The sequence below is a fragment of the Flaviflexus massiliensis genome, assembly GCF_001375495.1.
GTDB classification, from domain to species: domain Bacteria; phylum Actinomycetota; class Actinomycetes; order Actinomycetales; family Actinomycetaceae; genus Flaviflexus; species Flaviflexus massiliensis.
On sequence record NZ_LN831056.1, the window covers coordinates 1 to 115,343 of the forward strand.

The following is a 115,343-nucleotide window of genomic DNA, read 5'->3' on the forward strand; positions in this document are numbered from 1 at the left end:
GGTCTGGCGGGTGGGTCGGTCGCGGTCCAGGCGGGTGCCGGAGGCCGTGACCCAGTCGCGCAGACGGTGGCGGGCGTCGGCGAAGTCGCGGTGCCAGCCCAAAGGTGCGGAACCATTTTGTTCGGGGTCGTAGGCGCACAGCCAGTGCAGGTGCAGCGCGGACAGCTCCCAGACCAGTTCGGGGTGGCGGTGCCAGTAGGGCGGCACCACTGAGGCGGGTAGGCCGTAGGTGTGGCGGAGCCAGTCGACTCACCAGTTCAGCTCCAGCAGCTCTGCTTCCAGATCCTGCGCCGACAGCAGGTTCCAGTTGATCGGGTGCGGCGGCTCGGGCAGGGCATCGGCGTTGAACATGTCGGGCTGGTCGTCGAGGATACCGGGGTCGTCGTACTGGTCGTCGGGATCGGGGCCGTGAGTGCTCATGATCGGTCCGCCCGGGTCACATGCTGAGGCTGTCGGCAGCAGGCGTGGCCTGGTGGTGCTGGGGTGGTTCGAAGGCCTGCCCAGCCGCCTGGCGTTCGAGTGCCTGGCGGGATGTGCGGTCGACGTCGTAGCGGGTGCGGGCGGTGTCGTGGCCGATCTTCTTGGCGACGAACTCCTCGCCCGCGATGGGCTGTCCGTCGCGCTCGTAGGTATAGTCGTGGGCGTAGCCTTCGGCGACGAACTGGTCACCCTTGGTGAAGCGTTCGAAAGCCCGCTCGGTGGTGGCGCGGTAGAGCACCAGATTGCCGAAAGACGGCTCCAGCTTGGTGAAGGAGCCGTGTCAAGCCCCGGCCAGTCCGGAGCATTGATGTCGGCCTCGTCCGAGACGGGGCGAGGATCCACCACCCGTTCCCCAGCGTGGCAGCGGACCAACCCCTCGGCGAGTTCATCTGCGCTCAGCGCCTTGGAGAGGTACCCATCGGCGCCAAGCTTCAGCGCATGCTCGACGATGCCGGGATCCAGATTCCAGGAGTAGATCACGACCCGCCCGAAGCGCGGATCCCTGATGAGCTTGCCCATCTCCTCCTCCTGGTCCTCGGAGGCGAACGTGTCCACGAGGACGACATCCACAGCACCTGAGGGGTCGACCATCGAGTCGAGTTCGATCACGGCAAGGCGCTGGTCTCGTCGCAGCAGGTTCGAGACGCCCTCGACGATGACGGGATAGTCATTGACGATGGCCACCGAGATCGGATCCACATGTATGCTCCGAGAGCATACCGGCACAACAGGCGGTGCTGCGGCCAGGTCAGGCTTCGCGCCATCCCGCGGGACCGAGCATCAGATGCCCCTCACGCTGGAGTTGGGCGAGCCACCCCTCCATCGGGTAGAAGCCCCAGTTGGAGTGGAAGAGGTTCGCGTTGCGTGCGATCGCCACTGCATGTTCGACCGGGGGGTCGCTGATCGGATGATACTGGTGGAAGGCCTCGGCTCCTGCACTCCAGTACATGGTGCCCCCGGCAGCCTTGAGACGCTGCCCGAAGTCCGTGTCCTCGCCCCCATACCCGACGTAGCGTTCGTCGAAGCCGCCAATACGGTGCCAGTCCGTGAGGCTCATGGCGACGTTGAGGGACCACAGCAGGCGGGGATCGCCCTCCACGAGGTCCCCCGGTTCAGGGACGGTACGCACCGGATGGTCCTCACCTGCACGACGGAGACGAGCCAGGGTGTAGTCGGCCTCCACGAGCCCCGAGGGCAGGTAGTAGACCCGCCCACACACCACTGCGGGTGATTCCTCGTCGGCGGCCTCCTGGATCGCCTCGGTGTAGTCCCTCGCCAGGTCGGGACCCGGCAGGCAGTCCACATCGAGCAGGGCTACGTTCTGCGCGCCATGTTCCTCCGCCACCCGCACACCGAGGTTCCGTGCGGCGGACAGCGGCAACTCTCCACCAGTGTCCAGCTGGGTCACGACGGTGGGGCAGGCATCGGTTTCCGCCACCACGGACCGGATCTCGTCGTCGTCCATGGACACGACCACGTGGAGCAGCGGCTGCGGCTCCATCGCCTCGATCCAAGCCCGCTGGCGCCGCAGATGGGCATGGCGTCGATGCACGATGGTGACCAGTGCGAGTCGCATCATTGAACCTCCTCGTGTAGCCGGTCGAGAGCTGCGGCTGCCCGGCGTGCGCCGTCGCCCGGATTCCAATCCCGCCATGCCTGGCCGCCGATGGATGTCGCTTGTTTCAGGAGGATCGGCCAGTCCTCATTGCTCGGCCAGTCCTCCAGGGCGACACACGCCCCTGCCCTGCGTAGTGCACCCACAGTAGCGCCCTGCTCATCGAAGGGTCGGGGCTGGGCCACCACAACGGCGGGTCGGCGGGCGGCGGCGACCTCCGCGACGGCGTTGTCGCCCGCATGCGTGACGACGACGTCGGCCTCGGCCAACTCCCGCCACAGGTCGGGTGACGGTTCCTCCGGGGTTCGTAGGATCCACTCCCATCCCGGCGTCGCTCGACGGGCACCCGCGAGGTCCCCGTCCCGCAACCGGTCACCCCCCGAGCCCCACACGACCAGAACGCGCGGCACATCGGAGGTGGATGGCGGAGGCGACTCGATACCGTCGAAGCGGGAGAAGGCGCCCGTGTGGACGGTCTTGGCTTCCCATTCGGGTGGCCACCACGGCTCACCGTGCTCCCGGTTCCACGGCGCGATGATTGCGGATGCCGCATCGTAGGCGGTCAGATGGGGTCGGTCGGTCCTGTCACCACGCAGTGCGACCACAACGGTCCTCACACCGAACAGGCGGGACAGTAGCGTCACTTCGGCGGAGGTATCGACGACCATCACGTCGACGTGCCCGGTCAGCCAGTCAACGATTCGCGCGAGTCGGGTGCGGTGGCGGGGAACCTCGAGGGGTGCCCAGTGAAACACCCCGTTCGCGGTCGGGTCGAGCGGTTCATGGACGAGATCGGGTTCCAGCATCACCCAGCGTCCGGGCCACCCCTCGGGGGCCTCGAGGGAACTGAACCCGACCACGGGCGCACGCAGGGCCAACGCGATCTGCAGGGCACGCATGCGGTGCCCCTGTCCCTGGTGGTGCACGTAGTAGCCGATCATCGTCCCACCAGTTCCCCGTAGAGGTCGACGTAGGCGGCCACGGTGTCCTCCAGGGAGAGGGTGTGCTCGGCCTGGGCCCGGACCACCCGTCGATCCAACTGGACCACGTCGTCGAGGACAGCTACCGCCGCGGCCACGGTCATCTCGTCGGAAGTGCCGGGCGGGACCAGGATGCCGGCACCCGGGCGCACGACCTCCAGGAGGCCAGCACGAGCCAGCCCGAGGACTGGCGTGCCGCAGGACATCGCCTCGGCAGCCACCAGGCCGAAGGGCTCGTCCCATGCGGGTGTCACCAGGCAGGCGGCAGACTGCGCCAGCAGTCGCTGGAGATCGACATTGGCGAGGTGGCCGACGTGGCGGATCCGCTCATCGAGCAGCGGCTCCACCTGTGAGGCGAAGTACTGCCCGTCGATGATGGGACCGGCCAGCACGAGACGCCGGCCAGCGGTTCGTGCGATGGCCGCGGCGATGTGGGGCGCCTTCTCGGGGACGATCCGTCCGGACCACACCAGGTCGTCGCCGCCCTCCCCGAACCGCCACTCGGCGAGGTCCACGCCATTGCGGATGACCGTGGCGGTGGTGACGTGGCTCCACATCTCGGCCACGGCCTGGCTGACGGCAACCGTGCGCGCCGACGGCGTCAGCTTCAGGGCCGGCTCCATCCAGGGCGTGGGTGGGCTGTGCAGCGTCGTGACGAGGGGCTGGGGTGCGATCTGTCCCAGAACGATGGGCAGGTAGTGCAGCGAGTTGTTGTGGATGACATCGATGTCTCGGCGCTCGGCCAGGTATCGCATCGCCTGCAGATAGGCGGTGGTTTCCTGGACCTGGTGCGCGGGCGGCATGGCGACATCATTGCGGGCGCTGGCGCTCAGCTCCGGGGGCGTGAAGGCCAACTCCTCGGCCTCGAGGTGCGGGTCGCTGCCGGGCCCGGCGAACAGGACGACTTCGATCCCTCGACGCCTGAGGCCGACGGTCAGGCTCCACGTGAACGACTCCAGTCCCCCGGCGAAGGGAGCCGCGATGGGGAACCTGTCATGGGCGAGCAGGGCAACCTTCATGCCCGTCCCAGGGCGTCGGTGTAGATGCGCCGGTGGGCAGCGGCGATATCGCGCCGCTGCTCGAGGCGGTCCTGCGGATCCGCCCGCCAGTCGTCACGGGATCGGTCCATCGCGTCCAGGGCAGCCGCGATGTCGGCGGCCCGCGGGAGGCCATCGTCCAAGTGGTACCCGAGGACCCCGGCATGCTGCTGGTGGTAGTAGCCCAGGTGTGGGGCGAGCACGCGGGTCCCCACGTCGTGACACGCCTCCAGCCAGCCGGAATGCGTGCCGAAGCGGTAGGGCAGCACCGAGAGGTCGAGGCTGCGGAAGTAGTCCCACAACTCCTCGTCGCTGTAGAAGTCATGCACATGGACCTCGACTTCAGGTGGGAGGCTCCGCAGGAAATCGACGACATCCGGTTTGTGGTTGTACTGTCCCGGGGTCATGACGTCGGTGTGGACGTCGATCACCAGCTCGAATTCCCTGCGCCGCAGCTCAGCCACGAGCGCTCCGATCATCGGCAGGGGATCGAGGTTCGCGCGCATGCTCTTCAGATGCAGCCCCACCCGGGGAACGGTCCGCTGCGGGCGGTTCACGGACATCTGGTCGAATCCCACCACGTGGGGGTGCTTCACCATGTGCGCAGCCCGGCCCCATCGCCGGGAGATCTCGTCCGCGGCGCCGGGGGTCAGGGTGATGAGTTGGTCCGCGGCAGGGACCAGCACGTCCAGGGCTGCGTCGTGCGTGCGGCGGTCGAGCTGGTGGGGGTTGCGCAGGTCATGGACGGTGTAGACCAACGGCTTGCCCTGCTCACGGAGCGCGGCCACGATCGTGTCCAACTCCGATGGCTCGATCGAATCGAACCCGAAGTGGAGGTGGTACAGGTCGAATTCCTCGGCGTGGTCATGAATCCACTGTGCGTCCAACATGACCAAGGGCCACCATGGCGCCCCGACGGCCGGGTTCTCGGGGGTCGGGTCCGGCAGGCGGACGACACCATCGTCTCGGTCGGGATCGCTGAGGTGCTCGACGTAGACATGCCCATGCGGCACCGATGCGATTCTCATGGCAGACTCCTTCTTGAGTCATCATTTTACGCTGGCGGATTGGGTCCAGTCTACATCCCTGGGGGTAGGTTTGGGCGGCCTGTTCAGTACTCGAGCTCGGCGATCACCTGGGGGATGTGGGTGAGCAGATCGCGGGCCAGGAACCCTCTCGGCCCGAAGTGCGACGTCAGCCGTTCACCGCATCGGCCGTGGACGTACTTGGCCCATACAGCCGCCTGCACCGGATCTGCCCCGCGCGCCAGAAGTCCCACGATGATCCCCGCCTTCACGTCACCGCTACCGGAGATCGCCAGGCCCTGACCACCGGTCTCATCGCGCCATGCACGCCCATCCGGCGCCGCGACGAAGGAGGTGTCCGCGCCGCTGACCACGACCACCTCGGCGCGTTTCGCGAGGTCGCTCACGGCAGCCCGTAGTTCCTTGATCCCGGCCTCGCTCTGGAGCTCCGCGGGCGCGTTCTGCTCCAGCGTCGTGAACAACTCCTTGACGTTCGGGGACACCACCGAGCGTCCGCCCAGGTGGGCCAGACCGTCGAGGTTTCCCGTCAGGTAGGCCAGCCCCAGGGCATCCAGGTACACGGTCGCCTACAGCTGTGGAATCACCTGCTCCAGCAACGCGTTGGCCGCTGCGGGGTGCATCATGCCGGGTCCCAGCAGGACGGCGTCACGCTCGGAGGCCAGGTCGACGGTGGTGTCGGCAGCGCTCGGCGCGATGTCGCCGCCGCCGTCGGTCTCCAAACCTTGGACAAAACCCTCCGGGATGGCCAGGCCCAAGGCTGTCGCAGCGCTCTGGACGGTGGCGATCTGGAGTTTGCCAGCACCGGCCCGCATGGCGGCCTCGGCAGCCAGGAACACGGCCCCCGGCACGTGGTCGTTGCCACCGACGATCAGGACCCGGCCACCAGCATTCTTGTCGCCTTCCGGGTTGGGCAGTCGCCAGGAGCGGAGCAGCCCGGGGGTGACGACGACGGCGCTCATGCGCCCTCCCCATCGGCGGGTGGTTCCCGCGTCGTGGGGGCATCCCCCACGGCGGCGGCATAGCGGATTAGGTCCAGGCCACCGTCGTCGTCCGGTTCGTAGGACGTCATGGAACAGTTCGGCAGGGGTTGCTCCGCATCGATTGTGAGCAGGGTGGGCTCGTCCAGGGACTCAAGGACGTACCTGAACGACATGATGGTGGCTTGGTGGCTGAACACCCACACATTCTCACCGTCGTACTCTGCACGGATGTCGGCCAGGACGCTGCGGATGCGTAGGGCGACGTCACACCAGCTCTCACCGCCGGCCGGACGGTGGTAGAACTTGCCCAGACGCGTGCGTCGCTCCGCCTCCTCCGGGAACTGCGCCTCGATGCCCTTGCGGGTGAAGCCGTCCATCACCCCCAGGTCCCGCTCCCGCAACCGTTCATCCACGATCAGCCGGTGCTCGAGGCCAGGTGACGGTGCCCTGGTAATAGGGGTTGGTCAGGATCTTGTGCAGCCCGGTCGTGGTGACTGGCTTGGCCGGCTGCGAGGGGGTGGGCCGGGTGGTCAGGCCACGGGCGGTGAGTTCCTTGGCTAGGCGCGACAGGGACCAGTTGCCGGTGGCGTAGGTGGTGAAGGCGAAACGGACGAGGTCGGCGCGTTCGGGGTCGATTTGGATCACGCGAGACTCGCGTCCTTGGGCGTCGGTGGTGCGGACGTTGAGGTAGCCCAGAGGCGCTTTGGTGGGGGTGCCGCCGATCGCGGCTTTCTGGGTCATGCCTTTGAGGACTTCCTGGGCCAGGTTCAGCGAGTAGAACTCGGCCATGGAGGCCAGGATGCCGTGCATCAGCATCCCTGAGGAGGTCTCGTCGATGTTCTCGGTGACCGAGACCAGGCTGATGTTCTCATCCCGTAGCGCGGCGTGGATCATGGCGTCATCGAGCCGGTTGCGGGCGAGGCGGTCGACCTTGTTGATGATGCAGTACCGCACCGGGTGCGTGGTCGCGTAGTCGAGCATCTCTTGGAGCGCGCGTCGTTGGGCGGTTTTGGCTGACTCGCCGGGCTCGATGAACTCCTTGATGATGACCGCACCGAGCTGTTCGGCCTTGCGCTGCGCGGCTTCGCGCTGGGCCGGGATCGACAGGCCCTCTTCCAGCCCGTTGCGGGTGGCTTGGTCCTTGGTGGACACCCGCAGGTAGCTGATCGCCGCCACCTGCCCCTCAGCCCCGGTCGCTGTGGCGTCTGGGCGGGGTTTGGTGCAGGCGAGGCGTCGAAGGCCTGAGATGTCGAGGCCGGAGAGCTGATCGAGTGTCATGGTGACCGCCTTTCACAAGCCCCCACATGTCTGGGGCGGGTGGGGCGCCGGAGGCGGTCACGTCAGAGTCGAAAGGAACACCCCGCGAACGGGGCTTAGCAAGAGTAGGTGCCAACAGCGCCGAAACTTGATGTGGGCCCAGTCTAGCGACCGGCTACGAGCAGGCGACGAAGATGGGCACCGGACTGCCCGACGGGCTGGTCGCCAGCGGTGCGCAGCGCGATCCGGATCAACACCTCCGCAACCTTCGCGGCATCGATCTCCTCACGTGGCTCATACCGGACGCGCAGGGGCCGATCCGCCTCGACTCGGGCCGTGGCGCGGCGGTACCGGCGGACCATCCTCAGCCGCCTTCCGGGCCGAGAACGTTGTCGCGAACCTCCCCGGTCGCCGGGTCGATCCGGTCATCCAGGCTGGCGTAGAAGGCGTCTTCAGCAGCCTGTCGCTCGTTGACCTGGTCGATGACGTATTGGACGAAGTCGGCGTCTCGGTCGGTGATGACGGATTCGTCGTGGGTGGGTTGGGGTTCTTCGCCGGGCCAGGTGGTCTGGCGGGTGGGTCGGTCGCGGTCCAGGCGGGGGGCGGGGGGGGGGGCCCCAGCGCGGCCGCGGGGGCGGGGGCTCTTTTCACCCCACATGAGGGGGTTAAGGGAAGGGGGGAAACGGGGGGGGTGGAGGAGGGGTGGTCGGGGTTCGGCGGCAGGGGGTGGCGCGCCGGCTGCGGCCACGGACCCTTCGGCGGCCGATCCTGCTTTGGCCTGCCAGCGTCTCCACGTGCGTTCGGGCATGCCGAACTTCTCACAGAACCTCGACGTCGGCATGCCCGCCTCCGTGCGGATCACCTCGAGGTCCTCGAAGGGCCCAAGCGGCCCTCGGCGCTCTTCTTCCAGACGCGGATCTCGACCGCGGCCTCACCAAGGGCCTGCGTGAGCTCCGCAACCTCGTCCTCGAGCTGCTGCTCCCGGCTCGAGGCCTTGGACTTACCTGCCTCGATGCCGGCCTTTCCCGTTACCTTGTTGACAGGTCCGGATCGGCGGGTGTTGATTGGGATTATCGGTCAGCCGTCCCGGCATGGTGTCTTGCCCCTGTCTATTGAATGATCCGGGGGGTGTTGCCACCGGGGCTGGTTGACAGTACGTGATCGCTGATGAGGGGCTCGGCACCACGAATGGATGCCTGTCGTAACGTGGATGTGAGACACACTGTCATGGCTCGACCGACTGCTGGCACAGAGCAAAGGAGACGATTGCCATGACCACAGCAAAACCCAGAATCTACCTCGGTCTTGATGTTGATAAAACCGATCACTGGGCGTGCGCCTTGACCGAGGACGGGCAGGTGCTTTGGAACAAGACTCTGCCCAATAATGAAGCAAAAATTATTGATATCTACACCAAGCTCGCCACGCAGGGACAGGTCTTAGTCATTGTTAATCAGCCCGCCACGATCGGTGCCCTTGCGACTGCTGTTGCCCAACACATGGGAATCGACGTCGCCTACTTACCGGGACTGACCATGCGCCGCATCGCTGACCTGTATCCAGGTGAGGCGAAGACCGATGAGAAGGACGCTTTTATTATCGCTGACACCGCACGCACTCTTCCTCATACGCTGAGGTCCTTAACCACAACGGACAAGGACGAAGCTAGCTTAGCGATGCTCACCGGGTTTGACCTTGATCTCTCCCGTCAAGTCACTCAAGTCACGAACCGGATCCGGGGCCTCTATACTCAGATTCACCCCGAACTTGAAAAAGTCATTGGTAGCCGGCTCGATCATGATGCCATCCTTCAGGTCCTCGCGACCTGGCCCACTGCACAGGCACTGAAAAAGGCAGGTAAAGCCCGAGTTGATGCGAAACTCAAGAAACACGGGGCACGTCGCCACGCCACGTGGACGACCGAACTCTTTCATGCTCTTAGTAGGCAGACTGTGACAGTGACCGGCACCGAAGCAGCCGAGTTAGTGATCCCGCACCTGGCACGCCAACTAATAAGCCTGCATGCTCAACGTGCCGGCGTCGCAACCCAGGTAGAAACGATTGTCGCTACCCACCCTCTTTACCCGGTCCTGAGATCAATGCCTGGCATCGGCCTCAGGACCGCCGCCGTCATCATCGCCGAACTCTCAGGAAAAACTTTCACCAGCGCAGCCGCACTAGCGTCCTCCGCTGGCCTTGCCCCAACAACCAGACAATCAGGATCATCCATACGATCTGAAAGAGTGAGCCACTCCGGTAACAAACGACTCAAACGCGCCCTCTTCCTATCAGCCTTTGCCATCATCCGGACCGACCACACCAGCAGGGCCTACTACGACCGCAAACGAGCCCAAGGAAAACGACACAACCAAGCAATCATCGCCCTCGCCCACCGCCGACTCAACGTCCTGTACGCCATGCTCCGAGACGGCACACTCTACGACAGTCCCGAAACCCTCCTCGCAGCTTGACACACAACATAGGGGCACCCCCCATTGGGGCAGATCGACTTGAACACCGGGGTGCGGATCCGTCGCCCACGCCCGGTACGGTATGAGCATCAACTCCTGGGAGATCTGGTGCATGTGGATGTGAAGAAACTGGGCCGTATCCCGGACGGGGGTGGATGGCGCAGCCTGGGCCGGCAACAGGTCAAAAAGACCCATCCTGGGGTGGGCTATTCCTTCATCCATTCTGCCCTTGATGATCGCTCACGCGTGGTCTATTCCGAGATCCTTGATGATGAACGCAAAGAGACCGCGGCTGGGTTCTGGCAGCGTGCCAATGCCTACTACGAGAGTCTTGGGATCACCGTCGACAGGGTCCTGACCGACAATGGTCCCTGCTACCGCTCAAGGGTCTTTCAAGACGCACTCGGTGTACATGTGAAACATAAGTGCACGCGCCCGTACCGGCCACAGACCAACGGGAAAATCGAACGATTCCACCGCACCCTGTCCACGGAATGGGCCTATGCCCACCACTTCGACTCAGATACTGCCCGAGCTGACACCTACCAAGCCTGGATCCACGACTACAATCATCACCGACGCCATACCGCACTCGCAGGACACTCACCCATCGACCGTGTGCACAACCTCCATGGGAAGAACACCTAGGTAGCACTACTGTCCGCGGGTGCATCGATTTTCTTGGCGAGGAAGTAGAGGATAACTCCGACGACAAGGAGCCCCGCTCCGAGGAGCCACACTTGGGCGGATTGCTGGATGAGGAGGATTAAACAGCTAACGAGAGCTAGGACTGGGATGACGGCGGGCACGGTGAAGTGCTTGTGTTCAACTTCATCCTTGCGCAGGACGAGAACTGCGAGGTTAGTTGAGATGAAAACGAAGAGGAGGAAGAGAACAACCGTCTCGGCCAAGAGTTGGAGTTCCCCGAAAATTGAAAGAATTGCCGAAAGTGCGGTTGTTGCAAGGATTGCCACCCACGGGGTGCGCCTGTTAGGGAGAACAGCAGTGAAGACGCGGGGGAGAATCCCCTGGTCCGCCATGCCGTACACGAGGCGCGAGCTCATGATTGACGTCATGAGGGCGCCGTTGGCGATAGCAACGAGTGCGATCGTGGCGAAGAACCAGCTGGGGAAGGTTGCTCCGGTTGAATGAACTACGTCGAGGAGTGGTCCGGAGGATGACGCAAGATCTGCTGGTTCCATCATGATCGACGATGCCATGGCGATAAGAACGTAGACGAGACCGGCCACTCCGATCGCGGCAAAAAGGGCCCTCGGATAAACCCGGTTGACGTCCCTGACTTCCTCGGCGATATTGGCCGAGGTTTCAAACCCGACGAAGCTGTAGAACGCGAGGAGAGCTGCACTGAGAACGGCGGCCGCGGTGCTGACACCGTCGGGCGCTTCCAACAGGCGTGACGTGTCACCCTTCCCATCGTTCATTGCCATTGCCACGAGCACAAGCACGAGGACCAGGCCCGAGACTTCGATGATCGTCATGACGAGGTTGGAGCGTACGGATTCGGTGATGCCTCGGAGGTTAATGAGAGCGAGGGTAAAGAGGAAAAGTGGGGCTGCGAGGGGAACCAAGACCGGCATGAGAGTCGACAGGTAATCGCCCGTGAATGCGATAGCGAGACCGCCCACGGAGACGATGCCCGCACAGAGCATGCAGTAGCCGACAAGGAACGCGATGATGGGGTTCTTGTAAGCCCGTTGGGCAAAGACTGAAGCTCCGCCCGCCCTCGGATACTTCGTCACCAGCTCCGCGTAGGAACCCGCTGTCAGCATTGCCATGCCGAGCGCGATGAGGATTGGTAGCCACGTCATTCCACCGGCTTCACCGGCGAGCTTTCCCGTGAGGGCATATACGCCCGCGCCGAGGACATCGCCGAGAATAAAAGCAAAGAGGAGGAAACCTCCCATGCCCTTCTTGAGGCGTGACGATTGTTGAGTCATGATTGCCGCTTTTCAGTTGAAGGAACCATGTCGCCTCCGTGAGGGAAACGGAATGCGGTATGGAGTGAGTTTTCTGTAGCTTACGTGATCACCCACTGCCCCTGCATACGAAAGGTGCAATACCTGCTCAGCATTTTCACCAGCACGTGTACACGTCGCCGGGGAGTTATTCCCACGGGCGAGTTACGGGATGTCGTGACCAATGCACCTGTTCGGGCCCACGCGTGGCTTTGCTTTGTCTTGGTGGGGCGGTCAACGCAGGGTTGGTTTGACCTCGAGGGAGGTGGTGGAGATCGAGGATCTGGAGGGCTTCTGACATGAGTGTGTCCCGGACGAATCCGGGACACACGTGACCGTTACTTATCTTCGCTGGCTTCTTCCGCCTCGGAAGTAGTTTCGCCCTGTTCGGGCTCTTCCTCAGATGCCACCTTCTCGAGGTCGGCATCCTCATGCTTCGTGTGCTTTCCACCCATGGATCCTCCTTTGTCGACGGCGGTTCCGTCATCTTATATCGGGCAACGGTAAGCCGATAGATACCCAGTCAACACGTACTAGCGAAGTATGAACGATTCTTTCACGGACAGCGTATTAGAACAGCAAATGGGCCAGACAAGTTCCCTACCTGGTGGTATGCCTGTAGTGTGAGTCACAGGCCAATTGAAAGAAGGCAAAAATGGCGCTGAACGATCCGAGAACATATCTACCCAAAGTTGATCCGCCGAAGCAGACCCAGGAACACCCAGGGCTGGATCGCGACCTTGAGCCGCAGGCCGATATTGGCCTTGAAAGCTATGTAGGTCGAGGCCGTCTTGAAGGCCGAAGAGCCCTCATTACCGGCGGTGACTCCGGCATCGGCGCAGCCGTCGCTATTGCTTACGCCCGTGAGGGTGCAGATGTGGCGATCTCCTATCTTCCCGAAGAACAGGTCGACGCCGATCGTGTCATCGCAGCGATCGAAGAGGCAGGCAGAAAAGCTCTTGCTCTGCCCGGCGACCTCACCGACCGCGAGCAGTGCGAGCGCATTGTTGACGAGACAGTCGCCGAATTCGGCGGTCTCGATATCCTCGTGAACAACGCGAGCCGTCAGATCTGGCACGATGGGATCGAGGAGATCTCTGATGAGGATTTCGACCAGACGATGAAGTCGAACATCTATAGCTCCTTCCGCGTGACCAAGGCGGCTGTCAAGCACATGGAACCGGGCTCGGCGATCATCTTCACGTCCTCCATCCAGGCCTATCAGCCCTCGGATGTTCTCCTTGACTATGCGATGACGAAGGCGGCGATGAACAACCTGTCAAAGGGTCTCGCTGAACAACTCGCCCCTAAGGGCATCCGGGTCAACTCCGTCATCCCGGGACCGATTTGGACGCCGTTGCAGCCGAGCTATGGCCAGCCTCAGGAGAAGATCACGAGCTTCGGGCAGGACACCCCGCTCGGACGAGCAGGACATCCCGTTGAGCTCGCAGGGGCCTACGTATTCCTTGCCTCCGATGAGGCTTCCTACATCGCTGGAGAGTCTCTCGGCGTCACGGGCGGGCGAATTACGCCCTAGCTCGCAAAGGAAGTGGTGGCGACCCGGTAGGGGAGCGACACAGCAATGGTGGTGGCTACAGGCCACCACCATTGCATATTCAGGGCCGGCCGCGATGTGAGAAGCCAGTATCGATGGCACTCCACCGGATCGTGTTTGCCGAGGTATGGTGTGTCGGAAGAGCGTCAGTGACGGCTAACCCCGTCAGCTAGCCACCGCAGCCCATGACCCACGATTGACGTGCATTCGCCACTACCGGTTCGGTGTTGGAAGGAGGAGAAACCAGTATTGACGGGTTTAAAGTTGTGGTTGAGAACAGACCCGCCTCCCATCATTGCGAGACGGGCCTTTCTTCTCTGCTCTCGTTCGAGGATGTCGACGTGCGTGGGACAACCGGTGTCTGGGCCCCGTTGTTGAGCGTTAGATAGCAGTCGAGATCGGAGTGTCACCGTCAGTGAAGCCGATGGTGGAGCCGATCGTTGAAGGTTTTCCAAGAACTGCATGGATGACGAGAGCGACGTTCCCGCGCGATGTGTTCGTAGATTCGGGAGTCTTCTCATCGTGGACGGAGATCATCCCCGACGGTGCATCGAGTGTGAGCGCGCCGGGTCCGAGGATCGTGTAGTCGAGGTCGGAGGTCCGCAGATAGTCATCAGCCATCGCCTTCGCCTGAGCATAGGCGTAGAACGAGTCCGTTTCCGGTACGCCATGATCGAGGCCTGCATTCAGGTAGGAGACCATGACGTAACGAGAGACCCCTGCCTTGGCTGCCGCATCCATGGAGCGAACCGCAGCGGAGTAGTCCACTGCCATGGTCCGAGCTGGATTGCCTCCACCCGCACCCGCGGACCATACGATAGCGTCGTGACCCCGTGCCGCATCCGCGAGATCTTTAACCGAGGCATCCTCAATGTCGAGGACGAGCGCCCTTGCTCCCGTCTCCTCAATATCGTGTACGTGATCGGGATTGCGGATGATCGAGGTGACGGAGTGGCCGTCCTCAACGAGGAGTCGCGACGCCAGCAACGCTACCTTTCCATGACCGCCGATAAGGAGATAGTTCGACATGCTTAGCCCTTTCACTTCTCTGTGTTTCACTCTAGAGAAGAAAAAGGCATCTGCCGAGGTTATTCGCTAGGAAGGGAACATTGAAGTGTCCCAGGTTTTGTTCCGTTTGAGTAGATGGGAAAATCTGGGATATGCCTAGGAAATTTGATCAGGATGCGAAGGATCGTGTGGTCCGTCTCGTGGAAGATCGCATCTTGGCGGAAAATATGTCGATGTAAGCCGCGTGCTAGGCAGTAGCTCCAAAGCTGGGGGTTTCATGGCACACGGCTCGTCAATGGACTCAGCAGGCCCGCCGTTCGGGAAACATCCCAGGACCTGTGCCTGAAGATTTGGCCGCCGAAAACGCGAGGCTGCGCCGTGAAAATCAAGAGCTACGCGACACGAATGAGCTGCTGAAGGCTGCCTCGGCTTTTTTCGCGTCGGAACCAGGCCCGAAACGTCGGAAATGATCCGGTTCATCGATGAATACCGGAATCGTTTCTCTGCCCGTGTTCATTTGTAAGACGTTGAAAAATAACCGGGCTGGTGGGTTTATCACCTCGCGTGGTTACCGCCAGTCCAAGGCCCGTGGACTCAGTGCTCGCCGCCTTCGTGATGCTGTTCTGGTTGAGCGTTATTAGTGCTATTCATCGGGATAATGACGGTGTTTACGGTGTGCGGAAAATGTGGCATGCTCTTCGCCGTGGCGGAATTGATATCGGTCGTGAACAAACCGCCCGGCTGATGCGCTTGGCCGGTGTATCAGGCAAAGGCAAAAGCGGATCACCTATCACAACCCGAAAAGCTAACGTGCCTGATCTGCGCCCGGACTTGGTCGAGCGTGAATTCAACGCACCAGGGCCAGGCAAGTTGTGGGTGGCTGACATGACGTATGTACGCACTCGAAAAGGTTTCGTGTATGCGCGTTTGTCACTGACGACGCACCTCCACCGGCATATCACCAGGCTTCCTACTCCAGTCATCCGTAGCCATCGACTCACATCTTTCCCACCAAGGCGTTGCGACAATCAATTGAATCCACCTTGGCTTGCGGCGTCCGAGTGATGAATCAGTCCTTGACCGGCGGGGTGGCCATGTTTGTCACGGCGCCATAATCCCATCCGTAGTGCGTTCGTGACCAGCGGAGTCGTCATAACGGTGGACGCGTGCCAGCCCACGATTGCTCGGGAGAAACAGTCGATCACGAAGGCCACGTAGACGAAGCCCGCCCAGGTACGCACATACGTGAAATCGGCAACCCAGCGCTGGTTAGGGGCCGGGGCAGTGAAGTCCCGCTCCACCAGATCAGGAGCACGTTCAGCCTGCTTATCAGGGACCGTGGTCCGTACACCTTTGCCTCGCATCACACCATTCATACCGAGTAGGGACATGAGACGGTCAACCTGCCTAGCCGATGTGGTGTAGCCGCATCGGCGGAGGTAGACCAGCATTTTGCGCCTGCCATACATCCCTTCGGCAGTCCCGACTGTAGCCAGGAGCGCGTCCATGATGACAGCATCATCGAGGTCGCGAGCACTAGGTGTAGCCGTCTTCCAGGAACGGTAGGTCCGTGCACTGATCTGCATGACCATAAGAGCGTTGCTCATCAATGAAAGCAACGATCATCGGGTTCGGGGGCCGAGTTCCCCCGCGAAGAAAACCGCTGCGTCCCGCAGAATACTGTTGGCCTCTTCGAGCTCACGGACCTTTTTCCGTAGTTGCTTGTTCTCCTCAAGAACGTCGCTCGGTGTCCCTTCTCGTTGACCGACATCGATCTGGGCTTGCCGGACCCAGCGTCGTAGGGATTCTTTACCGATACCCAGTTGGGCACCGACCGACTTACAGGCCTCGGTCAAATTGTCGTATTCGTCAAGGTGATTCAACACCAAACGGATAGCTCGTTGCTTGGTTTCTTCAGGGATGCGTCTGGGCATAAATCCATTCTCTCTCAGACTCAGAAAACAACGGCAGAAAACCGAAGACGGTTCAGACTGTGCGCAGGAGGATGACGCCTGAAGGCATGTATGGGCGGAAGAAGATGACCGCTCTGATTCGCAGGACCGCGATCGCTGACACGTCCTGGAAATCAATCGACCGAGCCATGCGATCCCTGGGACTATCAGGCGTGACACGTGCGAAAGCCATTCGCACGACGATTCCAGGCAAGGATGGCAACCGCGCCGGAGACCTACTCGATCGGGACTTCACCGCTCCGCGACCGGACCATACCTGGGTCATGGATTTCACCTACGTACGCACTTGGTCCGGCTTCGTCTACGTCGCCTTTATCCTTGACGTCTTCTCGCAGCGGATTGTTGCCTGGCACGCCCAGACCACGATGCACACCAATCTGGTGATGACACCGTTACGGATGGCGCTGTGGGAGCGAGAACGCCAAGGCCGCCCAATCAAACCACGACAGCTACGGGCTCACTCGGACGCAGGCAGTCAATACACCGCTGTAACCTACACCGAGCGCCTGGCCCTGGAAGGGATTAGTCCTTCGATCGGGACCATCGGTGACAGCTTCGACTGTCAGACTGTTTTCACCTGGTTCCGCAAGAATCGGGTAGACCTGACCGGTGCGCTCTGACTCCAGCATACGAATGACCCCAATGGTGTCTTAGCGTTGTACTGTCGAGCACCCGGACAGGCATGTAACAGAGCACTGACACCTGTCGGGAGTGACCTCATAGGAGCCTGGAGCTTTACGCATTCCTCGTGACAGTCCTGTCCACCCGGCAGGCGACAGTGTGAGTCCACTCTAACGAGCAAGGACACACAGTGCCATGGAAACCCCGATAAATATTAGATCCGGATACGTTGTCATCGGCGTCGATACACATAAACACATCCACGTCGCAGCCGCCATGGACTCCGTGGCCGGGATTCTCGATACTTTAACGATCCCCACCGATACTTTCGGGTTCGCGAAACTCACCACATGGGCCCAAACCTATGGACAGATCTTAGTTTTCGGTATCGAAGGGACCGGATCCTACGGAGCCGGGCTCACATCCTATCTGCGCCGACAAGGCCATCGTGTTGTGGAGGCGGGCAGGCCCGATCGCCGGCTTCGTAGAATGAACGGTAAATCCGACACCCTGGATGCGAGAAACGCTGCTCGGGCAGCACTGGCAGGCATGGCCACTGCAACCCCGAAAACTGCTGATGGCACAGTCGAGATGCTCCGCCAGCTCAAGATCGTCCACGACACCGCAGTCAAAGACCGCAGCGCCGCGATGATCACGCTCAAAGCGATACTGGTCCACGGCGATGACCACCTACGAGCAACCACGAACAAGCTGACCCCAATCAAGCTCACCCGCCACCTAGCACGGCTTCGCCCCTCTGATCTGACCACAGTCGCTGGGACACTGCGGTACTCGTTACGTGCCTTGGCAAGGCGCTGGCTCTTCCTCGATGCTCAGATCAAAGAAAGAGGGAGTGCTGAAGGTTTAGGTGACATCTGATCTGGCTAGCCGGTGTGCTGGTCTGGAAGGATGACAGTTATGCCAAGACCGTTTCCTCAAGAGTTCCGCGATGACGTCGTACGCGTTGCCAATAGCCGCGGCCCGGGAGTGACACGCGACCAGATTGCCAAAGACTTCGGCATTCACGTGGGCACCTTGGATAAATGGATGCGCCAAGCAAAGATCGATGAAGGCGCTCAACTGGGACCGACACGTGCCGATGGTGATGAGCTGTGCGAGCTGCGTAAACGTAACCGGCTACTTGAGCAGGAAGTGGAAGTGCTGCGGCGAGCAACCGCGTATTTGTCGCAGGCACATCTGCCGGGAAAAGGCTCTACCCGCTCGTGAGCGAGCTCGCCGAGGACGGGATCCCCGTTACGGTGAGGTGCCGGGTCTTCAAGCTTGCCCGTCAGCCCTACTACCGGTGGCTGGCCAATCCAATCACCGATACCGAGCTCGTGGAAGCCTACCGTGCCAACATTCTATTCGATGCTCACCGGGCTGATCTTGGGTTCGGACACCGTCTGTTAGCCGATGTGGCACGCGAAGCAGGCCAAGACATAAGTGATCGCACCGCATGGAAAATTGCTTGCGATAACGGCTGGTGGTCAGTGTTTGGCAAAAAGCGGGCCAAGAACGCGAAGTTGCCCGGACCTGCGGTCCATGACGACCTGTGCGCCCGGATCGATGAACACGGCCGGGTCCGGCATGAATTCACTGCTGATGGGCCCAATCGGCTGTGGCTGACCGATATTACCGAGCACTGGACCGATGAAGGCTGGCTCTACCTGTGCGCGGTCAAGGATGCTTTCTCTGGCAAGATCGTCGGCTATTCCATGGACTCTCGCATGACATCTGATCTTGCCGTGGCCGCACTGGAAAACGCAGTGAGCATGCGCGGGCCAGTTGCCGGTTGTGTCGTCCACAGCGACACAGGCTCGCAGTTCCGTAGCCGAGATTTCTTGGCCGCGCTGAATCGCCACGGACTGGTCGGGTCAATGGGCCGGGTCGGGGCTGCTGGCGATAATGCAGCCATGGAGAGCTTCTTCGCTCTGCTACAGAACAACGTTCTCGATCGTCGGCGCTGGGCCACTCGTGACCAGCTGCGCGGTGCGATCATGGCCTGGATCGAAGGGACCTATCATCGTCGGCGCCGACAAGCAGGCTTGGGACGTTTGACTCCAATCGAATTCGAAACCATGATGAACACACCCGCCGCAACAGCGGCATGAAAACAAGCTGTCACCTAAACCTTCAGCAGACCCGGCGAAGGAAAACTGTATCTGTGTGCGATCAAAGACCTGTACTCGCGTAAAATCGTGGGCTACGCCACTAGTGCGCGGATGAAATCAGGTTTGGCTGTGGCCGCGTTAGATGACGCAATGAGGAAACGAGGACATCCCCGTGGCGTGACCGTCCACTCCGATCGAGGCTCACAAGGTGGATTCAATTGATTGTCGCAACACCTTGGTGGGAAAGGTGTGAGTCGATGGCTACGGATGACTGGAGTAGGAAGCCTGGTGATATGCCGGTGGAGGTGCGTCGTCAGTGGCGTGCGGATCGGGCGCTTCGTCCCCCGATGCGTTCACCTGGCCGGCCGGTTCCCTCGCGGGCAGTTCAACGTGACTTTTGGGCGTTGATCGCTACGGGAATCACGACTGCGGAGGCTGCCGTGAGGGTGGGGGTGTCCGTACCGGTAGGGACACGGTGGTTCCGTCATGCTGGTGGGATGAGACCCTTAACATTGGACGAGCCCTCGGGGCGGTATCTATCGTTTGCTGAACGGGAGGAAATCGCGATCTTAAGCTCCCAAGAGTTGGGGGTACGTGAGATCGCCCGCCGGATCGGACGCAATCCGGCGACGATCTCTCGTGAGCTACGGCGTAACGCTGCCACCCGTGGTGGCACGACCGTCTATCGGGCAGGGGTGGCGCAGTGGAAAGCTCAGGAAGCCGCCAAGCGTCCCAAACAAGCAAAACTCGTGGGTAATCCGCGACTGCGAGACTACGTTCAGGATCGTCTTGCCGGGACGGTCCGAGATGAAAACGGGGTCGTTATGGCGGGGCCTGGTACTGCTGGGTGGAAGGGCCGGAACAAACCTCACAGGGCAGACCGTCAGTGGTTTACTGCATGGAGCCCGGAGCAGATATCGCAGCGGTTAAGGATTGACTTCCCCGATGATGAGAGTATGAGAATCAGCCATGAAGCGATCTACCAGTCCTTGTATATCGAGGGGCGCGGGGCGCTTAAGCGTGACCTCGTTGCCGCACTACGCACTGGGCGGGCACTGCGTAAACCCCGGGCCAGGAGCAAGTCGAAACCGCATGGACACGTGACTGACGATGTTGTCATCTCTAACCGGCCCCCTGAAGCCTCGGATCGGGCAGTACCTGGCCATTGGGAAGGCGACTTGATCATCGGCACCGGACGTTCAGCGATCGGGACCGTGATTGAACGCTACAGCCGGTCGACCCTGCTGGTGCACCTGCCTCGCCTGGACGGCTGGGATGAACAACCAAGGACGAAAAAGGGACCTGCCTTGAGCGGATTCGGAGCTCAAGCGATGAACTCCGCCCTACAAACCGCGATAACCGATCTGCCATTACAATTACGTCAAACGTTGACCTGGGACCGAGGAACCGAGCTCGCTGACCATGCCGCTTTCACTCTAGCCACGGGCACGAAAGTGTTCTTCGCTGACCCTCACTCGCCATGGCAACGGCCCACGAATGAAAACAGCAACGGGCTCTTACGCCAGTATTTCCCCAAAGGCACCGACCTGTCTCGATGGACAGCCCAAGACCTCGCCGCCATCGCCTACACGCTCAATAACAGACCAAGAAAAGTCCTCGGATTTCGAACCCCAGCCGAAGTATTTAAAGAACAATTACAATCAATTCAAAACAGCAGTGTTGCAACCACCGATTGAATCCAAGCAATTTTGCTCCAGGAGTTTTCGTGCCGCATTGAAGGCCTACCATGCCAAGGGCTCCATGGGCAGGGTCGGAGCCTGTGGGGATAACGCGGCCATGGAGTCATTCTTCGCCCTTGTGCAAAAGAATGTCCTTGACCGTCAATCCTGGGCCAGCCGTCAAGAGTTCTCCGTAGCGATCACCCACTGGATCGAAAGCACCTATCACCGCAAGAGACGCCAACGCGCGCTCGGTAAATTGACACCCATTGAATACGAAACCATCATGGAACCAGCCGCACCACTCGCGGCCTAAAAAACAGAAGGAAAACTGTCAACCAAATCTTCAGCAGTCCCAACAGCTCTGTGAATCGCCCTGGGTTTTGTTCCGCTTTTTATACGGGGCTCAGGGCTTGAGCCTGGGTCATATGATAACTTGCTTCGATTTCGGTCGGGGTCTGATAGTCCAGGGCTTCATGCAATCGTCTCGTGTTCCACCAGTGGACCCAGTTCATCGTTTCGAATTCCACCTCAGTAGCTGACGGCCAAGCGGGGCGAGCATAGATCAACTCGGCCTTATATAACCCGTTGACGGTCTCAGCTAACGCATTGTCGTACGCGTCTCCAGCAGTGCCAACCGAGGCCGTCAGACCAGCCCTGGCCAGATGTTCGGTGTAGCGAATGCTGACGTATTGCGACCCTCGATCGCTGTGATGAACTAATCCTTCAAGCGCTTGGCCCTTGGCGCTGAGCAACGCGTGTTCCAACGCTTCCAACGGCAGCGCATCGGTGCGCATCGTGGTCCGAGTCGCCCAGCCAACAATTTTGCGACTGAATGCATCGGTGACAAACGCGGTATAGCAAAATCCGCTGGTCGTGCGCACATAGGTAATATCAGCAACCCACAGCTGATGCGGTGCATTCACCTTGAAGTTCCGATTGACCAGATCCGGCCGGTGATCTGGCACCTTCGCTGGGCTCGTCGTGCGTGGCTTCCGGCCACGAACGACACCGCGGATTCCGGCCAGGCGCATCAGCCGGGCGACTTGGTCGCGGCCCACATCCCACCCAGCACGGGTCATGGCATGCCACATTTTGCGCACCCCATAGACCCCATAATTAGCCTGGTGCAACTCTTTGACCACCGGAATCAACGCCGCATCGCGTTGCGCGCGCTGACTGGCTGGTCGTGTCTTGGCTGCCCGGTACCCGCGTGAGGTGATAAACCCACGGTCTGTCGCACCCAACACGCGACAGATGGACTCGACTCCGAAACGATCCCTGAACATGTCAATGTAAGCAATCATCTCGTCGTGGGGCGGTCGAGCTCCGCTGCGAAAAAAGCTGACGCCGTCTTGAGGATCTCATTGGCCCGGCGCAGCTCGGCGTTCTCGCGTTTGAGCTTCCGGATTTGCTCCTGCGCATCCGTAGACACTCCCGACTTCTTGTCGGTATCAACCTCGGCCTGTTCCACCCATCGGCGCAACGTCTCGGTTGCGATACTCAGCTTCGGCGCGGTCTCACGAATCACCACATAGCGACTTGGCGCATCATCATCTTCTAATCGATCAAACACCATACGCGTCGCGCGGTCTTTAAACGATTGAGGGTACTTACTTGGCATAGTTCCATCCTCTCATCACAGGACGGAACAAAACCCAGGACGGTTCACTGGCAGAGGGATATGCTATAGGCCACCAGCTGACTTTAGCTGGCGAGTGTATCTAAGTCTTGCTGGCGAATAGGGGTTTTGTGAAGACTGCGAAAGAACGGCCACCGGAATCCCTTCTCGACGATATTGCTCACGACACTGGTAAGGGGTGGCGCCGGTGGGCGCGGGTGGCTGTTTTAGCGTCCTTCACCCTCGTCCTCCTCGCCGCTGTTATCGGTCTTTTCGATGTTGAAAAGCAACGGAGCGCTACTCTTGGTACTGCTGATGTCACGGTCGATTACCCGTTAACAACGAGAGCTGGCCAGGATCTCAAGGTGATCGTTGAGGTAACGGATCAAGCGGGGTTGCCCGAAACTCTCCGGATTGAGATCGATCAGGAGTATCTCGACATGTTCGAGGATTTTTTGCTTGTCCCAGAGCCCACCGATCAAATGTCGTTGCCGGGGGAGATCGGGCGGTTTGAGTACGAACTGCCCCCGGGTTCGACGCACGCTCGCTTTTCTATCGAGGGGCGTGCCTCGGACCGTTGGGAACCGAGAACAGCCGGAATGATGAGGCTTCTCGGCTCAGATGGCTCGGAAGTAAAGATCCCTGTGACAACGTGGAGGTTGCCCTGATGGATACCGTAATCCGTGCCGCGATTGCGTTCGTTGTGCTCTGGCTTTTGACGAAAGCGACGGGCAGAGCCACCCTGGGTGAGCTCAGTTCCTTCGATCTTCTGCTTTTTATTACCATGGGAGATTTGATCCAGCAGGGGATCACGGGAGAGGATCGCACCCTGACGGGAGGGTTCGTCGCGGTTGCGACATTTGCTGTTCTTGCAGTGGCGTTCAACTTCGTTGTCTCCAAATGGTCCAGGGCTAGCAAGCTCCTCGAAGGCCCTCCCATCATCCTGGTTTCCGAGGGTGAGGCTTGCACCACTGCCATGCTCCACCAGAGAGTATCTGTTGCCGAGATCCTCAGTGCAGGGCGTCAATCTGGCTTCGAACGAATGTCAGATATTCGGCTAGCCGTGCTTGAACAGGACGGAAAGATCTCGTTCTTCCCCTACGACAAGAGGGAGTAGGCATGGACTGAGTGAGTAGGCGGAGGGTAGTGGAGAAGATCAGTCCGAGGTCTTAGGGCCAGCGTTGCAACCAAGGTAGCCGGCTACGGAAAGCTATCTAGTCCACTCGGCAATGATCGAATCATCCCGGATTCTTGGTGCGGCCGAGTTGTAATGGCCCTAGCGATGTATGTGTCTGAATAGTTCCTAGCGATATGAGTATCTGAGTGAACAGTGTCCCCGAATTTGAGTTTTTCTACAGTGGCGAGGTTCCGCATGAAGCTGAAGTTTCGAGCAAACTGTTTACTTCTGGCCAGCCGCGTGGGTACGTTTCGTGTAGCGAACAAGAGAAATGCCTCGTGAGGGTCGGTTGAAAATGTGCCGGTGTTACCGGGGTTAGGGAAAACGGAAGGCTGAACGATGGCAACTATTGCTGAGAACATGGTTGAAACTCTTGGGGCGAGTGGCGTAAAGCGAGTTTATGGTGTTGTAGGAGATTCCCTTAACGGTTTCACTGACGCGATTCGAGATTCAGATATCGAATGGGTCCATGTCCGTCACGAGGAAGTCGCGGCCTTTGCGGCCTCTGCTGAAGCGGCGCTGACCGGTGAGCTTGCGGTGTGTGCCGGTAGTTGCGGACCGGGAAACCTTCACCTCATCAACGGGCTTTACGATGCTCAGCGGTCACGTGTGCCGGTCCTTGCGATTGCGGCTCAGATTCCCGGTGGGGAGATCGGTTCTGGCTACTTCCAGGAAACCCATCCTGTTGAACTGTTCCGGGAATGCTCGGTCTACGTTGAAGACGTGAGGTCGGCGGAGCAGATGCCGAGGGTTTTGCGGATTGCTATGAGAGAGGCGCTCTCAAAGAGGGGGGTGGCTGTTCTGGTTGTTCCCGGTGAGATTTTCTTGGAAACAACGAAAGCCGCCGCCGAGGTAATCGTGGAATCCAAGACGCACCAGGTACCGGTAGAAGCTGATCTGGTTCAGGCTGCCAAGCTTCTCAATAACTCCAAGAAGGTCACGATCCTGGCAGGAGCCGGCGCTGAAGGCGCGCACGACGAGCTGGTAGCGCTTGCCGATAGGCTGCAGGCTCCGATTGTTCACGCCCTGCGTGGCAAGGAATTTACCGAATACGACAATCCGTTTGATGTGGGAATGACTGGGCTGCTCGGATTCGAGTCAGGGTATCGAGCCATGGAGGCTTGCGATACCCTCCTCATGCTCGGCACTGATTTTCCTTACCAACAGTTCTTCCCAGAAAATGCCACGATCATCCAGGTCGATATCCGAGGTGAGCAGATCGGTAGGCGTACCCCGGTTGACTTGGGTCTTGTTGGTGGGGTGAAAGAAACCATTGAGAAGCTCCTTCCAAGTTTGAAGACGAACAAGTCGAGTAAGCACCTGAAGTCGATGCTCAAACATTACGAGAAAACTCGTAAAGACTTTAATGAGCTTGCCACGCCTTCGCGTCGCACTATTCACCCCCAGTACCTGACCAGGTTGATTGATGAGGGTGCTACTGATGATGCGGTGTTCATTCCCGATGTTGGTTCCCCGGTCGTGATGGCTTCCCGGCACTTGACCATGAATGGGAAAAGGAGGCTCATTGGATCCTTTATTCACGGCTCCATGGCCAACGCACTACCCCAGGCAATCGGTGCCCAGCTCACTCACCCAGGCCGTCAGGTGATTGCCTTGGCGGGCGATGGTGGGCTCACCATGCTCATGGGTGACCTCCTCACGCTCACAACGTATGACCTGCCGGTCAAGGTCGTTGTCTATAACAATTCTTCGCTGAACTTCGTGGAGCTGGAAATGAAGGCGGCAGGATTCGTCAATTACGGAACAGGCTTTGAGAATCCCAACTTCGCGTCCCTGTCCGAGGCGATTGGGATGAAAGGTTTCAGGGTAGAGAAGTCGAAGGATCTGCCCAGGGCGGTTGAGGAGTTCTTGGCTCATGACGGTCCAGCGATTCTCGATGTGACAACCGAACGCCAGGAGCTCACCCTGCCTCCTACGATCGATGCCGAGCAGGTTAAGGGCTTCACGATGTACGCAGTCCGCACGGTGCTTGACGGCAAGGGAACAGAGCTTGTTGACCTAGCAAGAAACAACCTGCGTCAGCTGTTCTAAAACTGTGATTGGAGGCGGTGACAATTGCGGCTTCTACCGGTGTAGTACATACCTGGATTTGTGCAACTAGTAGCCTCATTCTCGCCGTCAATGGAACAGCTCGGTTTACCTCGGTAGTTCGCGCGTCAGGCTTGGGACGTGAGATCTGCGACCTAGCCAGACGTGGTTGAGGGTGGTTTGGCCACTAGTCCAGTGGCCAAACCACCCTCGGCACAATCGCTTGTAATTTCTCTGGTCAAACTCAAAAACGTTAGGTTGCTGGTTGCAACGTGTCCTATGGGGCGATGATCTTAAAGGATGAAGAATCTGCCTCACGGACGATGAGATGGATCCCAAGATTCTTGAGAAGAGCCTGCAGGTCTGGCTGCGGTTCTGTGGGCAGAAGGATGACGGGCTGTGCTGAGATGGGATTCTCCACATCAAGCATTACGGCGTGACAGTAGTCGAGGACTTGCCCTATGGCCTGCCTTACATGATTTCTACCTGCAGATCGTTTAGCCTCGACGATCCATGCTCGGTCGGCAAAATACAGATCTGGTTGGAGAGTTTCTGCTCCGATATGAAGGTTGAGTCGTTGAGCGCTCTGTTGCTCGGTCTCGGCCATCCAGTTTCTAAAAGCAATCTGTAACTCATGCTCGTCATATGTGACAACACGTTCGATTGTATCGGTGGAGCTGACCTTTGTGATTGTCTCAGCCGGTTCTATTCGAGGTTCTCTCCAACCCAGAATCACGTTGCGTGCTTTTGGATCGTCTTGGAAAAAGAGGCGAGTAACGAACCGGTTCTCGTATTTCTTCTCAGTGCTTCTTAGATTCTTTACTACTGGGTTGTCATCAATTCTGACTCGTCCGAGATACGTATAGGCCTCACCCTTTTCTTGCCTCCGAAAGAACCTGACAGTCCTGTTTGAAGATACTGCCTCGTGAACAGCCTCGATATTCTCCTTTGTAACCGTTTCACCTTTATCGTTGCCAAGGTAATAAAGAAAGCTTCCATCCTCCTGAAATCCACTAAATATATCAAAATCGTTAGTGTAAGGATTTGAGAAAACATATAGCTCATTGGGGCACTTTATAGAGGGGGCTACACCTCGCCCTGGCTCACCTCCATATTGCCCGCTGAACTCTGTTCTATTGATTTTCTCCCCGATTTTAATGTCCCAGTATTCTGCATCGCTCATAGCCCGATGATAGGAGGCTTGTAAGGCAAAAACTTCCATAATGGACTCATGGCCCCGTAGGAGATCCTGGACCTTCATCGTGTTATTTTCGAGTTTCCAGTTCTGGCTTGGTTGGGTATTGCTTGATCGGTATAAGAAACTCTGACAAGCATGCTGATGATTTTAATAATTCCTGGTCGCACTCTGCGGTCGTAATTTCAATGTTCTGGCGCGGTGGCTTTCTGACTTGTAATTGGAATACACCCCGTGAGTGGTATGACCTCTCAGTGATTGAGGAATGTGATTTGTTAAATTTCAGTCCAATTGAATTTGAGTAGAAGCAACGCCTGAGAATATCCGTGTCGCAAGCTTTGACTGGCTGATAATCTCTTGCATGTGACAGGTAGCTACTCACCGTTCGATGATCCGGAAATGCGTGCCGCTATGGCTGAGATGGGGATCGTCCATCAGCCAGGCATGGCCGATCGACTCATGGGGGAGCTTGCCCCGCTTCTTGCAGAGCAGGGAGTAAACCTGGATGACGAGAATATTGATATCGACCAGCTGAATGAAGCCATGGCCTATGCGGTCGAGCGTCACAACATGGCCCTCTCGACTCCGGTTGGTGAGCAGCGAGAACGCGCTCTTAAAACCCTGCAGAGAGTGTGTCACGCAATCTATGTCGGGAACCTTGACCGGGCAGAGTCTCTTCTGAACGAACTGAGTCCGGAACCGACAGCGACGACGGCGAGTAATGCCCACGTGACGGGGGTCAGCCTTGACCTTCTGGACAACCTGTTCTCCAACCCCTCGGCTGAACCCGTACTCCGGAACCTCAAGGTGCCCAGCTGGGCCGGGCCCGTCTGGGCCGCCGCGAAGAATATTCTTGCCTATGCGCGGCAGCGGAGATCCTTTGCTTCACTCGATACGCTGATTCGGCAGTATGGAGGGAGAACAATCCTCCATGCCTCCACCTACCTTGTGGGGCATGCGCTCGCGGTGAAGGCCAAGAAAGAGAAACTGGACCACGGTGCCCTGGTCGAAAAGTATGTGCTCGAAGGAAAGGCATCTCTCGATGGGAGCGGTGCCGGGACTGGCTCCGCCTTTGGCCCGGGTGCTACCGCTTCCGCAAGGGCGGAGGTAAACCCACACTCGCCCGCAGCTTTCTTGCGAGATGTGCGAGAGGATCCGAGGCTCCAATCATTTAAGGGCTGGCTCCAAGAACAGGGAATGAGCCGCTACGAAGTGACCCAAGGGATAGGATTCTTCGGAGAACTCATCTTCAACCTTGCAGCTGTCGGTCTCGATATCCACGATCCAGACGACTACGAAGACATCCTTGAATGGGCTGAGAGGCTGATGGATGGTGAGCTTTCTGAGAACGTGATTGAATCCCTGCACGACTACGTTCATTTCCGGCAAGATGTGGAACTAGATCCGGCGCCATGGTTCGACGTGCACGACTTGTTTGAGGATCAGCATGATTTCGAGGATGTCCCCGAATTTCTTTTAGATATTGTTGAGAAAGCAAAGCAGGTGGAGTCCGAGGATCGGCTTGCCGCGGTACTTTCCCTCCCGCTTATTAAGGCAATCCCTGACCTGCTTCAGTACATCGGTAAGTCCATGCCGATTACGTCAACGGGTGCGATGCGGCGCCAGGACATTCAACCCATCGCGGCCATGCTCGGCATCTCCGCCATCGGCGTCAAGCGGATGCCCGATGTGAATGATCATGATGAGAATGTCGCGCACGTACAGTCCGCGAACGACATTGATGAGCTCCGAGCATGGTGGAGCTGTCTGCAGATCTCCGGCATTCTCGAATCATCACCCTCTCGGATCTATCCCGGTCCAAACGCCGAGAAGTACTTAAGCGTTGAATCTATTGAGCTTGCTGAGTTGGAGCACCTGGTCAGCATCTATGTTGTCGACTTCCTGACCTTCCCGGTGCTCTCAATGGGGATAGATTCGGCCGCGGAAGAGCAGGAACGTATCTTCCAGGTCTTGACCGATCTCATGCAAGCAATTGATCCAAGTGTCGAAGAGCTGATGCCGAGTACGGGAGAAAGCGAGTATGCAGCCCGGTGGAACACCACTCTGATCCGGAGGGGGCTGGAACGAGTGGGGCTCCTTCAGGTCATTGATGATCAGGTGACAGTCCGTCCTGAATTTCACGTCGCAATCATCAGTGCCGTAGGCATCGTTGGAGCTTTCTTCGGTTCCCTCCCTGATTCAGACTTCCTTGAATAGCAGTAAGACGGCACTCTTTCGGAGAGGTAACCCGCTTCCGCTTAGGAATCTCTGCTGACATGCGTAAGTCAGGGGAGCTGATCCACTCAGTTCCCTTGACCGCCCAATTCCCTCGACCGTCCTACGTTAAAGCCCGGCGCACATTAGCTTTTGGCATGTCCGGCTTCGGTGGAATCGGACAGGGTCTCTTGCGAATCAGCGTGGGGTGAGCCGGTGGCCGGCGTAGCGGCGTGGGTTAATTCTGCCGAATTCACGGATACTGCCGGGCCTGCTGCGCTCCCGGCTTTCTTTGGCAGGTAGGTCGAGAGCGCGATGAGTGCAAGTCCAATGATCCCCAGGATGAGGAGTCCTAGCGAGCCACGGGGCATGAGCCCGGAGTTCATGTAAGAGATGTTGAGTATCCGGCCTGTTTAGAGCCATCTGTTCGTGTGTCGGGGAGCCGGCTATGGTGCCTGTGAGAGCCAGTGACTGGTGTTGTTGGGAGCCACTGGCTCTCACAAGTATTTTTAGGGCATTATTCGTGCTTGGTGTTCTCTCATGTTGAAGGTGCCGGTCTCGATCCACGTCGTGTTGTGAACGATGCGATCCATGATCGCATCAGCATGGACGCTGCCGCCGAGGCGGGTGTGCCAGTCCTTTTTCGGATACTGGGTGCAGAACACTGTTGAGGCAGCGTCATAGCGACGCTCGAGCAGCTCCAGGAGGAAGCTCTGAAGCGCTTCGTCAGGCGGATCCAAGAGCCATTCATCGATCACAAGCAGAGTGAAGTTACTCAGCTTCTTGAGCAGCTGTGTCTTCCCGTGGGGCCTATCGGCCGCGACGCTGATGAGCTCTTCCAGGTCGGGCTGAATCGCCCTGGGTTTGATGGAGACTCTTTCTATCTGTTTCCTACCAGCACATCAGTGGTGCCGATAGCAGTGTAGTAGGTGTTCTCGTACTCGAGGGGCGGTACATGGTCGAGGTAGTCGTGAAGCCGCTCGGTGTTGTGCCAATGAACCCACCCCAGGGTTGCCAGCTCTAGATCCTCGATCGTCTTCCACGGACCGTGGTTCGGTCCTCGCACGAGCTCGGTCTTGTAGTAGCTGTTGACAGTTTCGGCCAAGGCGTTGTCAAAACTGTCTCCCACAGAGCCGATGGACGGAGTAGCGTCGATCTCAGCCAGTCTTTCGCCGTAGCGAACAGAGGTGAATTGACTGCCGGCATCGGAATGGCAGCCTAGTCCGGGCAGTGTCGCACCGCGTGACCACCGGGCCATCTCAATCGCATCAAGAACCATAGGGGTGCGCATGTGCGAGGCGACCCGCCAGCCGACGATCATGCGCGAGAACGCATCGATGATGAAACAGACATACGCCACGCCAGCCCAGGTAGCCACGAAGGTCAGATCGGTGACCCACAGCTGGTTCGGAGCCGTAGCAGTGAAGTTACGATCCACCAGGTCCGGGTGCCGGGCAACCCCAGTATCGGGCTGAGTCGTGCGCACTTTCTTCGAACGCCGCACCCCTTCAATCCCCGCAGCTCGCATCAGTTTGCGCTCGTCAGCTAGTTAGTTTTCGGCGCTAGTCGATTAGTGAGGGGTCCGGGATTGCATGCGTGCAGCCCCGGACCCCTTGATTCGCCTGATGCGTTCTATTCTTTGCCATATGCCGTGCCGCCCTCATGCCAAATACTGCGGCCGGTCCAATGGTTGATCCGGGGCCGGGGTAGGTGTTGCCCATAACAGAGGCGGAGTTGTTTCCTGCCGAGTAGAGGCCCTCGATGATGGACCCGTCCTCGCGTAGTGCGCGGCCTTCGGTGTCGGTCAGGACGCCACCCTTGGTTCCCAGGTCACCAAGAACAACCCGGTATGCGGTGAAGGGGCCGTTTTCGATCGGTCCGAGGCAGGGATTGGGAGTGATGGTGGGGTCGCCGTAGTAGCGGTCATAGGCCGAGTTGCCTCGACCAAAATCACCATCAACGCCAGCCCTGGCAAAGGCATTGAAGCGTTCGAGGGTGGACTTGAGGTTGGTGGTGGGTACCCCCATCTTCTTCGCCAGTTCGGTCAGGGTCTTGGCCTTGACCGTGATGCCTTCTTCCTTGCGCGCCTTGCCGGCCTGGGGATCGATTGCAAAGGTTCGGAGGTAGCGGCGCGTGTAGCGAGCATCCAAGATCAGCCAGTATGGTCCCTGCCCACCATCGTGCTCGAGCATGTGGTGACCAAGATCCACGTAGGATTCGGATTCGTTCGCGAACCGCTTGCCCTCGGAATCGACCATGACCGAGAAGGGCATGGAGCGCTCGCCAACAATGAAGCTGGGAGATCCACCCTTGTTGGGTTCGACTGAGGCTCCCCACCACGCATCGTCCATCAGCTCCACGGCAGCGCCGTGCTTTATCGCAATATCGATCGGGCCACCTGTGTTGTAGGGATTGCCGGAGGGGGAGCCATCGACCTTCTGGTACTTCTGCCGCCACTCGGGATTGGATTCGAAGCCACCCGCTGCAAGCATGACTCCCTTACGTGCCTCGATCCGGACCTGCTTCCCGTCCCTTGTGACGGTCACTCCCGTGACTCGACCGTTGTCGATGATGAGATCCTCCAGCGGTGACTGTAGCCAGAGGGGAACACCGTTGTCGATGACCGTGGCCTTGAGATAGGCGGTTGCCCACCCGGCACCAATGCCGGCGAGGCGCTTACCGGTGACGACGCCACCGAGGGCTCTGAAAACAAACCGTGCTCCCCGCACGAAACCGCTCGGGGTGGACCATGCCCTACCGAGAAGATAAACGTCGTCGGTTGTTGCTGGCATGGGAACGGCACCTAGGAGCCGATCCCACCAGACTCCGATCTTCTTCGAGTCCTGCGGCTTCACTTCAATGGCGCGGCCGATCTTTCCTCCCGGGAGCTCGGGATAGTAGTCCGGGTAGTTGGGCGCGCGCATGAATTCGATACCGTAGCGTTCCGATGTTGACACGAAGTCTTCCACGCCATCGACGAACGCTTCCTTGCGTTCGGTGGAGCTCGACTTCGATGGGGTTCCGATCGATGCCTCCATGTACGTCAGGGCATCCTCGCGGGAATCGGACACTCGGGCACGCTTCATGAGCGGGTTGTTTGGCAGCCACATGCCACCGCCCGACATTGAGGTGGAGCCACCCCACTTGTCGGAACCTTCAACGATGAGGACGCTCAGTCCCTCATCCACACATCCAAGCGCGGTCGCGAATCCAGCGGCGCCCGATCCGACAACGACAACGTCATAGCTGTGGTCAAAAGCGGAGTTGTTTGAAGGGTTTGTTTCATCTGGCACGATACTCTCCAATCTGAAACCGGACACCTATGTCCGGTAGGTATATTGTTCAGTATGGTTTCTTCCCCAGGCCGCGTCAATAGAGGACCGGCAGCTGCCGCCGCCAATCGCAAAGCGATCATCGACTCTGCTCGAGTGCTCCTGCGTGAGCAAGGGTATGGAGTCCCAATGTCGGCAATTGCGCGCCGTGCTGGTGTCAGTCAGGGTGTGCTCTATCGTCATTTCCGCGATCGTGCGAGCCTCGCCTTTGCGGTCTTTGAGGAGAACTTTGGCTCCCTGGGACAGATCGCATCCCAGGAGGGGGATCGAACAATCTACGACCTGTGGGATCGACTCCTCGAATATGCGGTCACCGATCACGGCTTCGTCGAACTATTGCTGTCTTCTCTGGTTTCGGATAAAGAGTATCGCGGCTTGGAAAGGCTACAGAAACTGATTGAACCGGCGCTAGCACGAGCGAGAGAAGCTGGAACAGTTCCTAATAACCTCACCCCGGACATTATGTCCTGGGCCTGGAAGATGGGGTATGGGATGTCGGCGCTCTCTCATCGGGGTCAGGACGACCTTGAGCTTCTGAAAAGAACGCTGACCCTCCCGAAAATTGCAGCTCTATTTTCCGAACAGTGATTGCCGAAATGGTAAATCGTCTTTTCCCTCCGCCATGCATTAACCTTGAGTTATCCGTGTTTAAAGAATGGTGGGTGGAATGAGAGTTCTCCTAGTGCACGAGTCCTGGTTTGGGAACGGCCGTGCGGTTGTTGAGCAAGTTGCACATGGTATCTCGCAAGTCATGGATGCTGCCGAGGTGGAGGTCGTTACCGCGGATAAGGCTCCACGGGTTCTACCGCACGGACTGCAGGCCCTCGTGATTTCCTCTCCCACCCACGAGCTGTCAATGCCAACCCCGAAGACCCGCCAAGTCGCCATCGACCAGGGTGCCTCCGGCAGCGTGGATTTTGGTTTGGCGGAGTGGATCCGTGCCGTCGAGCCGGTCGCGGGCCTTCCCGTGTTCGCTATCGATACCTGCACGAAGATCAGCTCCCTCATTGGTAGCGCCTCAAAAGCAGCCGTTCGTGAAATGAAGAAACGCGGTTTTACCGAGGTGCACCGCTCACCCAGCTTCCTTGTTGGAGGCACTGAAGGACCTCTTGGGAAAGATCAGCTGAAGAAGGCTGAGTCGTGGGGACGCGAGCTCGGTCAGGACCTCGACCTGCTTGTCGAAGACTAAGACCTCACTGTTTCTCGCGTGAAGGAGGGCCGCCCCCGGGCGGCCCTCCACTTTCTCCACAAGGGAATGAATTCCTTATTAGTGGGTTGCTTCTCCTGCTGTTTGTTCGATGGGTAGTTCGCTCTCGTAGGTTCGTCCGAGTTGAGGAATGTCGTTGAGTATCATCGGCATCGGTTCCGTGACTTCGAATGGGGAATCCCAGGTGACTTCCCATCCGTGACTGGCTAGATCCTGCGTGCAGATCCGACCTGGTTCAGCGGGAGTGAAGGTGATTTCGAGCGACTCACCATCCGTCCATGCCTCCGTCGGGGAGGGGTAGCAGCCCGGGGTGCTCGAACCGTTGACGTAGATATGTAGGGTTTCGCCAGGTACAAGCCACGTCACCGTGGCTGGCCCATCCCCCTGCGCCATCAAGTCCCCACCGCCCTCGAGGATCTCCGGGGTGGCAGTCTGCTCGGCCGGGTCAGTAGGGTCCTCGGTGGGATCACCCGTGCCATCGGTTGGTTCTTCACTCGGATCGTTGCTCTGATCCTCGGTCGGTTCCTCGGTTGGCACCTCGAGCTCCTCTGGCGTGGTGGTCTCGGCAGGGGGTGTGGTCTCGTCGGCGTCGATGCTTGAGTCCGAGCATGCGGCAAGAATCATGACCGTTGCAGATAGTAGAACCCCCGCCCTCAATATTCTTTTCACGATGCCTCCTCCGCTAAGCCTGCGTCATTCGGAATCGTTCTGTTGGTCCGTAAGAAGTTGTAGTCGCAGGTATCGTCCCCTGACCGTACCAGGTTGTGCTTGCCGTCACACAAGAGTGAGGTTGGGAAGCAGTATCCCACCCGGCGATTGAGAAAAGTTCCTTTCATTCAACTGGCTTGGTGGAGCTGCCTGGTGGGGCTCCTTTGCGGAGAGTGGGTGGCGGGGCGATACAGTGGGAAGGTTGCTAGGAGGCTTCGTGCAATCATTTGTGTCCATCGACTTCGAGACCGCCAACGAAAACCGGGGCTCCGCATGCTCCGTTGGTCTTATCCGCTATGTTGACGGAGTGGAGCAGGAATCGTTCACCACTCTGCTGCGGCCGATCGAGGAACTGAATTACTTTTCGTGGCGCAATATTAATGTCCACGGGATTACCCCTGACGATGTTGTCGGTGCTCCCGAATGGTCGGAGGTTGATGGCGAGATCCGGGACCTGATCGGGGACCTCCCGATCGTTGCTCACAACATGGCCTTCGACGGGTATGTCCTCAGCGACCTGGCCGGGCTGTATGGGCTTCCTACGATGGACAACCGGAGGTTCTGCACCCTGCGCCTTGCCCGAAAAGTCCTGGCCGAGATCCCGCAGAAGCGTCTCAACGCCGTGTTTGGGCACTACTTTCCGCACGAAACGTTCCAACACCATGAGGCACTGGCCGATGCGAGGGCGTGCGGCATGATCTTTTCCAGGATGATCGACGATTATGGAGTTGATGAGTTGGAGCGCCTCTGCCCGCCAACGGGACTGCTCAAGACCAGGTAGCCACCGCTCCACAACGTATTTCCACTCCGAGTTGAGACGGCCTCTCCATCGACCCAAACAGTGGACCGCATGGCCTGCCTGCGAGTAGGGACGCACTCACCTGGGAGTGCTTTCTTGGGTGATGATCTCGAGGGAGAAGCTATGATTCTCAGCGTCAACCTATTCATGACCCTGGACGGTGTCAGCCAGGGCCCGGGCAACGATCAAGAAGATACGAGAGACAACTTCACCTCGGGTGGCTGGCTTATGCCCTATTTCGATGAGGGATGTGGGAAGAACGTCGACCGCTGGTTCAGCAACCTCGATGAGTTCCTCCTCGGCAGATTCACCTACGACACGTTTGCAGGTCACTGGCCGACGGTCACGGATCCCGACGATCGAGGAGCCAAACTCATCAACTCTTCCATCAAGAACGTCGTCACTTCGCACCCGGTCGACAATGTCTGGAACGACACCACCAAGATCCTTGGTGAAGACTTTTTGGATGATGTGAGGATAATGAAAACTCGCGAGAGCTCGGGTGAACTTCAGGTGCACGGTAGCGTAAAGCTGGCCCGTACAGTCCACGAAGCGGGCCTCGTCGACCTGTATCGCTTCCTCATAGCGCCGGTGGTTGTTGGTCGCGGATCGCGCATCTTCCACCGGGAGGGGCCGGCGACGGGCATGAGTGTCGTACACCGTGAGGTCACCGAAAGCGGTGTCATCGCACTCGACCTCAAGCCGAAGCCGTTCCGAAACAACCTCGTTCCTATCGTGGAGAACGGCCGGGAGGTCGTGAAAGACCGGGACGCAGAGTAAAACACGTTCCGTGAGTGAGGGCTGTGCCGGATCTGCCGGCCAAGAACGACTAGTTCCCCGGAACCCCCCTTTGTTCCATCTCCAGCTTTGCGGTTTTGGGGTGTTTTGGGCCGGCTGCATCGGCAAAATTGTCTCACCCCAAATCCTGGCGATCGCGGCCTCCTCGGGCGCGCAAAGCACGGGAAGCGTGGGTGAGTCCGAGATTCTGCGAAAGGTTGCTCCCTGGTCGCTCGGGCTCCTCCACATGCTGTGCATTCTCGATTTCCTCGCAACCCAATCTGCCCTTCCCATCATCTGGAGCTCCAGTCCTCGATAGAATCCGTTAACCGCACGACACGAAAAGAGTTGATCTCATGAAAGTCGCACTGTTTGCCACGTGCATGAACGACGCCATGTTCCCCCAGGCGCCACAGGCCACCGTTCACCTGCTCCGCAGGCTGGGAGTGGAGGTGGAATTTCCAAGGTCCCAGGCCTGCTGCGGTCAGATGCACATCAACACCGGGTACTACCCGGAGGCCATGCCGCTGATCGAAAACCACGTGAAAACGTTTGGTCCCGTCCTCGATGGTGAGTGGGATGCGATCGTGGTCCCATCCGGTTCCTGCACCGGTTCGATCCGCACCCAGCAGGCCATGGTCGCGAAGGAGCAGGGAAAGAATGAGCTTGCCGATCGGGCGGCCGAGATCGCCAAGAAAACCTATGACCTTCCCGAGTTCCTCGTGGATGTCATGGGTATGACAGATGTTGGTGCCTACTTCCCGCACCGGGTCACCTACCATCCCACCTGCCACAGCCTGCGAGTAACCCGTGTCGGCGACAAGCCGTTGCAGCTGCTGTCAGCCGTGCAGGGCATCGATCTTGTTCCCCTGCCAGAAGCGGAGTCCTGCTGCGGGTTCGGTGGGACATTCTCCCTCAAGAATCCAGAAACATCCTCGGCCATGGTCACCCGGAAGGTCTCCAACGTGATCTCCACAAAATCGGATGTGCTCGTGGCTGGTGACTATTCCTGCCTCATGAATATTGGTGGTGCGCTCGCACGCAACCGTGCCGGCATCCGCACCATGCACCTCGCCGAGGTCCTCGCCGGCACCCAGCAGGAGCCGTGGGAAGCCCCCGCCACAACCACGAAAGTCGGTGTCTAATGTTCACATTTCTTGGCATGCCCAGAATATTGAAGAAGAAGCCCGACCAGTGGGTGCAGGGCCAGCCCGTCCCCACCGATCCGCTCAACTGGGGGACAAGTTTCCCCGAAGGTTCTTCCGTTACGCTACGCAATAGCCAAATGAGGAAGAACCTCGGTTATGCGACCACGACCATCCGGAACAAGAGAAATGCGAGGGTGGCAGAGCTGCCCGACTGGGAAGAGCTGCGCGAAGCGGCCGCAGCGATCAAAAACGAGACGATGCTGCGCATGCCAGAGCTGCTGGAGCAGATGGAGGAGAACGTCACGAAGCGCGGCGGGATCGTCCACTGGGCAAGAGACGCGAAAGAAGCGAACGAGATCATTCACAAGATCCTCGTTGAGAAGCAAGTTGATGAGGTCATCAAGATCAAGTCGATGGTGACTCAAGAGATCAACATGAACGAATACCTTGCCGAGCGTGGCATTACCGCCTGGGAAACGGACCTGGCGGAAATGATCGTGCAGCTGGGTAAAGACATGCCCTCCCACATCGTCGTCCCCGCAATCCACCGCAACCGTGCAGAGATCCGAGAGATCTTTATGAAGGAAATGGAGGATGTGCCAGAGGATCTGTCGACCGATCCGAGGGAATTGGCGATGCTCGCCCGTGATCACCTGCGTGCCCTCTTCCTCAAGACTAAGGTTGCGATCTCTGGTTCGAACATGATGATTCCCGAAACGGGAACCCTGTCAATCTTCGAATCGGAAGGCAACGGCCGCATGTGCCTCACCCTTCCCGAAACCCTCATCTCCGTTGTTGGTATTGAGAAGATGGTGCCGAGGTTCAGGGATGCGGAAGTGTTTGCGCAGCTGCTCCCCAGGTCCGCCACCGGTGAGCGCATGAATCCCTACACCTCCATGTGGACCGGGGTGACCCCGGGGGATGGGCCACAAGAATTCCATCTCATCTTCCTCGACAACGGCCGCTCCCAAACTCTCGCCGACCCTGTAGGTAGGGAAGCCCTTAACTGCATTCGTTGCGGTGCGTGCATGAACGTGTGCCCCGTGTACGAACACACGGGTGGGCACGCCTACAACTCGGTCTACCCCGGCCCGATTGGTGCGATCCTCACCCCGCAGCTACTCAACTCTCTCGATGCTGATCATCCTCAGGCGAGCCTCCCGTTTGCGTCCTCCCTGTGTGGGGCGTGCGGGGATGCGTGCCCGGTCAAGATCGACATCCCCGGCATCCTCGTCCACCTCCGCCACAAGATCACCGAATCCAACCGCGGAGGAATGCCAACGGGCTGGGATGTGGCGATGAAGGCGAGTTCGAAAGTGATGGGCAACGGCAAGGTCCTCGGCACCGCCATCAAGGGAGCCAAGGCACTCCGACCGATTGCGGGTAAGGACGAGAAGATCTCATCCGTGCCATGGCCGGTCAACGCATGGACCAAGAACAGGGATTTTCCCGCACCACCCGCGCAGACATTCAGGGACTGGTTCAAGGAAGAGGAGAACAAATGAGCGCACGCGACGACATCCTTGCCTCAATCAGGCAGTCTCTTGCCGGAAGCACGATGACAGAACCCGTGCCCCGTGACTATCGCCAAGAAACAGAGCATGCTCCCGGGTCCGAACCGGTCATTGAGGAAATGATCGACGTTCTTGAGGACTACACCGCGATCGTCACCCGGGTCACCGAAAATGGCATTCCTCAGGCGATATCCAATTTCCTGGAAGACTGCACCTCCGTGGTTGTTCCACACGGGCTTCCCGACACCTGGAAGGCAGCTGCAGGGGAGGGGCGAACGGTCAGGGAAGACTCCCGAGAGAACGGGCTGAGCAACTACGAGCTTGACAAGATCGATGCCGTCGTCACGGGATCGCGGGTTGGTATTTCCCTATCCGGAACAATCATCCTCGACTGTGAACCTGACCAGGGAAGGCGAGCCATCACCCTTGTTCCCGACACCCACGTCATCGTCCTGTACGAGAAGGACATCTACCCGACCGTGCCCCAGGCCGTCGCCGTCCTGGAACAGTTCCCGGACCGACCCACCACGTGGATTGCTGGACCGTCAGCCACCTCCGACATTGAGCTCGTCCGAGTCGACGGTGTCCACGGCCCCCGTAACCTCCGAGTCATCCTCGTGAAGTAGAGAGTGCCGTGCTGCAGGCTCTCTGAGAATAAGGATTCCCCCACCGGATATTAAATCCGGTGGGGGAATCGCTATTCCTGGCTCCCGATGGGAGCCGGGTGGGACTTAGAGTCCGCGAATGTTGGTGGCCTGGAGGCCCTTGTTGCCCTGCTCGGTGTCGTATTCAACCTTCTGATCTTCGAAGAGATCACGGCGACCCGACCCGGTGATAGCCGAGAAGTGTGCGAAGAGATCTTCGGAGCCATCATCGGGAGCGATGAATCCGTATCCCTTGTCGGAGTTGAACCATTTGACGGTGCCAGTGGCCATATCGTCTTTCCTTCTTTAAGTGTGGAACACATGAGTGATCCGTTATTTCCGCGACGGATTGCCACGTGAATCTAGGGGCCCGGTGCCAGAATTCATCTGGGCAGGGCGGTGAATGGGTGAACATCGGGGTGATCGCAGGCATTGGACACACGTCCGTGGGGTCTAGCTGGATACCGGGTAAATCATGGAGAAGCTATCAAGAGCTCAAATATTACGGGAGCGGTCCTTCTCACTGTTGTTGCAAACGAGCCGACGAATTCCAACTCGCACAACTAACTATACACATCTCGAGGAAAGGATTTCGTTGACGAGAGGAATCTCTCCATCCGAAACACCATCCAGCAATGGTGCTAGGAATCTCTGCTTGGGTTGTTTCGATTGTTCCGAGAACGCGAACGATGCTGCCCCGGCGACTTTAGGGGAATGCGCTGAGGACAGCATCGTCAGCGCTGGTTTGTGCCAGCGAGGTTAGGAACTACGAATTGTTCTGCTCGTGCAGGTACTTGAAGAATCCGCCCTTGGAGAGAGCTTCGTATCCGGCTACGAAGCGACCGTAGGCCTTGTCGTAGGCTTCGAAGTTCTCGGCGATGGGTTCGTAGACTTCCTTGATGCGAACGGCGCGGTTAACGGCGTCGTCGAAGTCCTTGTAAGCGCCGAGGCCGATGCCGGCGTAGAGGGCAGCACCAAGGCATCCGGTTTCGGACACTTCGAGAACCGCAACGGGTACCTGGTAGATATCCGCCTGCATCTGGTTCCACACGCGAGAGTTGGTGGCACCGCCGGCTGCGCGGATCTCCTTGACCTCGATTCCGATCTTGCGGATCGATTCGAGGTTGTCCCTCATCTCCAACGTAATCCCCTCCATGACAGCCCGTGCGATCTCGGGCTTGGTCGTGCCGAGTGTCATGCCGAGGAAGGAGCCACGAGCGTACGGATCCGAGCGGGGGCCCGAACCAGCTCCCTGCATGTACGGCAGGAACGTGAGGCCATTAGCTCCCGGTGCAACGGAGTCAATCTGCTTGTTGATGAGGTGGTAGGGGTTGCCGACCGTACCGAATTCGCGTGCCATGGCGACCTCGAGCGGGCCGAGGGTGTCACGGAACCAGCGGTATGCGGAAGCCGATGCGATAGAAGCAGCCTCAACCGTGTAGTTTTCGGGGCCCGAGTTGTTCTTGACGATCAGGGTGCCGTTGGGGTCGCGGACCGAATCGTCGGCCGCAACGTAGACTGCGCCGTAGGTGCCGATGACCGAGACTGCGGTGCCTTCGTGGATGAGTCCGCCACCGAGGGTGGAGCAGTTCTGATCCATCGCACCCACGGTCAGGAGCGTGCCCTCGGCAAGCCCGGTGAGGAGCGAGATGTCGCGGTTGATCTTGCCGACCACGGTGCCGGGCTGGACGATGCGGGGGAGTTCCTTGCCGCTCAGGCCGGTCGCCTCAATGATCTCGCTGCTCCACTCGGAAGCTTCGACGTCGAAGATGCCTGTGCGAGAGGCGGTTGCGGTGTCGTTCACGTACCAGTCGTCAGCACCGAATTCCTTGAGGAAGAAGTCCTGGTGGTGGCTGAGCTTGACGGTGCGATCCCAGTTCTCGGGCTCGTTGTCCTTGTACCACATGTACTTGGTCATGCAGGGAACGGTGGCCACAGGGTAGCCGGAGATCTCGTAGTAGCGGTCCGGGTCAATGAATTCTCCGTTGCGGATGCGTTCCACGTATCCAACACCGCGGGTGTCCTGCCAGCCAATGAAGGGGCGGATCAGATCGTTGTTCTCGTCAAGGCCTCCAAAACGGAGCCCTGGGTGGAGATCGCCATCGACTTCACGTCGGCAGGGTTTAGTCCGGAGTCGCGGAGCGCGGCACGCACCGAGTCGAACAGGGAGTGTGTCATGTCCTCCGGAATCTGCTCAACCCAACCCGGGTTCGGGTAGTAGCAGGGGTACTCGCGGTAATCGGAGCCGTAAAGGTTTCCGTCGAGGTCAAAGATATTGGTTTTACAGCCGGTGGTTCCGGCATCAATTCCCAAAAGATAGGTCGCCACAGTGTTCTCCTTTGATACGTGGTCGATCAATGATGTGTCATTGCTGGATGAAAATCGTTGACTGGTCCGTGAAAATAGCGGGCTTGAAGCAAGCCCTCACCGAACCGGGTAAATGACCTGGGCCATTCGTGTTTCCGATGGTGGCGTCTCTAGAGCGAAGAATATAGACGCCACCATCGGGGCCTTGCGTGCCGCAAGGCTGATCTAGTTAGACCTGTTCGCCATTGTTCAGGTACTCCTCGTATTGTTTGACGAGTTTGGCTGCGGAGCGGGTGCCGATCAGGGACACGCCCAGCTTCTCAATTGCCCACAGGGTGGCAGGCAGAGTGAACGTGCGCGGCACACCGGAGACCTTCAGGAGGGTCTTGGGGTTCGTAATATTATCGCGCATGATCTTGACCTGAGCCTCGGTCGGGAAACCCTCCGAACCCGTAGCAGTCTTGACGTAATCCACCCCAGCATCCGAACACATCCGCGTCAGGGATGCGATCTCCTCATCGGTCAAGAAACACACTTCATAAATGAGCTTCGAGATCGCCTTACCCGAGCAACGCTCCACAAGACCAGCAAGTTCCTTCTCGACCAAGGCATAGTTCTTATCCCTCAGTGCACCAATATTGAGCACCATGTCCACCGCAGTTGCCCCAAGCTCGAGGCCCTCCTCGATCTCAGCGAACTTCATCGCCGTCGATGTCGCACCATAGGGGAAAGAAATAGCGGTACCGACGTGCACATCGGAGCCTTCCAGGACCTCGGCAACGACCGGGGTCCAGTACGAGTTCGTGTAGCACGCCGCCACATTCGCATCCCTAGCTCCCTGAGCGTGGGCCCGGATCTCTTCCTCTGTTGAGCTCTGCAAATGCAGGGCCATATCAAAATGCTTCGCATACTCGGCAACCGAAAGCGCCATGAAACTTCCCCCTCGAAGGTCAGCTGATCACACCTGGTAGCGTGACGCACATAGGGAACACGTTAACAGCTGTACAAGTCTAGTCAAGTTGGAAAGATGCATACGCAAATGTGTACACCGTGCCAACTTCCGTGCAAAGCCGCAGGTCATGGGACCGGTGAGCCGCGTTGGTGGCTTAGGTTTCTTTGATTCTCCAGGGGTTGTGGCGCGATCTGGTGGGGTTGTAGCTACTCTGAGAAAGTCGCACGCCATCCCGCAAGTGCCATGTGCGTGACTGATAGGGTGGCGCCAGGCTTTCCGTTCTGAAAGGGCAGTTGTGGATAATCAACAATTCGAGGGCATCGTCGACCTCTTCGAGTCGGCAACAGATAAAGATGGCAATAATCTCAACATGCATTACCTGCTTGTAAAGCAGGGGGAGAGGGAATTCTTCCACGCTTTCAATGGCAGGAAGGAGCCGTCCGATGTTCGCTCGATCTCCAAGACCATCCTCACCCTCGTTGCCGGCACTTTGATTGAGAGCCGCGATGATCTAACCGAGGATACGGCTGTCTGGCCAATTCTCGAACCGCTGTGCACTCTCACCAATGAGGGAAATAGGGAGAAGCTTGAGCGAGTCAAGATCAAGCACCTCCTCAACCACACGATTGGTTATGACACGGTGCTGATGATGAGGGGTGACATCGGTCATCTCGACCCTTCTGAATACATTGACTACATCGTCAACGCCCCGATCGTTCACGAGCCCGGCACCCGCTACCTGTACTCCAATGCCGGTTTCTATCTTCTCTCCGTTGTTCTCCAAGAAATCCTCGGAGAGGATCTCGAAGACTATGTTCAATGGGTTCTGTTCAATCCGCTTGGGATCACCGAGTACACCTGGGAGCGATACGGCAAGTACCTGGCCGGGGCCACGAGGCTCTGGCTGGATCCTCACGACCTACTCAAGATCGGTGAAGTTCTCTTGCATGGTGGGCAGGGGATCGTATCCCCGAAGTGGATTGAGCGAATGAAGCAATTCACCGAATTCACCCCCGGCGTTGATACTCCAACGAACCCACTGTTCCGCCGGTGGGCGTACGGCTCCAGCCTGTGGCTTGGCAAGCGCAACCAAATCTTCTTCGGTCATGGAACCGATGGGCAGTCCCTTGTCATCGTTCCCGATCGCGATGCGATCGTCATCACCACCGCACACCAGGTGGATGTGACTCGCCTGGAGGAGCTCGTCGACAAGACGGTAGCCCTGCTCTACTAGAGGCTATTGAAGAGTCCTGACTGAAATATTTATTGCAGTGGGCCGCGGCGCAAAGCCCAGTCCATGCACCGCGGCCCACTTAAGTCATAACTAGTCAGTTATTCATTGCTCATTAGTCGGTTCCGCCGTGGCGGGTGTTGACCTCGGCCAGCTGGTTGTAAACATCTTCCTTCACGAGTGCGAGGAAGGCGTTCTCAAATACCTGGTAGTAATCGGAGTAGATGGCGTGGTTCTCCATGTTCGGTTCGATGAATCCGTGGGTGTGAACCATGGCGTCGATCGCCGTGTCGATGTCGGGGAGCTGGCCGGCACCGACCGCACCGAGGATGGCTGCGCCGAGAACCGCGCATTCGGAGACCTTGAGTCGTTCGACCCTGCGTCCGTAGATGTCGGCCTGCATCTGGCTCCAGAACAGGGACTTTGCGCCACCGCCCGAGAGGCGGATGGTGTCGAAGGGGCGTCCGAGGGCCCCCTCCATGGCCTCCACCGCCATCCTCAACTCGTACACAACACCCTCGAGGACTGCGCGGGCGGTGTGCTTGCGGGTGTGGATTTGGGTGAGCCCCAGCATTCCTCCGCGCGCATTATCGTGGAAGTGCGGGTTTGCTTGGGAGTTGAAGAACGGGAAGAACAGCAGACCATCGCTGCCCACGGGAGCATCGGCTGCCTCGAGCGTGATGATGTCGTATGGGTTCAGGTCGAGGGCCTTGGCGGCTTCGACCTCGGGCTGGCCGTAGGTGTCGCGCCACCAACGCAGGACGGCACCCGCGGCGTGGGCAGTTCCTTCCATGTCCCACCTTCCGGGGATGGCGTGAGCACCGAAGGAGACACCGCTCTCGAGGTTCGCGACCATGTCCGGGGCCTCGTCGAGTTGGGCGACCATGACGGCCGCGGTGCCCATGGATAGCTCCGCCATGCCCGCCTTGTTGACTCCCGAGCCGACCGCGGCGCACTGCTGGTCGCCACCGCCGGGGCTCAGAACTGTGCCTTCTGCGAAGCCGGTTGCTGCCGCGCCCTCTGCCGATAGTGTGCCCACTGCGGTGAGTTCCTGAATCATGGGTGGCATCTTGTCGAGGTCCAGCCCAGCCTTTTCAAACAGGACTGGGGCGTAGTCGAGGGTCTGGATGTCGAACATGCCGTTGTAGTTGAGTGCCGAGGGGTTCGCGAACACTTGCGAGGAACCAAGACGGTTGAGGATCCACTCCTGGCCGTTGACGAACTTCCAGGTCTTGTCGTAAATCTTGGGACGGTTGTCCTTCAGCCACTTGAGTTTGGGGTAGACCCACAGGCTTGAGGGATTGAGTCCGGTGATCTTGGTGTACTCATCCGCTCCGATCGTGTCGCTGATCCACTGAGTTTCCTTTGTCGCCCTGCCATCCGACCACACGATGGCATCCATGAGCGGCGCCCAGTTATTGTCGACCGGTACGAACGAGCCACGCTGGGACGAGACACCGATCGAGACAACGTCTCGGATGTCTCCCTTGAATCTGCTTGTTGCCTGCTTGGCGGCGGTGACAAGACCGGACCACAGTTCTTCCATGTCCTGATCCACCCAGCCGGGGTGCGGATGCTTCGTGCGATACTCGGCGTAACCGCTACTCATGATATTTCCGGAACCGTCGAAGATCATGACGGTTGTGCCTGTTGTTCCCGCGTCGATGCCGGCAAAATACTTGGTCATTCTTACCTCTCACAGTTGAAACCACGATGTTTCAATTGGTGCCTTGCGAAGAAGGAGTGTCGCAATGTTTGGGAGAGCACCTGGTCGGCAGTCAACTTGGCCAACCACTGTCACCATAGCAAAGATATAATTTCGTTGTATAGATAAAGAAATAGGTCAGTTTCTTTGCTCCGAAGTGCAGATTTGTTGCGCATAAGCACTATTTTCTGTCTACTCGGTCGCGGCGAGGATTAGAGAAGTCCTGTGCCTGGCGCAAGAAGAGCTCCTTATGGCAGGCGCAGGACTTATAGCGATGTCTTCGTTTTCTTGTTTCTTGCTATGCAGATTTCAGGAAGCGGGTGACTTCCTCGATGCCGATTTCCACAGAAGTCTGCATCGTGTCCGCGGATGTGCACGCTAGGTGCGAGACAAGCGTGATGTTGTCGAGTTCGAGGAATTCATGCTTGGGATCTCAGTCCCTGAATCAGAGTGGATGCAATGGCGTCGTTCAAGACGGTGATCGCCTCAAAAACCCAGCGCAAAGGGCAATTCATTAGCCGGCTGTTTGTCAAGCAATTTCTGCGAGTTGCCGTTTGTTTCTGGTTGGCTCACCTTAGTTCTTGGTGAGAGGTGTGGCAGCGCAGGCTCGTGACCAGCATCTCTATTAGGGCGTGGGCAATTTGTCCGTTCTGTTGCCGCGCAAGAGTTTACCCCGTGTTCTTTTTGCTCTGCTACCGTGAACGCGGTTCTGCCGTTCCCAACCCCTGGTTGTTCTGCTGCAAAGTTGGAGTAGTTGTCATGCGAGTTTCTCGTCGTTTAGTAAATGTTGATCGTCATGGATCGACTGCTGTTTTTCATACGAATGCGGTTGATATTCGTGTTCTTTTCGTGACGAACGATATTCTTCGGATCCGAGCCGGCTTCGACGGTGACTTCCAGGAAGCTTCCTACTCACTTGTGACGACCGCGTGGAAAGACGAGTTCGACGAGGTCATGGTGGGGGAGCGCAATCGTATTGAGCCAGCCTCGTTTGAGCTCATTGAAAAGGACACGATGGTGGTTCTGCAGGGGGAGCGACTCCGAGTTGAAGCCGATCGTGAACCCTTTATCCTGCGAGTGCTGGATGAGGATGGTGAAGTCCTCCATTCCGACACCCCGGACCTCGCCTACCGTGAGGACCGCAATGGGAGAAGGCTCCACACCTCCCAGATTCTTGAGGATGATCGCTTCTACGGTTTCGGCGAGAAGGCGGGTGAGCTCAACAAGTTTGGTCACCTGCTGACGATGAACCCGCAGGACTCGATGGGCTACGACCCGATCAAGACTGACTCCCTGTACAAGCACATTCCGTTCTACATCAAGCTTGGATCAGTGAGCCGCCGTGCAGTCGGCTACTTCTACCACGGCTCCTATACATGTGACTTCGACATGGGGAAGTCGAAATCAAACTACTGGCAGCGTTCCTCCACCTACCGCACTGACGGTGGGGATGTTGACCTGTTCATCATTGCCGGCCCCAAGATCCGGGACATTGTCAGTCGCTTCACGTACCTGACGGGACGCTCGGCACTGCTGCCCAAGCAGGCTCTCGGATATCTCGGCTCCAGCATGTACTACCCCGAGCTCGACGAGAACTGTGACGATGCGATCGTCGAGTTTGTGGACACGACGAAGCGGAAGGGATTCCCGGCGGATGGCTTCCAGCTGTCCTCGGGCTTCAACCAGCAGGAGACCTCCGAGGGGCTCAAGCGGTGCGTGCTCACGTGGAATAATCGCCGATTCCCGGACCCGGAAGATTTTTTTGCTCGCATGGAAGAGCGCGGGATCGTGGTGTCCCCGAACGTGAAGCCGGGCGTGCTTCTCGTTCATCCCGACATGGATGAATTCGTCGCTGAGCAGATCTTCGTCAAGGAAGCGGACTCAGACGACCCGGCACCGGCGCGCTGGTGGGGTGGACCCGGGCACCTCGTTGACTTCACCGACCCGCATGCTCGCGATGTGTGGAAGAAGAAGCTGACCGAACAGATTCTTGATCGCGGCACCCTGTCGGTCTGGAATGACAACTGCGAATACGACTCGATCGTGGACCTTGACTCGCGAGTGCACGCTGAGGGTGTGGGCGGGACGATTGCCGAATACAAACCCGTCATGTCCAACCTCATGTGCAAGCTCACCATCGACGCCATTGAAGAGAAGGATCCCGAGATCCGCCCCTTCGTTGTATGCCGCTCGGGACACACGGGGATCCAGCGCTACGCCCAGACCTGGGCCGGTGACAACAGGACCTCATGGGATTCGCTCAAGTACAACATTGCGACCATCCTCGGCATGGGCCTATCCGGGGTTGCAAACCACGGCTGCGACATTGGTGGCTTCGCAGGCCCGGCTCCGGAAGGGGAGCTGCTGGTCCGGTGGATCCAGAATGGCATCTTCCAGCCCCGCTTCTCCGTGCACTCGGCTTCCGATGACAACACGGTGACTGAACCGTGGATGTACTCGGGTCTGACCGACACGATCAGGGATGCGATGAAGCTCCGCTACCGCATGTTCCCCTACCTATACAGCCTCATGGTGCGTGCACACGAGACGGGGCTGCCGATCATGGAGGCACTCGCGAGCGCCTTCCAGAACGATCCTGGCATGGACAACGAGGGCGTGGACTTCATGTTTGGCGACTCCCTCCTGATTGCCAACGTGGTTGAGAAGGGGCAGGCCTTGCGTCCCGTCCGGTTCCCGATGGGTGCCGACTTTGCGGACTACGTGTCGCGGGCCGTCCACGAGGGCGGGACCGGCATTGAAGTTCCCGTGGAACTCTCAACCATCCCGATGTTCCTGAAGTCTGGTGGGATTGTTCCGATGGCGGACCATGACCTCATGTCCTTTGGTAAGGATTCTGTGACCGGCTGGCATATTCTTTGCTTCCCGCGCGAGGACGGTCAGTTCACGATTGTTGAAGATGACGGTGTGACGAAGGGCTACGAGTTGGGTGAGGTGCGTAAGAGCACGATCACCATGACCGCGGGCGACTGGGTGGTTCTCGATGTTGCTGTCGAGGGAGACTATCCGACCACGGTGGAACGAGTCCGTTACGACCTCGTGGCGCCCGAGAAGGCGCCGTTCTGGGTGAAGCTCGATGATGAGGTGCTCCACCATTTCCAGGATCGTGACGCATTCGAAGAAGCGCCTTCTGGCTGGTACTACTCGCAGACCAAGAAATCCGTTCAAGTGAAGTTCCCGAACCCGGCAGGTTCTTACCGGGTGACGGTTTCGTTCGACAAGTTCGATCTAGTCGGGATGTAGTTCTCGAGAAAGTGATGGTTATGGCAAAGGTGCGACCATTCCTGGCGCTTTCCCTCGCCGCCGCGATGCTCGCGGCATGTGCGGGGGAGGGCGCTCAGGATAGTAGCGAGGCCACGGCAGAGGACCCGATGGTTCTCATGCTGGCCCACAATTTATCTACCGACCACGTGACATCCGTGGCACTGTCGGACTTTGCTGACATGGTTGAGGAGAACACGGACGGTCGTATCACCGTCCAGATCTACCCCAACGGTCAGCTTGGCTCCGAAACCGAAGTGATCGAGCAGCTCCGTGCCGACATTCTCGACATGACTCGCGTGTCCGCGCCGGGCCTGTCGGGATACAACGAGGGCTACCACGCGTTCGGCCTGCCCTACATCTTCGACGACCAGGAGCACTACTACGCCTCCATGGATTCGGATGAGATGAGGGAGTTCTTCATGTCGTCCTACGACGACGGATTCGTGGGACTCACCTACTACACGTCGGGTTCCCGCTCCTTCTATGCCAATAAGGAAATCCGTACCCCGGATGACCTGAAAGGCATGAAGATCCGTGTCCAGGACATGCGGTCTCAGACCGACATGATGCATGCGCTCGGCGGTACACCCGTCGTCATCCCGTTCGGTGACATTTACACCTCGCTCCAGACCGGCATCATTGACGGTGCCGAATCGAACGAGACCGCGCTGACCCAGTCGAGCCACGGTGACGTGTCGAAGATCTTCTCCTACGACGAGCACTCGATGATTCCGGACATGCTCATCATGTCCACCGCCACGTGGGACAGCCTGTCTGCCGAGGATCAGGATGCGATCATTGAGGCCGCCATCGAGTCGACCGAGGCCCACAAGATTGCATGGGATGAGGAGATTGAGGCCGCGAAGATCGAGGCCGAAGAAGAGATGGGTGTGACGTTCATTGAGGACGTCGACAAGGAAGCCTTCCAGGAGGCAACCGCGCCCATGATTGATCAGTACGTGAGTGAATATCCGCTCGTTGGGGATGTTCTGGACATTGTGGAGGGTGCACGATGAGCATGACCACGACACACAGGTACTTCCTGGCCACGAAGAAGGCCCTGGCAGCGATCACGGGTTGGCTCACCGCCCTCCTGCTGATCATCATGACCGCGCTCGTGATCTACCAGGTGTTCACCCGTTACGTTCTCAACTCTCCCGCTGACTTCACGGAAGAGCTCTCCCGCTACATGCTGATCTGGACCGGCTTCATTGGGGGTGCGTACGCGTTCGTCACCCGCCAGCACATCGCCCTGCTCCTGTTCCGCAACAATCTGCCCTTCGAGAAGAAGCGGTACGTCATGGTCTTCACCGACCTCATCGTGTTCGCTTTCGCCCTTCTCGTCATTGTGATCGGTGGCACCCAGCTTGCCATCAGCGCCGCGGGCGACCCCTCAGCCCTGCTCGGAATCCCGCGCGGCCTCGTGTACGCTGTCGCCCCCATCGCCGGCGTCTTCATCGCGATCACCCAGATCATCAACATGTGGGAATCCTGGACGGGGAATGTGCTCCTCGAGGAAGAGGAGGACGACTGATCATGAGCGTCGGAATCGTTATCGCCGTACTCTTCGGCGTCTTTGCAGTGCTGCTCTTCATGGGCGCACCCATCTCCATCTCCATCGTTGTCTCCTCCCTGGTGACAACCCTCTTCACCCTCCCCTGGGACCAGGCCACGTTCATCATCATGCAGAAGATGAACAACGGGCTCGACTCCTTCTCCCTCCTTGCCGTGCCACTGTTTATCTTGGCGGGCAACATCATGAACAACGGCGGTATCGCACGCAGGCTCATTAACCTCGCGCTTGTCATCGCCGGCCGCATCCCCGGATCCCTCGCCCAAACCAACGTCGTGGGCAACATGCTCTTCGGAGCACTCTCCGGATCCGCCGTTGCAGCTGCCGCCGCTATTGGTGGCACGATGCAGAAGATGGAACGCGAGCAGGGCTACAACCGTGGCTTCGGTGCGGCCGTCAACGTCGCATCAGCACCCGCAGGACTCCTCATCCCGCCCACCACGGCATTCATCGTCTACTCGACCATCGCCGGCGGTGTCTCGATCTCGGCACTGTTCATGGCGGGAGTCATTCCCGGCATCCTCCTTGGTGCAGTCTCGATGATCATCGCCTTTGTGTATGCCAAGAAGGAAAAGTACCCCACATCGGAGCGCGTCACCGCCTCGGTCGCACTCAAGACCTTCGTTGACGCGATCCCCAGCCTCCTCCTCATCGTCGTTGTCGTTGGAGGTATTGCTGCGGGTATCTTCACCGCAACCGAAGGTGCGGGCATTGCAGTTCTTTACTGCCTGATACTGTCGATCATCTACCGCACCATCAACCTTGAGGTGCTGAAGAAGATGCTCATGACCACGGCAGGCACCTCCGGCATGATCCTCTTCCTCATCGCAGGATCGGGAGCCATGTCATGGGTGATGGCGTTCACCGGAATCCCGGGAGCGATCGCGGACGCGATCCTCTCCGTCTCTGACAATCAGCTCGTCATCTTCCTGCTCATGAACGTCATCCTCCTGGTTGTTGGCATGTTCCTCGACATCACGCCAGCAATCCTCATCTTCACGCCGATCTTCCTCCCCATCGCAACCAGCCTGGGAATGGACCCGGTCCACTTCGGCGTGGTTCTCGTCCTCAACATGTGCATCGGCACCATGACTCCGCCCGTCGGCTCCGTCCTGTTCGTCTCCATCGGAGTCTTCAGGACCACGATGGAAGAAGTTGTGGCGAAGCTCTGGCCCTTCCTCATCGGAGCGATCGTGCTCCTCCTCGTCATCACCTACGCAGCACCACTGTCCATGTGGCTACCAGGGGTGATGGGACTCCTCTAATAGAGAGAGTGTCCCGGCCGGCAGGGGCACGGACACTCTCAACCCGCCGCGATCTAGCTGTATCGCACGCATGCAGAAGCGCGTTCGTCACCATGACGGGCGCGCTTCTGGTTTCAGAACAGTTGATGTCAGCTCGCCCCACGTCAGGTGGCAGAGTACTTCAGCTGTGCTCACTGCGGTAAGGCCTTGCAGTTTCAGGTCGTGATAGTGGAGGACGGGCGGAGGGTGGTTTCACGATGGATGAGTTCCCCGGGCAGTATCTGCCGGACCTCGTCAACGGGAGTTGACCTGGCAGCAAGGATGTCGATGGCAAGGTTTGTTGCCCGGCGGGCTGGCAGTCGGATCGTTGATAGTTGAGGTCTGGTTTGGGAAGGTAGTGCATCATCGCAACCAACGAGGAGAATATCGTCAGGAATGCGCAGACCTCGACTCTCGATCCCGTGCATAACACCGTGGGCAATAACGTCGTCAAAGGCAACAATTGCATCTGGGCCGGTCTCAAGAATCTGGTCAACCATGCTCCGTGCGGCATAGTACGTGCCCGACTCGGCCGCAAGGCTCGTCGACGTGATCCCCAGGCTCTTGCACGTGGTTTCCACCGTGGTTCGCCTCTCGTACTCGGACCATGATCTGCGCGGCCCACCCACGTAAGTAATGGTGCGGCAGCCCTGATCGAAGAATCCACGAATTGCCTTGGCAATAGCGTCGGCCGTGCTGATCAAGACTCGAGCAAGACCCTCATGATCGGAATTAATGAGTACCAGCCTGGAGGCCTCGGCAATGTAGCGAAGCTCCTCGGCGGGCAGGCGCGGTGAGGCAACAACGATACTCTCGGTCTGCTGCCTCATCGTGGCCAGAATCTTGCGCTCGCGATCCGGATCGTTATCGGTTTCGGTCACGTACACGACCATGCCCTCCTGCTCAGCCCGCTTCTGGGCGGCACGAACCATGGGAGGGAAGAACGGGTTCGTAATATCCGGAACGCATAGGCCAATAACGCCGGAACGCCCGGTAATGAGAGCCCGGGCGTGAACATTGGGGATGTAGCCAAGCTCTTCAGCCTTCTCGTGAACCCGTTCGACGGTTGCTGGCAAAAGCCGGTGAGGTTCGTTGAAAGCGCGTGACACCGTGGAGGGGGCAACACCCAGGGCCTTGGCGACCTGGACGATCGTCGTTCTACCCGACATACCCCACCCCCATTCTTTCTGGCACTCTACGTCACCCCGAGGCTTTGGAGGAGAGCTTCGGCTGCACCCTTCGCAAATGGTGCCGGCATGTCGTAATAGCGGTGAGCATCCACGACCTCGTATCCGCCTCGGTCGTACTCGCATTCGACCGGGAAGTAGCCCGGTACCCCGTCGCAGTATCCGAGGACCATGGATCGAGCTCCGTAGTATTTCTTGAGGCGCACAGCGCAATCCAGGAACGGTTCCCCGGGCAGGGTCAACACGGACGCGTTTCCAATCTGTATGTGGCACGTGCGTGCCTGCCAGGAGAGAGGGTGGGTGGGGGACCACCGGTTCGCCCAATCAATCCAGATCTGCATGACTTCACTGCCCGGCTGCCACTGAGCGACAGCTTCCTGCCACTCGATAGCTCTCGCCCTCACCTCTGCTTGACTCAAGTTCTCCAGCGGAACGGCGACCTCGTTCGAGGAGCTAGTGACAGTGTCTCCAATGGGCTCAAATGAGGAGGATGCGACTGCCTTTGCAAGGAGCCGGCCAATCCGTTCTGCCTCGTCCATAGTTCGCAATGAGGAAGCGGATTCTTGGTAGGAGTCTTCTGCTCGATGACCAGTATTGATGTCACCCGCACATCCGGTCATGAAAACACAGGTTCCACCCAGCTCCTTTTCAACCTGAGTGCGCAAGAAGTGCGGGTAGTCGCCGCTGATGAGAGTGTTCTTGGCGTCTAAGACCACGGGGTGACAGGGATAGCTGACCAGCGTGGCAAGAACGGTCCCGTCGTGGGTTGCTTTCAGGCAGGTGATGGGCGGATCGACGTCCCTCCCGTCCCGCCTATTCTTCGCAATCCCAACACCGGTCGTGCTGGAGAATTCGACCTTGCACTCGACTCGTGCTTCCCATGCGGTCACAATGCTGCGGTGCGCGGCCTCCACGACCTGCTGAAGCACCTCGGAGGAGTGAGCGCCAAGTCCGCGCAGAGTGACGTTGGGGCCCGAATGGGTGTGCGTTGCAGCAACGATCACTTCGACCAACCCGGTCTCCCTCAAGGCTCGCTCCCGAATGCGTGCACACGTGTCCTCGTGCAGCGCACACGCATCGACAGCTACGAAAGACACAGTGTCGAAAATGATGGTGCGAATGCTCGTAGGGTCGTGAACTCCGGTCGATGTCCCGGTCCGGGCGGCGAATCCGGCCATCGGAGTTCCATGCGGAACATCGACCGTCACCGTTGCAACTGCGACCTTCACAGGATGGTCTTTCCGGCCTGAATGACGCTGAGAACCTGAGCCTTATCATCGAGGGTGATGATGTCGGCGGGATAGCCAACCTCGATCTTGCCCCTGGGGCTAGCTCCCATGCGTTGGGCAAGCCGGGCCGGATGCGACACTGCCATCGTCAAAACTCTGTCGAGTGAGAACGGAGTATTCGCAAGCGTATAGCGCACAACATTGAGCAGGTTCACTCCCGAGCCTGCCAAGAGCCCGCTCGAGGTTTGCTCGAGCCGGCCATTCTCGAACAGTTCAACGTCCCCACCGATATCGTTTTTGTACCGGCCGGGGGTGGTGCCTGCAAGCATCGCCGAGTCCGAGACCAAGAAAGATTTATCTCCCTTGGCGCGGATCAACGCGGTCAGGGTTTCGGGTGGAAGGTGGTGACCATCCCCAATAAAGCCAGCATCGAGACGATCATTGGCTAACTGTGCCCAGATTGGATTTGGGTGACGGGGCAGAGTTGCGAAGATCCCGTTCCCCAGGTGAGTTGCAAGGCTCGCACCTGCCGTTGCTGCCTCTTGAATCTGCTCGGTCGTGGCGTGAGTGTGGCCGATCGCGACGTGGATGCCAAGATTGCGGATGAGGTGGATCTGCTCTGCCGAGTTCTCCCAGTGCGGTGACACGGTGACGTATCCGAGCGGGCCGTGTGCCATCCACCGTTCGACTTCGCGAGAATCAATCGGTCGGATCTGCTCGAGTGGGTGCGCGCCGCGAGGACCGTCCTGGTCGGAGATAAAAGGTCCTTCGACATGAACAAAAGGCACGGCATGGTCGATGATTGGTGAGCTCTTCTTCGCCTCCGACACGATCGCGAGAGACCGTGAGATTGTTTCTTCGCTGGCGGAGATAATGGTGGGAATCCAGGTTGTGACACCCACCTGTACAAGCTTCTGGGTGATGGCTTCGATCGCCTCGACTGATGCTTCTTCACCGTTGACGTCGTAACCGCCGTAACCATTGACCTGCAGGTCAATCAGCCCGGAAGAAAGCCACGGAAGATCCTCGCCATCGATTTTTTCTACCGACTCGATCCTGTCGCCGTATGTGACCGACAGGCCCTCTCCGGTCTTCGGGTCGCGCCCAACCACAGTTCTCATAGATGCTTCACCCTTGTCGTAAACCGGTCAATAAACCGGCCGTTTGCTTCGTCTCCTCCGGGCGCATTCCCACTACGCCAGATCGGCACCTCCACACCTCGGTCTACGAGCCGTTCTATTGTTTCGAGAACCAGCCAGTTGAGAGAGAAAGCATTCGCAAAGGTTGAGCTGGGGCCGCTCGCTTCAAGGCTACCTGGCACTTCAACGAGAGCGTCTCCGATCGGCACCTTCGTATCGATGTGAGCATCGACGAGGTCATGGAGGTTGTGTTTGGTCGGGTGGCGGGCAGGATGATCGGGAGCGGTTGAGTCCGCATGGCGACGGGAAGAGATCCCGATCGTCGTCACTCCCAGCTCCCTGGCACGCAGCGCGGCATCGATCAACGCGGAGTTGATGCCATAGGCATTGACAAGGATGAGGACATCGCCTGGGCCAAGGTGATAGTTGTCGACCACGACCTTTCCATAGCTCGGGGTGCGTTCGATCGCCATCGAGCGCAACGCACCCGAAGATAGGAGTGTGCCCTCGTCCAGCATCGCTGACATGTGCATGAGACCGCCCGCCCGGAAGAATACTTCCTGAGAGGCCAGGTTGGAGTGCCCTCCGGGGCCGTAGATGTGGACGAGGCGGTCTGCGGCGATCTGTTCCGCTAAGATCTCCGCGGCGCGAGCAACACTGTCCTTTTCCTCATCGCGGATCGTGGCCATGAGAGACGTGACCGCGTCAAAGTACGTGTTTCCCCAATCAGTCATGTGGGTAAGCCTCCCTGTCGACGTAGAGATGAGCATCGGGATGCAATTTGAGCGCGGTGCCGGGAATCATCGGATCGGGCTCGTTTCCAATCGTATTGGTGACTGCCTGCCGTTTCGCGGAAGTGGGAACGGAGCAGATGATGTGGTGCGCGTTGAGGAGACGCGGGATGGTGACGGTTGTTGCCTGGCTCGGAACCGAGTCAACATCGGGGAAATGCCCCTCATCAACCTGCTGCTTCCGGGACTCGTACGACAGGTCGACAACCTCAACCGAGCGGGGCGCATGGAAGTCGGCGGGTGGATCGTTGAAGGCGAGGTGCGCGTTCACACCCAGCCCGCAGAGCGTTACGTCGAATGGGGCATCGCCCATGAGCTCCGCATAGTTTGCGGCCGCATCCTCCGGTGGGAGGCTCATGTCCATCCGGTGGAAGTTGCCAACGGCAGGGAGGGAAGAGAGGAAGTTGGTGATGAGCCACTTGCCAAACCCAACCGGATGCTCCGGGTCGAGTCCGAGATAGTCATCCATGTGGAAGAAATCGATTCGTGAGAAGTCGAGATCGCTCCGGGTAAGTGTCTTGAGGGTGTGGAGCTGGCTTGGGGCCGCTGCCAACATGACCCGTGCCCGGCCACCGGATTGAAGAGCGGAGTTGAGGATCTGTGCTGCATGGTTTCCTGCAACCTGCCCAGCCTCCTGTGCTGTTGGGAACGGATGTACGTGAAGGGGAAATGTTTCCATTATTGTCCTTGCTTGGTGAGTCGGTTGAGAAACAGGAGTGAGCGGGCAATGTGCATCGGGTCCTTCACCGGTAGCGCCACCACGCTATTAAGGGGCAAACCCTCCCGCGTGCGAATCTGAATCCACTCGTGTCCCTTCTCGGGGAAGACACGCATGGTCCAGTCGTTTATCTGCCGGCTCCACGAGCGCAACTCATAATTGTCGGTGAGCTGGGCGAGAAGAGCGGTGCCGTACATGGCTTCCGAATGGACCCACCACAGCTTCGTATCCCAGGTCTCGAGGACGAGTTTCTCGTAGGGGCCGGGATCTGTATCCAGGAGTGGCCCGGTTGGCACCCCACCATCCTGATCCGTGTAGCGGAGCATCCCGCCTTGCTGAGGATCCCAGCCGATTTCGCATGCCCGTAGCGCGAGCCTCGCGAGCTGATCGATGTCGACGGGAAGATTCTCGCCACGCTCTCGCGCTTGGATCGAGGCGTGGATGATCATCCACGCGAGTTCGATGAGATGACCGGGGGTGCGGTGGCGAGCGAGCAGTGTCTCCTTCCGATCCGGGGTCAGAGGTTGGAACTCCCACCAGGAATCCTGGTGGAGCATCCCGCCCCTGCCCAGCAGCGCATCGAGTGCCCACTGCTGGGCCTCACGCGCCACCTCGCTATGAGCATCCGCCCTCAGGTGTTCGGACGATGCATGGAGCAGAGTCATCGGCCCCGCCAGATCACGAAACCCAGACGGGACAGGGTAGGGCTCGCTCAGGGCAGAACCATCACGAATGGACGAATGAGCGGTCTGCAGAATCAAGTTGGCTTGCGTCTGCCAGTCGGAGACAGAGTCGTCGTTGTGCCGTTTGGTGTCGTCTCGCCCTTCGGCGAGGGCTGAGCGGATGGCACCGCTCAGCCCCATGACAGCAAACAGGTCAGCGAAGACACTGGTGCTCACGTTCCCATCAGCGCCGCTTGGAAGATGCTCGCCGTCCCGAGTTGTGCGGAACGACGTCTGACCATCCCCAGTTAAAGAATGGGCAGACAGGAAGCGCCCCGTCCCGATCGCCCGCTCGTGCCACTGGCGGGGGTTGACGGACAGGAATCCGTTCTCGCCCTCGGTTGCGAGCTCGGACGCAAGCCAGGCCCACCGGCCCTGTGACCACGTGTACTTGGTTGTTTCCAGGAGATCGCCGTTATTGTCGAAGCAGGTGAGGACACCGTTTCCGTTGTCGTCTCCGTGCTCGACCCACCAGGGCAGGATTTCCTTCTCGAGATGGTTCTGCCAACGGGTCATGATGCCGGGGTTTCCTTTTCTGGGGAAATGGCAGGAACATCGTCATCTTCGCTCAAGGAATCGATGAGAGCATCCGTTTCCGGGGTGTTCTCTGGCTTGATGAAGCCAATGAGAGTGAAGGAGATGATGGTGACGAGAACCGGTGTAGCGACCGTGAACGCATCCGCGTTGTTGCCCAGGGTCGGGATCCAGTCATCGAGAATGTAGCGGTTGCTCGCGAACATGATGAGTCCGAGTGCGGTGGAAATGAGAGCTGCGGACGAGCCGGACCTACGGAAGAACGGAAGCATGCCGAACAGCATGGGCACCGCGACCGGGCCGACCAGGGCGCCGAACCAGAGAATGAGGAGGCCAAGGACACCACCGAAGCTATCCGAGGCGAGGGCGATACCCATCGACAGGGAGATAAACAGGAAGGTGATGAAGCGGCTGAACCACAGCTCAGTCTTCTCGGGCAGGAACGACCTGTTCTTGCGGAACATGGGGATGATATCGCGCACCACGACCGAGGCGATGGCGTTCGAGTCGGACGAGGTCATGGCCATCGTATGGGCAAACATGCCGGCGAGAACCAGGCCGATCAGCCCGTGGGGGAGCAGCTCGGTTGTGAGCAGTGCATAGGACTGTTCGGGATCTTCGAGACCCGGCAGGATAATTGGTGCGGCCCACATGGGGAAGAACAGTACCAGCGGCCAAATCAAGTACAGGGCTCCCGAGAAGATCATCGAGCGGCGAGCTTCCTTGCCGTTTTCGGTCGAGATCATGCGCATCGCCAGGTTCCAGGTACCACCGTTGTACGACAGTGTCGTGATGACGATGTAGGCGAGGAAGAACCAGAGAGTCAAGTTGCCGTTGAAAGGCTGGGCATGCTCCGGTGGCAGCTCCTGCCACATCGTGAACGGAGTCGATACACCATCGAGACGTGTCATGACAGCGACCGCAAGAGCAATAGCTGCAACGAGCTGGATGATGAACTGGCCAAGGTCGGTCAAGACGTCAGCCCAGATACCACCAATCGTCGAGTACACCATGGTGACGCCACCGACGAGGAGGATTCCCCAGCCAAGGGGAATGCCGGCAAAAACATAGAGGAGGATGGCGCTCGCGGACCATTTCGCAGCGACATCAAAGACCTTGAGAAGTGCGCCGGACCAGGCGAGTAGCTGTTCGGTAGCGACATTGAAACGAGTGGACAGGTACTCAAGTGGGGAAATGATTCCCAACTTCTTGCGCAACCGCGGCCAGCGGGGAGCGAACCAGATTGCACCGATCGTACATGCCACCGTAATTGACAGGGCCCACCACACGTAGAGGGAGAAACCAGTCGTGTATGCGAGTGCCGCATAGCCCACGAACACTGCTGCCGAGTAGCCCGACATGTGGTGCGAAATACCAACGAGCCACCAGGGGATCTTGCCGCTGGCGACAAAGAAGTCAGAAGCATTCTTAATGCGGCTCTTGGCCCACCAACCGATGTAGACCATCAGTAGGAAATAGGCACCCACAACAAGCCAGTCGAGGAAATTCATGCGCGTTGCACCTCCATTGATTGCGTATTGTGCTTCGTTGCACAATCACTGACGCGTTTCCGAGAGCATGGCATGCAAACCTTTGCACGGCAAGCTGTTAGTCAATCTCGACAGGGGTGTCGGAAGTTCAAGCGCGAAATTGGTGCTTCCGTGAGCGAAAAGGGGCAACATATGTTGATTTGGCGATCGTAAGTTGGGTAGATATAGTGGAGTTGTCAAATAAAGCGAAACGAGGAGGTTTCTTTTGAACGCCCAAGCACCCCGCGTCCGGACACTCGGACTCCACATCGCCGATGTTCTCGGACGGTACGTCGACAAGATTCCCGATGGCCAGGGACTGACCCTGCTTGATGAGATCAAGCTGACCGTGGCAGGCACCGCCGCTGCACCCGCAGTCAACCTTGCTCGCCTCGGAGTTCCCGTCGCAACGTCCGGTGTTGTTGGCGACGATGCTCTGGGCCAGTTCGTTCGGTCCACGATGGAAGGGGAGGGCGTTGACGTCACGAACCTCCGCGTAGATGCATCAGCTCCGACCTCTGCCTCGATGCTCAACATCCGCCGCGACGGTAGCCGTCCCGCACTCCACGTTGTTGGTGCTAACGGCAAGATCTCCCCGGAAGACCTGACCGATGACATTCTGGAGGGCATCGAGATTCTCCACCTCGGTGGAGTGGGTCTCATGCCCGGCATCGACGGCCCCGCAACGGTCGATTTCCTTCGCCGCGCCAAGGAAAAGGGCATTATCGTGACCCTTGACCTGCTCCCCACGGGCTCCGACTCCGACCACGAGGCACTCGATGACTGCTTGCCCTACGTGGACTACATCCTGCCCTCCGACGATGACTCCCTGCTCCTGTCGGGTGCGGACAACTACGCGGATGCTGCTCGATGGTTCCTTGACCGCGGCGTCAAGACCGCGATCATCACCCTCGGTGCCGAGGGCGTCAGCATCAGCACGAAGGACGACATCGATCGTCGCTACCCCACCACGAAGGTCGATGTCGTTGACACGACCGGCTGTGGCGACGCATTCGCCTCCGGCCTCATCCGCGGTCTCCTTGACGGTGAGCCGGTGGAAGAAGCTGCTCGCCTGGGCATGGCCTGCGGTTCACTCGTCGCCCAGGGGCTGGGCTCCGATGCGGTTCTCGAATCCTACGAACAGGCGAAGGCATTCGCCGATACCCTCCCTCGTGTCTAAATGCGGGCACTGCTCGCGGGGCCTCACTCTCCCTGCGAATAGTGAGTAGGTTGATAGGTAGGTGGCCTCGAAAGCAAGTCTTTCGAGGCCACCACTGTATTCTCTTACCTCGCTACGTGAGTATGAACTCGATCGCCCTACTATTCGCTGAGCTTGGCTTCGACTACGCCCTGTGGGCCGGCTTGGCTGGCGACCTCGTTGATCACTCGTAATTCGAGGGTGCGTCCGTCTTCCTGATTCGTGTAGGTTACGAATACTGAACCGGCACCGCCATCGCTCGCCGTGCGCTGCCAGTTGGGCCCGCCCTGCTCGCCCAGAACCTCAATAACTTCCGGAGTTGCGAACTCCTCCATGGTATTCGTGTACCCATTTCCCCAAGACACCACGAGAGCGTCCGCGTACTCGACAGGATCTGTGGGAACCGAGAAATCGGTTGGTTCTGTCTCCCACTCCTGCGGCGGATCCGATGTTTCGGAAGGCTCAGTCGGCTCGGCCGTCTCCGTGGGGTCGGCCGGCACGGTCGTGTCAGACGGTTCGGGGTCAACAGGTGATGGGCTGGGATCGACGGGCGTGGGCTGATTGCTCTCACCGGTCGTTTCCTGGGCGGAGTTCGACTCGCTTGTCGTCGCTTCATCGGTGCTGTCGGAGCAGGCAGCGAGGGTGATGGCGAGCGCGCTACTCGCCGCGACTGGCAGTAACCGTGTTTTCCTCATCGGAGTCAGACCTCTTTCCAGGGGATTCCTCTTGAGATCACCCAAGCGTCGTCAGGTCCCCTCACCTGGCACAGTCTTTCACTACGAATGAGTCAGCGACAGTGGAGAGGCCGTGATTGAGGAGAAGTGAAGGAGTAAGCGACAGAAAACACTGTCGTGGTAGGCAAAGCACCTCGACTGCACACAGGTGCATGAAATTTGACTGGCGTGAGAAAGGGCGAAAAGAAGGCATGTGCCTCGGTGAGCGAGCGTCTTTGCTCCACCAACAATGAGCTTGGTTGGAAGAGAGCATGCGCTGGCTCGGAACGGCCCGAGATGCCCTTACGGAGTAGGTCAATCGCCTTATGCCCTGTGTCCCCCTCGCGGCTGATTCACGGTTGTGAGAGACGGGTAGAGGACCGGGAAAGGCTAGAGCCTCGCCCCTGTCATGTCATTGTTGGCCACGATACCTTCCAATCCTTGCCTGATGATGACGTCGACAAGTTTCGCTGTATCCCAGTTCTCGATGTACTGGTCAGTCAGGGGTGCGAGCTGGTTGCGGAAGGCGCTCTCAGTTATACCCTGCCTCCGTGCCTTGCTCGTAGTGCTCTGAGAGTGGGTGACGTAGGCGATCTACTAGGCGTCAATGGAGGGAGGTGCTGGCATACGACACGGGCGCCCAGCTCATCATCTGAGGTGACGGTGTCGAGGTTCTATGGGGGATCCGTATAACTCGACATATCGACCGTGGGAAGCAAATTCGCGACCGCTTTTGAGCGGCGATCGCGATAACTACGAGGAGAAGACAATAATTCCCTCAACATTGAGTTCCAGCATCGGGTTTAACTTCTTTACGGGCGTTGCTGGATTGCTACCTCCGTGAGCGACCACAACCTCAAGGTCGCGCTCCCGCATCGCTGATTCGGCTCCTTCCACTTTCTCCCCAGCAGGCTCGTCCTCCATCAGGGGAAAGGTGTCGGTACGCCAATGAGGAAGGAAAAGAAGACCGTGACGAGAGCAAGGACCAAGGTATTGGCGAGTGGATCCCGGAAACTAATGGGGGACACATCCGAAGTAAAGACTCTGTGTCGAGAGAAGGCGGTCCAGTCACGTGCGCTTCTATCCGTTCGGAACGCATTGCCGCACCCCGCCTGGACTGACGACAGGAGGAGGGAGAAGACGGCAGCAAGAATCATGTATCCGAAGAACATGACAATTACGACGCCCATGAAGGTTGCACGATTGCGTAGCGCAATTTTCACCTGATATCTCGAAAAGCGCTTCGGAGAAAAAGCTTTCTTGGTAGCGGGTATTGAACGATCCAAAGTCATGCAAACTCAATTCGTCGGAACATGCACCCCAACGAAAGGTCTCCAAAATAAACGCCGAGTCCCGTCATCGAAAACATGTCTAAAACTCAAATGAAACGTTCTACAAGTCAGTTGCGATGGTGCATTGAGTTCGAGGTGCGTACGGAGTCTGGGAGCGTGAACTGATGGCAGAAATATTGGTGGATCTTGAGCTTTACCCGAGATCCACCAGTATTCTCTTGGCTGGCAACTCTACTGGAGTTTGACCTCAACCATGGAGGAATTCAATGTCTGTCCAAGCGAGATTGGGTCGAGCTTACTAGGTGTCAGCTGGCTAGGATTCTCCTTCTCATTGGTGATGCCCCAACCGGTTGTGACACTAATGACGCCCGGACGTATTTGGTCTGTGACATCTGCAGTCGCTTCCATCGTTCCCCTGTCGTTAAACACCGAGACTTTCCCGCCGTGAACGATCCCGCGCTGGTTAGCGTCTGACGAGTTAATTTGCACTACCTGTCCCGGCCAGATCTCCGTCAAGTTCTGGTGGTGAATAAAGCTTGAATTGACCTGATTATGGTTGCGCCTATTGACCAGTTGGAGCGGGTATTTTTTCGCGAGTTCTCGGTCCACCCAGGGAGCCTCAACTGGCTCCTTGTATTCGAGGATTGGGTCAAAACCCTTCTGCTGCAAATAGGTGGAGAAGAACTCGATCCGACCGGAGGGGGTGTTGAATTTCTTGTCCCCGAATGGAATCCACTTCTCTGGTGCGACGAGCACGGGCCCTTTCTCAATTTCTTCGAGTGATACGCCAGTTGGCTCGAGTACATTGCGGATCAGATCATCGATCGGCCTGTCGAAATCTTCACCGAAGCCTAGTCGCTTGGCGAGTTCGGTCAGTATCCAGTGATCGCTCCGGGACTCATAGAGTGGTTCGATTGCTTGCTCCATGAGCTGGATGTAGCGGCTTCGGATCCCGGCAAGAACGTCTCGAGTCTCAAACGAAGTGCAGGCTGGTAACACGATGTCTGCGTACTTTGCCGTGGAGGTCATGAAGGGATCTTGGACGACAACAAAGTCCATGCGCTCAAATGCCTCGATCATGCTGTTCGTATCGGGGTGCTGGGTCATGACATTCGTGCCAGCCACGTAAAGCATACGGACCTTGTGCGGTTTTTCTTCGAGCAGGTATTTGGCTACCGCTGTCTGGGGAATTGGTTCGATCGGGGGATTGTCCTGTAATGGAACGGGGGAACCAATCGGCACAAATTGAGTGACACCACCATTGTCGTTCACCCCGCCGCCAAGTACGCCGATGTTGCCCGTCAGTGCGGCGAGGTAGATGTGGCTCAAAACAAGGAGAGTTCCTTGGTCAGTGCGTTGAGCGCCTGCCATGTTCTGAATGATGGTAGCTGGCTTGGCAGCGGCGTATTCTCGGGCGAGATTCAGTGCATCCGAGCGAGGAATCTGCGTGAGCGCTTCGACGGCCTCGGGAGTGTACCGTTTCGCGATCGCTGCCATCCACTGATGGACCGGCTGGTATTTGGCGTTGTCTATCTCGAAGGAGCCATACAGTGCGGGCTTAATATCGCTCTGGCTTGATGGCACATGTTTGCCTGTTTCTTCATCCCAAACAAAGAACGTGGGGTTCTCCGAATCGCCGTCACCCGATGTGGTGAGGAGTTCCAGGTCCTGGAGACTAATGGGAAGTTCTGTGCCGGGTGTCCAGTTCTTCGATTCAGCCTCAAGGTCAATCCCGTCTTTGCCGAGCTTGACTAGGAACGGAGCGTTCGTGTGCTCCTTGACGTAGCTTTCATCGAAGAGTTTCTCGGTCATGATCGTATTGATCATTCCAAGTGCTAGAGCAACATCCGTTCCGGGACGAATGGGTAGCCACATATCGGAGTGCCCGGCAGTTTCGCTATGTCGAGGATCGATCGTGACTAGCTTTGCGCCATTATCTCGCCGGGCCGCAACGATGTTCTTGAAATATCCGACATTGGAAACGGCAGGGTTGTTTCCCCATGCTATGAAGTACCTGGAGTGGATCCACTCATCGCGGAATTCTGAACGGTTTCCGCCCAAGGCGGCATTGAAGCCCTCGGTGACGCCTGGGCAGCACAGTGAGGAAATTGTCGGAGTTGCCCCGCCAAAGCGGTTCCAGAAGGCGGAAAAGAGGCCTGATATTCCAGTCGAAAGTGAGGACCAGTTGCCGGTTCCACCCAGGGGTAGAAACGCTTCGTTTCCACTCTCACTCCGGATGGTTTTCATTCTGTCGGCGATCGTGTCTAATGCTTCGTCCCAGGAAATGCGTTCCCATTCCCCGGCCCCACGTTCTCCTACCCGCTTCATCGGGTAGTGGAGTCGGTGCGGGCTGTACAGCTGGTTGATCCGAGATGTGCCTCGACCGCAGGCCATGATGTTGAAGTTCGGATCGCCCGTAATCTTCTTAACTTGACCGTCTTCCACGTGGATCAAGAGGGCGCAGTGTAAGCACTCGGGAGTATTCGCGGACCGGAAGAGAAGGGACTTGCTGTCCGAATTCGAGTTTTCAGCCGAAACCTTTTGAAGCCCGAAGGAGAGTCCACCAGTAACTGCGGCTGTTCCGCCAAATGCGGCAGACCACTTCATAAAGGCTCGTCGGGACGGTCTTTGCCTCGAAATTGTGTGTTGACTAGTGTTGGTGCTCATCTTCGCGCTCCAAATTCTTTTTCGCATTCCCGTTGATAGCGGTATGAGCATATGACCGAGAACTTGGTCCAAATGGCACCAAAGTCCCGATTAGTTTTCCGGTCGGCCTAAACAGCGTAGCGGCTTGCTTTTTAAGTGGGACAATTCGGCCTAATCGGATGGAGAATGTGACAAATGAGCCTGCGACCAGCAGTTTTAGTCCGTACGTCCAGGTGCATTTATCGCAAGGGTGAAGTGCCGAAATTGTCCCTTATGGGCTCGTGAGAATAGCTGGTTTCCTTATGGGTGGGTGCCCCATTGGGTTTGCTCACGTCTTCAGGCCGTTGTTGTGGTTCCGTGAGTGCGCCCTTGGCTGTGGCGGTGCTTGTGAAATTCTTCTTTGCAAGAACCGGGCTTGGAAGGGTGACTTGCGTGATGGGACCAGACTTGTTCCTCCGTGTGTCAAGCAGAGTTGTAAATGCCAGCCCAACAAAATGTGAACAAAAAGTGAGCACTTCATGTCGAGAAGGTGTCTGACTCGTGCAATAATCGGTCTGGCTATGCGACACGGTCGCGCGGCAAGTCTTCGATTATTGGAGTGGCATGACAACTTCGTCACCGAAACCCAACTCTGCTGAGGAGCTCACCCTAAGGGACGAGCAGGGGAGGAACACCGGCTGGAATATCTTCTTTGCGATATTGATGGCCGTGGCATTCTTCGTCTTTGTTCGATGGGGGCTCGACTATATCGGGGTTGATGCCAACATCCCCCTCTTCTTCCTCTCCGCACTATTCGGGCTGTTCATGGCCTTCAATATTGGTGGCAACGATGTTGCGAACTCGTTTGGTACCTCGGTTGGGGCCGGCACTCTCACCATCAAGCAGGCCCTCCTCATCGCCGCCGTCTTTGAAGTCAGCGGGGCCATCATCGCCGGTGGGGAAGTGACGGACACGGTGCGGTCGGGAATTGTTGACCTGAACGTGGCCAACCTTGACCCGAACGACTTCATGTATGTCATGATGAGCGCGCTTCTGGCCGCCGCTATCTGGCTCCTTTTCGCCTCCCGCATGGGATATCCCGTCTCGACCACGCACTCGCTCGTTGGCGGTATCGTCGGTGCCGCTCTGGTCATCGGCTACGTGACGGACATGGACAACCCGCTCGACATGGTGCAGTGGTCCGAGATCGGCAAGATCGCCGTTTCCTGGGTGCTGTCGCCGGTCCTTGGCGGGATCGTTTCCTACCTCATGTACCGCTGGATCAAAATCCACATTCTGCAGTTCAACGAACGAGCAGATGCTGCTTTGGCGGCTCTGGCTGATGAGCGGAAGGAGCACTCCCAAAAGCACACAAAGTCCTTCCAGGCGCTCTCTGAGCTCCAGCAGGTGGCGTACACCGGTGCTCTGCAGCGCGACCAGGAGAAGCTCAGTTCCGGCAATTATGAAATTGATGAGCTGGAGTCCGACTACTACCGTGAGCTGAAGCGACTCGACCGGAAGGCGGATAAGGTCGACTCTTTCCGTGCGCTTGAGAAGTGGGTTCCCGTCCTTGCCTCCTTCGGTGCCCTCGTCATCGCCTCCATGCTGATCTTCAAGGGCCTGTCCAACGTCGATCTGCAACTGTCGCTCGAATCCAAACTGGGCGTCCTCGCCATGATCACCGCAGCCGTGTGGATGGCAACCTCCATCCTCGTACGCCTGCTCAAGCGCAAGTCCCTGCAGCGTTCCACCTTCCTCGTGTTTGCGTGGATGCAGGTGTTTACCGCCTCGGCCTTCGCGTTCTCGCACGGGTCGAATGACATTGCCAACGCGATCGGCCCGTTCGTGGCGATCCTCGACGTGCTGCGCACGGGAACCGTTAACGCTAGCTCCGCCGTTCCCACGATTGCGATGGTCACCTTCGGCATTGCTCTCGTTGTGGGGCTTTGGTTCACGGGACGCAACGTGATCCGCACGGTTGGTACGAGCTTGACGAAGATGCATCCCTCATCCGGCTTCGCGGCCGAACTAGCTGCCGCCATGGTCGTCATGGGAGCATCGGTTCTTGGCCTGCCAGTGTCCTCCACCCATATCCTTATCGGTGCGGTCCTGGGCATCGGTGTAGCCAATAAGGCGGCTAACTGGCAGCTCATGAAGTCCATTGGCATCACCTGGGTGGTAACACTGCCCGTCGTGTCGGCGCTGTCCGCGGGGATCGTTCTCGGCCTCAGAGTCATCTTTTAAGTCAGAACCCGAGGTTATCTTGTAACAGGAGCACAGGCTTGAAGATGTGGGCCTATCATTTCCTCGGAGTGCGGCGACCAGGCACTCTTAACTCGTGAGGGTGTTGAGGCGGACGCTACCACCTAGGCCCCTCATCTCTGCCAACTGTTGGGATTTCTGCACTGAAGCGGTGGTGGCAGACCGGATGAGCAGGGGGAGTGGGAGCGGCTCTGAGCTTTGCGCTGGTCGTTTCTTCGATTGAGGGGGCTGCAAAAGGTGGCTCCCCACCACCACGGTGCGGTGTGGGATGGGGAGCCGGATATCGCTGAAGTGAGTTGATCAGTAGCGGCCGGGCGGGTCGCTAGCCGGAAACGAGCCCCTTCCTGATTGATCAACTAGCTTGCTGAGCCTTTTCTTGCGCTTCTGTTTTGCTTTCAACTTTTTCTTCGCCGACGATTCTGCGACCTCCTGTACAGCGGTCTCGTCGACGTCCTTGTTCAGTTCGATCATCACCATGACCACCACCTGTGATTCCCACCATATATGCAGGTAGGGAGGGAGTCGATGGTGGATTGAGGGGATGCCAAGGTTGGAAAGAAACGGGTGTTCTCAGGAAACTGTGACCGTCATCAGCACCCAGTCCTGGAGAGTGACCAAAGCTGCGAGCCGGCAGGTGAAGAGTTACGAGATAGAACGAATGGGTGTGCAGGCTGTTTTCTAGCCGCGGAAGGCGGGCGGAATGACCCTGAGCTTTTGATCTTGAAGAACACTTCAGTATTATCTGCGTAATGCTCGAGTATCCGAGCTACTTCCACCGCCATATAACCTAGTTGTATTTCCTTGGGAGGTTGTGAACGGGGTGTGATTTAGGGAAGGCCTCCGGGCAGTATGGGGTTACCACAACTCCTACCAGGCCCGGAGGTCTTCATGACTCACGCTAACGCACCTTTCAGCCTGGTGGGGTGCCCCTATCTTTTCTGTCAAGGGTTATGAGGCTACTTTGGTTGGCCCGGTTTCGTAGAAAGTGCCATCGCGAAGCATCGCAAACATCACCGCAACGCGTCGATGGGCTAGGGCGATGACAGCCTGGTTGTGACGTTTACCAGCAAGACGTTTCTTTTCATAGTAATTTCGCGAAATAGGGTCTGCCCGCAGTGAGGCAAATGCTGAAAGAAACATCGCTCGTTTCAGGCGTTTATTGCCCGTGTGTGAGACTGTTTCAGACTTTATCGAGGTCCCCGATTGCCGGGTCCTGGGTGTCAGCCCTGCATATGAGGCAAGATGAGCAGCAGTGGCGAATTCTTTGCCGGCAAGTTCTGAAATAGTCACCGCAGCCGTCCTGACCCCAACACCGGGCATCGAGGTCAGGACCTGGTAAAGAGGGTGTTTAGTCACCAGCGCCTCAATGTGGTGTTCAACATCGGCCCGTTGACGATACAGCCCTTCCAGCGTGCTGGTCAGATGGGGAATCACTGTCGCCGCCGCGTTGGTGCCGGTCACCGTGACCGTTTGAGTGCCCAAAGCTTCGATGATTTCGGCTGCCCATACTTGCCAACGACGGGCACCGTGCTTCTTCAGTTTCGCTCCGACGCGGGCTTTTCCGGCCTTCTTCAACGCCTGCGGAACAGGCCAGGCCTGAAGTACCGCCAAAATAGCAGGATGATCCAACCGTGGCCCAATGATTTGTTCCAGTCCTGGATGGATTTGGGTGAACAGCCCGCGAACACGATTGCGCGTTTGAGTAATCTGACGAGCCAGATCATCATCAAACCCGGTGAGCATTCCCAGTTCTGCCTCGTTCTCATCCACCCGCCGAAGAGTTCTGAGAGTATGCGGCATAGTGCGAGCTGCTTCAGCAATGATGTAGGCATCCCGCTGGTCCGTTTTGGCATTACCCGGATACAAATCAGCAATTCTTCGCATCGCTAGCCCTGGAAGATAAGCGATAGTGATGCCTAAATCTTGAGCCACTGCCACTGCAAGTGCACCGATGGTCGCAGGCTGATCTACGACCGCCAACACCCGCCCTTGACCGGTCAGCTGCTTGTAAATTTCTTGAAGTTTCGTTTCATCGTTAGGAAGCGAGTGGGAGTAGATCTGCTGGCCGATGCTGTTGACAGCTGTTCCCAGTGATCTGTTTTTCCCACATCGATGCCCAGCCAAATATCAAAGTGTTGAGGTTCCATGACGTGTCGCCTTCGAAGTAGAAAAACCGTGTGTTAAATCGTTGGCTTCTGGTGGCAAACACCTCTCGTCTTACACCCACGTTACGACAGGCATCTTCTGGTGCCACGCCCCTGATCAGCAATCACGAGTGTGCCTGTCCGACCCCGGTGACAACACCCCCCCGGATCATTTAAAAGACAGGGGAAAATAATCATGCCGGGATCGTTCAGCCAACATACCCATCATCTAAGAATCTGGGTTCTCAATAAAGTAACGGGGGCCAGAGTTACGGATGGAGAATGGAGTCATGCACAAGGGACGCCGCTACAAGGCTGAAGAGAAAGCCGCTGCAGTCAGGATGGTGCGTACCCTCCGTGCCGAGCTTGGTACGAGCCAAGGAACGACATCGCGCGTCGCAGAACAGCTCGGCTACGGGGTTGAGTCGGTACGAGCGTGGGTGCGCCAAGCTGACATCGATGACGGAGTCAAAGCCGCAGTCACGACCGACGATCAAACACGAGTGCGAGAACTCGAGCAAGAGGTGCGTGAGCTCAAGCGCGCGAATGAAATCTTGAAACGGGCCGCGTCTTTCTTCGGGGCGGAGCTCGACCGCCAACATCGGAACTAGTGCGGTTTATTAACGCGAATAAGGACGATATCGTCGCTGGTCGGCGGCTCGGGGTCGAGCGCATCTGCAAAGTATTGCAGGTGGCCCCGTCTACGTATTACGCCGCGAACGGCAGGCCAGCATCAGCCCGGCAAATTCGGGATGCGGAGGTCGCGCCACGGCTGCTTGAAATCTGAGAGGCGAACTACTGCGTGTATGGGGTGCGCAAGCTCTGGAAAGCCGCGAAACGTGCTGGCATCGAGATCGGTCGTGACCAGGTCACAAGGCTCATGAAGATTCTCGAGATTGAAGGGGTGCGTCGCGAGAAACGGCACAAGACCACGAAGCCTGATTCGAAAGCACCACGGCACCCCGATCTCGTGAACCGCGTATTCAGTGCTGCCGCGCCGAACCAGTTGTGGGTGACGGATTTGACGTTCGTGCCGACCTGGCAGGGCGTCGCTTACGTCTGCTTCACCATTGACGCGTTCAGTCGCGCGATTGTGGGATGGCGGTGTGCATCGAACATGAAAACCGGGACGGTGCTTGATGCGATCGAGATGGCCCGCTGGTCACGGGGCAGGCATCTTCCAGGCCTGCGTTGCCACAGCGATGCGGGCAGCCAATTCACGTCGATTCGTTACGGTGAGCGTCTTGCTGAGATCGGAGCGACGCCCTCGATCGGGACCGTTGGTGACAGCTATGACAATGCCCTCGTTGAGACGGTGAACGGCTATTACAAGGCTGAGCTTGTGCGCGGGCCCGCCAAACCGGGGCCGTGGAAAACGGTCGATGATCTCGAGCTCGCGACACTGGGCTGGGTGCACTGGCACAACACGAAACGGCTCCACGGCTACCTCGGTGATGTGCCACCGTTCGAGTACGAGGAATCGTTCTATGCTGGGGTTACCAGTGCCAAAGAACTGGTAGAAATCAAATGAGCTGAGTCTCCACTAAACCCAGGGCGATTCAGGTTGTCTTTCGTTTCCAGATGAGAAGTTTGCGCTTCTACGTAGCCGGCGCGCGATATTGCGTGCTCAGGACGTTACCGGAGAGCCTTACGAAATTGAGAGACGACCGGTTGGTTCGCCCGCATTCTCCAGCACGAATACGATCACCTGCACGACACTCTCTACGTCGACCGGCTCACCGGAGACGATGCTGCAACGGTTTCGAGAATCGTCCGCGAACGCTCCTGGGGCCGCCCGGGGCTGGCATGGATGCCCAAGTTGCCACCGAGTTAATTGGTGAATACGTACGAAGCCAGGCTCACGCGTTCAAATCCTTGATGGGAGTACGAATGCTTACACCGAAAGTACACTGCGTTATTTGGCACATTGTTTTCCACTTCCCACACAACGATGAGGCAGGCTACTTAGTCCGGCCTATGTAGCCTGCCTTATCAACGTGCGCCGCAGTAATTAACCCTACTTACGCAGTGGCGCCGCCTTGAATGCTGCCGTCGCCTCTTGGAGGGGTTCCTCCACGGGAATCCGCTCCGCACTCGATGCACCGAGGAATCCGACGGCTTGTGAATGCTCGTACGCATAGACGGTGTCTTCGGGGTAAGCAATAGCGCCTCCGTGACAGAAGACCATTACATCCGGGTTCTCAGCCCGTGCAGCGTCGCCAATCTCATCGACGAGTCGGCACGCGTTAGCCAAGTCCTCTTCCTTGGACATTGTTGACCCAATCGAGCCCCCACGTGTGAGGCCCATGTGTGCAATAACAACGTCGAGGCCGGCCTCACCTACCATGGCACCTTCTTCAGGACGGAACGCATAGCCCATCGTGAACAAGCCAAGATCTTTGGCGATCTTGAGAGCCTCCAACTCCTTGCCATAGCCCATTCCGGTGGTCTCCAACTCTTGACGAAACCTGCTGTCCCAATCAATGAGTCCAACGGTCGGAAAATTCATGACACCAGAGAAGCCAAGCCTCTTCAGCTCTTCCAAAAACACAGGCATCTGCCGTGTTGGATCTGTCCCACAGATTCCACCGATTACTGGAGCTTCTTTGACTATTGGCAGAACCGTTCGGCTACCGAGTTCGATAACAATGTCGTTCGCATCCCCATAAGGCATAAGCCCGGCTAGAGATCCGTGGCCATCCATTCGGTACCTTCCGGAATTGTATACGCCGATAAGATCAGCGCCGCCCTTTTCAGCAAACTTTGCCGATATCCCAGTACCGGCTCCGACAATAACGACCGGGCGCCCATTCTCAATTTCCTTATTTAGTCTTGTGACAACTTCATCGCGGGTGTACTGAATTGACATATTAGGAACCTTCCTTCTTTACTTTGTTTTCTTTGTATGACTGGACAGCAGCACTGATGCCCTGAATTACCGGCGTTGTCTCGAGTGCGGACCCGCCGAGGAATCCGTCAGCACCGGAAGCTTCGAGGGCATCACGGACGGAATCTGGATCACTGAGGAGTCCACCATGAATGAGAGTAAGCGCATCTGGATTCTCTTCTCGGACGACATCATTCATCCGAGCAAGGAGGGTATGCGCTTGCTGAATTTCTTCGACGTCGCGTGATGGGCTAGTAATTCCAAGCATCAGACCCACATGGCTCGCTCCAGTGGCAGCCATCTTGCGCGCCTCTTCTTCATTCCACGCCCAACCGAGACAGAGCATTTCTCGTTCAACCGCAAGCTTGGCTAACTTCAACTCCATCGAATATCCCAAGCCCGCAAGCTCAAGATGTTCTCTGAGCTCACCGGAGTAAATTCCAACGAATGGCTCATTCGTTACCCCAGCAACACCACTACTCTTGAGTTCATCAACGAGTTGGGGCAGTCTTTCGCGCCTGTCGTGTGCTCCCACCCCTGCAATAACTGGAACATCTCCGGCAACTGCAAGGATCTCCGGGAGCGCCGACCTGACGAGTTCATTTGGGTCGTCATATGGCAGAAAGGCAAGTGCGGAGGGTAGGCCCGCCGCTCGGTAGATCGCTGTCGAATAGCAAGCGAGAAGATCTACACCGCCTGCCACAGCTCCGGCTGCAGTGAGACCACACCCTACCCCTGCCGCAACGATGCTCATTTCTTCTCCCAAAGCTTCGTAAACTCAGCCAGGACAGCATCCGTAAACGTTGTGCTATTGATGGGCGCATCTACTTCGACGATGGGGATGTCATCCCGGAGCCCGGCACGAATCTCGTCAAACAGAGCACCATCAGCAATTGGGTCGTAGTATGGTTGCCCTTCCTCTCCGAGTGCCGAGAGCCCTCTGAGAGGGATAACGACAACCGTTGGGCCTGTAGCTATGTTGGCCTTCTGCGTGAATATTTTGCCAAGTGCCGTACTCTCATCGATATTCGTCCGGCAGATAGTCACAGCTGAGTTATGAACATGCACTCGCCGTTCGGGAACCTGGAACTCTTTGGGAACCGTGTGTTCTGCGCCAAAGTTGATGACTTCCAGGGCCCCCGGCACCAGAACTTGCGGGATCCCTGCAAGCCCAGCCGCTTCCATTCTGTTTGGACCGGCGGTCAGAACGCCACCGACAAGCTCATCTGTAAGTTCACTTGTCGTCAAGTCAATGACAGCATCAACAAGGTTGTCACTGACAAGGCCCTCCATCGCGCGGCCTCCAGCCCCGGTAGCGTGAAAAACAGTTGTCTCAAACCCTCGAGATTCGAGTCCAGCCTGCACTGCCATGACAGCCGGGGTAGTCACACCAAACATGCTGATCGCAACGAGGGGCTGACCTGACTCTTCAATGCTGGAGTCATCGGCATAACCTTCCGCCATACCTGCAGCTGCTCTCGAGGCATTCCTCAAAACCCTGCGAGAGATTCGATTGAGGCCAGCAATGTCTGTTACCGAATACATGAGTGAAATATCGCGGGTACCAACATAAGGCGTGACATCGCCACTCGCCATTGTCGACACAAGTACCTTGGGAACTCCAACAGGGAGAACCTGCATCGCCCTACCGATAACGGACGAGCCGGATGACCCACCAAAGCCGAGGACGGCCCCGATATTTCCTTCGTGATTCAACCGTTCCAATACTATTGCCAGGCCTTTAGCCATGGCATCGAGCGCCCGTGCTCGGGCACTGCCCTGCTCACCACCGCGCCGCAGTTCGTGGATGTCCTCCCCGGCAAGCCCTGCCAGTTCACTTGGTCCCACGCTCACCGGTACAGCAGAAGACTCTGTCTCGAATACACCAATATTGATGACTTTCCAGGTTGCACCAACCTTTTCCAGTTCATCAACGACGAAACAGACCTCAGCTTCTTTGGTGTCAATCGTCCCAATTACAATTACGTCTCCCATCATTCACCTCTTTGTGTTGGGGTTTCTCAAACTCTCCCCGGATTTCACTACTAAACCAATGACCACTTAAGACTAAGTGGCAATGGTCGAGTCCAATTCACACCGATAGGATGGAACTCACGATCTCAAATAGGGGGCGCAGATGAATTCGAGTGGAGTGGACTGTGTCAGACCGGATTTCAGGTAGCAGGCTCGCTCGCCAACTCGCAGGGTGGGATGGCAAGGATGGTGCACTGCACACGCTTCTAGCTCACGCAATCCGTGAGTTGATTCGAAGCGGCGCCATTGCTCGGGCAACCACGCTCCCGTCACAGCGCGAACTAGCGCAGGCGCTAGCAGTCAGCAGAACTACTGTCGGCCATGCCTATCAGGAACTGGGCGATGAGGGATGGATCTCAACTCATCACGGTTCTGGAACTCGAGTACGAACCACGGCATTACGCTCTGGTCCGCTGGCTGAGGACGATCGATTAGGTACCTACGCCATACCATCAGAATCATTTGATTTAAGTAGCGGCGTCCTTTCAACCTCGCCTTTATTGCGGCGGGTGTTGCGCAGCAATTGGGACCAAGATCTTCGCCGGTTATCGTCAAACGATCGCTTCATGCCTTGGGGGATCAATGAGCTTCGCGTTGCAGTGGCTCACTACTATGCAGAGGTCAATACTCCTACCGAGCCCGACCAAGTACTCGCAACAAACGGTTCACACCATGCACTGACGCTTCTTGTCTCATGCTTACTGGAACCTGGCGATACCGTGCTGGTTGAAGACCCTACCTATCGCGGTGCCCTTGATGTTTTTAGTCGTCGCGGAGTAAATGTCGTCGGCATAGCATGTGATGACGACGGACCTATTCCAAGTGAACTGATCGCAGCAATCCGTAAGCACACGCCGCGAATGATTTATACGATTCCAACAGCACACAACGTCACCGGAATTACTTGGTCCCCACGGCGCAGAGAACAGATTGCCGACAGTATTAGACAATTTGGGGTTCCCCTCCTCGATGACGGTTCAACAGCTGACCTACATTCCGGCCCCCACCCCGGTCATCTAGCCTCACTACTGCCCGCGGAACTGTCGATCACGATCGGTTCACTGACAAAGTTATTTTGGTCCGGTCTGCGTGTGGGATGGATACGTGCCACCGAGCCCGTATTGAAGGCCGCTCTAAATGCACGTGTCACAAGCGACCTAGCCGGTTCCATTCCATCACAAGTTCTCACAAGCGCATGTTTGCCTATTGCTAATGATGCACGCACGTTGCGGAGAAAAGAATTAGGTCATACGCGAACACTCGCCACATCACTGATCAAGGACTGGTTACCGACATGGGAGTTTGACGAATCCCGAGGAGGCGCGTGCCTCTGGATCAACACAAAGGTCAATTCAGTCCAACTTGCCTCCCGTCTCCGCCGGAACAACATTCTAATCGTGCCCGGTCCCGATTTTTCTCCATGTGACAACTGGCAGACACATGTCCGAATCCCTTTGGGGGATCCAGGCCTGCTCGAGGAAGCAATACCCGCAATAAGCAAAACCGTTGGAATTTTAAATTTTGACGAGGATATGTGAGGTACGCGGTCGAATTCCCCCGGGCCTACAATCCTTGGCGACACCCACTCTAGCCACCATATGCGGGGACCACATGATTGAAAGTCGTTCCCGATCTAGGTGAGTCACGGGGAACAACAGAAGCGCCGCGAGCAAACCGTTCCCTATTGGTATCAGGAGTTCTGCGCACAGATCCGGTCACTAACCGTCAGGCCGATGCCCGTAGCGCCTGCACGTAAACTGGCTCTTCATAATTAAGCGTGTGATTCGGGTTTTGCGCGTCGTGCCATAAAACGGGGTCGGGACCTTTCATGATTGGAATAACAGCAAACCACTTTTAAAGACCCCGACACGGACAAGACTATCTTCACCGACCCGGATCTTGATACTTTCTACGGCCTGGACGGCATGGGCCTGACCGCGGTGGGACTGCATGTCAAGCCCCGAGTTTTGTAGAGGGATTTCTATCTGGAAATTGATGTCAACGCCCGAGCAGGCTGCTCCGCGTGGACTGCCTCGAACTCAACGGGAGGCACGTGCCCGATCTCGCCATGAAGACGGCGATGGTGTACCAATCGACCCACTCCGCCATCGCGACCTCGACATGCGACACATCCCGCCACGGCCCGTGATTCCGGACCAACTCAGCCTTGAACAACGAGTTCAAAGCCTCCGCCATCGCGTTGTCATACGAGTCACCACGGGACCCGACCGACGCGACAGCATCCTCCACCGCGAGTCGCTCCGCGTAGCGCACGGCACGATACTGAACTCCACGGTCGCTGTGATAGACCAGACCGGACAGATCCTCACCATCACGCCGACGTGTCCAGATCCCCATCTCCAGCGCATCGATCGCCAACGCCGTGTACAACCGCGTTGACACCTGCCAGCCCACGATCCGAGGCGAGAACACATCCAGGACGAACGCGACGTACACCCATCCGGCGAACGTCCGCACGTACGTAATATCCGCGACCCACAACTGATTGACCGTCTCTGCCGTGAAGTCACGATTGACGAGATCCGCAGGCCTGTCCGTCTCCGGTGCCGGCTTCGTCGTCCGGGGCCCCTTGGCTCGGCTCACGCCGCGGAGTCCCGCCGTCCTCATCAGCCGCTCCACGGTGCACCAGGCTACGTCACGGCCCTGTCTGCGTAGTTCGGCATGGACCTTCCGCGCTCCGTAGACGCCGTAGCTCTCCTTATGCACCTGTGTGATCTCCTCTGTCAGCTCCGCAACCCACCGGCGCCTCGGTGAAGGCTTGCGGGTGCGGTGGGCGTAGTAGCTGCTCGAGCCGATCTGCACCACCCTACAGATCGGCTCGACCCCGTGCTCATCCCTGTGCGCGTCGATGAACGCGCACATCACCGCGAGGGGCGGTCGAGCTCCGCCGCGAAGAAAGCCGAGGCTTGCCCCAGGATCGTGTTCGCACGCCTGAGCTCGCGGTTCTCCCGTTCAAGCTCCGCCATCCGAGCCGCGTCTTCCAACGTAGTACCCGGCCTGAAGCCTTCATCAACCTCGGCCTTCTTCACCCAGGTACGCAGCGCTTCGGGGTGGACACCGAGTTGCTCGCCGATCCGATTGAACGCGCCCCTGCGAGCTTCGGGATCTTTGCGCGGATCGATCGCCATCCTCGTTGCTCGCTCGCGTAGCTCGTCGGAACACTTTCGTGGTGCGACCATGCCGCCCATCCTTCCGGGTTATCGATGTCTCCATTAAACCCAGGGCGATTCACAATGTCCCAGACTGAACATTCGGGATTAACGCCCCGCACTGTTTCGTTTGGAGTGCCCTGTCGTGGTGGCACCCGTTACTCAGTTCTGTGTCGTTGATCGTGTTCAATCAGTGATTGAAAGTGCCCTATCAGGCGTTGATTGTTTCCAATCAGTTGCTCGTGGGGGTGTCGGCCTGGCCGAGCTCGTTGGGCGTTCCATTGTCCATTGCTGAAGTGCCGGAGAATCCGATCGGGGTTGCGCTTCCTGCTTCCTGGGAGAGCTGCTCGGCTTCCTGGTCCGCGTTGTCGGCGAGGGCAAGGGCGACCTGACCGTCGATGCTGGTGGCCAGCGGCTCTTCCTTGATGAAGAACAGGATGATCGTGGCGAACAGCATGAGGGGAAGCAGGTACAGGAACACGGGTGCCAGGGAGTCGTTGTAGGACGAGACAATGACATCCTTGATGGGAGCGGGAAGCTCCGCGACTGCCGCCGGGGTAAGCGAGTTCTGGCTGAAGCCACCCTGCATGGCCTCCACCGGCATGCGCTCCGTAAGGAGGGCGGTGAGCCTCGAGGTGAATAGCGCGCCGACGATTGCGGCACCGAGAGAGGCACCGATCTCACGGAAGAAGTTATTAGCTGCTGTTGCTGTACCAACGATGGCGTTCGGGAACGTGTTCTGGACGATCAGGACAAGGATCTGCGCGCCAAGTCCCAGGCCGAAACCAAAGATGAACAGGTAGATACTGAACACGAGAGTTGAGGTGTCGGGCTGCATGGTGGACAGGAGAACCATGGCTCCGGCAACAACGAGAGTCGAAGCGATCGGCATCCACTTATAGCGACCGGTCTTCGACGCGAGGAAGCCGGTGGCGATCGAGGTGAGGAGAACCCCCGCCATCATCGGCAGCATGAGAAGACCAGCATTCGTTGCCGATAGGCCGTTGACCATCTGAAGGTAGGTCGGTAGGTAGGCGACGGCACCGAACATGGCGATGGCGATGAACAGACCGGCGGCGGTTGCCAGGTTGAAGTTCTTGTTCTTGAACAGGTGGAGCGGGATGATCGGCTCTACCGAGCGGCGCTCGACCTCGATGAAGGCTAGTGAGGCAACGATTGCCAGGGCGATGAGGCCGAGGATCGTGGGGGAGCTCCAGTCGTACTCGGTGCCACCCCACGAGGTGACGAGAACAATCGAGGTGACGGCAATGGCCATGGTGACCATGCCGGCAACGTCAAGCTTTGTACCTTCCGGCATCTCCCTCTTGGGGATCTTGAGGAACGCCCAGGCTGCGGCGATGGAGATGATGGCGAGCGGGATGTTGATCCAGAAGGCCCAACGCCATCCAATACCTTCGGTGAACCAGCCGCCGAGGATCGGTCCGAGAACGGAAGAGATGGCGAAAACACCACCCATGATTCCCATGTAGCGGCCGCGGTCGCGGGCCGGGATTACGTCGGCGATGATTGCCTGCGACAGGATCAAGAGCCCGCCGCCACCAAGGCCCTGAACGGCGCGGCCAGCAATCAGCCAGTTCATGGTGGGGGAAAGCCCGCCAATGATCGAGCCAACAAGGAAAAGACCGAGGGCGAAGATGAAGAGCGACTTGCGACCAATGAGGTCGCCGAGCTTGCCGTAGATCGGCATCGTAATAGTCGCGGCAAGAATGTAGGCGGTGGTCACCCACAGCATGTGGTTAACTCCGTTGAGTTCGCCAACGATCGTGGGCAGGGCCGTGCCGAGAATGGTCTGATCGAGCGATGAGGCAAACATTGCCGTCAAAAGCCCCAAGAAAACGAGGTGGATAGCCCGCTTATCTGTTTCAGGTGTGGTGTTCATGAGTTCCTTCGAAGAATGAGAAACATAGAGTCGAGAGCCTGTTTCAGATCATCCGACCAGGCAGAAGGGTCAGTGGGAGGCTGGTCGACCCAGCAACGAATGGTGTATCGGAGGGCAGTGCCAACGAGCTCCACGGTCAGGTGGGCTTCATTCTCGACAGCAAGCCCGCTGTTGATGCTTCTTTCCTCCGGGTGACTGGTAAGCCGATCGGTCAAGAGGGCCGATAGTTCAGAGATGTATGCGCTGATCCCGGCCAGATGGAATTCGTGCAACTGCGGGTATTTCTTAAGAAGCTGGCCCCTGCGGCGAGTCAGGTCATCGTGAAGAAGTTCTGGTGTGAGTGCGAGTTCGACGATGCTTGCAAGGCGAATAACGATCGGCTGCGACGTATCGGCGAGAATCTCGTCGACACCGTCCGTTCCAGCAACGGTTAGCGGCAGACCGGCAATAGCGGCGTCCTTGGAGGGGAAGTAGTTAAAGAAGGTCCTCGGGGAGATGTCGGCGCGACGGCAGATCTCATCCACCGTGGTGTCGTTGTATCCGAGTTCCTCAACAGCATCCACTGCGCCGTGTTCAATCGCCGCAGTTGTCGCCTCGCGTTTTCTTTCCCGTAGTCCGGGCTCTGACTTTTGCACGAGATTCATAATTGCACTGACTGCAAGAATGCACAAGGTGAAAGAAGGTTCCCCACATCACCCACATTCATAATCATCAATTAATGACTGGTAGCCAGCGGTTTTCGCCCGCTTGAGAAATCTCTAGAGTGTGGGGCTCGGCTTGGCTGATAGGGTGCCATGCCGCACGGCCAAATTGGCAACAAATGCAACTGGTGAAAGTATTACAGGCATTACAGTTCTTGCGGGCATTGCGGGCATTGCGGGCATTGCGGGATTGTCGGGTGGCTGTCCGGTGAGCTACTGCGCGAGACGTGAGAAACTGCGTGGTGGCACAATGGGTGAGGTCAGTATTCCAACGGGAGAGTGGTGCCATGTCGTTTTCGACAGCGACAACGATCGAGGATTTCCAAGAAAACCTTCGCGCGGTCCGCGAGAAGATGGACAAGGCTGCGGAGCGGGTCGGTCGGGATTCCTCGGAGGTTAGGCTCCTCCCAGTTTCTAAGACCGTTCCCGAAGAACGTATTCGCCTTGCGATCGCTGCCGGTGCACACCAGCTGGGGGAGAACAAGGTTCAGGAGGCGAAGCGCAAGCACGCCAACCTGATTGATGAAGATGTGAAGTGGTCAATCATTGGCCACCTCCAAACCAACAAGGCTAAGGACGTTGCCGCCTTCGCCAGCGAATTCCATGCCCTTGATTCCCTCCGAGTGGCCGAGGCTCTTGACCGCAGGCTGGAGCTGGTGGGGCGGTCCCTCGATGTCTATGTCCAGGTCAATACCTCGGGAGAAGAATCAAAGTACGGCCTCGAGCCCGAGGTCGTTCCTGACATGTTGAACGCGTTCAAGGGCTTCGAATCCCTCAACGTCAAAGGGCTGATGACTCTGGCGATCTTTTCCGACGATAAGGAAGCAGTCCGAACTTGCTTCCAGCTCTTGAAAAGGCTGAGGGATGAGGCGAGGGATCGGGACCCCGATCTGATCGGTCCCGGTGAACTCTCCATGGGCATGTCCGGTGACTACGAGATCGCCATCGAAGAAGGCGCGAACATTGTCCGCGTTGGCCAGGCCATTTTCGGAGCCCGTTCGACCACGGATGCGTATTACTGGCCGGGCGGGACTACGAAGTAGTCAGCGGCGCCGCCCAATGGGCGGTACTTGGCCAGTGTCTGTGTGATGTCCGGTCAGGGTCTGTGGTTGTCGGATCTATTGCAAGCTACAACGGATTGCCACCACTGTGGTCGTGCTCTTTAGGTTCGCTTAGGGATGGGCCCTAATGGTAAACCGTGGGATCAAGCGATGCACGGAATGAGGCTTCATCCAGGCTGGTGGTCCACACCCTGGTTTGGGTTCGGAGATTTCCGCGGGTGTGCCTGACATTCGGGGAGAACCACTTCACCAACTCGATACGAGATTGGCGGTAGGTGGCGGCTTCGTCGACCGCGGGCGCCAAGTCCGTATCGCGGCTAGCGAGTATAACGACATCGTAAAGGCCGGAACGCGCGTGCTTGCACAGGGCTAAGGCGCACTGAACATCGACACCCTTTTCCTGAGGAGGAATGCTCCAGTCATTAGTTCTGTTCTCGTAGTCGTACCGGTACTTCAGCGGCCGGTAGGTTACTCGAACGCGACCGTGCCCTTCCTTCTCCCACTGCGACTTTTGGGCCAAATTGCGCTTGTAGGAGCGGTGCGGGTCCTCAACATCCGGAAGCCCTCGAAACACATCGACGAACTTGAGTTCAAACTTCTCTGCGAGGCCGGGTGGTGGGCTCGCATTCTTTGCTGCAATGAGCTGATGTCCAAAGCGCCACGGGGAAATCAGCGAGTGTTCCTTGGCCTGACTTGGCATGAAAACTTCATGGCCCGTCATGTGGAGATTCTGGTAGTCAATGACGATAGCAACACTAGCCATAAATGCCACCTCTTATTAAAATAAACCCTGCCAATTCCGGAGAATGGCAGGGAGCTATGACCTTATTCTAGTCCCGTTCGGCCAGAACGTCAAATGACTTGCGTCCCGTTGCTGGCAATTGAAGTGCCCTCGTTGAGCCCTGAGATAAGCCACTGTGCCCTTTCGTCGGTGCCACAACTATGGCTATCTCACTACCCACGCCCAAGGAGTTTGTGTAGTCCAGTCTTATCTGTCGTCCCTTGCTCTCGGTGTCTCGGCCAGAGCCCTCACAATCCCTGATCTCACTGTGCCGGTTTGATAGGTCGGCGGTGTCTGCTCAGCGAGCTGGCTCGACGGGACGACCCGGTCGATCTCTCTGACTGTCGGGGACGACCCCGTGGGAGATCGATTATGTCTCAGGAAACCAAGCCCCGAGTTATCACCGCTTCAGAAATCCTTCGACTGGTTGTCGGAGGGGGCGCGTATATTGCTCTGGCTGTGTCCGGTTCATTACTTCAACCGCCAATGTCGACCGCGACTCTATTCATGGCACTCGTTATCATCATCGCGGTTATCACCGCCTGTTCCTTCGGTGTCGTGAAGCAGGCGGAGGCACTGGCACATCGCCTCGGGGATCCTTACGGATCTCTGGTACTGACGCTCTCAATTGTTCTTATCGAGGTCATCCTTATCTCTGCTGTGATGCTAGGCCCAGGTGAGCACGCCACCATTGCCCGTGACTCGGTAATGGCAGTATCGATGATCATCCTCAATCTTGTTATCGGCATCTGCCTCATCGTTGGTGGTCGCAAGTACGGCAGGCTGCGGCACAACCGAAGGGGAGCAGGAGCCTATCTCGCCATGATCGGCACTCTCGGAGTCATTGCCTTTGGAATCCCGCCACTCCTTGAGGGCGGCTCCTACCCGACTGCACTGGCAATCCCGATCGCCATCGCCACGATGGTTCTCTATGCTGGCTTCCTTTGGCGACAGATGGGGCCCGCGGCGCGGGACTTCCAGGAAGTTGATTCTGACAAAACTATTCAGACTGGAGTCGGCTCGGGAGAACGCTCTTCCCAGGAAGCTGGTTCGAATAGTGCCGCGGGTCGGGATATTAGTTCAGCAAGTGGGGATGTTGGTTCTGATGGTGGGGACTCCCGATCCCTAGCACCCACATCTGTTGGCGTGACGGAGCAAGAGTCGGCAGAACTATCGATCGGTGCTGTACTCAAGCAGCACCGTAAGGAGATCCTGGCCCGGGTTCTTCTCCTCATTGGCCTCGTGCTCCCGATCGTGCTTCTGTCACACGACATGGCGGTTCTGGTGGATGAAGCACTGATCGCGCTGGGGGCTCCACCGGCTCTCGCCGGTCTCCTGATCGCCATGATTGTGTTCCTGCCCGAGTCGATCACGAGCGTCCGCGCGGCCCTTGCCGGGGAGATTCAGCGGGTCAGCAATCTCTGTCACGGAGCACTTGTGTCGACACTGGCTTTAATGATTCCCGCTGTACTCCTGATTGGAATGATGACAGGACAGGACGTTGCTCTTGCCGAGAGCTCCATCAACCTGGTCCTGCTTGGACTGACAATGCTCCTGACCATCGGTGTCTTTACTCGGAAGTCCGTTTCCAGCGGGGCAGGGGTTGCTCACCTGGCACTCTTTGTCGCGTACGTTCTGGCGCTGATGATCTGACCGATTTCAACCCTGACAATCTGATCGGAATGTAACCCTCGTAATTTGTCAGGCCTAGAACGCCTGTGAATAGTGGGGGACCCAGGATCGTAAACCCTGCGATGGCACTGGTGACAAGGCTGAGTGGTTTGCGGTGCGCTAGATTTCCCAATCCTGTGAAGGGGCGTGCTCGCCGCGAAAGGCAGCTGCTTGATTAGTTGAACTATTGACTTGAGTAGGGACCGCTACCACGCTTGCACGTACCGCGTGTCAATGCAGACGCAGAAAACTGGAGCGTGCAATGAAAGCCGTAAGAATTCACGAATACGAGAAAATGCCGTTCCTTGATGAAGTCGACAATCCAAAGGTCACAGGGCCTTGGGATGTCATCGTCAAAGTCGGCGCAGCCGGTCTCTGTCGTACAGACCTCCACGTTATCGAAGGCCTGTGGGCCCCGATCCAGAACCCCGACCTCCGCTACATCCTCGGCCACGAAAATGCTGGCTGGGTAGAAGAAGTCGGTAGCGCCGTCTCCAATGTCAGCGTTGACGACACCGTTATCATGCATCCCCTCGTCACGAGCGGGCTGTGCCCAGCCTGCCGTGCCGGGCAAGACTCGCACTGCTCGAACTCACGCTTCCCTGGCCTCAACGCAGACGGTGGGATGGCAGAGTTCCTCAAAACCAATGCTCGAGCAGTCGTTAAGCTCGATGCTTCTCTCCAACCCAAGGGCATCGCTGCGCTCGCAGATGCTGGCCTCACCGCGTACCACGCGGTAAGGAAGGCCGCGAAGTGGCTCTTCCCTGGAAGCTATGTCGTCGTCATTGGTTCGGGCGGACTCGGCCATATTGGTCTTCAGTCCCTCGTTGCCCTCACCTCGGCACACATCACGTTGTTGATCGTTCCGAGAAGGCCCTCGAGCTTGCCAAGAGCCTCTGTGCTCACGAAACCGTTCTCTCGGGTGGCGATGAAGCCACACTGGATCAGGTTCAGGAGATCACCGGGGGCGGAGCCGACGTTATCTTCGACTTTGTTGGTGAACAAGGAATGGAGAAGGTTGGCCCCAGAATGCTTAAGGGCAGGGGTGACTACTATGTCATTGGTTGCGGCGGCAACGTCGACCTTTTGACGATTGACATTATCTCTCAGGAGATCAACGTCATCGGTAACCAGGTGGGAACCTACCAGGACCTCGTTGAGCTCATGACACTGACGGCCGAAGGGAAAATCTCTCTGACCACTGCCGTCTATCCACTCGAGGCATATGCGGATGCCATCAACGATTTTGATCAGGGCCGACTTGTCGGGCGAGGCATTCTCGTCCCGTAGTCCGTAGCAAGATGCCTGGGTGAATCAGATAATTGACGTGCCCAGAATCTATCGCTAAGGCTGTGTGTGTCCGTGTGCAACTAATAATCGCGGACACTCACAGCCGTCGGCTTTGTCTGCGTGACCAGTCCTTGGCTCATAGGGAAAGTCGTATGGAGAATGCTATGAGGATTGGAGATTCCATTTGGACCATTCTCGACCCCGTAGGAAGTTAGCCAGTTCCTTCGCATTTGAAACCTCCGTGGGAATATCGCGGAAGTACTGCTTTGATCCGAACATGCCACCGGGCGTATCCTTGCGAAAGTCGGTTTCCTCAACTTCTGAAAGTACAAACACTTGCAGATCATAATCTTTGAGTTCAGCACGACGATCGGCATTCGCTTCGATAAAGTCCATTGCCCTTTGTTTGAGATTCGCAGAAGCTGAAGGTTCGGTAAAAGGAGAAGAGTGCTTTATTTCTGTGGTGAGCCTCTGGTTCTCATCGAGGCTAACAATGACGACGCCTTCGATTTCTGATACTCGAGAGACTGTCTTATCTTTATATGCTCCCAAGTACCTTGCCCGTGCATGAGAGTAGTGGCCGCCAGTATCCGGGCAACAATAAATGCCGAAGTTATCAATTTCGTCAATCTTTTGCCCGTTATTTACAACGTCGAGAATGCGTTGCCATTTTGGAATAAGTCCCTCACCATTGAGAAACTCCTCAAATTCCGGCAGTAATGAATTGAAAGCCCCGGAGGTCGAGGTGGCGTTGCTTTGAATCGATTCGAGGAGTTTCTGGAATGTAGTGGAAGTTACCTGAACTCCGCGGGTAGCAGCGGCTTCGGCTTCCTCAGTGAACCGCTCCTCGGGCCGGATTTCTTCTGGAGAGAGCAGGACAAGAACGGATGTGTCATCGCCTACAACATCAGGCATGGCGTTGATATGGTTTGCTATCTGAGGCCTAGTAAACCAGTCGGAGAGTTTGACCTCGAATCTGACTGTAAATCGTCTCTGATCGATAACGAGGTCTGGAATTGACCGACCGAATCGTGTCTGTTGGCGAAATGTTGGGCCCACTTCAACAGAGTTATCGTTTAGCAGAGCATTGAGAGTTTCTTGGAATCCGGTCGCATCTTCTTCATGAAGTAGCTTCAGCATTAGTCCGACATAGTTTGTAACTCGGTTCTCCCGCTGACTGTAGGTGTTGAATGCGGATATTTCTCGGGACATTAGGTTAGTCTCAATTCTTAAAATAATGATGCCATTGTACTGGTATTTACTGCACTAGATATCAATACTGGGAAGTTCTCTGAGTCCAAGGCTGTGTGCTGACAAAGAGTGGAAGAGATTTGGCAATCTCTCCATGAGCAACTGGCGTGCTGAGCATGGGAACAGCTTCGATCTTTTCTGAAGGGGTGTGTGGCAGCCGAACCTGCCGCGCATTATCGCCTCAGCGTCGGTCAATTGACGAGCGGGATAGCCGCTCATAAGTCGGCCGATCACGTTGTTTTGTAAAGCTTGATAAAGGGTGATATTTCGCGGAATTGAGACCTGAAGTGGACGAGTGTGCGGCCGCTCGCCTAGACGTGTAACCCGTTGTAGTGTGAAGGGCAGCACGTCGTTAACGTGTCGGGTGGCCGTGCCCTGGCTACTCGGAAACCTGACAACAATGAGGTAGTCATGGCACTTGCGAAAAAGATTATGAACGATCCGGAAAACATCGTTGACGAGACCCTGGATGGTCTCGTTGCGATCTCGAACGGACTGCTGACCCGAGACCCCGGTTCTCGCGTTATTCGTAGCACCAAGAAGGAGCAGGGCAAGGTTGGCCTGCTCGTGGGCGGCGGCTCCGGCCACGAACCCATGTACGGCGCCTTCGTTGGCCCCGGCCTCGCGAACGCTTCCGTCTCCGGTGACATCTTCGCAGCCCCCGCACCCCAGCACGTCCAAGAAGCCATCGAAGCGGCCGACGCTGGTGCCGGCGTTCTGATCGTCTACGGAAACTACGCCGGTGACGTCATGAACTTCGACATGGGTGCGGAGATGGCGGAAGACGATTCGGATATCGAATCCAAGACTGTCCTCGTCCGTGACGATGTTGCCACCGACGATTACGAGGGCCGCCGCGGCATCGGCGGAGCCTTCTACGTCGTGAAGGCGGCCGGTGCTGCGTGTGCCAAGGGACTCTCCCTTGAAGAAGCGGCCGCCGTGACCGAACGCGTCCAGTACAACACCCGCACGATCGGTGTTGCTGTTCGCGCCGGAGTCCTGCCCCACACCGGCAAGCGCACCTTCGAACTCGGCGATGACGAAATTGAGATTGGGCTGGGCATGCACGGCGAAGTCGGTGTTGAGCGCTCGAAGATGATGAGCGCCGATGAGCTGACCGAGAAGATGGTCAACATGATCACCGAAGACCTGCCGTACGAGTCCGGTGACCGAGTCGCCGTCCTTATCAACAACCTGGGTGCGACAACCCAGATGGAGTTGCTCGTTGTTTACCGCAAGGTTGCCGAGCTTCTCGAGCAGAAGGGCATCACCGTCGGCCGCACCGACATCGGCGCACACTTCACGTCGCAGGACATGGCGGGACTGTCCCTCACCCCCCTCAAGCTCACCGACGAAATCGAAGAACTCATCGCGGCTCCCTGCGAATCCGTTCCCTACACCCAAGGCTGACACATGTCAGAAACAGTAAATATCGACCAGATCCGTACCATCCTTCTCGCGGCCTGCCAGGCCATTGTTGACGCGAAGGAAGAGCTGGGGGATGCTGACCGTGCCACCGGCGACGGTGACCACGGCGTCGGCATGTCCCGAGGCTTCGGAGCTGGTATCACCGCCCTCCAAGGCGCAGAACTCGCCACCGTTGGCGATGCCTTTAAGGAAGTCGGAACAGCAGTCCTGTCCACGAGTGGTGGAGCCTCCGGAGCAGTCTTTGGAACCATGTTCCGCGCACCCGCGAAGTCCCTCGACTCCGACACCCTGGATGCTGAGGGCTATGCCTCAGCACTCGAAGTGGCCGCCGAGAAGGTGCAGGCACGGGGCAAGGCCGAACCCGGCCACAAGACCATGCTCGACGCCCTCATCCCGGCCGCCGAAGCCGCCCGCCAGCACACCGCTGACGGCCTCGCGGTAGCGGCACGCGCCGCGGCGGAAGGTGCTGCCAGTCCGCTGACGGCCTCGCGGTAGCGGCACGCGCCGCGGCGGAAGGTGCTGCCAGTGGACGAGAGGCAACGAAAGACATGATTGCCAAGGTCGGGAAGGCCAAGTCACTCGGTGAACGCAGCCGCGGCCACGTCGACCCGGGCGCCATGTCCGTCACGATCCTCCTCGAAGCAATCGCCGACGGGATAGAACAGGCATAGCTCATCAGCGTCAGTTCTTGCAGTGAGCAAGTGCTGATCGGAAAAGTATGATTCCCCGGACCTCGGTCCGGGGAATCACTGTTTATAGTCAGCCGATCGTTCGAGCTCGATCGCGATGAGAACCAGGGGTTATTAGAGCCAGGGACTATTAGGTAGAAGGTATTAGCCGTCGGTGACGACAACCTTGAGGTGTTCCCCAGCGCGGGCCGCTTCAAATGCCTCGTCCGCTTTATTGAGCGGGAAGGTGGCGGTGATAAGGGGAGAGAAGAGCCCGGGTGCGCTCGCGAGCAGGTCGAGAGCTTCGCGGCAGTCCGCATTATTGTTCGCGGTGGAGCCGGTGACGACCAGCTCGCGGTAATGGATAAGGTTCGCGTCGAGTGGGATCTCGCCACCGCCGGAAGGGAGCCCGGCGAAGAAGTTGATTCTGCCCCCGACGGCGCTTGCCCGAACAGCATCACCAAATACTGTTCCCTTCGGGGTGGCAACGACGGTGGCGTCAGCGCCCGCCCCGTCAGTTACCTCCAGCACCTGCTCGGCAAGATCTCCTGCCCTGGGGTCGAGCGTGACATCGGCACCGAGCTTGGCAGCAAGTTCCCGGCGCGGTGCAGACGTCTGGGAGACAATTACCTTGCCGACGCCGCGGTGGTTGGCAATGAGGAGGGCAATGAGTCCGATTGGTCCTGCCCCACAAATCAGCAGTGTGTCATCGGAGGTGATGTTGAGGGGGCGCAGCCCGCGCAGGACCGCGGCAATCGGTTCTGTCAGGGCCGCAACCGTGAGGTCGAGTCCCTGGGGGATGGGGAGGAGGTTGCCGTTGGTGATCGCGGATGCGGGGACGAGGATCTTCTCGGCAAAACCACCATTGAACGTGAGCCCGAAGGCTTCGTAATTCTCGCACAGGTTCTGGAAACCGCGCCGGCAGGGGCGGCAGGTATTGCAGGAAATATTGGGGGCGAGAGCAACGGCCGTGCCCGGTGCATACCTCTCATCGCCCGACCTGTTGTCTGTCACGATGCCGATTGCTTCGTGACCGGGAATCCGGGAGGTGCCGGGAGGGAAGAAGCGGTGCTCGCCGCGAGCAATCTTGAGGTCGGTTCCGCAAATGCCATTGGAGGCCATGGTGACCACGAGTTCGCCCGGCCCGGGTCCGGGATCGGGTGCTTCGATGAAACGGAGCGTGCTGTCCGTGTGGAACTCGTATGCGAGCATGACTATCCCCAATTCATGACGGTGGTCGTTGAGGCAACCTTACCGGCATGACCCACCCGGGGCCTGAAACTGCCCGGCGTAACACCTGTGTTCCTGGCAAAGTTGGCATCTCCTGCTCATCTGCTGCGCATCTGATTCGTTGATCGCTACTTAAGCGGATTTTAAGGGTTGCGAGTTGAGAAGATGGCCACCTCTACGCCCCACAAAATGCGACATGGGGAATACTGGGGAGTAAACCAGAACTAGTTTGTGACTTGGAGCTTGTGAATGACGGAGCAAATGTGGGACGCGATTGAAGCGAACGAACACGATGTTCGCCTGGTCGTGTGCGACATGGACGGAACGTTGTTGGACGATGATGGCAACATCCCGGAGGCATTCTGGCCCCTGCTGGACAAGATGCTGGAGCGTGGGATCGTCTTCGCCCCCGCCTCGGGGCGACAGCTCGCCACCCTGAAGAAAATGTTTGGCCACGAAGACGAGATCCGCACCTACATTTCCGAGAACGGCACCTTCGTCATGAGTGACGGTGAGATTGTGTCGATCACCCCGATCGAGAGGGCGGACTACATCCAGTCCGTCGACATCATCCGCAACATCGACTACCGAAATGCTGGAGTCGTGGTTGGTGGCGCCAAGGGAGCCTACGCAGAACGCAAGGACCAGGAGTTCGTTGACAAGATCCGCACCTACAACCGTGCGCTCACCCTCGTTGATGATCTCAAGAACGTTGACGACCAGATGCTGAAGATGGCGATCTACGACTTTGACGGAATCTCAAGCAGGGTTCTCGAGGACCTGGCGATCCTTCCCGACACCGCCAACGTCGTCCTCTCGGGCGACCGCTGGATCGACATCATGTCAGCGGCAGGCAACAAAGGCAAGGCGGTTGCCGACCTGCAGCGTGCCCTCGGTGTCACCCCGGAACAGACCGTCGTCTTTGGTGACTACCTGAACGATCTGGAAATGATGAGGCGCGCCCACCTGTCTTTCGCCATGGAGAATGCGCACCCCACGATCAGGGAAACGGCACGCTACATTGCTCCCTCCAACACCAAACAAGGGGTCTTGAGCGTCCTCAGCATGCTGCTCGACGCATAGGGCGAAGCGAAAGTAAATACGACAACGACAGTGAGGGCGCCAATGGCGCCCTCACTGTCGTTGTTCCTGACATTTGTTAGCCACATATTTCGGTCACGGGCACTCCTCATATTCCGGACCTGGAATCGCACGCCCGCGTCATTTGGCAGAAATCATTTTCGGAGTGGGACCTCGGGGAGGGTGTACCCAGTTACTGCGATGGTTGAAGGCGACTGCCACCACACACGGGCAGAGCTACCTTGCGCGAACACCTGGCCCATTGGGAAGCTGGCTCAATCCACCATGGCAATGTTGATATTTCATTAATTACTGAGGTCAAATTGGGTCAATGCTTATGTTCAGTGAAACTCCACCGCTATTAAATAATGTGAAGGGAGTCGACATGTTTTGTTTACGATGATTGTTTCTTCTGTTCACCTCGTGTTTGTCTGATTTCGATAGCTTCTTGCAGGTATATGCCGGGAAAGTTCAGATCCGGCCAGGCAAACACGAAGAAATAGAGTGCAGTTTTGAAACGAGCGTTGACGCTACTCGCGTCCTTTATTCTGGCTTTCACCGTTGCCACTCCCATTGCTCAGGCCGATGAGCTGGGATTGAGTGGAACGGGAACAAGCGAAGATCCCTACCAAATTGCAACCGCGGAAGAGCTTGATGCGTTTGCGGATTCTGTCAACGATGCGAGTGACGATGGGCTCGGGGGAGCAACGACTTCCTCCCACGCCAAGCTTGTTTCGGATATTGACTACAACTCTCAGGTGTTCACCGGGATCGAGACCTTCTCCGGTGTGCTCGATGGTGATGGCTACACAATCTCAAACATTGTTTACGGCCCGAGCTCGGCAGCTGGGACTCTTGGCTTCGTCCGGAACCTGACTGGCGGCACCATCACCAACCTTGGCATCGATGGTGTGACGGGTACGAGCGAGAACAGCCAGAACGTGGCGGGCCTCGTTCTGAAGGCAACAAAGGGCGCCACGGTAACCGGCAACTCCCTCACCGACCTCAACCTCACGACCGGTGCGCCCTACGCGGGTGGTCTCGCATACGAAGCTGTCGAAGGTGCCGAGGTGTCGAACAACTATGTTCAAGGCTCCATTACTGCCGCTCGCTACGCTGCCGGCATTGCCGGTTACGCGCGCTACGACGTGTCTTTGGAAAACAACCTGGTTGACACCGACATTGCTGTCACCGGCGCACTCGTGCGCAGTGCGTTTGGGCTTGCTTTCCAGGGCAGCTCGGCTGAATACGTTAACAAGGGTGTCACCGAGGTCTACAACAACGTCATCCTTGGTGGCGAACTGACCTGGAACAAGAACGTCGCAACCGAGACTCAGAACGCGAACCGTGTTGTGTCCCTCCCGCACAGCTCCGGAGGACTCGACACCGGACTGCTCGTTGCTGGGAACCTCGCAAGCGATGCTGTGACCATTGATGGTGCGGTCCCGAGCGACTCGGTTCTCAACGGCGATACCGTTGCTGCCGACGAGCTAACTCAGGAAACCTACCAGGGACTGGGCTGGGATTTTGAAAACCAGTGGACCTGGAGTGATGAACTCTCACGCCCCATCCCTACAGCATTCGCTGCCGGTGAGGGTGAAGAACCCACCGAAGAACCTTCGCAAGAACCTTCGGAAGAGCCCACCGAAGAGCCTACGGAAGAACCAACGGTAGAACCCACTGATGAACCCACCGAGGAGCCGGTAGCTCCGATCGCTGGACTCGAAGGGGAAGGAACTGAAGATGCTCCCTTCCTCATTGGTTCCGCTTCCGACCTCGATACTCTTACTGCGGCCCTGAACGAGGCTGCAACGAGTGCACCCGGCACGCTTGAGTCCTCTCACGTCCTTCTGACCGCAGATATTGACTATGCGGGGGAGACATTTGTTGGCATCGATACCTTCACCGGTGTCCTTGACGGTGATGGGCACACGATCTCGAACATTTCGTACGGGCCAAGCGCTTCCTCGAAGTGGCTAGGTCTGATCCGCAACCTCACCGGAGGCACCGTCACTGATCTTGGACTGGATGCGGTCACCGCGATTTCCACCGACGGTCAGGTCGTGGCCGGTATCGCCGTGAAGGCAAACGGTGGCGCCACTATCGAAGGCAACCGGGTCACCAATATCGAACTTCAAACCGCTCAGGATTACGCGGGTGGCCTCGTCTACGAATCTGCTGATGGTGTCGATATTCTCAACAACCAGGTTTCTGGCGAGATCACGTCTGCACGCTACCCCTCCGCTATCACGGGCTATGCTCGCTACGACGTTGATGTGGAACGCAACCACATTGATGCGACCATCACCTCGACGGGAGATCGGGCACTCGGCGGCCTGGTGCTCGGATACCAGGGCAATTCCGCATCTGGCGCAACCCGTGGAGCAACGAACCTGCGAAGCAATGCGCTCGCGGGCGGCAGCGTGGCATGGGATGAGGAGGCGCTGACCGGAGCGCCCGGTGCGCACCGCGTTGTTGGTGCGCCCCACTCGAGCGGCTACCTCGTTCTGACGAACAACCTTGCCGCTGACACTGTCACCGTGGGTGGCGAAGTGCCAGCATCCTCACCCAACGAGGGTGACACAACCCCGGCATCCGCCTTCTCGGAGAAGGAGACCTATGCGGGGATCGGCTGGGATTTCACTGCCGACTGGGCATGGGATGAGGAAGCATCGCAGCCAGTCCCGGCAGCCTTCCTCCCCGATGGCCTCGACGAGCCAGGAGAAGAAGAACAGCTCGCCATTGATGGTCTTGAAGGGCACGGAACGGAGCAGGAACCGTTCCTGGTAGGCACGGCCGATGAGCTCGCGACCTACGTGACCGCCGTCAACGAGTCCGTGGAATCCGGTATCGGCAACCTCGAATCGGGTCACGTGCAGTTGACCGCCGATATTGATTTTGGTGGACGCACCCACCCCGGCATCACCCGCATCACGGGAAGCTTCGATGGCAATGGGCACCGGATCACCAACATTGTTTACGGCCCAGGGGCGAACTCGAACGAGCTTGGATTCATCCGCGCGCTCGATGGCGGTGAACTGAGGAACCTGACCATCGATGGTCTCGTTGTCGAAGAGACCGGTGACTTCCGGGTTGCTGGCTTTGTCCTCGTCGCCAACAACCATGCCGTCATCGACGGCAACTCGCTGACGAATGCTCAGCTCACCTCAGGCAACCAGTACGTGGCGGGCCTAGCCGTCACGGCAGAGTACGAGGCGACCATCACCAACAACTGGGTGCACGGCAACTTCACCTCCACCCGCTACGGCTCCGCCACCGTCGGCTACGGCCGCCACGGTGTCACGGTGAAGAACAACCTCGTGGACGCCACCGTTGTGGCAACGGGCAACCGAGCCCACGCCGGCCTTCTGCTCGGCTACATGGGTGGTACCGGCGGCGGTGAGGGCGGCAGTGTTCTCACCAACAACGTTGTCTACGGCGGGCTTGTTGACTGGCTCGACGGTAAGGATGCTGTCATCTCCTCCATCGTCCTCGGCCAGTACGGCAATGGCGGCTGGCAGGTTGAGAACAACCTCGCAAACGAGAACATTCTCGTTGGTGGTCAGAAGGTGGAAGGGCCGGGCGAAAACAATGCGAACGGCACCGCGACCTCCCTCGCCGACCTGCAAACCCAATCAACCTATGAAGACCTCGGCTGGGACTTTGCGAACTCGTGGGTGTGGAATGAGGAGCTTTCCCACCCGGTTCCGGTACGTGCTGTCGTACCGGGCGATCTCACCGAGCACCCGGGTGCTGGGGGAGAAATCGAAGGACTCGACGGTCGTGGAACCGAAGCGGATCCGTTCCTCATCGGTTCAGCAGCTGACTTGAACCTCATGGCTGCCGAGTTGAACGCGAACCCGCTCGGGCTCAACACCTCCCACTTTGCGCTCTCGACAAACATCGACTTCGCCGGTGGCACCTTTGTTGGTATCGACCAGTTCCGCGGAGTCCTCGACGGCAATGGATACAAGATCTACAACCTCACCTACGGGCCCTCGGAAACGAGCGATGAACGGGCGCTGATCCGCCAGCTTGATGGCGGTACGGTCGAGAACCTGACAATCGATGGGGTCGTGACCCACATCTCCCAGGCCTCCCAGGTTTCGGCGCTGGTTTCCACGGCCTCCAATGGCGCCATCATCGACGGCAACACGATCATCAATGCCGACCTGTCGACCGGAGCCCAGTACGTGGCCGGCCTCGCCGCCAACGCTCAGAACGGTGTTCAGGTCACGAACAACTGGGTGGAGGGCACGTTCCGTTCGGCACGTTACCCGGCCGCAGTCGTTGGCTATGGTCGCTATGGCACGACGATCCAGAACAACCTGGTGGATGCAAATGTGTCCTCGCGCGGCAACCGCGCACACGGCGGCATGATCCTCTCCTTCATGGGCAGCTTCTCGCAGGACCAGGACATGGGCATTGCAACCGGCAACGTCATCAAGGGTGGTCGCGTCCACTGGAGCGGTGGCGCAGGCGGCATCCTCGCCGGTCGCGTGCTCGGCCAGTATGCCAACGGTGGCTGGCTCGTTGCCAGCAACCTGGTCAGCGACCAGGTTCAGCTCGGCAACTCCGTCCCCACCGAACCGGGTGCTGCAAACGAGCAGGGCACGAACCGGACCGTGGAGGAACTCTCCACCCAGCAGACCTACCTTGATCTCGGATGGGACTTCGAGCACGCCTGGGTGTGGGATGAGGGGCGGGGCCACCCGGTTCCTCAGCGTTCCTTCCTGTTTGGTTCCGGAACTGAGGCTCAGCCGTTCACGATCGACACCCCGGAAGACCTTGAGTTCCTGGCTGAGGCCATCAACTCCGGTGACGAGTCGATGCTCGGCGGAAAGCACTTCGCCATCACAGCCGACCTGGACTTCGAGGGCAGGGATCCCTTCCCGGGCCTCGACCGCTTCGACGGGATTGTTGATGGGCGTAACCACACGATCAGCAACATCACCCTTTCGGCAAGCGACTCCTCGCACGATCGAGCACTGATCCGTGACCTGACCGGCACTATGTCCAACCTCGCATTCGACAACGTTGAGGTCGAGGGTGGGGAAGGCTCCGTCGCTGTCCTTGCCGTTACGGCAGGGGACGGGGCTGACATTCGGTCCATCGCCATCCACAACACGACACTCGTCGCTCCGAAGGCAGAGGTTGCGGGCGGTCTCGTTGCACACGCTTCCGGCACAGCCACGATCGATCAGAACCTCATCGACATCACCATCGAGGGTGGAAACACCGTGGGCGGTGTTGTCGGCACGGCAGCAGATTCTGCAACCGTCTCGAAGAACCTCGTGACCGCCACCATCACCCGCACCGTTGCCGGCTCGGGAGGCGCGGGACTCGTGGTCGGTGACCCGCAGGGCTCAGCCACAATCACCGGCAACGTTGTCCTTGGCGCGAGCGTTGACTATGAGGGTGAGAGCGATGAGTTTGCTGGCCGCATCCTCGGCAACACCGATGGTGATAGCTGGGTCGCTGATTCCAACCTTGCCTTCACCGACACTTTGATCCTTGGTGAGACCGTCACCGGTCCCGGATACAAGAATCAGCACGGTGCGGATGCGGATGCTGCGATGCTCGCAGACAAGGCCACCTACGAAGAGCTGGGCTGGGACTTTGCCGAGCACTGGCGCTGGGACGCCGAATCCGGGCTGCCGATCGTCAAGTACGTGCTTCCGGAGGAGATGCCGAACCGCATCACCAACACCTTCTACGGTGACCCGGAAACCCGCCGTGCCTTCACCTGGTACCAGGACTCGATCACCGATCCGGCTTCCGCTACCGTTCGCATGTCCACCGACCCGGAGTTCACGGAAGAAACCACGGTTGATGCGGAGCACCGCACCGCAACCCACGGTGAAACCGTCTACCAGGCCGTTGCCACCGACCTTGAGCCGGGAGTGACCTACTACTACAAGGTGGGTGACTCGGCCGAGGAAATCTGGTCCGAGACCGGTACGTTTGTCACGGCCGATGGGGAGAGCGACTTTACGTTCATTGACCTCACCGACACGCAGGCGAAGGGACCGGCGGAGGCGGACATGTCCGCCCACACGATGAGCCAGGCACTGGAAACCCTGCCGGAGGCAGAGTTTATGGTCCACAACGGCGACGTCGTACAGGACTCCAATCCCGAACAGGACTGGGTTGACCTGCTCGGTGCAGCACAGGATTCCCTGCTCGCCACCACGATCGCCCCTGCCTCGGGCAACCACGACATGCATCCTCAGACCTTCGTTGACCACTTCATGCTCGAACATCCAAACGAGCAGAATACAGAAACGGGAGCCTACTACTCGTACACCTACAACGGTGCGCACTTCATGGTTCTCAACACCAACGAGGACGAAGAAAAGTCGATCACCGATGAGCAGCTGGCCTGGCTCGAACAGGACGCCGCCCAGGCTCGCGAGAACGGTGCCCAGTGGACGATCCTTGTCATGCACAAGGGCCTCTATACGGCCGGCAACCACGCCGAAGATCCCGACATTGTGGAGATGAGGAAGGAACTCGTTCCGGTCATCGACCGCCTCGAAATCGACCTTGTTCTCCAGGGCCACGACCACTACTACTCGCGCACCAAGGTGCTGTCCTACGACGAGAACGGCACCGAGCTCGTCAGCCCCGTGGAAACCACAAGGTTCACCGAGGTTGTCAACGGCAAGCGCTACGAGTACGCGGTCAACCCGGACGGCACGATCTACTACATGCCGAACACGGCCGGAGCCAAGCACTACCGGCAGATCGGGGAAACCGAATCCTTCATCCTCGAAGCGTTCCTCGACCTGTTTGACCGGCTCGGCACGCCCCGCCAGGGCACAGTCCAAAGCTTCACCGGCATCAATGTCACCGACAACAGACTGACCGTGGAGGTGTACCACATCTCCGGAACCGGTACGCCAGTCCTCGCTGAGGCCTTCGGTATCGACCGTCAAACCGAAGCCGTCGCGGCCCTCATTGACGCGCTTCCCGATGCTGACGACGTGACCGAAGAGCATGCGGAGCAGATCGAGCAGGCACGCGCAGCGGTTGATTCACTGCCGCGCTCGGCTCTCGATATTCTCCCCAACCTCGATCGCTTGCTCGCGGCCGAGAGGGCGCTCGCGGAACTCCAGGGTCTCGTGTCCCCCGAAGGGGATGAGATTATGTGGCGCGACAGCGCCGCCACCTCCCGTGAGGCCATCACCGTCCGCAATGATTCGAACAAGGATTTCGAGAACGCTCCGGTGAGGCTCACGATCGGCAACACGCCCGATGTTGGCTCCGATACGGTGACGATTGCGGGTGAAGATGGGAAGGTGCTCAGTCACGAAGTTGAGTCCTGGAACCCCGGCTCCACCTCGATCATCTGGGTCAAGGTCCCGGTCCTCGCAGCTCACGACATCACCTCCCTGTGGGCCTACTACGGTGGCGAAGGCCTCGGCAACGACCCGGCCGATGTGTGGTCGCAGTATGCGCTCGTCGACCACCTCATGGAACCGGTCGCCGAGGGCGAAAGTCGTACCGACTCGACCGGACGTAACACCGGTACCGTCCACGGTGGTGACCTCGAGGTCACGGACTCCGAGCAGGGCACGAAGCAGACCCGCTTCGACGGCGCGAAGATCCAGTACCCGGGCAACATCGGTGGCGGCTACTCGCAACTCGCGGTCTCGACCGTGTACTCCTTTACCGAGGAGAACCTATTGGCCTCGAGCACGACCGGGGGAGCAGTTGTTGGTAAGCAGCGGCCCACGGACTCGGCCGACCCCGCCTACGCGCAGGTGGTCGCGGTCGATGGGTCAACGCACACGAGATACAACTCAAACGCACACACGGTGGAGGTGCCTGCCGATGGCAAGCCCCACCTCGTGACCCAAACCTACGATGGCATGACCCTCGCGATCTTCGTTGATGGTGTCCAGCAGCACGAGGCCATGGTCGAGCGGGTTCCGACAAACTCGGATCGCACCGTCCAGACCACCATCGGTGACCTCTACACGGACGACAACTCGGCGTATGCACCCTTCCATGGGCACATTGACGACGTCCAGATCGCCGGATTCCCCTTCATCCCCGAATACGAGGCATTCCGCTACGAGAACTACTTCGGTGACGCTGTCACCTACGGGGACCGTCACGAGAAGGACGCACTCTCACTCGTCATCGGTTCCCCCGCGAACGGCACCACCCACGAAGCCGGACTCATCCCCGTCTCCGGAACCGTCTCCGAACGATCCGTGCTCACCGCACAGATCGGTGAGGACACGATCTTCGAGGGCGAGATCCCGGCCGGCCAGTTCACGGTCGACGTGCCCATCAACCCGGCAGGCGACCAAGAGATCACCTTCACCGCCACCTCCCTCGACGAGGTGCGCACTGGGACCGACGCGATCAGCGTGACGATCACCGATACGACCGCACCGAACCAGCCGATTGTCTCCGATGATTCGGCCACGCAGGCAGGTCCCGATGCGGAGGTGACACTCTCGGCCACGCCGGACACGGCTGACCTGGAAAAGGTCACCGCCCAGTTCTTCGCCAATGAAACCGTTGAACTGACGGATGACAACGTGACGGTGCGCGAAGGCAGCACGACTGATCGCACGCCCGAGAACATCACGCCAGGCTCGGGTGCCCCCGCCGCTCTTCACCCCGCGACCGTGGGAGAGAACGAGAATCCCTACCAGATCTACGAGATCGAAGTTGGGGAGGCATCCGAATACCACCTGACGTGGTCGGGAACGGGCGATGATCGCATGGTGTCCGCCTGGGTCTACGACCATGAGACAGCCGAATGGCTGTTGAAGGACGAGGGTGCGGACGCTGATGGTGGGGAAGTCTCTCTCGACATCACCGCCCAGGCTTCCGAGAACGCTGTCCGCGACGGCAAGATCACGGTGCTCGTGTGGCGTGGCATGACCTCTCTCCCATGGGGTGACGACCACGTGTACGAGCAGTACCCCGACGGGGCGAACTTTGATTGGGCATTCAACCACGTACCCGACACCCAGCTCTATGCTGAGGCGACGCCATGGATGATGAACGACATGTTCAACTACATCGTGGCCGATGCTGACGAACGCAAGACTGAGCTTGTCATCCAGGCAGGCGACTGGGTCAACCGCGAGTACCTGTTCGATGAATACCAGTGGCGCACGGTCGATCCGTCCGCCCAAGCCATGGAACAGGCCGGCATCCCCATCATGATCTCCTGGGGCAACCACGACTACTCTGAGGACCGCAACGGCCGCGTCATGCTCCCGAAGTACTTCCCGATGGAACGCTTCGAAGCAAGCACGGAAGGTAGCCAGTTCGAGTTCGGTGGCAGCTACGACATCGACAACTTCTATTACACGAGTAATATCGAAGGCTCGAAGCTCCTCATCCTGTCTCTTGGCTACTGGTCATCCAACACCGATGACGACCCGGGTATTACCTGGGCGCAGGAAGTAATCGAATCACACCCCGACCACCAGGTCATCCTGCTCAGCCACGACTACCTGACGGCGAGAGATGACGAGAACCCGTACTCGAACCCGAGAATCAACGACATGATCGTTGACAAGTATCCGAACGTGAGACTTGTCCTCACCGGACACAACTCAGGTTCGTACGTCTCCACCCGCGAGCCCGACCACGGCACCCGTTCCTACGGAATCCTCTCCGACTACCAGACGAGACCCTGGGGTGGGCACGAGTTCTACAAGAACATCTCGGTCGATGCCGAGAACGGACTCCTCTACGTCAACACGTACTCACCGTGGTTGGACACGTGGACATCGGACGGGCGCTGGCACTCACCCATCAGTGAAGACAAGGTGCCCGGATTCCACGGAGACGACTCTGAGAACTTCGTTCTCGAACTCGACCTCGGATTCAACACGACACGAACACTGTCCACCAGTGGCCTGACGCTATCCGAAGGCGAACCCGTCGCAATCGGAGAACCCGTTGAGCTCGTCGGAGCTGAAACCGGAACCGAGGTCCTCACCGACCTTGAGCTCGATCGCGAATACGAATGGTTTGTGGAACTCACCGACCAGGAAAGCCACGTCACCCGGTCGGTTACCTCCCGCTTCACCATCGGTGACGAGGTCCCCGCACCGAACGCCGACCAGTACGAGCCTGAAGCAAACGACCTGGTCGTCACGGCAGGGAAGTCGGGTCAGACCCAGGTGACCTTCACCCCCGACCTGGGAGACGATGTCACGGTTTCGTACGAGGTTGCTTCAGAGCTACCAGCAGGCTGGGACGTGAACGTGACGGCCGCAGGTCTGGTAACCGTTGCTGTCCCAGCAGATCATGAGGACGGAACTGAACAGATCGGCCTGACTGTCACCTACGGTGATGGGTCGACCGACGAGCTGTCGTTCGCAGTGTCGGTGGAATCGGTAGGCGAGCCGGAAGAACCGGAGCAGCCTGAAGAGCCGGAGGAGCCTAGTGTTCCGGTCGGGGATCTGAAGGGTAGCGTGTTCTTCCTTGCGAACGATTGGCGCAGCACGAACCAGGATCTGGCGGTGTCCTTCGGTCGCTACGATGACACGGTTCTCGTTGGTGACTGGGACGGTGACGGCAAGGATTCCCTCGCCGTGCGCCGCGGGCACACGATCTACCTGAGCAACAAGATCAGCTCCGGTAACTCCGAAACCTCCTTCAAGTACGGTCGCGACAGCGACGAGGTTCTTGTTGGTGACTGGAACGGGGATGGGAAGGACACAGTTGCGGTCCGCCGCGGCAACACCTTCCTTCTCAAGAACACGCTGGCCGGAGGCAATGCCGATGTTTCCTTCAACTACGGCAAGGCAACAGATGAGGTGCTTGTTGGTGACTGGAACGGCGACAAGGTCGATACGATCACGATTCGCCGCGGCAACGAATTCCACGCCAACAATGCCCTCACCGGTGGCAATGCCGACCTGAAGTACCGCTACGGCAAGGCAGCCGACCTAGCTTTCGCCGGTGATTTTAATGGGGACGGAGTGGACACTGTTTCGGTGCGCCGCGGAAACCGCTTCCACATCAACAATGCGCTGACCGGCGGTCCCGCCGAGTGGAGCATCGGGTACGGCAGGGCAACTGACAGGGTCCTGGTGGGTGACTGGGACGGCGATGGCATCGACACCCCGGGTGTCAACCGCCAGGTCAAGTAACACCTAACCAGAGCGCCCTGAGTGCATGTGAGCCCGGTTCTTCCTGTGGAAGATACCGGGCTCATAGCTTTATCCTCCGCTCTCTCCTCCGTTTTATCTTCCATCAAGCGCCCGCAACCTACGGACTTTTAATCCGGAAGAGAGAACCAGTTGTTTGGAGCAACTGATCTGTATTGGTGGGCGAGGGTGCCGGGTCGTTTGCTGAGTAGAGGATGCACCGTGACACCCAGGACCGCTGAGTGTCAGCACTTTCTTGAATAGAAGATGGCTGGCACCCCACGGGGTGCCAGCCTGGTGACCGCTAGTTGTGAAAGGACTGATAAGGCAACTAGTGGAGGTGGAGGGTTAGTTGAGGGTGACGGGGATCGGGTCGTCGAAGAAGCCGCTTGCTCCGAACTGGATCTCGGTGACCGTCGCATCAGCCGGAATGTCGTACAGGAGGTATCCCTCGACGGTGACTCCTGGGTTGATCTCTTCAGCGCTCAAAGCGTCGTCCATGAAGATCGCGTCACTGGAATCAGTGTGCTGGCGTGACTGATCATCGATGAGCTTGTGACTACTCGCAAAGAAGTAATGGGCTTCGTTCGAAGTGTTGGTGACGGTCACGAAGACTCGCACGTACTGTCCAGTTGCTTCCTCCTGGAAGTATCCGCTTTCGACCGTGGCAAGTCCGGCCTCGTAGGAGGTGACGGTGATGTCGAATTCACCATTGTTGATCGTGGAGCCAACACCGGGTGCTTCTTCAACAGCTTCCTCGGCTGGTTCAGCAGCCTCTTCTGGGGCTTCCTCTGCCGGAGCGGCCTCCTCTTCAGCCGGTTCTGCCTCAGCTTCGACCACGTCAGGCTGTGCACTCTCTTCAGCCTTGGGAGAGCTGGGCTGGCTGGATGACTGGGAGCTTGAGGAGGTGCGAGTGGTGCGGTTGTCGTTGCTGTCTTCGCCGCCGAATGCACTGACGGCGATGATGGCGACGATGAAGATGAGGATGGCGGTGAGGAACTTGTGGCGGGCGAACCAGCTCTTTTTCTGAACGGGGGCATAGTTGCGAGACATGAGATTTTCCTTTGCTTTGGATCGGTACACCCTCAATCTATTTTTGGGTCCCCTCCTCCCACATCGGCCATTCGGTCAGACTTCACTGACCGAAAGGATGAGTTCAATACAGGGGGCGCTACTTATGATGATGGGTATGGCCAAGAAGAGTTCACGCGAAAAACAGAACCCCAGTAAATGGGAGAGCTTTCGCATGGTCGTGTTGACCCCCGTGGCATGGTTGCTCATCGTCTCCCTGTCCACAGCCCCGTGGCTCCAGGCCTCGGCAGATAGTGCCGATACCTCCTTCCTTTTCGATGTGTATGGCTGGCTAACGTTCCTCGCTGCGCTGGGTGCCTGCTACCTGATTTCCCAAAGACGGGACGATACTCGGCGGGTGACGTTTGGTCTGGCCTTCCTCCAAGTTCTCTTTCCCATCGGCCCCGTGCAGGGAATTGCGATGCCACAGTTCATGCAATCGCAACGGGCTGGGGATGTGTGGCGCATGTCGATCATCTACGTTGCCTCCCTCACCTTCATTACCGCCCGTGAACTCTTGTGGATGCCGGAGGGCTCATTTCTTCGCGAGCTCGGTTACTCGAATCAGAATGGTGAGGTAACATCCGACTATTCGGCTGCCACCCTGCTCGTCACCCTTAGCCTCATCGTTCCCCTGTGGATGGGATATTCGCGGCGCACGAAGAGCCAGATTGCGGCGAAGGATGATGAGCTCGGGGCCAAGGAAGAGCAGTTGGAAGAGACATCGGACAGGCTTCGGGAAAAAGAATTGGTCGCGGAATCTGCCACATCGGAACTGATCCGCAAGGAAGAACGCGAACATATTGCGCGGGAAATCCATGACACCCTTGGTCATCAGCTCGCCCTCATTAGCCTCAACTCCGGGGCGTTGGAGATGATGGTGGATGCGCCAGAGGCAAAGGAACAGGCGCAACAGATCCGTCACTTCGCCCAAACAGCAACCGATGACCTTCGCTCCGTTGTGCAGATCATGAGGGACGGAGTTGGTGGCAGCGGAGTCAACCAGCAAAACTACACGCTTGCCGAACTCCATGACGTGATTGAGAACGTCATGGCAGTGGGCGGAGCCCTCAACTCAAGCGTCATGATCACCGACCCCGACAAAGCACCCTCCGTCCTGACAAAAGCGACCTATCGGATCGTGCAAGAGCTGCTGACGAACGCGATGAAGCACTCACCGCAAGAACGCATCAACCTCAAGGTCCAGGGTGGTCCCAGCCAGGGCATCACCATCCAGACCGTGAATCCGCTCAAGTCCAGCGATCTCGATCCTGCTGATGTGGCACGCGTCCGCTCGGGTGATGGGAAGCTGCACAAGAGCAAGCTCACGAGCGCCAGAGAACGTGCCGAGGCCGTGGGCGGAACACTCGAAGTGAAGAAAGAAAACGGGAAGTTCTTTGTCGACGCCTGGCTCCCGTGGACTATGCCGGCCCGGTAGACTGTCTGCTTGTGACAGATGAGAGACCGATCAAGCTGATGATCGTTGATGATGACCAGTTGACGATCCGTGGGCTCTCCAACATCGTCCAGTACGGTGCGAAAGACATCGAACTGGTGGGTGCGGCGAATGATGGTGGGGAGGCCATCGCTCAAGCCGTGATCCTCCGCCCCGATGTCATCCTCATGGATGTGGTCATGAAGAAGATGAACGGGATCGAAGCCACCCGGAGGATTCGAAGCCAGCCAGGAGCTCCCGAAATCATCGTCCTCACCACCTTCGATGCCGATGGGGAACCACTCAAAGCGATCGAAGCTGGAGCGGCCGGATTCCTCCTCAAGTCCGAAGACCCCGAGAGGATCCTCGACTCCATCAGGGAGGTTGCCGCAGGCGAGGGAGCTCTCTCGCCCCGCACCGCCAAACAAATGGTTGCTCACGTGCGTGCCATCGCGGCCGATCCTCAGATCAGGGAGGCCGTGGCTCTCGTTCGCACCCTGACCGAGCGGGAGCGAGAAGTTGCAGATGCGGTGACCGCGGGCATGTCCAATGCGGAAATTGCTAAGAAGCTCTTTGTTTCAGATGGCACTGTCAAATCCCACCTGACAGCGATCCAACAGAAGTTTGGTGTCACGGGCCGCGTGCTCATAGCCGTCATCGTCACGCGAGCCCAATACGCCCTCGATGCCTAACGGATGCTGAGGCTCCGCATCTCATAGCTGGGTGACGTCGGGGTCTCCTTTTCTTCTCGTTACTGTTCCCTTCCCTTCCACTCTGTACTCTTTTCCGTTTGTTGTCTCCTCTCCTTCAGCCGAATTCTGAATCGTTTTTGCGTTCGTTTTCTGATTCTTTGTTCGTAGCTACGAATGGGTACAAAGTTCTGTTCCGCCGGTGCGGAAATGTGCATTAAATGGCGAGTTGTTGCGGATAAGTGGGTGGGATATGGTCAGGTTATTCAAGCCTTTTAAGGAGAGAAAAATGAAGCTCAGCGCACGGAATCAGCTCAAGGGAACCGTCGTCGCCATCGACAAGGGCGCCGTTAACTCCATCGTCAAGATCGAGGTTGCTCCCGAGGTTGTTATCACCTCGTCCATCACCAACGCTTCCGTTGAGGAACTTGGCCTCGTCGAGGGCGCAGAAGCCTACGCTGTCATCAAGGCTTCCTCCGTCCTCGTTGGCACCGATAACTAAATTCTCTGACGCAAGTCGGATCTAGGTCCTCCCGCCCCGATCGGTGATCGTGGTGGGAGGTCTTCTTTGTCTAGGGCTGTTCGCTGTTGGCGGGTAGGGCAGGAGAAGGGCGACGAACCCAGGTGAACGTGGGAAGATAACGGCATGAGTCACATTCCTTTCCAGCCTTCGCCCGACCGTTACGATCAGATTCCGTTCCGCAACTGTGGCGATTCGGGACTGCAGCTCCCAGTCATTGCGCTTGGACTATGGCATAACTTTGGCGATGATCGCCCCTTCCAAACCCAGCGTGACATTGTCCGTCGCGCCTTTGACCTTGGTGTCTTCCACTTCGACTTAGCTAATAACTACGGCCCGCCCACGGGCAGTGCGGAAGAAAACTTTGGTCGCATCCTCAAGAAGGACCTCGCACCCTTCCGTCATGAACTCATCCTCTCCACGAAGGCGGGATGGAATATGTGGGACGGCCCGCACGGCTTCGGAGGCTCCCGCAAGTATCTCCTGACCAGCCTCGACGAGTCCCTCGAACGTCTCGGAACCGATCACGTCGACATCTTCTACCACCACCGCCCCGACCCGGACACCCCGGTCGAGGAATCGATGCTGGCACTCCACCAGGCCGTGGTTTCCGGCAAGGCCCTCTACGCCGGCATCTCCTCCTACTCGGCAGAAGCCACCAAGGAAGCGGCTGTGATCATGAGGGAACTCGGCACCCCGCTGGTTATTCACCAGCCCTCCTACTCGATGCTCAACAGGTGGATCGAAGAAGGCAACCCGTCGCTCCTGGAGACAACTGCCGAGGAAGGCATGGGAGTCATTGGATTCTCTGCCCTCGCCCAGGGCTTGCTGACCGACAAGTACTTGAACGGCACACCGGAAGATTCGCGGCTCGCGCGCGGCCGCGTGAATGAAGATTTCTTCACCGAAGAGACCCTCGGCCACGTCCGTGCCCTCAACGAGATTGCCGATGGCAGGGGACAGACGTTGGCGCAGATGGCGATTGCCTGGGTGCTGCGCGACCAGGGTGAGAAGACCCTGACCACGGCCCTCATCGGTGCCTCCTCCGTCTCCCAGCTGGAAGACAGCGTTGGCTCGGTCAAGAACCTCGACTTCACCGACGAGGAACTTGCGGCCATCGACGAGCATGCCGTCGAGTCCGGTATCAACCAGTGGTGGGGCGCAACCGAATCCCGCTAGCCAACCAGGCTCAGCATTGCTGATCTGAAACAAACGTGTCCCGCCGGTCAACCGACCGGCGGGATTCTTTACTCCTTCGAGGACCGGGGTTCTTCATTCAAGGACCAAGGCCACTTCCCGGGAGGTGAGGGCGGGTGGAATACATTCCGGAGGTGTTAATTATTCGCTGTCCTTTCGAGGAATTTTGGCGCGTGAATCGGCGGTGCGTGACAGGATATTCAAGAGAATGATGAAGTGCATATTTGCGGAACAGAATGAGTTGTCATGAGTGATCTTGTTTCGGGACCGAGGGGCCGCCATCTCCTCTACCGGCTCGCTGAACTGTCCGATGAGAGCGGGGAACTTGCTCGGGCAATGATGAGCCTGGAGATGCGACTAGCACCGAGCGATGACAGTACGATCATGCCGTCCTTCCAGCCCTTAGGATTCTTTAGTCGCCTCTTCTACCGTATCGATGATGAGGATGGGACATTCAGTTTGCGGTTCCCTCGCCTGGGCTTGCCGTCACTATGGTCTCCCGTCGTCTGGCTAAGAAGCAGGCGGCCGGTGAGGAGCATGTCCTCCTGGTCAGCTCGAGCTGTCCGAGGACCCGGCTTCGATAGCGAGAAGAATCTGGTGACACCGGCAGGCATTGCTGCTCGCATAGACACTCTTCCAGGCAGCTCGGATCTAGAACTATTGAGCCAAGCACTGGAGATCTCCGTTTCATCGGCCATGTACTGGCAGGAACCGGAGATGGTTGATCGGATCCTCGACAATCCTGTCATCATCGCAAGCCTCGCCGCATTCGAAACCCGCTCCGGCCTCACCCCCACCATGATTGAGAAACTCTCGGCAGGAGAGGAGCTAAGCATTGAGTGGATCATGGATCTGCCGATCGTCGAAGGCGAGCAGGGTGATGCTGAGGCTGATGTAGTCCTCGATCGGTGGGCGTTGAACACGATGGCGAACGTGAAGGCTGCCGAGCGGGAACGTCCCACAGATCCCACTGCGAACTGGTCCGGTAATTGGTTCTCCATCCCTCCCTACGGGCTTGTGTCGAGCAATAGACAAGCACCGGACGGGGTGCCGGCAGGCTTGCGTTACGTAGAGGATGGGTCGATCTGGGAACGTGCCGTGATACGCAAGATCACGGCCGAGGCGCACATGTTCGTCATTGATTCAGTGACTGACTGGGTGCGATTGTGCGATGCTCACCCGCTGGATGTGACAGCAGAGGTCAGGCACGACTGGTATCGGACCACGGGTAGGGACAGCACCTGGATCATTCCCAACTGGCGGGATGTTGCTCGGGACTGGGGAGCGGTTCGAATGACTATCAACGGTTATCTCACCTCCGCCACGAAGGCCATTCGGGTGAGGGATGGGGAGTCAATGATTGCGGGCTGGAATCCTGGGCAAACCTACTGGCTCACCGATGTGGAGCAAGGTTTGCCAGAGACCTGGATCCAGGTTGACTACGACCAGTGGGAGAAAGCGGAAGAGTAGAAGTCTCGGACTGCTTTACTCCACCCGTTATTGTGTGTGGTTAGCGAGATGTGGATGTTCCCTAGAGGATCCGGTGCAAGGCTTCCATAGCCTCGCCCGGTGCTCCATCAGTGAGCGTGATGCTGGTGGCCCCAAGCCAGCCGCCTAAGCGTTTCAATTCTCCAGCGAGTGCCCGATCCGTGTCGGGACGCTCGTAGCCGGGCTCGTACCAGGCTCCCTTGACGAGCAGTGTTTGGGACTTCCGGTCGAGGGCAAGGTCCGTACGTGCGGGGATTGTGCCGTTGTGGAGGAGGGGAAGCGAGTAGTAGCCGCGGGTACGTTGGGCTTCCGGGGTGTAGATGCCGATCCGGTAGTGCAAACCAAATAGGCCATGAGCTCTATTCCGTTCAAAAATCAGCGGATCAAACGGTGACAGGAACGTCGTTCCCGTGACGGAGCGGGGAATGATTGTGGAGGTGGGGAGGAGGTGATCGGGACGGTCAGGGACCTGAACCCACTGCGCGGTTCCATCGGCCACCAGGTCGTCGAGTGCCGGCTTGACGTCCCTCTGATTGAGGCGGAAGAAATCGGCAATCGTAGCCGGCGTTCCGATACCAACCTTGTCGAGCGAGATCTTCGTCAGTTCCCGGATTGCTGTGTCGCGATCCGCGGGCGGAATGTTCGCAACCGAGGGTGGGAGTGTTTGCTCGGTGAGGCCGTAGATCCGGTGGAAGTGGTGGGTGCGGCCAGCAGCCGCCACCCTGTCCTCATCGAACAAGCTCTCAAGGATGACTTTGACTGAATTTCTTGACCAGGCGTGGTCCGAGGTGGTGGTGAGAAGAGCCTGCTCCTCATCCGTCAGTTCTTCATCCGCCAACCACTCCATCACCTGCTGGGAAGTGGCGGGCGACTGGGAAATGCGGTGAAAGATTCGTCTCTTCAATGTGGCTGATGCTGGATGTTCATCGAGTGCGTGTCCCGAGTTCCATCTGCGACTAAAGCCGGCCAGCAGGCGGTGGGTGGCGGGCGGGACGTAGCAGGCCTCGTGCCCCCACTGCTCGAGAATGAGTCGCGGCTGCTTGTTGAATGCATCCTCCAGCAGAGTTGTGTCATAGGGGCCGAGGCGAGAGTAGAGCGGCAGGTAGTGGGCTCTGGCCAAGACGTTGACAGTATCGATCTGGAGCACCCCCATGCCCTCCACGAGCCTGCCGATGTCGCGGCGAGTGCGGGCAGGGCGTGGCTTGTCGAGGAGCTGGGCGCGGATGGCTATCCGGCGGGCCTGGTCGATGGAGATAGTTCGCACGGATTGTCCCTTCGGTGCCACGGCGGATTACAGCAGTTGGCCATTGCTGAACTTCACGTGCCCAGGTTCGACATGGGTCGGAACCGGCGGCCCTGTACTTGCCGAATCAGACTACCCGTCTCTTGGGCACATGACAGAGGATAGGGGGACGTGTCAGTCGACGTTCTCCCCGCCTTCACCCTCCCCGCGCTCCCTCAAAGCGCTACTGCCGGGTGAATTTGTGTTGTCTTGGTCTGGGACGTGGATGGCTGGCCCGGAAGATTGAAGCTCGGCCGAGGGGCCGGACGGCCGGGAACCGCGGTTCTTCTTGGCCTTTTTCTGCGTACCGGTGTCCTTCTTCTTGAGTGGGCTGGTGAAGTTGTAGGAGAGACGCGAGGTTCCCTTGCGGTGCAGATGGAAGAGCGTGGTGCGGTTGAGTCGCGTGTATTCCTTCTCCTGATAGTCAAAGACGGGCAGGCTCCACTTGAAGTAGATCGCAATGACTCTGAGGAGGAACACGGTGAGAAGGGAGGTGATGATCGTGATGCCCTCGCTGACTCCGAGTTCCAGCATTCCGAGGTACACGAACACGCCTGCCGGTACGACGGAGGCGTAGAGCTCCTTGTGGAAGACGAGCGGGATACGGTTGCAGAGAATATCGCGTAGCACACCCCCCATGATCCCGGTGATAAGGGCGGAGACGAGCGCAACTATGAGGCCGTGCCCCATGTCCTGCGCCACCCTGATGCCGAAAACCGTGAACACGGCTAGGCCCACCGAGTCCAAGACAAGAAACAGCACCCTGAAGTACTTCATGAGTGACGAGGTGAAGACGGTGATGAGGGCCGCGACGCTCACAATGATGAGGTAGTGCGGATTCTCCACCCAGGTCAGCGGATAGTGGCCCAGAAGCATGTCGCGAACGGAGCCACCTCCGAGGGCGGTCACGTTCGCAACCATGATGACCCCGAACAGGTCCATTTTCTGCCTGCCAGCTGCCAGTGCGCCCGTCATCGCCTCGGCGGTGATACCGATGATGAACAGGACAGTTAAGAGCATGCTGACTCCTTGAGTCGGAGGGGATTGAGCCGTATCAAGTTTATGCGCCTCCCAGGTCCTGTTCTAGGGAGAAAGGACACGGCCCAGGCGGCTACTCAGTGCTTCTTACATTCACCAAGCCGTGTCAATGTCCAGTTTCTGAGATCTGTCGGTGGGGATAGCGAAAGTTGATAGTTTGACTACATCGCAATTCTGCGAGTTGTCGAACTTGAGGACAATCTATGTTGTCATTCCTCCATACGCGCACCGCGCCCACCGCTGGGACAGCCACGGTTGCCTGTATGTGTTGTTCGATGCGTTGTCGAATGATCTAGTAGCGCCCCGCGCTCACCCCGTGAGCACCATCTGTTGATGCGTTGCTGGTCAAAAATGATCGGCCCACACCCATGCCTGCCGTGAGGGACACGACTGTGTTCGATGGCGGTAGCCGGATCTGACCCGTAGCGACTCAGAAGATGCCCTTCACCAACCCCACAGGGGTGCGTCAGCCATCCCTCTTTCACGTATCTCAACCCTTTTATCAAATTTGGAGACATCCATGATTATTACCGGTTTACTCTTGGGCTTAGCTCTCGGCTTCGTGTTCCAGCGAGGACGATTCTGTGTAACGGGAGCGTTCCGTGACGTGTGGCTGAGCGGATCCAGACGCTGGTTCACGGCCTTCCTGGTCGCCATCGCCATCCAGGCCGTCGCCGTGAACGCCATGATCTCGGCAGGCTGGATCAACCCCAACATTCCCACCCTGGCACTGGTGGCCGTGGTTGGTGGGTCCTTCATGTTCGGTGTCGGTATCGTGCTCGCCGGTGGTTGCGCCACCGGCACCTACTACCGCAGCGGTGAGGGACTGATCGGTTCCTGGGTCGCCCTGATCTTCTACGCGCTCAGCGCCGCAGTCATGAAGTCAGGGCTGGGAGCGGAGTTCACCGCCAGCCAGCGCGACGAAACCCAGAACGCCACCACCATCCACGACACACTTGGCATTTCTGTTTGGTTTCTCGTTCTTCTCTTTGCTCTGTTTGTGGGGTGCCTGCTCGTTCAGCAGGTCCGCAAGACCAAGGCACCCCTCGCAACTCTCCCACCAAAGAAAACGGGCCTTGCCCACCTCCTGTTTGAAAATAAGTGGACCCCGAACACGACTGCCGTCATAGTCGGCATTCTCGCAGCGATCGCCTACCCGCTCTCGCAGGCAACCGGACGCAACTCGGGGCTCGGCATCACCACCCCGTCAGCCAATATCGTGGAATTCTTTGCCACTGGGGACACGACCCTCATCGACTGGGGTGTCATGCTCGTCCTCGGCATCATTCCCGGCTCCTACATTGCCGCCAAGTTCTCGGGTGAGTTTCGGTTCAGGGCGCCGGATGCTCCGACCACCATTCGTGCAATCGCGGGCGGCACGCTCATGGGAACCGGAACCGCGGTGGCGGGCGGATGCTCGATCGGCAACTCCCTCGTCCAAACCGCACTCTTCTCCTGGCAGGGCTGGACCGCACTCCTCTTCACCTTCCTCGGTGTTGGATTCGCAGCCAAGTCCTTCGTCCAAACCCACCGCCGTGCCGGTGCCGTGGTAAGCGAAGTTCCCCAGGTTGCCGAAGTCCGCTAACAACACCGCTCGAAGCAGTACTTTCCGTAAGTCCCAGAGCACCTATCCCTCCACTAGCTCCACAGCAGAAGCCGCGGGCATCGCAATGCTTGCACGTGTGGAACAGGTGAAGCCAAGCATTAAGAAACCAAAGATCAACCCAGCCCGTGTGATGTGATCCCGGGCAGCAAAGAAAAGGATGACAGGATGGCTTTTCTGAAACTCAAGAAAGAACAAAAGAAACCGGTCGAACAGACCGTAGCAACCGGACCAACAAAGAAATACCGCCTCGACACCATCGGCCAGGTCTGCCCCTTCCCGCTCGTCGAAGCGAAGCGAGCAATCCAACCCCTGAGCTCGGGAGATGAGCTGCAGATCGACTTCGACTGCACCCAGGCAACCGATTCGATCCCCGCATGGGCGGCCGAGAACGGCCACGGGGTCACCGACTTCCGTCAGCTCGACGAAGCAACCTGGAGCATCACCGTTCAGAAAGCCTAAGACGTGCGGGCGGGAGGATGTCTGTGCCGATCACCGACTGAATCCCGCCTGCAAGGTCGCATCCGCGATAGTGCGACCCGACCGTGGGGACCGGTACTTTCCGGTCCCCACACCTGTGCCACGGATGGTGCAGGAAGTTTAAAGCCGATACCGAGATAGAAACTAGTGCCGAAATATCCGTGACCTCAACAAAATCAGGACCTCAACAAGAACTAGGACCTCAGCTGAATCCGGGGACTCAACAAGCGGGGCCGCAACAGAAAATTTCCGGAAAGAAGAGTATTCGTAGGCAATTGGAGGAGAATCATGGGGTGTGCCGATAGGCGTGTTGCCGCGGCGATTTGCCGCGTGTGAGTACTGTCATGAGCAGTTCAGGTAACATATATACCGCATTCAGGGCATGGCCAAGATAACCTAGATTGTGTACTTTAAGTAAGTTCAACAAAACTGCGTTGTTCCGCGGGCATGACACCCCGAGCGGAACGTGAAGTGAGTATGTACAAGCCGGAATCTAACGATCTAGAGGTCCCAGTCCAGCCGGAGGTGGCAACCACCCCTGGCGCACAGCTGTCTGTTGGGACCGAGCGACCGCTCAAGAACCTCCGCCACGGCGGGCTGGGAAGCGCGCATGGAAAGTCGATCCTCATGGGGGAGCACTCGGTTGTTTATGGTGCACCGGCCGTTGCCCTACCGCTCCTCGACCTCCAGACCGCAGTCTCGGTCCGCGCCTCAAAGACCGCAACCATCACCTCCGACCTCTACACGGGACCCTTGGCGAAGGCGCCAAAAGAACTCCGCCCCGTCATTACCGCCCTGCGAGCAACCGCCCACCACGTAGGCCTCAACATTGAATCCTGCGAGATTGTCATTTCCTCAACCGTGCCACTGGAGAGGGGACTCGGCTCCTCAGCCGCAGTCTCGGCAGCCATGGTGGCCGCAGTGAGTAACGCTGCCGGCGTGACCTTATCCGACTCGGATGAGTTCAAGCTCGTCCAAATCGCCGAGAACGTTGCTCACGGAACCTCCTCGGGACTGGACGCTCACACGGTACGTTCACTCACCCCTGTCCGGTTCCAAGGCGGCAAGCCCTCCGATGTGCACGTAGCTAAACCCTTCACCTTCGTTATCGCAGACTCCGGCACCTCCGGATCCACCTCGGCAGCAGTCAACGGCGTGCGCATGCTCCGAGAACAGAGCCCGCGATTCGTTGACGGCATCATCAATGGCCTGGCGGATCTGGCCGAACGAGCCATGGTTGCCCTCGGCGAAGGTAACGAATACGACCTCGGATCTTCCATGAGGGAGGGACAGGAGCAGCTGACCCGGCTGGGAGTATCCGCTCCAGCACTCGATGCGCTCATTGAAGCAGCTGATAAGGCAGGCGCCCTCGGTGCGAAACTCACCGGCTCGGGCCTGGGCGGATGCGTTCTTGCGCTCGCCAAAGACCAAGATCATGCCCGGGAGCTCATCGCAGGCTTCGAAGCAGCCGGAGCCAGCCGCGGCTGGAAGACCTCACTTGTCCCTTCGCATCTGGCTGAGGAATACCAGCATCCCACGGGCCATGAGGGCCTTTTCGACAACCAGGAGAATGCGTGACCGTAACCGCTCGGGCGTACCCCAACATCGCTCTCGTCAAATACTGGGGCAAAGCCGATGAGGATCTGATCCTTCCCGTTGCTGGCTCAATGTCGATGACACTCGATGACTACCCGACAACGACCTCGGTCACCCTCGCCGACACGGAGACGTTCAACCTCAACGGAACAGAGCAAGACGGTGCCGGCTCAGCACGTGTGCACACGTTCCTTGGGTTCATTCGAGACCTTGCCGAGAAGCAGGGCCTGCCAACGGCTACGGCCCACGCACGGGTCGTTTCCGTCAACGAAGGCCCCACCGCTGCCGGTATGGCGTCCTCGGCCTCGGGCTTCGCTGCGCTCGCGGTCGCAGCTGCCGCCGCCTACGGCCTCGACCTGGACACGAAGGACCTGTCGCGCCTGGCACGGCGCGGTTCTGGATCCGCGAGTCGCTCGATTATTGACCGCTTCGCGGTGTGGCACGCTGGCGATGATGAATCCTCCTACGCGGAAGAGATTCAGGCCCCGGACATGGCCATGATTTCGGTTCCCGTCGCCACCGGTGAGAAGGCTGTGTCCTCCCGCAAGGGCATGGTGGCAACCGCCACCACCTCGCCGTTCTATCCCGAATGGATCACCTCGACGGAGCAGATCCTTGAGGAAATGATTGATGCCTGCACCGCGGGTGACTTCACGACGATTGGTGAAATCGCCGAGGTGCACGCGATGCGTATGCATGCCGTTATTGCTGCCTCCCGCCCCTCAATCCGCTACCTCAACTCCGCCAGCCTCGACGTCTTTGACCGGATTGCGCAGCTACGTGAAGAAGGGATCGAAACCTACGGAACGGCGGATGCTGGTCCGAACGTCTTCGCGATTACGAAGCCCGGGGATGCTGCGGCGGTTGCGAAGGCATTCGCCCCGTTCACGCGCGATGGGGATGCAAAGATCCTGTTTCCCGGTCGGGGAGCCCACCTTGTTGATACGGATCAGGTACGGGCGGGGACCGGTGAGCAGCCGTGACCATTCAGGCATCCGCCCCCGGCAAACTCTTCATCGCCGGGGAGTATGCGGTGGTGGAACCGGGACAGCACGCTGTTCTCGTTGCTG

94 protein-coding genes, 12 pseudogenes and 1 other annotated feature (1 of these 107 running past the window's edge) are annotated in these 115,343 nt (G+C 58.3%); of the genes and pseudogenes, 53 read left to right on the forward strand and 53 right to left on the reverse strand.

What is annotated here, in order from left to right:
* From BN1241_RS13060 to BN1241_RS00050, 3 genes and pseudogenes are all read right to left on the reverse strand, one after another.
* Positions 1-210, reverse strand: a pseudogene (locus BN1241_RS13060) (DUF4913 domain-containing protein); the annotation flags it as partial.
* 39 nt (positions 211-249) lie between these two features.
* Complete coding sequence (locus tag BN1241_RS13065; RefSeq protein WP_230198204.1) at positions 250-420, reverse strand: hypothetical protein; 171 nt, start codon at positions 418-420, stop codon at positions 250-252.
* A gap of 16 nt (positions 421-436) precedes the next feature.
* Complete coding sequence (locus BN1241_RS00050) at positions 437-718, reverse strand: single-stranded DNA-binding protein (protein WP_222704341.1); 282 nt, start codon at positions 716-718, stop codon at positions 437-439.
* A 119-nt stretch (positions 719-837) separates the two neighbouring features.
* Here BN1241_RS00050 and BN1241_RS12905 point away from each other — a divergent pair, with 119 nt between their 5' ends.
* The gene (locus tag BN1241_RS12905) at positions 838-1,059 is read left to right on the forward strand and encodes a hypothetical protein (protein ID WP_054951733.1); all 222 of its coding nucleotides are present in this window, start codon (positions 838-840) and stop codon (positions 1,057-1,059) included.
* A 169-nt stretch (positions 1,060-1,228) separates the two neighbouring features.
* Here the strand turns inward: BN1241_RS12905 and BN1241_RS00060 are convergent, their stop codons facing one another.
* The 9 genes and pseudogenes from BN1241_RS00060 to BN1241_RS13070 form a co-directional block, all read right to left on the reverse strand.
* Positions 1,229-2,059, reverse strand: a complete 831-nt coding sequence (locus tag BN1241_RS00060; RefSeq protein ID WP_222704342.1) for a glycosyltransferase family 2 protein — start codon at positions 2,057-2,059, stop codon at positions 1,229-1,231.
* Positions 2,056-3,036, reverse strand: a complete 981-nt coding sequence (locus tag BN1241_RS00065; protein WP_054951734.1) for a glycosyltransferase — start codon at positions 3,034-3,036, stop codon at positions 2,056-2,058. The genes BN1241_RS00060 and BN1241_RS00065 overlap by 4 nt, the downstream gene beginning before the upstream one ends.
* Entirely contained in the window at positions 3,033-4,094 is a 1,062-nt protein-coding gene (locus BN1241_RS00070; RefSeq protein ID WP_054951735.1) for a glycosyltransferase family 4 protein, read from the reverse strand. Before BN1241_RS00070 ends, BN1241_RS00065 begins: the two co-directional genes overlap by 4 nt.
* Positions 4,091-5,140, reverse strand: a complete 1,050-nt coding sequence (locus BN1241_RS00075) for a glycosyltransferase (protein WP_054951736.1) — start codon at positions 5,138-5,140, stop codon at positions 4,091-4,093. Before BN1241_RS00075 ends, BN1241_RS00070 begins: the two co-directional genes overlap by 4 nt.
* 83 nt (positions 5,141-5,223) lie before the next feature.
* A pseudogene (locus BN1241_RS00080) lies at positions 5,224-6,117 on the reverse strand (NAD(P)H-hydrate dehydratase).
* Positions 6,114-6,551, reverse strand: a complete 438-nt coding sequence (locus BN1241_RS00085; protein ID WP_077138198.1) for a histidine phosphatase family protein — start codon at positions 6,549-6,551, stop codon at positions 6,114-6,116. Before BN1241_RS00085 ends, BN1241_RS00080 begins: the two are co-directional and overlap by 4 nt.
* Positions 6,544-7,416: a recombinase family protein gene (locus BN1241_RS00090; RefSeq protein WP_082418117.1), complete on the reverse strand. Its 873-nt coding sequence runs from the start codon at positions 7,414-7,416 to the stop codon at positions 6,544-6,546. Before BN1241_RS00090 ends, BN1241_RS00085 begins: the two co-directional genes overlap by 8 nt.
* Before the next feature lie 143 nt (positions 7,417-7,559).
* The gene (locus BN1241_RS00095; RefSeq protein WP_054951738.1) at positions 7,560-7,757 is read right to left on the reverse strand and encodes a hypothetical protein; all 198 of its coding nucleotides are present in this window, start codon (positions 7,755-7,757) and stop codon (positions 7,560-7,562) included.
* 2 nt (positions 7,758-7,759) lie between these two features.
* Complete coding sequence (locus BN1241_RS13070) at positions 7,760-8,236, reverse strand: hypothetical protein (RefSeq protein ID WP_230198205.1); 477 nt, start codon at positions 8,234-8,236, stop codon at positions 7,760-7,762.
* Positions 8,237-8,666: 430 nt separating this feature from the next.
* Between BN1241_RS13070 and BN1241_RS13505 the strand changes: the two genes are divergently transcribed.
* Positions 8,667-9,866 (forward strand): IS110 family RNA-guided transposase, encoded by a 1,200-nt coding sequence (locus BN1241_RS13505; RefSeq protein ID WP_054951739.1) that lies wholly within the window; start codon positions 8,667-8,669, stop codon positions 9,864-9,866.
* A gap of 18 nt (positions 9,867-9,884) precedes the next feature.
* A pseudogene (locus tag BN1241_RS13510) lies at positions 9,885-10,514 on the forward strand (integrase core domain-containing protein); the annotation flags it as partial.
* On the opposite strand, the gene BN1241_RS00115 reads toward BN1241_RS13510, so the two are convergent.
* Positions 10,511-11,824: an APC family permease gene (locus BN1241_RS00115; RefSeq protein ID WP_054951741.1), complete on the reverse strand. Its 1,314-nt coding sequence runs from the start codon at positions 11,822-11,824 to the stop codon at positions 10,511-10,513. The pseudogene BN1241_RS13510 and the gene BN1241_RS00115 overlap by 4 nt on opposite strands.
* A 673-nt stretch (positions 11,825-12,497) precedes the next feature.
* On the opposite strand from BN1241_RS00115, the gene BN1241_RS00120 reads away from it, so the two are divergent.
* Positions 12,498-13,379, forward strand: coding sequence for a glucose 1-dehydrogenase (locus tag BN1241_RS00120; protein WP_054951742.1), 882 nt, complete (start codon positions 12,498-12,500; stop codon positions 13,377-13,379).
* A gap of 399 nt (positions 13,380-13,778) precedes the next feature.
* On the opposite strand, the gene BN1241_RS00125 is transcribed toward BN1241_RS00120, so the two are convergent.
* Positions 13,779-14,426, reverse strand: coding sequence for an SDR family oxidoreductase (locus BN1241_RS00125; RefSeq protein ID WP_054951743.1), 648 nt, complete (start codon positions 14,424-14,426; stop codon positions 13,779-13,781).
* 245 nt (positions 14,427-14,671) lie between these two features.
* On the opposite strand from BN1241_RS00125, the gene BN1241_RS13515 reads away from it, so the two are divergent.
* Together BN1241_RS13515 and BN1241_RS13520 are read left to right on the forward strand one after the other, a co-directional pair.
* Positions 14,672-14,875: a hypothetical protein gene (locus tag BN1241_RS13515; protein ID WP_390617986.1), complete on the forward strand. Its 204-nt coding sequence runs from the start codon at positions 14,672-14,674 to the stop codon at positions 14,873-14,875.
* Positions 14,876-15,089: 214 nt separating this feature from the next.
* Positions 15,090-15,470, forward strand: a complete 381-nt coding sequence (locus tag BN1241_RS13520) for a hypothetical protein (protein WP_390617988.1) — start codon at positions 15,090-15,092, stop codon at positions 15,468-15,470.
* On the opposite strand, the pseudogene BN1241_RS00130 reads toward BN1241_RS13520, so the two are convergent.
* Both BN1241_RS00130 and BN1241_RS00135 read right to left on the reverse strand, forming a co-directional pair.
* Positions 15,443-16,012, reverse strand: a pseudogene (locus BN1241_RS00130) (IS3 family transposase); the annotation flags it as partial. The gene BN1241_RS13520 and the pseudogene BN1241_RS00130 overlap by 28 nt on opposite strands.
* A 15-nt stretch (positions 16,013-16,027) precedes the next feature.
* Positions 16,028-16,339, reverse strand: a complete 312-nt coding sequence (locus BN1241_RS00135; protein ID WP_054951745.1) for a transposase — start codon at positions 16,337-16,339, stop codon at positions 16,028-16,030.
* A 56-nt stretch (positions 16,340-16,395) separates the two neighbouring features.
* Here BN1241_RS00135 and BN1241_RS00140 point away from each other — a divergent pair.
* From BN1241_RS00140 to BN1241_RS00165, 6 genes and pseudogenes are all read left to right on the forward strand, one after another.
* A pseudogene (locus tag BN1241_RS00140) lies at positions 16,396-16,938 on the forward strand (transposase); the annotation flags it as partial.
* Positions 16,939-17,194: 256 nt separating this feature from the next.
* The gene (locus BN1241_RS00145) at positions 17,195-17,878 is read left to right on the forward strand and encodes an IS110 family transposase (RefSeq protein ID WP_054951746.1); all 684 of its coding nucleotides are present in this window, start codon (positions 17,195-17,197) and stop codon (positions 17,876-17,878) included.
* Between the two features lie 39 nt (positions 17,879-17,917).
* A protein-coding gene (locus tag BN1241_RS00155; RefSeq protein WP_147599122.1) for an IS3 family transposase occupies positions 17,918-19,110 on the forward strand; the annotation gives its coding sequence in 2 pieces (ribosomal slippage) (positions 17,918-18,202 and positions 18,205-19,110; 1,191 coding nt in all).
* A 45-nt stretch (positions 19,111-19,155) separates the two neighbouring features.
* Positions 19,156-19,332 carry a DDE-type integrase/transposase/recombinase gene (locus tag BN1241_RS12055; RefSeq protein ID WP_082418119.1) on the forward strand — a complete coding sequence of 59 codons (177 nt, stop codon included), beginning with the start codon at positions 19,156-19,158 and terminating at the stop codon, positions 19,330-19,332.
* 71 nt (positions 19,333-19,403) lie between these two features.
* Entirely contained in the window at positions 19,404-20,807 is a 1,404-nt protein-coding gene (locus tag BN1241_RS00160) for an IS30 family transposase (protein ID WP_147599188.1), read from the forward strand.
* Positions 20,808-20,814: 7 nt separating this feature from the next.
* A pseudogene (locus tag BN1241_RS00165) lies at positions 20,815-21,105 on the forward strand (integrase core domain-containing protein); the annotation flags it as partial.
* Positions 21,106-21,184: 79 nt separating this feature from the next.
* On the opposite strand, the gene BN1241_RS00170 reads toward BN1241_RS00165, so the two are convergent.
* Positions 21,185-22,413, reverse strand: a protein-coding gene (locus tag BN1241_RS00170) for an IS3 family transposase (RefSeq protein ID WP_147599124.1) whose coding sequence is annotated in 2 segments (ribosomal slippage) — positions 21,185-22,134 and positions 22,134-22,413 — 1,230 coding nt in all. Because the reading frame shifts where the segments join, the coding sequence is not laid out codon by codon here.
* Between the two features lie 128 nt (positions 22,414-22,541).
* On the opposite strand from BN1241_RS00170, the gene BN1241_RS00180 reads away from it, so the two are divergent.
* The 3 genes from BN1241_RS00180 to poxB all read left to right on the forward strand — a co-directional run bounded on the left by BN1241_RS00180 (position 22,542) and on the right by poxB (position 25,639).
* Positions 22,542-23,078, forward strand: a complete 537-nt coding sequence (locus BN1241_RS00180) for a hypothetical protein (protein WP_147599126.1) — start codon at positions 22,542-22,544, stop codon at positions 23,076-23,078.
* Entirely contained in the window at positions 23,078-23,527 is a 450-nt protein-coding gene (locus tag BN1241_RS00185; RefSeq protein WP_054951754.1) for a DUF421 domain-containing protein, read from the forward strand. The genes BN1241_RS00180 and BN1241_RS00185 overlap by 1 nt, the downstream gene beginning before the upstream one ends.
* A gap of 399 nt (positions 23,528-23,926) precedes the next feature.
* Positions 23,927-25,639: a ubiquinone-dependent pyruvate dehydrogenase gene (gene poxB / locus BN1241_RS00190; RefSeq protein WP_054951755.1), complete on the forward strand. Its 1,713-nt coding sequence runs from the start codon at positions 23,927-23,929 to the stop codon at positions 25,637-25,639.
* 274 nt (positions 25,640-25,913) lie between these two features.
* Here the strand turns inward: poxB and BN1241_RS00195 are convergent, their stop codons facing one another.
* Positions 25,914-26,819, reverse strand: a complete 906-nt coding sequence (locus BN1241_RS00195) for a hypothetical protein (protein ID WP_147599128.1) — start codon at positions 26,817-26,819, stop codon at positions 25,914-25,916.
* Positions 26,820-27,194: 375 nt separating this feature from the next.
* Between BN1241_RS00195 and BN1241_RS00200 the strand changes: the two genes are divergently transcribed.
* Positions 27,195-29,048 (forward strand): hypothetical protein, encoded by a 1,854-nt coding sequence (locus BN1241_RS00200; RefSeq protein ID WP_147599130.1) that lies wholly within the window; start codon positions 27,195-27,197, stop codon positions 29,046-29,048.
* Between the two features lie 143 nt (positions 29,049-29,191).
* On the opposite strand, the gene BN1241_RS00205 is transcribed toward BN1241_RS00200, so the two are convergent.
* The 4 genes and pseudogenes from BN1241_RS00205 to BN1241_RS00220 all read right to left on the reverse strand — a co-directional run bounded on the left by BN1241_RS00205 (position 29,192) and on the right by BN1241_RS00220 (position 32,338).
* Entirely contained in the window at positions 29,192-29,431 is a 240-nt protein-coding gene (locus BN1241_RS00205) for a hypothetical protein (protein ID WP_147599132.1), read from the reverse strand.
* A 123-nt stretch (positions 29,432-29,554) separates the two neighbouring features.
* Complete coding sequence (locus BN1241_RS00210; protein WP_222704367.1) at positions 29,555-29,929, reverse strand: ATP-binding protein; 375 nt, start codon at positions 29,927-29,929, stop codon at positions 29,555-29,557.
* Positions 29,926-30,579, reverse strand: a pseudogene (locus BN1241_RS00215) (IS3 family transposase); the annotation flags it as partial. The gene BN1241_RS00210 and the pseudogene BN1241_RS00215, both read right to left, overlap by 4 nt.
* Before the next feature lie 28 nt (positions 30,580-30,607).
* On the reverse strand, positions 30,608-32,338 hold the full coding sequence (locus BN1241_RS00220) for an FAD-dependent oxidoreductase (protein ID WP_077138201.1): 1,731 nt from the start codon (positions 32,336-32,338) through the stop codon (positions 30,608-30,610).
* A gap of 54 nt (positions 32,339-32,392) precedes the next feature.
* Between BN1241_RS00220 and BN1241_RS00225 the strand changes: the two genes are divergently transcribed.
* Positions 32,393-32,965, forward strand: coding sequence for a TetR/AcrR family transcriptional regulator (locus tag BN1241_RS00225; protein ID WP_077138202.1), 573 nt, complete (start codon positions 32,393-32,395; stop codon positions 32,963-32,965).
* A 79-nt stretch (positions 32,966-33,044) separates the two neighbouring features.
* Positions 33,045-33,566 (forward strand): flavodoxin family protein, encoded by a 522-nt coding sequence (locus BN1241_RS00230; RefSeq protein WP_077138203.1) that lies wholly within the window; start codon positions 33,045-33,047, stop codon positions 33,564-33,566.
* A 78-nt stretch (positions 33,567-33,644) separates the two neighbouring features.
* Here BN1241_RS00230 and BN1241_RS00235 read toward each other — a convergent pair whose 3' ends face one another.
* The gene (locus BN1241_RS00235; RefSeq protein WP_147599134.1) at positions 33,645-34,253 is read right to left on the reverse strand and encodes a hypothetical protein; all 609 of its coding nucleotides are present in this window, start codon (positions 34,251-34,253) and stop codon (positions 33,645-33,647) included.
* 256 nt (positions 34,254-34,509) lie between these two features.
* Here BN1241_RS00235 and BN1241_RS00240 point away from each other — a divergent pair, with 256 nt between their 5' ends.
* The 6 genes from BN1241_RS00240 (at position 34,510) to BN1241_RS00260 (ending at position 39,156) form a co-directional block, all read left to right on the forward strand.
* Positions 34,510-35,073: a 3'-5' exonuclease gene (locus tag BN1241_RS00240; protein ID WP_054951763.1), complete on the forward strand. Its 564-nt coding sequence runs from the start codon at positions 34,510-34,512 to the stop codon at positions 35,071-35,073.
* A gap of 141 nt (positions 35,074-35,214) precedes the next feature.
* On the forward strand, positions 35,215-35,871 hold the full coding sequence (locus BN1241_RS00245; protein WP_054951764.1) for a dihydrofolate reductase family protein: 657 nt from the start codon (positions 35,215-35,217) through the stop codon (positions 35,869-35,871).
* A gap of 100 nt (positions 35,872-35,971) precedes the next feature.
* A complete protein-coding gene (locus BN1241_RS12660) occupies positions 35,972-36,187 on the forward strand; it encodes a hypothetical protein (RefSeq protein WP_147599138.1) in 216 nt (71 codons plus the stop codon).
* A gap of 37 nt (positions 36,188-36,224) precedes the next feature.
* The gene (locus BN1241_RS00250; RefSeq protein ID WP_054951765.1) at positions 36,225-37,013 is read left to right on the forward strand and encodes a (Fe-S)-binding protein; all 789 of its coding nucleotides are present in this window, start codon (positions 36,225-36,227) and stop codon (positions 37,011-37,013) included.
* Positions 37,013-38,521 carry a LutB/LldF family L-lactate oxidation iron-sulfur protein gene (locus BN1241_RS00255; protein WP_054951766.1) on the forward strand — a complete coding sequence of 503 codons (1,509 nt, stop codon included), beginning with the start codon at positions 37,013-37,015 and terminating at the stop codon, positions 38,519-38,521. Before BN1241_RS00250 ends, BN1241_RS00255 begins: the two co-directional genes overlap by 1 nt.
* A complete protein-coding gene (locus BN1241_RS00260) occupies positions 38,518-39,156 on the forward strand; it encodes a LutC/YkgG family protein (protein WP_054951767.1) in 639 nt (212 codons plus the stop codon). The genes BN1241_RS00255 and BN1241_RS00260 overlap by 4 nt, the downstream gene beginning before the upstream one ends.
* A 105-nt stretch (positions 39,157-39,261) precedes the next feature.
* On the opposite strand, the gene BN1241_RS00265 is transcribed toward BN1241_RS00260, so the two are convergent.
* The 4 genes from BN1241_RS00265 to deoC form a co-directional block, all read right to left on the reverse strand.
* Complete coding sequence (locus BN1241_RS00265; protein WP_054951768.1) at positions 39,262-39,465, reverse strand: cold-shock protein; 204 nt, start codon at positions 39,463-39,465, stop codon at positions 39,262-39,264.
* Between the two features lie 475 nt (positions 39,466-39,940).
* Positions 39,941-41,224: a xylulokinase gene (locus tag BN1241_RS13075; protein WP_315968836.1), complete on the reverse strand. Its 1,284-nt coding sequence runs from the start codon at positions 41,222-41,224 to the stop codon at positions 39,941-39,943.
* Positions 41,221-41,502, reverse strand: a complete 282-nt coding sequence (locus tag BN1241_RS13365; RefSeq protein WP_222704346.1) for an FGGY family carbohydrate kinase — start codon at positions 41,500-41,502, stop codon at positions 41,221-41,223. Before BN1241_RS13365 ends, BN1241_RS13075 begins: the two co-directional genes overlap by 4 nt.
* A 208-nt stretch (positions 41,503-41,710) precedes the next feature.
* Entirely contained in the window at positions 41,711-42,412 is a 702-nt protein-coding gene (gene deoC / locus BN1241_RS00275; RefSeq protein ID WP_054951769.1) for a deoxyribose-phosphate aldolase, read from the reverse strand.
* A 316-nt stretch (positions 42,413-42,728) separates the two neighbouring features.
* Between deoC and BN1241_RS00280 the strand changes: the two genes are divergently transcribed.
* On the forward strand, positions 42,729-43,667 hold the full coding sequence (locus tag BN1241_RS00280) for a serine hydrolase domain-containing protein (protein WP_054951770.1): 939 nt from the start codon (positions 42,729-42,731) through the stop codon (positions 43,665-43,667).
* 112 nt (positions 43,668-43,779) lie between these two features.
* Here BN1241_RS00280 and BN1241_RS00285 read toward each other — a convergent pair whose 3' ends face one another.
* Entirely contained in the window at positions 43,780-45,351 is a 1,572-nt protein-coding gene (locus tag BN1241_RS00285; RefSeq protein WP_054951771.1) for an FGGY-family carbohydrate kinase, read from the reverse strand.
* Between the two features lie 777 nt (positions 45,352-46,128).
* Here BN1241_RS00285 and BN1241_RS00290 point away from each other — a divergent pair.
* Genes BN1241_RS00290 through BN1241_RS00305 form a run of 4 tightly spaced genes read left to right on the forward strand, consistent with a single transcriptional unit; the run spans position 46,129 to position 51,489 of the window.
* Positions 46,129-48,630, forward strand: a complete 2,502-nt coding sequence (locus tag BN1241_RS00290) for a glycoside hydrolase family 31 protein (protein WP_054951772.1) — start codon at positions 46,129-46,131, stop codon at positions 48,628-48,630.
* Positions 48,631-48,650: 20 nt separating this feature from the next.
* Complete coding sequence (locus BN1241_RS00295) at positions 48,651-49,667, forward strand: TRAP transporter substrate-binding protein (protein WP_054951978.1); 1,017 nt, start codon at positions 48,651-48,653, stop codon at positions 49,665-49,667.
* Positions 49,668-49,669: 2 nt separating this feature from the next.
* Positions 49,670-50,185 (forward strand): TRAP transporter small permease, encoded by a 516-nt coding sequence (locus tag BN1241_RS00300; protein WP_054951979.1) that lies wholly within the window; start codon positions 49,670-49,672, stop codon positions 50,183-50,185.
* A gap of 2 nt (positions 50,186-50,187) precedes the next feature.
* Positions 50,188-51,489, forward strand: a complete 1,302-nt coding sequence (locus BN1241_RS00305) for a TRAP transporter large permease (protein WP_054951773.1) — start codon at positions 50,188-50,190, stop codon at positions 51,487-51,489.
* Between the two features lie 194 nt (positions 51,490-51,683).
* On the opposite strand, the gene BN1241_RS00310 is transcribed toward BN1241_RS00305, so the two are convergent.
* From BN1241_RS00310 to BN1241_RS00340, 7 genes are read right to left on the reverse strand one after another with little or no spacing between them, the layout of a single operon-like run.
* A complete protein-coding gene (locus tag BN1241_RS00310) occupies positions 51,684-52,676 on the reverse strand; it encodes a LacI family DNA-binding transcriptional regulator (protein ID WP_054951774.1) in 993 nt (330 codons plus the stop codon).
* A gap of 26 nt (positions 52,677-52,702) precedes the next feature.
* A complete protein-coding gene (locus tag BN1241_RS12665) occupies positions 52,703-53,923 on the reverse strand; it encodes a neutral/alkaline non-lysosomal ceramidase N-terminal domain-containing protein (protein WP_054951775.1) in 1,221 nt (406 codons plus the stop codon).
* Positions 53,920-55,044 carry an N-acetylglucosamine-6-phosphate deacetylase gene (locus tag BN1241_RS00320; RefSeq protein WP_077138204.1) on the reverse strand — a complete coding sequence of 375 codons (1,125 nt, stop codon included), beginning with the start codon at positions 55,042-55,044 and terminating at the stop codon, positions 53,920-53,922. Before BN1241_RS00320 ends, BN1241_RS12665 begins: the two co-directional genes overlap by 4 nt.
* Positions 55,041-55,796 (reverse strand): sugar isomerase domain-containing protein, encoded by a 756-nt coding sequence (locus BN1241_RS00325; RefSeq protein WP_054951777.1) that lies wholly within the window; start codon positions 55,794-55,796, stop codon positions 55,041-55,043. Before BN1241_RS00325 ends, BN1241_RS00320 begins: the two co-directional genes overlap by 4 nt.
* Entirely contained in the window at positions 55,789-56,532 is a 744-nt protein-coding gene (locus BN1241_RS00330) for a 6-phosphogluconolactonase (protein WP_054951778.1), read from the reverse strand. The genes BN1241_RS00325 and BN1241_RS00330 overlap by 8 nt, the downstream gene beginning before the upstream one ends.
* Complete coding sequence (locus BN1241_RS00335; RefSeq protein ID WP_054951779.1) at positions 56,532-57,809, reverse strand: AGE family epimerase/isomerase; 1,278 nt, start codon at positions 57,807-57,809, stop codon at positions 56,532-56,534. The genes BN1241_RS00330 and BN1241_RS00335 overlap by 1 nt, the downstream gene beginning before the upstream one ends.
* Positions 57,806-59,338: a sodium:solute symporter family protein gene (locus tag BN1241_RS00340; RefSeq protein WP_054951780.1), complete on the reverse strand. Its 1,533-nt coding sequence runs from the start codon at positions 59,336-59,338 to the stop codon at positions 57,806-57,808. The genes BN1241_RS00335 and BN1241_RS00340 overlap by 4 nt, the downstream gene beginning before the upstream one ends.
* 244 nt (positions 59,339-59,582) lie before the next feature.
* Here BN1241_RS00340 and BN1241_RS00345 point away from each other — a divergent pair, with 244 nt between their 5' ends.
* Positions 59,583-60,536, forward strand: a complete 954-nt coding sequence (locus BN1241_RS00345; RefSeq protein WP_054951781.1) for a carbohydrate kinase family protein — start codon at positions 59,583-59,585, stop codon at positions 60,534-60,536.
* Positions 60,537-60,676: 140 nt separating this feature from the next.
* On the opposite strand, the gene BN1241_RS00350 is transcribed toward BN1241_RS00345, so the two are convergent.
* The 4 genes from BN1241_RS00350 to BN1241_RS00360 form a co-directional block, all read right to left on the reverse strand.
* The gene (locus tag BN1241_RS00350) at positions 60,677-61,249 is read right to left on the reverse strand and encodes a superantigen-like protein SSL4 (RefSeq protein ID WP_054951782.1); all 573 of its coding nucleotides are present in this window, start codon (positions 61,247-61,249) and stop codon (positions 60,677-60,679) included.
* Between the two features lie 771 nt (positions 61,250-62,020).
* Entirely contained in the window at positions 62,021-62,143 is a 123-nt protein-coding gene (locus BN1241_RS13370; protein ID WP_261795450.1) for a hypothetical protein, read from the reverse strand.
* Between the two features lie 47 nt (positions 62,144-62,190).
* On the reverse strand, positions 62,191-62,490 hold the full coding sequence (locus BN1241_RS00355) for a hypothetical protein (protein ID WP_187117571.1): 300 nt from the start codon (positions 62,488-62,490) through the stop codon (positions 62,191-62,193).
* Positions 62,491-62,790: 300 nt separating this feature from the next.
* Positions 62,791-65,004: a molybdopterin-containing oxidoreductase family protein gene (locus tag BN1241_RS00360; protein WP_230198229.1), complete on the reverse strand. Its 2,214-nt coding sequence runs from the start codon at positions 65,002-65,004 to the stop codon at positions 62,791-62,793.
* A gap of 804 nt (positions 65,005-65,808) precedes the next feature.
* Between BN1241_RS00360 and BN1241_RS00365 the strand changes: the two genes are divergently transcribed.
* The gene (locus tag BN1241_RS00365) at positions 65,809-67,428 is read left to right on the forward strand and encodes an inorganic phosphate transporter (protein ID WP_054951785.1); all 1,620 of its coding nucleotides are present in this window, start codon (positions 65,809-65,811) and stop codon (positions 67,426-67,428) included.
* Between the two features lie 318 nt (positions 67,429-67,746).
* Here the strand turns inward: BN1241_RS00365 and BN1241_RS00370 are convergent, their stop codons facing one another.
* Complete coding sequence (locus BN1241_RS00370) at positions 67,747-67,923, reverse strand: hypothetical protein (protein WP_154665170.1); 177 nt, start codon at positions 67,921-67,923, stop codon at positions 67,747-67,749.
* 471 nt (positions 67,924-68,394) lie between these two features.
* Positions 68,395-69,593, reverse strand: a pseudogene (locus BN1241_RS00375) (IS110 family RNA-guided transposase).
* A 272-nt stretch (positions 69,594-69,865) separates the two neighbouring features.
* Between BN1241_RS00375 and BN1241_RS00385 the strand changes: the two are divergent.
* Together BN1241_RS00385 and BN1241_RS13525 are read left to right on the forward strand one after the other, a co-directional pair.
* Positions 69,866-71,121: pseudogene (locus tag BN1241_RS00385) on the forward strand (IS3 family transposase).
* 153 nt (positions 71,122-71,274) lie between these two features.
* Complete coding sequence (locus BN1241_RS13525; protein ID WP_222704368.1) at positions 71,275-71,424, forward strand: hypothetical protein; 150 nt, start codon at positions 71,275-71,277, stop codon at positions 71,422-71,424.
* Positions 71,425-71,607: 183 nt separating this feature from the next.
* Here the strand turns inward: BN1241_RS13525 and BN1241_RS00390 are convergent, their stop codons facing one another.
* From BN1241_RS00390 to BN1241_RS00400, 3 genes are read right to left on the reverse strand one after another with little or no spacing between them, the layout of a single operon-like run.
* Positions 71,608-72,459 carry a phosphoenolpyruvate hydrolase family protein gene (locus BN1241_RS00390; RefSeq protein WP_147599145.1) on the reverse strand — a complete coding sequence of 284 codons (852 nt, stop codon included), beginning with the start codon at positions 72,457-72,459 and terminating at the stop codon, positions 71,608-71,610.
* Between the two features lies 1 nt (position 72,460).
* Positions 72,461-73,231, reverse strand: coding sequence for a phosphoenolpyruvate hydrolase family protein (locus BN1241_RS00395; protein ID WP_054951788.1), 771 nt, complete (start codon positions 73,229-73,231; stop codon positions 72,461-72,463).
* The gene (locus BN1241_RS00400) at positions 73,228-74,472 is read right to left on the reverse strand and encodes a Tm-1-like ATP-binding domain-containing protein (protein WP_077138229.1); all 1,245 of its coding nucleotides are present in this window, start codon (positions 74,470-74,472) and stop codon (positions 73,228-73,230) included. The genes BN1241_RS00395 and BN1241_RS00400 overlap by 4 nt, the downstream gene beginning before the upstream one ends.
* A 164-nt stretch (positions 74,473-74,636) precedes the next feature.
* On the opposite strand from BN1241_RS00400, the gene BN1241_RS12065 reads away from it, so the two are divergent.
* Positions 74,637-76,049 carry an aminotransferase-like domain-containing protein gene (locus tag BN1241_RS12065; protein WP_147599147.1) on the forward strand — a complete coding sequence of 471 codons (1,413 nt, stop codon included), beginning with the start codon at positions 74,637-74,639 and terminating at the stop codon, positions 76,047-76,049.
* Positions 76,050-76,492: 443 nt separating this feature from the next.
* On the opposite strand, the pseudogene BN1241_RS00405 reads toward BN1241_RS12065, so the two are convergent.
* The 3 genes and pseudogenes from BN1241_RS00405 to BN1241_RS00420 all read right to left on the reverse strand — a co-directional run bounded on the left by BN1241_RS00405 (position 76,493) and on the right by BN1241_RS00420 (position 80,225).
* A pseudogene (locus BN1241_RS00405) lies at positions 76,493-77,711 on the reverse strand (IS3 family transposase).
* Positions 77,320-77,433: a sequence feature (AL1L pseudoknot), on the reverse strand. (Overlaps the previous pseudogene by 114 nt.)
* A 202-nt stretch (positions 77,712-77,913) precedes the next feature.
* Positions 77,914-79,581, reverse strand: a complete 1,668-nt coding sequence (locus BN1241_RS00415) for an MDR family MFS transporter (RefSeq protein ID WP_077138207.1) — start codon at positions 79,579-79,581, stop codon at positions 77,914-77,916.
* Positions 79,578-80,225 (reverse strand): TetR/AcrR family transcriptional regulator, encoded by a 648-nt coding sequence (locus BN1241_RS00420; RefSeq protein ID WP_082418123.1) that lies wholly within the window; start codon positions 80,223-80,225, stop codon positions 79,578-79,580. Before BN1241_RS00420 ends, BN1241_RS00415 begins: the two co-directional genes overlap by 4 nt.
* A 344-nt stretch (positions 80,226-80,569) precedes the next feature.
* On the opposite strand from BN1241_RS00420, the gene BN1241_RS00425 reads away from it, so the two are divergent.
* Positions 80,570-81,325 (forward strand): YggS family pyridoxal phosphate-dependent enzyme, encoded by a 756-nt coding sequence (locus BN1241_RS00425; RefSeq protein WP_054951791.1) that lies wholly within the window; start codon positions 80,570-80,572, stop codon positions 81,323-81,325.
* 142 nt (positions 81,326-81,467) lie between these two features.
* Here BN1241_RS00425 and BN1241_RS00430 read toward each other — a convergent pair whose 3' ends face one another.
* Positions 81,468-82,106 (reverse strand): PIN domain-containing protein, encoded by a 639-nt coding sequence (locus BN1241_RS00430; RefSeq protein WP_054951792.1) that lies wholly within the window; start codon positions 82,104-82,106, stop codon positions 81,468-81,470.
* Between the two features lie 525 nt (positions 82,107-82,631).
* Between BN1241_RS00430 and BN1241_RS00435 the strand changes: the two genes are divergently transcribed.
* From BN1241_RS00435 to BN1241_RS13090, 3 genes and pseudogenes are all read left to right on the forward strand, one after another.
* Positions 82,632-83,777 (forward strand): calcium:cation antiporter, encoded by a 1,146-nt coding sequence (locus BN1241_RS00435; protein ID WP_222704347.1) that lies wholly within the window; start codon positions 82,632-82,634, stop codon positions 83,775-83,777.
* A gap of 313 nt (positions 83,778-84,090) precedes the next feature.
* Positions 84,091-84,456 (forward strand): annotated as a pseudogene (locus BN1241_RS13085) (alcohol dehydrogenase catalytic domain-containing protein); the annotation flags it as partial.
* Between the two features lie 92 nt (positions 84,457-84,548).
* Positions 84,549-85,085: a zinc-binding dehydrogenase gene (locus BN1241_RS13090; RefSeq protein ID WP_230198230.1), complete on the forward strand. Its 537-nt coding sequence runs from the start codon at positions 84,549-84,551 to the stop codon at positions 85,083-85,085.
* A gap of 162 nt (positions 85,086-85,247) precedes the next feature.
* Here the strand turns inward: BN1241_RS13090 and BN1241_RS00445 are convergent, their stop codons facing one another.
* The gene (locus tag BN1241_RS00445) at positions 85,248-86,225 is read right to left on the reverse strand and encodes a hypothetical protein (protein WP_222704349.1); all 978 of its coding nucleotides are present in this window, start codon (positions 86,223-86,225) and stop codon (positions 85,248-85,250) included.
* A 522-nt stretch (positions 86,226-86,747) separates the two neighbouring features.
* Between BN1241_RS00445 and BN1241_RS00450 the strand changes: the two genes are divergently transcribed.
* The 3 genes and pseudogenes from BN1241_RS00450 to BN1241_RS13380 all read left to right on the forward strand — a co-directional run.
* The gene (locus BN1241_RS00450; RefSeq protein WP_054951795.1) at positions 86,748-87,746 is read left to right on the forward strand and encodes a dihydroxyacetone kinase subunit DhaK; all 999 of its coding nucleotides are present in this window, start codon (positions 86,748-86,750) and stop codon (positions 87,744-87,746) included.
* Positions 87,747-87,749: 3 nt separating this feature from the next.
* Positions 87,750-88,259: a DAK2 domain-containing protein gene (locus BN1241_RS13375; protein ID WP_054951796.1), complete on the forward strand. Its 510-nt coding sequence runs from the start codon at positions 87,750-87,752 to the stop codon at positions 88,257-88,259.
* A gap of 41 nt (positions 88,260-88,300) precedes the next feature.
* Positions 88,301-88,435: pseudogene (locus tag BN1241_RS13380) on the forward strand (DAK2 domain-containing protein); the annotation flags it as partial.
* 162 nt (positions 88,436-88,597) lie between these two features.
* On the opposite strand, the gene BN1241_RS00460 reads toward BN1241_RS13380, so the two are convergent.
* Positions 88,598-89,644: a zinc-binding dehydrogenase gene (locus BN1241_RS00460; protein WP_054951797.1), complete on the reverse strand. Its 1,047-nt coding sequence runs from the start codon at positions 89,642-89,644 to the stop codon at positions 88,598-88,600.
* Positions 89,645-89,911: 267 nt separating this feature from the next.
* Between BN1241_RS00460 and BN1241_RS00465 the strand changes: the two genes are divergently transcribed.
* Positions 89,912-90,745, forward strand: a complete 834-nt coding sequence (locus BN1241_RS00465; RefSeq protein WP_054951798.1) for a Cof-type HAD-IIB family hydrolase — start codon at positions 89,912-89,914, stop codon at positions 90,743-90,745.
* Between the two features lie 509 nt (positions 90,746-91,254).
* Complete coding sequence (locus BN1241_RS00470) at positions 91,255-101,877, forward strand: metallophosphoesterase (protein WP_147599149.1); 10,623 nt, start codon at positions 91,255-91,257, stop codon at positions 101,875-101,877.
* A 345-nt stretch (positions 101,878-102,222) separates the two neighbouring features.
* Here the strand turns inward: BN1241_RS00470 and BN1241_RS00475 are convergent, their stop codons facing one another.
* A complete protein-coding gene (locus BN1241_RS00475; protein WP_054951800.1) occupies positions 102,223-102,927 on the reverse strand; it encodes a DUF4352 domain-containing protein in 705 nt (234 codons plus the stop codon).
* Positions 102,928-103,120: 193 nt separating this feature from the next.
* Here BN1241_RS00475 and BN1241_RS00480 point away from each other — a divergent pair, with 193 nt between their 5' ends.
* The 5 genes from BN1241_RS00480 (at position 103,121) to BN1241_RS12675 (ending at position 108,256) form a co-directional block, all read left to right on the forward strand.
* Complete coding sequence (locus BN1241_RS00480) at positions 103,121-104,383, forward strand: sensor histidine kinase (RefSeq protein WP_187117573.1); 1,263 nt, start codon at positions 103,121-103,123, stop codon at positions 104,381-104,383.
* 11 nt (positions 104,384-104,394) lie between these two features.
* Positions 104,395-105,072, forward strand: coding sequence for a response regulator (locus BN1241_RS00485; protein WP_147599151.1), 678 nt, complete (start codon positions 104,395-104,397; stop codon positions 105,070-105,072).
* A gap of 286 nt (positions 105,073-105,358) precedes the next feature.
* Positions 105,359-105,571: a TOBE domain-containing protein gene (locus tag BN1241_RS00490; protein WP_054951803.1), complete on the forward strand. Its 213-nt coding sequence runs from the start codon at positions 105,359-105,361 to the stop codon at positions 105,569-105,571.
* 144 nt (positions 105,572-105,715) lie between these two features.
* On the forward strand, positions 105,716-106,768 hold the full coding sequence (locus BN1241_RS00495) for an aldo/keto reductase (protein ID WP_054951804.1): 1,053 nt from the start codon (positions 105,716-105,718) through the stop codon (positions 106,766-106,768).
* A gap of 264 nt (positions 106,769-107,032) precedes the next feature.
* A complete protein-coding gene (locus tag BN1241_RS12675) occupies positions 107,033-108,256 on the forward strand; it encodes a hypothetical protein (RefSeq protein WP_147599153.1) in 1,224 nt (407 codons plus the stop codon).
* A 61-nt stretch (positions 108,257-108,317) separates the two neighbouring features.
* On the opposite strand, the gene BN1241_RS00505 is transcribed toward BN1241_RS12675, so the two are convergent.
* Both BN1241_RS00505 and BN1241_RS00510 read right to left on the reverse strand, forming a co-directional pair.
* A complete protein-coding gene (locus BN1241_RS00505) occupies positions 108,318-109,538 on the reverse strand; it encodes a winged helix-turn-helix domain-containing protein (RefSeq protein ID WP_054951806.1) in 1,221 nt (406 codons plus the stop codon).
* A 153-nt stretch (positions 109,539-109,691) separates the two neighbouring features.
* Positions 109,692-110,576 (reverse strand): trimeric intracellular cation channel family protein, encoded by an 885-nt coding sequence (locus tag BN1241_RS00510; protein WP_077138208.1) that lies wholly within the window; start codon positions 110,574-110,576, stop codon positions 109,692-109,694.
* Positions 110,577-111,114: 538 nt separating this feature from the next.
* Here BN1241_RS00510 and BN1241_RS00515 point away from each other — a divergent pair.
* The 5 genes from BN1241_RS00515 to BN1241_RS00535 all read left to right on the forward strand — a co-directional run.
* Positions 111,115-112,179: a YeeE/YedE family protein gene (locus BN1241_RS00515; RefSeq protein ID WP_054951807.1), complete on the forward strand. Its 1,065-nt coding sequence runs from the start codon at positions 111,115-111,117 to the stop codon at positions 112,177-112,179.
* A gap of 186 nt (positions 112,180-112,365) precedes the next feature.
* Positions 112,366-112,659 (forward strand): sulfurtransferase TusA family protein, encoded by a 294-nt coding sequence (locus BN1241_RS00520; protein ID WP_082418125.1) that lies wholly within the window; start codon positions 112,366-112,368, stop codon positions 112,657-112,659.
* Positions 112,660-113,154: 495 nt separating this feature from the next.
* Positions 113,155-114,255 carry a mevalonate kinase gene (gene mvk / locus BN1241_RS00525; RefSeq protein ID WP_054951808.1) on the forward strand — a complete coding sequence of 367 codons (1,101 nt, stop codon included), beginning with the start codon at positions 113,155-113,157 and terminating at the stop codon, positions 114,253-114,255.
* Complete coding sequence (gene mvaD / locus BN1241_RS00530; RefSeq protein ID WP_054951809.1) at positions 114,252-115,256, forward strand: diphosphomevalonate decarboxylase; 1,005 nt, start codon at positions 114,252-114,254, stop codon at positions 115,254-115,256. The genes mvk and mvaD overlap by 4 nt, the downstream gene beginning before the upstream one ends.
* Positions 115,253-115,343: the beginning of a phosphomevalonate kinase gene (locus BN1241_RS00535; RefSeq protein ID WP_230198207.1), read on the forward strand. Its footprint extends 989 nt past the window's final position; only the first 91 of its 1,080 coding nucleotides appear in the window; the start codon lies at positions 115,253-115,255; its stop codon lies off the right edge, out of view. The genes mvaD and BN1241_RS00535 overlap by 4 nt, the downstream gene beginning before the upstream one ends.

Excerpts from the sequence above, each read along its gene's own strand:
- BN1241_RS00095 (WP_054951738.1), bottom strand. The coding sequence starts at position 7,757 with ATGGTCCGCCGGTACCGCCGCGCCACGGCCCGAGTCGAGGCGGATCGG.
- BN1241_RS00120 (WP_054951742.1), top strand. The coding sequence starts at position 12,498 with ATGGCGCTGAACGATCCGAGAACATATCTACCCAAAGTTGATCCGCCG.
- BN1241_RS00245 (WP_054951764.1), top strand. The coding sequence starts at position 35,215 with ATGATTCTCAGCGTCAACCTATTCATGACCCTGGACGGTGTCAGCCAG.
- BN1241_RS00060 (WP_222704342.1), bottom strand. The coding sequence starts at position 2,059 with ATGATGCGACTCGCACTGGTCACCATCGTGCATCGACGCCATGCCCAT.
- BN1241_RS00320 (WP_077138204.1), bottom strand. The coding sequence starts at position 55,044 with ATGAGAACTGTGGTTGGGCGCGACCCGAAGACCGGAGAGGGCCTGTCG.
- BN1241_RS00255 (WP_054951766.1), top strand. The coding sequence starts at position 37,013 with ATGTTCACATTTCTTGGCATGCCCAGAATATTGAAGAAGAAGCCCGAC.
- BN1241_RS13070 (WP_230198205.1), bottom strand. The coding sequence starts at position 8,236 with ATGCCGACGTCGAGGTTCTGTGAGAAGTTCGGCATGCCCGAACGCACG.
- BN1241_RS00145 (WP_054951746.1), top strand. The coding sequence starts at position 17,195 with ATGGAAACCCCGATAAATATTAGATCCGGATACGTTGTCATCGGCGTC.
- poxB (WP_054951755.1), top strand. The coding sequence starts at position 23,927 with ATGGCAACTATTGCTGAGAACATGGTTGAAACTCTTGGGGCGAGTGGC.
- BN1241_RS00260 (WP_054951767.1), top strand. The coding sequence starts at position 38,518 with ATGAGCGCACGCGACGACATCCTTGCCTCAATCAGGCAGTCTCTTGCC.
- BN1241_RS13375 (WP_054951796.1), top strand. The coding sequence starts at position 87,750 with ATGTCAGAAACAGTAAATATCGACCAGATCCGTACCATCCTTCTCGCG.
- mvk (WP_054951808.1), top strand. The coding sequence starts at position 113,155 with ATGTACAAGCCGGAATCTAACGATCTAGAGGTCCCAGTCCAGCCGGAG.
- BN1241_RS00480 (WP_187117573.1), top strand. The coding sequence starts at position 103,121 with ATGGTCGTGTTGACCCCCGTGGCATGGTTGCTCATCGTCTCCCTGTCC.
- BN1241_RS00325 (WP_054951777.1), bottom strand. The coding sequence starts at position 55,796 with ATGACTGATTGGGGAAACACGTACTTTGACGCGGTCACGTCTCTCATG.
- BN1241_RS00510 (WP_077138208.1), bottom strand. The coding sequence starts at position 110,576 with ATGCTCTTAACTGTCCTGTTCATCATCGGTATCACCGCCGAGGCGATG.
- BN1241_RS00395 (WP_054951788.1), bottom strand. The coding sequence starts at position 73,231 with ATGAGCATCGTTGCGGCAGGGGTAGGGTGTGGTCTCACTGCAGCCGGA.
- BN1241_RS00335 (WP_054951779.1), bottom strand. The coding sequence starts at position 57,809 with ATGACCCGTTGGCAGAACCATCTCGAGAAGGAAATCCTGCCCTGGTGG.
- BN1241_RS00365 (WP_054951785.1), top strand. The coding sequence starts at position 65,809 with ATGACAACTTCGTCACCGAAACCCAACTCTGCTGAGGAGCTCACCCTA.
- BN1241_RS00370 (WP_154665170.1), bottom strand. The coding sequence starts at position 67,923 with ATGGTGATGATCGAACTGAACAAGGACGTCGACGAGACCGCTGTACAG.
- BN1241_RS00475 (WP_054951800.1), bottom strand. The coding sequence starts at position 102,927 with ATGTCTCGCAACTATGCCCCCGTTCAGAAAAAGAGCTGGTTCGCCCGC.
- BN1241_RS00400 (WP_077138229.1), bottom strand. The coding sequence starts at position 74,472 with ATGGGAGACGTAATTGTAATTGGGACGATTGACACCAAAGAAGCTGAG.
- BN1241_RS00225 (WP_077138202.1), top strand. The coding sequence starts at position 32,393 with ATGGTTTCTTCCCCAGGCCGCGTCAATAGAGGACCGGCAGCTGCCGCC.
- deoC (WP_054951769.1), bottom strand. The coding sequence starts at position 42,412 with ATGGCGCTTTCGGTTGCCGAGTATGCGAAGCATTTTGATATGGCCCTG.
- BN1241_RS00350 (WP_054951782.1), bottom strand. The coding sequence starts at position 61,249 with ATGAGGAAAACACGGTTACTGCCAGTCGCGGCGAGTAGCGCGCTCGCC.
- BN1241_RS13520 (WP_390617988.1), top strand. The coding sequence starts at position 15,090 with ATGTGGCATGCTCTTCGCCGTGGCGGAATTGATATCGGTCGTGAACAA.
- BN1241_RS00290 (WP_054951772.1), top strand. The coding sequence starts at position 46,129 with ATGCGAGTTTCTCGTCGTTTAGTAAATGTTGATCGTCATGGATCGACT.
- BN1241_RS00065 (WP_054951734.1), bottom strand. The coding sequence starts at position 3,036 with ATGATCGGCTACTACGTGCACCACCAGGGACAGGGGCACCGCATGCGT.
- BN1241_RS00305 (WP_054951773.1), top strand. The coding sequence starts at position 50,188 with ATGAGCGTCGGAATCGTTATCGCCGTACTCTTCGGCGTCTTTGCAGTG.
- BN1241_RS00070 (WP_054951735.1), bottom strand. The coding sequence starts at position 4,094 with ATGAAGGTTGCCCTGCTCGCCCATGACAGGTTCCCCATCGCGGCTCCC.
- BN1241_RS00430 (WP_054951792.1), bottom strand. The coding sequence starts at position 82,106 with ATGGCTAGTGTTGCTATCGTCATTGACTACCAGAATCTCCACATGACG.
- BN1241_RS00390 (WP_147599145.1), bottom strand. The coding sequence starts at position 72,459 with ATGTCAATTCAGTACACCCGCGATGAAGTTGTCACAAGACTAAATAAG.
- BN1241_RS13370 (WP_261795450.1), bottom strand. The coding sequence starts at position 62,143 with ATGCGGGAGCGCGACCTTGAGGTTGTGGTCGCTCACGGAGGTAGCAAT.
- BN1241_RS00425 (WP_054951791.1), top strand. The coding sequence starts at position 80,570 with ATGTCGTTTTCGACAGCGACAACGATCGAGGATTTCCAAGAAAACCTT.
- BN1241_RS00300 (WP_054951979.1), top strand. The coding sequence starts at position 49,670 with ATGACCACGACACACAGGTACTTCCTGGCCACGAAGAAGGCCCTGGCA.
- BN1241_RS00420 (WP_082418123.1), bottom strand. The coding sequence starts at position 80,225 with ATGAATCTCGTGCAAAAGTCAGAGCCCGGACTACGGGAAAGAAAACGC.
- BN1241_RS00515 (WP_054951807.1), top strand. The coding sequence starts at position 111,115 with ATGATTATTACCGGTTTACTCTTGGGCTTAGCTCTCGGCTTCGTGTTC.
- BN1241_RS00295 (WP_054951978.1), top strand. The coding sequence starts at position 48,651 with ATGGCAAAGGTGCGACCATTCCTGGCGCTTTCCCTCGCCGCCGCGATG.
- BN1241_RS00160 (WP_147599188.1), top strand. The coding sequence starts at position 19,404 with ATGCCGGTGGAGGTGCGTCGTCAGTGGCGTGCGGATCGGGCGCTTCGT.
- BN1241_RS13505 (WP_054951739.1), top strand. The coding sequence starts at position 8,667 with ATGACCACAGCAAAACCCAGAATCTACCTCGGTCTTGATGTTGATAAA.
- BN1241_RS00075 (WP_054951736.1), bottom strand. The coding sequence starts at position 5,140 with ATGAGAATCGCATCGGTGCCGCATGGGCATGTCTACGTCGAGCACCTC.
- BN1241_RS00185 (WP_054951754.1), top strand. The coding sequence starts at position 23,078 with ATGGATACCGTAATCCGTGCCGCGATTGCGTTCGTTGTGCTCTGGCTT.
- BN1241_RS13065 (WP_230198204.1), bottom strand. The coding sequence starts at position 420 with ATGAGCACTCACGGCCCCGATCCCGACGACCAGTACGACGACCCCGGT.
- BN1241_RS00445 (WP_222704349.1), bottom strand. The coding sequence starts at position 86,225 with ATGCTGAAGCTACTTCATGAAGAAGATGCGACCGGATTCCAAGAAACT.
- BN1241_RS12675 (WP_147599153.1), top strand. The coding sequence starts at position 107,033 with ATGAGTGATCTTGTTTCGGGACCGAGGGGCCGCCATCTCCTCTACCGG.
- BN1241_RS00090 (WP_082418117.1), bottom strand. The coding sequence starts at position 7,416 with ATGACACTCGATCAGCTCTCCGGCCTCGACATCTCAGGCCTTCGACGC.
- BN1241_RS00205 (WP_147599132.1), bottom strand. The coding sequence starts at position 29,431 with ATGAACTCCGGGCTCATGCCCCGTGGCTCGCTAGGACTCCTCATCCTG.
- BN1241_RS00285 (WP_054951771.1), bottom strand. The coding sequence starts at position 45,351 with ATGACCAAGTATTTTGCCGGCATCGACGCGGGAACAACAGGCACAACC.
- BN1241_RS00460 (WP_054951797.1), bottom strand. The coding sequence starts at position 89,644 with ATGCTCGCATACGAGTTCCACACGGACAGCACGCTCCGTTTCATCGAA.
- BN1241_RS00125 (WP_054951743.1), bottom strand. The coding sequence starts at position 14,426 with ATGTCGAACTATCTCCTTATCGGCGGTCATGGAAAGGTAGCGTTGCTG.
- BN1241_RS00340 (WP_054951780.1), bottom strand. The coding sequence starts at position 59,338 with ATGAATTTCCTCGACTGGCTTGTTGTGGGTGCCTATTTCCTACTGATG.
- BN1241_RS00490 (WP_054951803.1), top strand. The coding sequence starts at position 105,359 with ATGAAGCTCAGCGCACGGAATCAGCTCAAGGGAACCGTCGTCGCCATC.
- BN1241_RS00330 (WP_054951778.1), bottom strand. The coding sequence starts at position 56,532 with ATGGAAACATTTCCCCTTCACGTACATCCGTTCCCAACAGCACAGGAG.
- BN1241_RS00115 (WP_054951741.1), bottom strand. The coding sequence starts at position 11,824 with ATGACTCAACAATCGTCACGCCTCAAGAAGGGCATGGGAGGTTTCCTC.
- BN1241_RS00415 (WP_077138207.1), bottom strand. The coding sequence starts at position 79,581 with ATGAACACCACACCTGAAACAGATAAGCGGGCTATCCACCTCGTTTTC.
- BN1241_RS00195 (WP_147599128.1), bottom strand. The coding sequence starts at position 26,819 with ATGAGCGATGCAGAATACTGGGACATTAAAATCGGGGAGAAAATCAAT.
- BN1241_RS00265 (WP_054951768.1), bottom strand. The coding sequence starts at position 39,465 with ATGGCCACTGGCACCGTCAAATGGTTCAACTCCGACAAGGGATACGGA.
- BN1241_RS00520 (WP_082418125.1), top strand. The coding sequence starts at position 112,366 with ATGGCTTTTCTGAAACTCAAGAAAGAACAAAAGAAACCGGTCGAACAG.
- BN1241_RS00310 (WP_054951774.1), bottom strand. The coding sequence starts at position 52,676 with ATGTCGGGTAGAACGACGATCGTCCAGGTCGCCAAGGCCCTGGGTGTT.
- BN1241_RS00250 (WP_054951765.1), top strand. The coding sequence starts at position 36,225 with ATGAAAGTCGCACTGTTTGCCACGTGCATGAACGACGCCATGTTCCCC.
- BN1241_RS00435 (WP_222704347.1), top strand. The coding sequence starts at position 82,632 with ATGGCACTCGTTATCATCATCGCGGTTATCACCGCCTGTTCCTTCGGT.
- BN1241_RS00465 (WP_054951798.1), top strand. The coding sequence starts at position 89,912 with ATGACGGAGCAAATGTGGGACGCGATTGAAGCGAACGAACACGATGTT.
- BN1241_RS00495 (WP_054951804.1), top strand. The coding sequence starts at position 105,716 with ATGAGTCACATTCCTTTCCAGCCTTCGCCCGACCGTTACGATCAGATT.
- BN1241_RS00135 (WP_054951745.1), bottom strand. The coding sequence starts at position 16,339 with ATGCCCAGACGCATCCCTGAAGAAACCAAGCAACGAGCTATCCGTTTG.
- BN1241_RS00450 (WP_054951795.1), top strand. The coding sequence starts at position 86,748 with ATGGCACTTGCGAAAAAGATTATGAACGATCCGGAAAACATCGTTGAC.
- BN1241_RS00230 (WP_077138203.1), top strand. The coding sequence starts at position 33,045 with ATGAGAGTTCTCCTAGTGCACGAGTCCTGGTTTGGGAACGGCCGTGCG.